The organism is Aliivibrio sp. 1S128, assembly GCF_001691065.1.
Lineage (GTDB): Bacteria > Pseudomonadota > Gammaproteobacteria > Enterobacterales > Vibrionaceae > Aliivibrio.
Genome location: NZ_MAJV01000003.1, coordinates 115,344 through 230,686, shown reverse-complemented (window position 1 = coordinate 230,686; position 115,343 = coordinate 115,344). Strand labels below are relative to the sequence as shown.

Here is a 115,343-nt window from a genome sequence, read left to right as displayed (position 1 = left end):
TAAATGCATCCATGAAAGAAATTGCAGCCCAAAATTTATCTGAACCCGTAGAAATGGACTGTAAAGATGAATTTGGTGATTTAGCAAGAGAGTTAAATAAAACACGGCTACAACTTAAATCGGTCGTTGAAACTCAACTGGTGGCTTCTCAAGAATTATCTAGCCTAACAGAGATCATGACGATTAGCATGGAAGGGACAAAGGAAGCGGCTCAAGAAGAATTTACAGAAATCGATCAACTGGCAACAGCGATGAGTGAAATGAATTCAACAGTACAAAATGTGGCAGAAAATGCACGTAATGCATCGGCAGGTACTGAGCAAGCTCAAGAGCAAGCGAAAGTCGGGCAACAGTTTGTAGAAGGTACTATCGTTAAAATTCAAGCGCTATCTGGTGATATCGCCGCTTCTGCAGATGTGGTTAATCAAGTAGAGGAACGTGTCATGTCGATTAGCTCTGTGGTTGAGACTATTCGTGGTATTTCTGAGCAAACAAACTTACTTGCGTTGAATGCAGCGATTGAAGCGGCGCGAGCGGGTGATGCCGGGCGTGGTTTTGCTGTGGTTGCTGATGAAGTAAGAAATCTTGCTCAAAGTACACAAGGAGCAACGGTTGAAATTCAAGAGATGATTACTCAACTTCAAAACAGTGCCAATCAAGCCGTCGATCTGATGGAAAAAAGTGTAGTTGAAGCCGCTGAGGGAGTAGAACTGGTTACTAATGCAGGCATAGAGTTAGACAGTATCGTCAACCAAGTCAACAATATTAATGAAATGAACTTCCAAATCGCAAGTGCTGCTGAACAACAAAGCAGTGTTGCTGAAGAGATGGACCAAAATTTAACTAACGTTCGTGAGTTAGTTGAAGCTTCTGTTGTTGTCATGACCGAGTTAACGGAAACTTCGGAAGAAATGCAAAAAAATGCAGAAGAATTAGAAGCAAAAATGAAAGTCTTCAAAGTTTAACGTATTTGGTTTGATTTTATTAACGCCTACACTCAGTTGTAGGCGTTTTTGTTTGCGGCGAAAAACAATTTTTGGCACAGTATGGAGAGTCCGATCTTTTCGTAGATCGTAAGGAATTTTCGATAAGGAATATCATGTCTTTGCCATCGTCATTACGTTCTCTTGCAGAGCGTCGCCAACAAGAATTAACCCATCTTCCTCATGTTCAAACTTGGCCTGAACTTTATCAACATCAATTACTCATTGCCCTTGGCTGTAGTGATTTCTTGCATGAATGCTTTCAACAAGATGAATACCTATGCCAACATTTCCCTTTGATGTTTGATGTTGTTGATAGAAGTGAGGAGTATCGTTTTCGATTGCAAGAATTGTTGTCATCATGTTCTGACGAAAATGAATTGATGCGACAACTGCGTTATTTCCGCCGTAGAGAAATGGCGTACATAGCATGGCGAGACTTTACTCATGACCATTTTTCTAATTCTAATTGGACTTTGGAGATTAGCCTTAGTCACCTTTCCTTGTTAGCTGAAGCATTAATTGTTGAATCGTACCAGTGGCTTTATAAGCAAGCGTGCATTGATTGGGGCACCCCAAGAAATGCACAAGGCGAAGAACAACCAATGCTGGTTATAGGTATGGGCAAATTAGGTGGAGGAGAGCTTAACTTCTCATCTGATATTGATTTGATTTTTACTTATCCCGAAAACGGTGAAACGGAAGGTGCTCGCAGGAGTATTGCGAATGCTCAATTTTTTACACGATTAGGGCAAAAGCTGATTAAAGCGTTAGATCAAACGACGGTTGATGGTTTCTGCTATCGGGTTGATTTACGTTTACGTCCTTTTGGCGAAAGTGGACCATTAGTAATGAGCTATGCGGCACTTGAAGATTACTACCAAGAGCAAGGTCGTGATTGGGAACGCTACGCGATGATAAAAGCGCGTGTCATGGGGAAAGAAACATACAGTCACTATCAAGAATTACGTCAAATGTTACGTCCATTTGTTTTTCGTCGTTATATCGATTTTGGTGCAATTCAAGCGCTACGTCGTATGAAGTCAATGATCACGACAGAAGTTCGTCGCCGAGGTTTACATGGCAATATAAAGCTTGGTTCTGGTGGTATTCGAGAAGTTGAGTTTATTGCTCAAGTATTCCAATTAATCCGTGGTGGCAGAGAGCCTTCTTTACGAGGTCGTGGGTTATTAGAGACGTTAACTGCGATTAAAGAATTAGGGCAACTGTCAGTTAAAGAGGTTGATGACCTTACCAAAGGTTACTGCTTTTTGCGTCGTTTAGAGAATTTATTACAAGCGATTGGAGATCAACAAACTCAAACATTACCCATGGATGAAAGAGACCAAACTCGTCTTGCTTTTGCTATGGGAATGCAAGATTGGGCGGAGTTGTACTCTGAAATAGAGCGACACATGAATACGATTCATGCCGTGTTTGAAGATTTGATTGGCCACGAGGAAGAAGAGTCAGAGAGTAGTATTGATAAAGCGTATATTGAGTTATGGGACATGGCACATAACCCAGAAGTTTTAGAACATATCTTACAAGAACTAAACCCTGAACAAGCAGAATCGTTAACTCAACATATAATTGAATTTAAAGGCGAGTTGAAAAAGAAAACCCTTGGCCCAAGAGGTCGAGAAGCCATTACTAATCTGATGCCAAAGCTGTTTAGTGTCGTGATCAGTCGAGAAGATGCTAGTGATGCCTTGCCACGCATCACCAAACTGCTCCAAGCCATTGCAACCAGAACGACTTACCTAGAGCTTCTTGATGAGCACAGCGGAGCATTACAACATTTAGTTCGCCTATGTGCAGCAAGTCCAATGGTTGCAGACCAATTAACTCGCTATCCAATTCTTCTTGATGAGCTATTGGATATAAATCAACTTTATAACCCTATTGAGTTAAGCCAGTATAAGGTTGAGCTACATGAATTTCTTGCTCGTATTCCTGAGGATGACATGGAACAGCAAATGGAGGCATTACGTCAGTTTAAGCAAGTGTGTTTGCTAAGAATTGCAGCCTCGGATATTGCTGGTGGATTATCACTTATGAAAGTAAGTGATCACTTAACGTATTTATCAGAAGCCATTGTTGAGGCGGTAATAAACCAAGCTTGGCTGCAAGTAACAGAAAAGTTTGGCGTTCCAACACATCTTGAAGGCCGAGATAGCAAAGGTTTTTCGGTTATTGGTTACGGTAAAGTTGGTGGGTGGGAGTTAGGTTATAATTCCGATCTTGATATTGTCTTCATGCACGATTGCGATACAAACACATATACTAATGGCAAAAAAGAAATCGATGGTCGCCAATTTTATCTTCGTTTAGCGCAACGCATTATTCATATATTTTCGGTGCGCACGTCATCAGGTATTTTATACGAAGTGGATACCCGTTTACGTCCATCGGGGGCATCGGGATTATTGGTAAGTACGAGTGAAGCATTTGATGAATACCAACGAGATGATGCATGGACGTGGGAGCACCAAGCTTTAGTCCGTGCTCGAATGATTTATGGTGATAACTTACTGCAAGGCGCCTTTAATAAAACGCGTCATGAGATTCTTTGTTTACCTCGAAATGAGAAGGATCTTCAGAAAGAAGTCGCTGAAATGCGAGAAAAGATGCGAGATCATCTAGGTGGAAAGAAAGCGGGGCGCTTTATGCTTAAACAAGATATCGGTGGTATTACTGATATTGAATTTTTAGCACAATATTTAGTATTAAATCATAGCCATCAAGCCCCTAAGCTAACTCGCTGGTCTGACAATGTTCGTATCTTTGAAAGTCTTTCGCAGCAAGGTGTGATGGATGAAGAATTGTGTCAGAAGCTAATTGATGCTTATTGCGTTATGAGAAATGAGATACATCATCGCAATTTATTAGGTTTTGATGCTGATGTTGATGAAAGTTGCTTTACTAAAGAAAGAGAAACGGTAGTCAACGCTTGGAACAAGTGGTTTATTGAATAAGCATTATTTAACTCTGCGTTTATTATTACTAAGTTGGCGTAGAACTTGCGTAAATGCTACCATTTATGACAGATAATTATCATAAATAGCTCGAACCGATAATGGTGGATAGTTTGCTATTTATTTCCCGGAGAAAAGAATGAAACCGACACTTCCTAACTATGATCAAGCAGGCGTTTTGATCATTGGTGATGTAATGCTTGATCGTTATTGGGGTGGCCCAACAACTCGTATTTCACCAGAAGCTCCAGTACCGGTTGTTAAAGTTAATAATATTGAAGAGCGTCCAGGTGGTGCTGCTAACGTAGCGATGAATATTGCCGCATTAGGTGGCGATGCTCATCTTGTAGGTTTGGTGGGTGAAGATGAACCAGCAAAAGCATTAGCCGCGACACTTAGTTCATTAAAAGTGCATTGTGATTTTGTCGCTCTTCCTGAGTTTCCAACGATAACAAAATTACGAGTGATGAGCCGTGGTCAACAGCTTATCCGTCTTGATTTTGAAGAAAGCTTCCATGATGTTCCTGCTGAACCACTGATCAGCCGTATGCAAGCGACCTTATCAAAAGTAAAAGCTGTTGTATTATCTGATTACGCAAAAGGCGCATTAGAACACGTACAACTAATGATTCAAGAAGCTCGAAAAGTAAATGTACCTGTATTTATTGATCCTAAAGGTGCGGATTTTGAGCGTTACCGTGGCGCGACGTTATTAACACCAAACATGCTTGAGTTTGAAACGGTTGTTGGCAAAGTAAAAGATGAAGATGACTTGGTAGCGAAAGGCCAACAAATCATTGAAGAGTTTGATTTTGAAGCTTTGCTTGTTACTCGTAGTGAACATGGCATGACATTGCTTCGTCGCGATATGGAACCATTACATTTACCAACACTTGCACGTGAAGTGTTTGATGTGACTGGTGCCGGTGATACGGTAATTTCTGTACTGGCAGCATCAGTATCAACAGGCAAACCGCTTGATGAAGCATGTGCTTTAGCAAATGCCGCTGCTGGTGTTGTGGTTGGGAAACTTGGTACATCAACATTATCAACAATTGAATTGGCAGAAGCGATTCACGGTAGCCAAGATTCTGGTTTTGGTATTATTGGTGAAGAACAGTTGATCAGCGCAGTAAAACAAGCGCGTGAACGTGGTGAAAAAGTCGTTATGACTAATGGGTGTTTTGACATTCTTCATGCGGGTCACGTGTCTTACTTAAATCATGCAGCAGAGTTGGGTGACCGCTTAATTGTTGCGGTAAATACGAATGAATCAGTACAACGCCTGAAAGGCCCTGGTCGTCCAATTAACCCTACGGATCGTCGTATGGCGGTATTGTCTGGTTTAGGTGCGGTTGATTGGGTTGTTCCTTTCTCAGAAGATACACCGCAGCGCTTAATCTCAGAAGTGTTACCAACACTTCTTGTAAAAGGTGGGGATTACGCGATTGAAGATATCGCAGGCGGTGCCGAAGTGATTGCTGCAGGTGGTGAAGTGAAAGTATTAAACTTTGAAGATGGTTGTTCAACAACCGGGATCATTGAAGCGATTAAAGGCGGTAGAGGTTAATTTATCTCTACTCGTAAATCGTGAATTCTTTAAAGATAAAAGCCCCATTATCTAATTTGATAATGGGGCTTTTTTATGATTTTCATAACAATTTAACTAGGTGTTATTCTAGTTTTTTTGCTTTTTCAATCATCTTTGTAATTGTTGAACCTTGAACAAGAATAGAGAAAACAACAACAGAGTAAGTCATCACCAATATAATTTCTCGTACATCGATATTTTTATCAGGAATAACTAAAATGCCAGATGGAATTGCCAAAGCCATTGCTAAGGCCAAGCCTCCACGAAGACCGCCCCACGTTAAAATATTAACGGATAATGGGTTGTATGTTCTGAAGCGTTTAAATCCGATGTAGGAAATGAATACACTTAAATAACGACTTGCGAGTACCAATGGAATCGAAATCGCCATTAAGATCCAATCTTCTTGATGGAATTGGAACAATAACATCGACATACCAATAAGAAGAAATAATACGCCATTTAAAAACTCATCAACGAGTTCCCAGAAATGGTCTAAATGATCTTCACTCTCTTTTGAAAAACCAATATAACGAGTCCAGTTGCCAATCATAATGCCTGACACCACCATCGCTAATGGGCCTGAAACATGAATAATTTCAGCAAATGCATAGCCTGATGTTGGAATACCAATCGTTAATAGCAACTCCATTGAGTGGTCATTGGTTGAGCTGATTAAGTAATGGAAAATAAGACCTAAAACTAAACCATAAATAATGCCGCCGATAGCTTCTTGTAAAAACAAAGCAGTAACACTACCTACCGTTGGGGTTTCTGAACCAAAAGCGATTGTAAATAAGGTAACGAAAATGACCAAACCAAAACCATCATTGAACAGGGATTCACCTTCAATTTGGGTTGAAATACGTTGTGGTGCATTTAATTTTTTCACAATCGCAAGAACAGCAATTGGATCGGTTGGAGAGATAAGCGCACCAAATAATAGGCAGTAGATTAAATCGAAATTAATGCCTATCAGGCTGCATATTCCCCATAAGGCGAAACCGATAAAGAAGGTAGAGAATAAAGTTGCACCTAAAGCAAGTACCGTAATTTCCCATTTTTGGTCTTTTAGATTTTGTAGTTTGATCCCCAGGCCGCCAGCAAACAATAAGAAACCTAATATTCCTTTTAATAGAAAATCTTCAAAGTTTATTTCAGTTAAGGTGTCGGTAGCTATTTCTCTAAGATGGAACCAATCATTCTGACCTGCGACAATAAGTCCCAGAGATAGGATCATAGAACCAGCGGTGATCGCTATGGTGGTTTGCATCTTTCCTATTTTGCTATTAAAAAATGCGATTAACATAGCAGCTGCTGCAAGAAAACAGAGTGTGTTATATACGGACATTGTTTAACCTCTATATATGTTATTTGTGTAACAAAATGTGATGAAGGTCATTTTCCACTCAAATTGATAAATATCAAACTTTATTTCTAATTTGTTAAAATAAAACCATTTTGGACGTCTAGATTCCTATTAGATGTGTGATAGGATTGTAACAAGAAAGTATTATGGATGAGGCAGTACCGTGGCAGGAAGCAATAAGAAAACTCAAATAGAAAAACAACTTTTGGAACGTATACTTTTGATAGATGGTGGTATGGGAACCATGATCCAAGAGTATAAGTTTGAAGAACAAGATTATCGTGGAGAGCGCTTTAGTGATTGGCATTGTGACCTTAAAGGTAATAATGATCTCTTAGTGCTTTCCCGTCCTGAAATTATAAGAGATATCCATTCTGCTTATTTAGAAGCGGGTGCTGATATTCTAGAAACAAACACGTTTAACTCAACAACGATTGCAATGGCTGACTATGATATGGAAAGCCTAAGTGATGAAATGAACTTTGAGGCGGCAAGGTTAGCAAGAGAAGTCGCTGATGAGTGGACGCTAAAAACACCTCATAAGCCACGTTATGTTGCTGGTGTCTTAGGTCCAACCAACAGAACGTGTTCAATCTCTCCTGATGTTAATGATCCAGGTTATCGAAATGTCTCTTTTGATGAGTTAGTTGAGGCGTATTCAGAATCGACTCGCGCATTAATCAATGGGGGATCTGATTTAATTCTGATTGAAACCATCTTTGATACTTTGAATGCAAAAGCGTGTTCTTTTGCGGTCGAATCCGTTTTTGAAGAAATGGGCATCACACTACCCGTTATGATTTCCGGTACGATAACGGATGCGTCAGGACGTACTCTCTCTGGGCAAACAACAGAAGCTTTTTATAATGCATTACGCCACGTTAAACCGATTTCATTTGGTTTAAATTGTGCTCTTGGTCCTGATGAATTACGTGAGTATGTTGGCGAATTATCTCGAATTTCAGAATGCAATGTATCAGCGCACCCTAATGCTGGTTTACCTAATGCCTTTGGTGAATATGACTTATCTCCAGAAGAGATGGCTGAACACGTAAAAGAGTGGGCAGAAAGCGGATTCCTAAATTTGATTGGCGGTTGCTGTGGTACGACACCAGAACACATTCGTCAAATGGCAGAAGCTGTTGAAGGCGTTAAACCTCGTCAATTACCCACTCTTCCTGTTGCTTGTCGCTTATCGGGTTTAGAGCCACTGACGATATCAAAAGAATCCCTTTTTGTGAACGTTGGTGAAAGGACAAATGTTACCGGCTCTGCTCGTTTTAAGCGTCTCATTAAAGAAGAACTATATGATGAAGCGTTAAGCGTCGCTCGTGAGCAAGTAGAAAACGGCGCTCAAATAATAGATATCAACATGGATGAAGGCATGCTTGACTCTGAAGCGTGCATGGTTAAATTCTTAAACCTCTGTGCTTCTGAGCCAGAAATATCTAAAGTGCCAGTGATGGTCGATTCTTCTAAGTGGGAAGTTATCGAAGCGGGTCTTAAATGTATTCAAGGTAAGGGTATTGTGAACTCAATATCCCTTAAAGAAGGCAAAGAAAAATTCTTACAACAAGCTAAGCTGATCCGTCGTTATGGCGCCGCTGTGATTGTGATGGCCTTTGATGAAGTTGGTCAGGCGGATACGCGTGAGCGAAAAATAGAAATATGTACTAACGCTTATAACATCTTAGTGGATGAAATTGGTTTCCCACCAGAAGACATTATTTTTGACCCTAACATCTTTGCTGTTGCAACAGGAATAGATGAACATAACAACTACGCTGTTGATTTTATTGAAGCCGTTGCTGATATAAAAAGAACGCTTCCCCATGCCATGATTTCTGGTGGTGTATCTAACGTGTCATTCTCGTTCCGTGGTAATAATTACGTACGAGAAGCGATTCATGCTGTGTTCTTATACCACTGTTTTAAACATGGTATGGATATGGGGATAGTGAACGCAGGTCAATTAGAGATTTACGATAACTTACCTGAAGATTTACGTGAAGCGGTAGAAGATGTAGTACTTAACCGTCGTGATGATTCAACAGAACGCTTACTTGATATGGCAACAGAATATCTAGAACGAGCGGTCGGAAAAGTTGAAGATAAATCGGCTTTAGAGTGGAGAACATGGTCGGTAGAAAAACGCCTTGAACATTCTTTGGTTAAGGGAATTACAGATTTCATTGTAGAAGATACCGAAGAGGCTCGTGTGAATTCAGAACGACCAATTCATGTGATTGAAGGTCCATTAATGGACGGCATGAATGTGGTGGGAGATCTGTTTGGCGAAGGCAAAATGTTCCTACCTCAAGTGGTTAAATCTGCACGAGTAATGAAACAAGCCGTTGCCCACTTAGAGCCTTTTATCGACGCAACTAAAGATGTAGGTTCAACAAATGGTAAGATTTTATTAGCAACCGTAAAGGGCGATGTTCACGATATTGGTAAGAATATTGTAGGGGTTGTTCTTCAATGTAATAACTATGAAATTATAGATCTTGGTGTCATGGTTTCTTGTGAAAAAATACTTAAAGTAGCAAAAGAAGAAAACGTCGATATTATCGGACTTTCTGGTCTTATTACGCCATCACTTGATGAAATGGTCCATGTCGCCAAAGAAATGGAACGCCAAGGGTTTGATTTGCCTCTTTTGATTGGTGGTGCAACCACATCTAAAGCACATACCGCGGTGAAGATAGAGCAAAACTATTCTCAGCCAGTGGTCTATGTAAATAACGCCTCTCGTGCTGTTGGAGTGTGTACGTCATTACTTTCTAAGGAATTGAAACCTGCGTTTATTGAGAAGTTGGATATCGATTATGACCGCGTTCGTGAGCAGCATAGCCGTAAAACACCACGAACAAAACCAGTGTCATTGGCAAGAGCACGAGCGAATAAAGTCGATATTGATTGGGTTAACTACACGCCACCAGCTCCGGTAAAGTCAGGTGTACATATTTTTGATGATATGGATGTAGCGACTTTACGTGAATATATTGATTGGACTCCTTTCTTCATGACGTGGTCTTTAATGGGAAAATACCCTGCAATTTTAGATCATGAAGAAGTCGGTGAAGAAGCGAAACGCTTGTATAAAGATGCGAATGATTTGCTTGATCGTGTAGAGAAAGAGAAACTATTAAAAGCACGAGGTATGTGTGCGCTTTTCCCTGCTAATAGCGTTGATGATGATATTGAAGTTTACACCGATGAATCTCGTACCGACGTATTAAAAGTGCTGCATAACTTACGTCAACAAACAGAAAAACCAAAAGGCTTTAACTATTGTTTGTCTGATTATATTGCTCCTAAAAAGAGTGGAAAAGCCGATTGGATTGGTGGTTTTGCGGTGACAGGGGGGATTGGTGAGCGAGCTCTCGCTGACGACTATAAAGCAAAAGGTGATGATTATAATGCCATTATGATCCAAGCGGTTGCCGATCGTTTAGCAGAAGCTTTTGCGGAATATTTACATAAAATAGTACGTAAAGAAATTTGGGGGTATTCACCAGATGAAACCTTATCTAATGATGATCTTATCCGTGAAAAATACCAAGGTATCCGACCTGCTCCTGGTTATCCTGCTTGTCCTGAGCATACAGAAAAAGGAACATTGTGGGAGTTGATGAACGTTGAAGAATCGATTGGTATGTCGTTAACCTCAAGTTATGCTATGTGGCCGGGAGCCTCGGTTTCAGGTATGTACTTTTCACATCCCGATTGTCGTTATTTTGCGATAGCTCAAATCCAAAAAGATCAGGCAGAAAGTTATGCTGAGAGAAAGGGGTGGGATATGCTAGAAACAGAGAAATGGTTAGGTCCAAATTTAAACTAATCGTCTTAAAGAAAGTACTTTAAAACAAAAAGCCCATTCGTTATTAGCGAATGGGCTTTTTTAGATATTGTAAAAGAGAGATTTATTTTTCAAAGAGTTCTTTGTGTAATACTTTTACAGCTTGTTTTGATTCTGATTCATGAAGTAAGAAACATAAATTATGCTGACTTGCACCATAACAAATCATGCGTAAATTAAAGTCTTCTAAAGTACCAAATACTTGTTTAGCAGAACCTTTTGAATGGCTCATTTGGTTACCAATGAGAGCAACTAGGCATAGGTGGTGCTCTATTTCAACGGTACATAATTGCTCTAGTTCTTGTTGTGCTGCTGGTGGTAACTCAGGCGCTTTGCCATTGGTGTTCGTTTGATCAAGAGTTAAAGCAACACTCACTTCAGAAGTTGTAATTAAATCTACTGAGATTTGGTACTTTGCTAAAATTTTAAATACTTCGGCAAGAAAACCGTAAGCATGAAACATATTTGGGCTGTGCAGTGTGACCATTGTTTGGTTGCAACGTAAGGTTAACGCTCTAAATAGAGGTGAACTATTCACTGTTTTCTTTATCCACGTACCGCCTTTTTCTGGTTCTTTTGATGACCCCACAAAAACAGGAATTTGGTGACGAAGCGCTGGAAGCAAGGTTGATGGGTGTAGGATCTTTGCCCCATAATTCGCCATTTCAGAGGCTTCACTGAAACTAATTTCTGGAATAGGGGAAGCGGCAGAGGCGATGCGAGGATCGGTCGTGTAAATACCGGGAACGTCAGTCCAGATCTCTAATCCACATGCGCGAACTGATTCAGCAATCAAGGCGGCGCTGTAGTCACTGCCTCCTCGACCTAGAGTTGTTGTATTTCCATCGTTATCAGAGCCAATAAAACCTTGGGTTATGACAATATGTTTTTGGCATAAAGGAACCAGTTTTTCTTGAGCTAAGCGCGAGATGTCTTCAAGTTGTGGCTCACCTCTACCAAATTGAGAATCTGTACGTAATACCGTTCGAATATCAAAGCGAACAGCAGAATTACCACGTTCAATCAATAATTGGGTAAATAGATGAGTGGACATTAATTCACCACAGGCGACAAGGCGGTCAGTAAGTTCGTCGCTAGATTGAAGCGCCGCCGCATCTGCCGCTTTTTCTACATCATCCAAGATCTCAAGAATGGCTTTTTCTGGATAAATGGGATCAGAAAGTTGGTCTAATACAGAAAAATGAATGGATTTTAATTCTGAGAGGATCGCTTTTTTTCTTTGGTTATCTTGTGTGCCGTTGGCGAGTTCAACTAAAAGGTTAGTGACACCCGAGCAGGCACTGATAACAACAAGGTGAGTATTTTTATTTTGCTCTATGACATAAGCACTGCGGTTCATTGCTTCAAAATTTGCAACGCTTGTTCCGCCAAATTTAGCAACATTTATAGGGTTCACTTTCCTGTCTCCCGACTACATCCAATGTGGAAATAAATGTGAAGAGTCATAGCAAAAAATAAATAGCTGCTAGAAGCTCTCCACTTAAAATTAAGTGGCAATCGTAAGGATTCAGCCAATACGATCGATAAACCTCTCCCAAGAAGGTTTATCTCGGCACTGCTCTCCCTCACTTATTTGTTTGGGAGTTTGGGCTCCACAAATAAAGCTACCTAGTCAGTGCTCCTCTTCTGTGTATGTTTTATACAACAAAACATATGTTAACAATGTGCTTTTTTATGAAACAAATGTCAATCAATAGTAATGACTTTATTTTATTTTCTCTGGTTTAAAGTAAAAATGAGCGCTTTCTGGTTATTTTATATAGTTAAGTCACTCTAATTACTTCGTCTAATTGAGTTTAATTATTATTGTGTCTATTCTTTAATCACTAACATTTCAAGGAGTGAATAATGCAAAGTTTTATCCCGCCTAAAAGAACCCTTATGGGACCAGGTCCTTCTGATATATCACCTCAGGTATTGCAGGCATTAAGCAGGCCAACGATAGGGCATTTAGACCCGTTGTTTATTAATATGATGGATGAAGTGAAAGAGTTACTTAAATATGCATTTCAAACTGACAATGAATTTACTATTGCGGTTTCTGCCCCTGGAAGCGCGGGAATGGAAACCTGTTTTGTTAATTTAGTAGAAGACGGTGAAAAAGTATTAGTTTGTCGTAATGGTGTTTTTGGCGAACGAATGCGCCAAAATGTTGAGCGATGTGGTGGAACCGCGATTGTCATTGATGATAAGTGGGGCGAGCCAGTTTCTTTAAATAAAGTTGAAGAGGCTCTGCAACAACATTCAGATATTAAGATAGTCGCTTTTGTTCATGCAGAGACATCGACGGGTGTATTAAGTGATGCTGAAGCCATTTCAAATTTAGCTCGTCAGCATGGATGTTTAACCATTGTTGATGCAGTAACATCATTAGGTGGCGTACCATTATTGGTTGATAAATGGCAATTAGATGCGGTTTATTCTGGCTCCCAAAAATGTTTATCTTGTACTCCAGGCTTATCACCCGTGACGTTTTCTGAACGAGCTGTGGACAAAATGAAATCAAGAATCAAGCCTGTTCAAAGTTGGTTTTTAGATCAAAGTTTAGTGCTGTCTTATTGGAGTGGCGAAGGAAAACGAAGCTATCACCATACAGCGCCTGTGAATAGTTTGTATGCATTACATGAATCATTATTAATGCTTAAAAATGAAGGATTAGAAGCCGCTTGGAGTAGACACGCATTTTACCACCAAGAGTTAAAACAAGGGTTAGAATCGTTAGGTATTCAGTTTATCGTTGATGAAGCGTATCGTTTACCACAGCTTAATGCCGTTTATATCCCAGAAGGGGTTAGCGATGTGGAAGTGAGAAGTCGATTACTGAATGAATATAATTTAGAAATTGGTGCTGGGCTAGGGGATTTAGCCGGAAAGACTTGGCGTATTGGTTTGATGGGGTATGCGGCTAAGAAAGAGAATGTTGCATTATGCTTAAAAGCCTTATCAGATGTTCTTTAGATCATAAATAAAAGGCCGCTGAAAAATCAGCGGCTTTTTATTGTCAGTTTTATTTATTATTTTCTTTTTGGCGTAATTTTTCGTCGAGTTGCACCAAGTCAAATTTGTTATTTGGAAAAAGAAAAATGGCTTCTCTTCTAATATCTTCTGCTCTTTTTTCTTCCCCTAAAGCTTGGTAGGCAATAATCAGATTTTGATAAAATGCCGGTCTTGGTTTTGTTTTAATAAGCTCTTTTGACCAAGTGATATAAGGTGTGATTAATTCTGGTTTTTTGTTCACGATACCAATGGATAGTTGAGCCGATAATACATCCCAATTAAATCGGTCTTCCCAAACGACAGGATTAGTCACTTGAGCCAAAATATCAGGATTCATTGGTCGAGTTGTTTCAAATTTAGTTAATATCCAGTTAGTGTGCAGTGTTGAAAGCATATAAAAAGCAGTGACAATTGGCAGTACCAATGAGCTGACTCGCAGTGTGATTTTACTGATATCACTAATGCGGTATTTTTTATATTTACAGCTTAGTTGGTCTATCCAGAACAGAAGAATGATGAAAGTAAACCAGTGCAGCATAGAGTGGTAAAACGGATACTCTAATTGGCTATGAATGAAGATCGGAGCGATTAAAGCCAGTAGAGCAAATTGTGTATCTAGTTTACTTTTTCGTATTTTGAGTAAAACACCACCCGCGGCAAGCAATAAACCTAGAATCGCAACGATCCCCCCCTCTACACCCCAGTATAAAACTTCATTGTGAGGGTGATCCATTGAAGGCAATCCTGGTTTGTAACTTGATGATATTTGGTGCTGTTTTGCTGTGTATAATATGTATTCTGCTTCGTAATTTCCGTAACCATAGCCTGTGATTGGCTTTTCTAAAAACATATCTAGAGCTTGTGGGAAAATATATTGTCTTGCATCGGTTAAATTTATTTTTTGACTGGCTAATGAAACATTTGATAAATCCTCATTATTCGATAAATTGAATAGAGCAAAGCTGCCACTAAAGCCAATAATTAATGCTAATACCCAAGAGAAGAAACGCTGTTTAGTGCAATATTTCCACATGTATGGAGTAAGCAAAGCAACGCTGAACAAGGTTGCGATCCAGCCTGTTCTAGACGCTAATACGACGATGAGTGGTAAAGTAAATATGATCGTTGCATAAAGAAGAGTGAGAGCAATGATATTTTCACGGTATTTAATTGGTTGTCTGGCAAGAAAATAAGAGGCAATGGCAAGTCCTGTCGCTAGGAAGCTAGCCATAACATTCGGTTGCTGAAAAATGCCATAAGGACGATTTGCTATAACGTTATAGCCGAAACTGTTACCTTCTTTTAAAAAAAGGTATTGGATATAGCCAAAAACGGCTTCGATTAATACTGAACCGATAATGCACCACAAGAGCCATTGTTTCTGTTTATTTGAAAAAGCAAATTGTTGTAATGTAATAAAGAATAATAACCCCGCCCACAGACCTAAGAATTTGCCTAACGCTGATTGGGGGGAGGCATCATGATAAAACAGAGGAAGACAAAGCAAGATAACGGCGAATAATAAAACCAGAGTTAAGGTCGAATATTTAATTAGACCTTGTTTTGCTATATGAAATAAAGCGATTGCAATCGCAATGCTTGCAGGGATCCAAGAGGCGGCATTGAATGCGAGGTGTAGCCCTGAACCACCAGGGTTCGGTTGGAAAAAATGAGCACAAACAAAGAAAAGAACACTTAAGCTAAATAGATAAGATTTGGTTAATGGTTTTTTTATCTTTCTAGCTTCTAATTGTGTTCCTTGAGTGAGTAGCGTTGCCATGTTTCATTAATTCCTTATTACGAGCATGAGAATAAAAGTAAAGCCAACAAAATGCTGGCTTTATTCTATCTGATCCAAGTAATAAAAGGCTTAATTTTATTACTTTAACATCGGTTTTAAGAAGCGTGCCGTATGAGAGCCCTCAACTAATGCAACGTCTTCAGGGGTTCCTGCAGCGATAATCTCCCCACCGCCTTGCCCACCTTCTGGTCCTAAGTCGATAATCCAGTCTGCGGTTTTTACGACATCAAGGTTGTGTTCAATAACAACGATGGTATTTCCTCGTTCTCGTAAACGGTGGAGTACATTCAAAAGTTGTTGAATATCGTGAAAATGCAAACCAGTTGTTGGTTCATCTAAAATATACAACGTCTTACCTGTGTCTCGTTTAGAGAGCTCGCGAGCTAACTTCACTCGCTGGGCTTCACCACCAGAGAGAGTGGTCGCAGCTTGTCCTAAACGAATATAAGATAGCCCCACATCCATTAGAGTTTGCAGTTTTCGTGCAATTACAGGGACAGGTTGAAAGAAAGTATGAGCATCTTCAATTGTCATTTGAAGCACTTCATCAATACTCTTACCTTTGTATTTTACTTCTAACGTTTCGCGGTTATAGCGTTTTCCTGTACATACATCACATGGCACATAAACATCAGGTAAGAAGTGCATTTCCACCTTGATTACGCCATCACCTTGACATGCTTCACAGCGACCGCCGCGAACGTTAAAGCTAAAGCGACCTGGTTTATAGCCACGAGAACGAGATTCAGGTGTACCTGAAAACAGTTCACGAATAGGGGTAAAAATTCCGGTATAAGTTGCAGGGTTTGAACGAGGCGTTCGTCCTATTGGGCTTTGATCTATGTCGATCACTTTATCAAAATGTTCAATGCCTTTGATTTTCTTATATGGCGCAGGCTCTGATGTTGTTGCACCATTTAATTGGGTATGAGCAATTTTAAAGAAAGTATCGTTAATTAACGTCGATTTACCTGAACCTGAAACCCCTGTCACGCAAGTAAACAGGCCGACAGGTAATTTTAATGTGACGTCTTTTAAGTTATTACCTGTTGCTCCAATTAATTCAACCTGTTTTTTAGGATCGGCTTTGATGCGTTCTTTAGGTACTGCGATTTCTTTCGCACCGCTTAAGTATTGACCGGTGAGTGAGTCTGGATTTGAAATAATATCTTGATAGTTACCTTCTGCGACAATATGACCACCATGAATCCCAGCGCCTGGACCAATATCGATAATATGATCGGCACTTCTTATTGCGTCTTCATCATGTTCAACAACAATAACAGTATTACCAAGATCACGAAGGTGATTAAGGGTTTTTAATAGACGTTCATTATCTCGTTGGTGCAGGCCAATAGAAGGCTCATCAAGGACGTACATAACACCAACTAAACCTGCACCAATTTGACTTGCTAAGCGAATACGCTGCGCTTCGCCACCAGAAAGGGTATCCGCGCTGCGTGATAAGCTAAGGTAATTTAAGCCGACATTAATAAGGAAGTTCAGACGCTCATGAATCTCTTTCATTACCTTATCTGCGATTTGAGCTTTTTGCCCTTTCAGTTCTAGAGAACTAAAAAATGCCATTGAGTCTTGAATACTCATTTCACAGATTTCAGGTAATGTTGTATCACCAACAAATACACTACGTGCTTCTAAACGTAAACGCGTACCGTGACAGCTTGAACAAGATTGAGTTGAAATATACTTTGATAGATCATCACGCACAGAGCTTGATTCGGTTTCTTTATAGCGACGGTCAAGCGTATTTAATATTCCTTCAAAAGGGTGGCGCTTAACGCGTAGATCGCCGCGGTCATTGCTGTATTGGAACTCAACTTCTTCCGTACCTGAACCATTAAGAATGATATTTTGAAATTTCTTTGATAATGATTTAAATGGTGCAAAAAGATCAAATCCATAGTGCTTGGCTAATGAACCTAACATTTGAAAGTAGTAATAGTTTTTCTGATCCCAACCTTTAATCGCCCCTTCAGCAATACTGAGCTTATTATCTAAAACAATACGATCAGCATCAAAATACTGCTGAACCCCTAAGCCATCACAAGTACCACAAGCACCGGCTGGGTTGTTGAATGAAAACAGGCGGGGTTCAAGTTCAGACATGCTGTAACCACAATGTGGACACGCAAAATTGGCAGAAAAAATTAGAGGCTCATGATCGGTGTCATCCATATGATCAACAACAGCAATACCACCAGTGAGTTCTAGTGCGGTCTCAAAAGATTCGGCAAGACGTTGTTTTAAATCATCTCGAACTTTAAAGCGATCAACAACGACTTCAATAGTGTGCTTTTTATGAAGTTCTAATGTCGGAGGATCAGAGAGATCACACACTTCACCATCAATACGAGCACGAATAAACCCTTGCGCGGCTAAATTTTCTAACGTTTTAACATGCTCACCTTTACGTTCTTTCACAATAGGTGCTAACAACATCAGCTTTGTGCCTTCAGGCAACTCTAACGCTTTATCAACCATTTGGCTGATGGTTTGTGCTGTTAATTCGACATGATGATCAGGACAGCGAGGTTCGCCAATGCGAGCATATAAAAGACGCAGGTAATCGTAAATTTCAGTAATTGTCCCGACGGTAGAGCGAGGGTTGTGAGATGTTGATTTTTGTTCGATAGAAATCGCAGGAGAAAGGCCTTCAATGTGGTCAACATCGGGCTTTTCCATTAGGGATAAGAATTGACGAGCATAGGCAGATAACGATTCTACATAGCGTCGTTGGCCTTCTGCATATAAAGTATCAAAAGCCAAAGAGGATTTACCTGAACCGGATAACCCCGTAATAACGGTTAGCTTATCTCGTGGGATAGTTAAGCTAATGTCTTTTAGGTTATGGGTTCTTGCACCGCGAACTTCAATTTTATCCATGGAACTCTCACTACTTAAAGAATAACTAGAAGATAAGTATTGCACAGAGTATTAAAACAGCAAAGAGGTACTGGGTAAAAAAACAGTGGTTTTATTAGAGGAGAGATTGAATAGCTGAAATAAAAAACGCCCTGTAATCAATTACAAGGCATTTAGATGGTTAATAAGCAGAAGTATATTATTTTTTACCTGTTTTTTGTTTTGCTAGTTCTGCTGATTTTTTATCTTTTAAATAAACATTTTCATAGCAGTAGTTGGTTGCTTCGATGTAACCCTCAACACTACCACAGTCAAAACGCTTACCTTTGAATTTATACGCTAGAACACAACCAGATTGAGCTTGTTTTAGCAGTGCATCCGTAATTTGGATTTCACCACCTTTACCTGGTTCTGTTGTTTCTAGAATTTCAAAAATATCAGGCGTTAAGATATAGCGACCAATAATTGCAAGGTTGCTTGGCGCAGTGCCTGGCTCTGGTTTTTCAACCATGTTGTCTACACGATATAAATCGTCTTTGATCATTTCACCCGCAATAACGCCGTACTTGTGAGTTTCGTTATCTGGCACTTCTTCAACGGCAACGATAGAGCAACGGAATTGCTTATAAAGAGCAACCATTTGTGAAAGAACACCTTGCTCTTCATTAACGCACAAGTCATCAGCAAGTACGACTGCAAATGGTTCGTCACCTACAAGCTCACGGCCAGTAAGAATAGCATGGCCTAAACCTTTCATTTCACGTTGGCGAATGTAAGTAAAGTGAGCGGCGTCGATCAGTTCACGAACGTCTTCAAGTAATTCTTCTTTATTTGTGCCACTGATTTGGTGCTCTAGTTCGTAGTTTTTATCGAAATGATCCATTAATGAATGCTTACCGCGACCTGTTACTACACAGATACCATCCATGCCAGCATTGATCGCTTCTTCTACACCGTATTCAATTAGAGGTTTATTTACTATTGGCATCATTTCTTTTGGCATAGATTTAGTTGCTGGTAAAAAACGAGTGCCGTAGCCTGCGGCAGGGAAAAGACATTTTTTGATCATTACGAGGTCCTAGAAAACAAGATTAAAATTAGTAAAAACTCATCTGTGAGCATTATTGTTATGAGTGCAGTTTAGCGATTAAGTAAACTGAAATGAAGCGTTTTAGATGAAAAGGGCGTTCGATATCATTATTAATTATGCTATATGTATCAGTTCTTTAAACCAATCCCAAATTCCGAATGAAAAATTAGGAAATATGTCGATCCCGAGTGCTGATTTTATTAAATATAAAGTAACAACCGCTAGAGAAAATAGGCTCAGTACACCTAGTGCTATTAGCAATGTCATTATAAAGACAGCAAAAGGAGACTCATTTCTTAATTGTTGTCTAAAATCACGACCTAACAAGAAAACGAAGAAGTAACGTTTATTGAATATAGAAATGCTTTTTCGAATATCGACTTTATTATTCGAGCCAAGTCCTGTTGCTATGATTGCTCGTTCTATCGATTTTTGTTGCTCACTCGTGAGTTCACTTGTTGTTGTTTCATCAAGAGATGCATAGAACTGAGCGATTAAACGTTGTTGTTTTTTATTCATTATTAATTAGCTCTTTTCTAAAGCAGTTTGGTTATAAACAGACATGGTTTGTTTCGCTATTTTTTCCCAATCATAATAATCAAGATAGTGACTATAATTCACTTTTTCACTATTCATTTCCGCATGTTGTGACAGTTTTGAGGTTAACGCTTCAATGTTACCAGCAGAGAAGTAACTTTCGGATGAGAGTTTAACCTCTAAGTTAGCAGGAATATTACTTACAATAGTAGGTAATGAATAAGACATCGCTTCTAATAAGGCAATAGGTAAACCTTCATGATATGAAGGCATTACAAACACTTTTGCTTGAGAGAAGAGGGCTTGTAATTGCTCTCCTTTCAAGAAACCCGTCATAATGACGCCATCGACTTTACTCGCTTGTTCTTTTAGTTTTTCGCTGTAAGGCGTAGGGTGATCTGTATCGCCCATGATAACTAAAGGAATGGATAGGTTAGCCTTTTCATAAGCGTTAACTAAATCATGAAATCCTTTTTCTTCCACTAAGCGACCAACAGCGACAAAATAATTGTTTGCGGTGAGAGAATATTCGGATAGTGCATTCTCTATTTTATCTTGAGTTAATGGTTTTGGTAGTTTTACGCCATTATAAATAAGGTGTGCATCATGACGATGGTACTTGTCTTTGATAATATCATTGATAACTTCTGATATTACAATGACTTCAGAGGCGTAAGTAACTGCTAACTTTTCACCTAATAGTAAGATTTTCTTTGCAAAAGCGCCCCATTTTTGACGGTCATAATCAGGGCCGTGATGAGTAAAAACGACTTTTTTCCCTAATATTCGCAGTAAAGGAACAACAAGACCGGGGCCAATAGCATGGACATGAACAATGTCTGAGTTATCGAACAGTGTTGAAAAAGAGGCTAAGGTTGAGTGAATAATTGCTTCCAAAGATTTCTTCTTTGGCGCCCAAACGGTTTTTGTTGTTACGCCTTGGTAACTTGATATTTTATAATCAACATAAGGAGATCGAGCTATTACACAAATATTATTATGAAACAGTTTATGGATTTCAGGATATAGGTGCTGGCAGTGTGTCTCTACACCACCAAGAACATTTGGGATCCCACGAGTACCAATAACGGTAATATTATTTGTCATCTTGTTATCCTTTTAAAAGCGCTTGATATAAATTTAATAAATCAGTTTTATGTTTTGTCAGTGTGTACTTACTCAGGAAGCGCGCTCTTGAATTTTTGCCCATTTCATTGGTTGCCTCTGGGTTTTCTATTAATGAATCTAATTTCTCAGCAAGCGCTGTAGCATTGCCTGCTTCAAATAAATAGCCATCAATACCATCTCTAATTTGTTCGGGTATTCCACCAATTTTAGAACCAATAACAGGTTTACCGTAAGACATGGCTTCAATCACAGACATTGAACAGTTTTCATAACACTCTGATGGAACGATAATCGCTTTTGCTTCTTTTATGAGGGTTAGTAATTCGTTTCCACTTTTAAAACCAAGTAAATCAACTGTTGGGTAGCTTTCTTTTAATTGGTTAAAAACAGGACCATCGCCAACAATTTTTAATCCTGATTTTTGGGTCATTAATTGGTGCGCTTTAGCGAGAGTTGGAACGCCTTTCTCTTGGCTTAGTCTACCTAAATAAAGAAAGTAACCTTTATCTGTTGTCCCTTCTAAAGATACATTCTCATCAATACCATTAACGATTACGTCTACTCGGTTGTTTGGTAGTTTTTCTTGAATGAATCGCCCTAAAAAACGACTTGGAGATACGATAGCATCAAGTTGTTGATAGTTTTTACTGACTTGTTGATAGAGTGCTTCCACTGACAATAAAACACTTTTGATTAACGATCCTTCTTGGCAACGGTATTTCGTCGCATTCCAAACAGAACCATGAACACAGGCTTCACAGGTGTGTCCATCACGATACATTGTGTAGCTTGGGCAGGCTATTTTTGTGTCGTGAGCAGTAAGCACTGTTTTACAACCAAATTGTTTCGCCACTTTAATGATGGAAGGAGTGAGTTGATGATAAATATTATGAAAGTGCACCAAATCAGGATTTTCTTGTTTCAACAGAGCTTTGAATTTCTCACATGCTTGGGAGTTATGAATAAAGTTAACAGCCGTATCAATTTTATTTTTAATGGTTTGTTCTTGATAGTAGTCGACATTGTCTACAAAAAAATCTGCGTATTTTGAATCTATGTTTTTCTCATGTTTCATCGAGAACTCAACGATCTCGACCCCTTCAGAAAGCAGCATGTCTCGTTCTTGAAAATAAACGGTTTCAGCGCCACCTTTCATAAAGAAAAATTTATTAACTAATAGAACTTTCATTTTTTACCCTCGTTAATAATTTTATGTTGTGGGGGCTGTTTCGGATCGTTAAGGGGTAAAAATAGCCCTCTAATTAAGCCCGCAGAGAAAATGGATAAATTAAATACGCTGTGCAGTGCCGCTTTTATTGACCTGTTTTTAATTGTTTTTAACACAATAAATGCCAATAAAGGTAACGTTACACTAATGATTAGAGTTGTGTTCAGGGTAAATAAAGTACTTATCAGCAGTATTAAATAAAGAGTGAAAATAGCTTCGTTTTTGATGGTATTTAATGCTTTTTTGAACAGAGGAGTGCCAAATGAACCTTTAAGTAGTTCACCTGAAGCAAATAGATACCCACCTTTCCATCGGTGTTTCATTAATGCGAATGAAGACATCGTATATGAAGTGTGAGAGAAATAAGGAACATCTAAACGATGGAGCTTATACCCCGCTAAGGTTAAGCGCATACCTAATTCAGACTCTTCATAAGCATGTAAATTGCGATTAGTTAAATAACCAATTTCATCAATGGCACTTTTTCGATATAAGCCACCACCGCCTAAGTGGGAGCAATCTCCCAATGGATAAATCTGATTTATACGTTGTTTGCGAGACTTAAATTCATAGCTATCAACATCATCCATTTCGACAACGCCAGCAACGCCTGCATAGTCAGGGTTATCAATTAAAAACGAAACCCCATGCTCAATGAAGCCAGGCTCTAGCTCCATATCACCATCAAGTAACAATAAGAAATCTCCCTCACTGTGTAAGTAACCTAATTGGTGGCCAACACCGCAACAACGTTCTTGCGGATTAGTTAGGGAGACAACAGTAACCCCCATTTCTGATGCAATGGTTTGAGTTGCATCAGTTGATAAGCTATCGGCAACAATAATTTTATGAGGGTATTTCCCCATGTGCTGTTGAATACTGGTGATGGTTTTTGCGATGCCATCTTCTTCATTATAGGTTTTGATAATGACTGAAATAAAAGGAGAGCTAGTCATGATTCGCTGCCGCCGTAATTAGGGATTTTCGGATCACTAGGCTTGAACCTAATGATAGGTAAAAAAGAAATTGAAGCATGGGAACTAGCATCAAAATTTGACTGTATGGAAGACTTAATAAACAAGCAATTGCAAAGGCATTAAATGCCGGAGGGTAACTCATTAATCTTATGTCTTCTTGTGTTAGGCCATCTCGGTGAAATAGAGGGGCCGGTTTGCAGACCTTGAGAATATACATTGTCATTGAAATGAAAAATAATGTCCCAATGATACCTAATTCCCATAAAAGAACACTGAGGGCGGTAGAATCAATAATGACATTAAAAATGATGTTCAAAAAACCAGGAGAAACAGCACTGCCGTGATTTGTTGTGTTTAAGCCATAACCAAATAACATACTTGGTAATCCATAAAGATCATTATTTTCTAACCAGAAAAAAATGGTCGTCATTCGGCCTAATTCGCCAGATGGCATAATGTAGTGAGGGTCGAAAATATACTCTAGTGAGCCAATGAAAATATCTAATGGACTTTGGCTTGGATCACTCCCAAAAGCCGATGAATAAGAAAGAGAGAGTAATAATATGGCAATAGCGATAAGGAAAAACATGCCAGTGATGATGGCTAAAATAATTTTAATATCGTAGCTTTTCATGCCTTTTATGTAGCTAGGTGCGAGCCATACATAAGCGAGTAAGATAGGAGATACTAAAATAACAAATTTCACTTCACCTACGATACAAAGAGTAAAGGCGGCTCCAATGTGTAAGATGGTGGATTTTATTGTACATAAACCATGTTTATACTCAGAGAGTTTAAGTAACATGATCAGTAAACAAAAAAGCCCCATTGCTGCAGTATTTCCCCCTCCCATAGGATCCCCACCAAAAGTCCCAACGACGGAGTCCCACTTTTCAAATTCACCATGAGCCGCGACTCGCTTAGGTAAAATGACCAAGATTTGAAATAAGACAACAGGGAATTGAGCGTAAAAGATCCAGTAAAGCGTTTTTGTCACTCGATATATCTGAGACTCTCGGCAAAATCGTAATAACAAACAAAATAGGATTAAAGAGAGAGCTAGCTCATTTTTTAAGCCGACTATGGTGATAGTTACCCCATTTTGTAGAAAAGTACTAATCACGGCTTGAGTGAAAAAACCAATGAACAAGAGAAGTATAATAATTTCTTTATGATCAAGATCGAGAGGAGTATATCGAGTTTGTAAAAAGAGTAATCCTGTCATCGTAAAGGCGAGCAAGAAGGGCAACCATAAAACGGCTGAAATACCTGTAAAATATTGAGTAATACCACAAAGCACAAGGCTGATAACTGCATATAACTGTAGAAATAAACCAGTATTTAACGTCATGATTTTTTATTTTCCTGTGCTAATCGATGTGCTCTTTGGTTTACTTTTCTGTAAATAAAGCTGTAACGAACAAATGATAGAATTGAAAATAAAAGAACAGAATAAGCATAATCGCTATGAAAATAAGGAAATACGACAAAAGCGATCGTAATGACAAACAACTGTTCAATTTGAATGCGAAGGAAATATTTTGGTGAACCAAAAACCAGTTCAATGACAGTCAGAGGGCATATAGCAAGTGCTGGGAATAAATAAGGCAACATATAACGAGACATGGGAACTGAGTTTAACCATTCATCACTAAAACCAAATTGCATGACTAATGGATAGAAGATGAGTACGCCTGACGTGGCGATAAGTCCTAGAATTAACAACATCAAGCGAACTTTTTTAAATTCTTGAAAGTTAAATGTATTATGACGAAAATCAATAGACCATTTAGAGAATATAGAGTTTCTAACGGCATTACCCACAATCGTTACGGGGGCTAAACAGAAACGATTTACTACTGCAAAATACCCCGCGATTAATGGTGAAAACCAAAAGTTAATTAAGAGCGTTGGTAGATTGTTGTTTGCCATCGCCAAAACTTCAGCACTTCCTATTCCACTAAGGTGAATGCGATTGTCTTTCATAAATTGCAGATTGTTTACGAGAGAGAAATGAGAAAGACGGATCTTTGAAATAGAAATAGAATGGAATAGCCAAGCAGAGGTAAGAAGAAATAGTCCAGTAGCCCAGCTTAGATAAAATTGCTCTGTGGTTGGAGTGAAAAATACAGCAGCAATAACGAGTAAAGAAATCGAAATCCGCTGGAATGCCAAGAGACGAATGTTTTCGACTCTAAGTAGCAAGTTTTCAGAAACTAAAATCCAAGCATGAGAAAGCGTTAGAACATAAAGCAAAATGCCATTTAATTCAAAAAACTGAGTCATCACAAAACCATAAGGCAGAGCGAGAATTAGGCTTTGCAATAATGAAAAAATAATATTTTGAGTTACTTTTTCTTCACTTTGTTTGGGTAAAAGTAATTGAGAAGCAAAGGTACAAACTTGTGCCCCAATTAAAACAATGCTGTATACCAAAGCATAAGTTCCCACTTGTGCCATATCGTATTTATGGGAAATTAGCCAAATAGAGATAGCTCCGATTACTTGAGAAAGAATCGATGCACCAGCAATAGTTGAAATACTTTTAAGTAAGCTCATCCGTAAACCTAACTTAATAAATCGTCGTATTGGTGTGTTAGTTGTTGCTGAGCTTCTTTTGTTTCTAATTCATCATCAGCGACATGGTTTAATATCGCGCCAATGATCGGGGTTTGCTGTTGAGTGATCTTCTCTATGTTGGTTAGAATACTATTTGCGCTTAATGTGCCTGCTTTAATGGTATAAATAACCCCTGATAAGTAACGAGCAATTAACAGTGTGTCTTTACTTTCTGAGAGAGCAGGTAAATGAACAATAATTTGTTCAAATTGTTGACTTACTTCTTTCAGTTTTAGCTCAAGAGCTGGAGAAGATAAAGTCAGTAATGGAGTAGAGGTTAATGTTCCACGTGGTAAGAGTGATAAATTATCGTCTAATCGGATAATGCAGTCATTGAGAGGATGATTTTGTTCAAGAACTTCAGCCATTCCCATAACGGTTAATGTAGGTAACACTTCAGCGACGTCGTTCTCTACTTTTGATGAGCTTAGATCATCTTCTGAAGGCTGTGCCATTAATATATCTTCCGTTAAAGATATTTCTTTTCTAAAGTCCAAATCTATTAATAATGTTGAACGGTCTTGCGATAAAGAGTGAGCGAGAAGGTAGCTACTTAACTCATTACTTTCATTAGAATCCGTGGATAGTAGCCCAATCGTAGGCCAAGATTTTTCATCTAATAAAATACTTGTTCTAATAGAATGAACCGTTTCGCCAGAGTAAGGGTTAGCAAAAAATCCTTTTGAAAATAGAGGTAGGTCTTCAATATAATTGAATGGACGTAATTCCCCTATAGGAGCTAAACCTAAACGAGTCTTTAGTTGCGTTATATTGTTTATTGATTTATTTAACGCGGACTTTATTATAATAAACAATATATTAAGTATAAGTGTCATCATGAAAACCATAATGATAAATAAAGGTTTATTTGGTTTGTTTGGCTTGTTTGGTATGGTTGCAGGGTTTAATAACGTCGCTGTTGGTTCTCGATACTGGGCGGTTAATTCTTGCTCCTTACTGCGCGAAAATATTTTCTCATACAACTCTTGCGTCTTATCTAAATCCGCCTTCATTGTATTATAAGTGTCTTTTTTTGCTGCTAATTTTGTAAAGTTCTTTTTTTGTTCATTGAGTAAGGTTTTGTATTTATTCTCACGTTCGATTGACGCTTGGTATTCTTTATATAATCCGGTTTTAAGCTCTTTTAATAGCGAAGTAGTTTGCAATTCGATAGCATTAATTTGAGCGTTTGCTTCTAAAATCAGTGGATTTTTAGGACCATATTTTTTTTGTAGATCAAATAAACTACGCTTTGCTTGAATAAGAGCGATACGTAAATCTTGCAGTTGAGCGTGGTTAGAAATAGAAGGTAAAGTAGCAACGTCATTAAGAGGATAACCAAGTGCTTCACTGACTGTATTATAATTGGCTTTGGCGGCGATTCTTTTTTCTTTCGCTGTGGCTAGGCGGTCATTAACTAATGCTAATTGCTCCGTTTCAAAACCATCAATTCCTTGGTAGGTTAATAGGCCATTTTCGCTAAGGAATTTATCTATATTTGCTTTTTGTTGTTTGATTTGTTTTTTTAGCTCTTTCATGCGAATTGCATTCCAGCCTTGAGCTTGCTTGGTTTTTTCTACTTTACGCTCTTCTTCTAATTGAATATAAGCTTCAACCACGGCATTTGCTACTTCAGCTGACATTTTAGGTGACGTTGACTCATAAGAGATGTTAACCAGTTGGCTAAATCGAACTGGAGAGACGGAAAGCTTTTTACTGATTATTGTTGCTATTTGTTGAATATGTTCTTCTTCTGAGATTGATTTATTTTTCTCTTTTATTGAAAATAATGGGTCGTTTTGTAGATCTAACCTTCGGACGACAGAAGCTATCACTTGCTTGGATTGTATTATTTCAGTTTGAGTTGGATAGTATTCTGCTTGAGTTGCGTCAAAGTCTTCTACTTGATCTATCGGTGTTGAGTTATCCGATTTTGCCTTTAATACGAGCGTTGCAGTTGCAGAATATTCAGGCGTTATTGAATAAATTAATGGAAAGGCAACTAAAGTGACGCCAAGCACCACAAACAGGATGCGCAGTCGATATTTTCTAAGGTCTTTTGTAAGCTTAGAAAAGTCGATTGTACTTTCTAGTGTTTTTCCATTTTCTATAATTGATTGTGCCATAATTTAGAAAAAACTCTGTTCAATAATAACTACATCACCCGGACCTACAGGATAGGTTGGACCCACATCTTCAATTAATTCATTTGTTGCAGCTAAACGAATATTTATACCGTCTCTATCTGACCTATCAGTAAAACCTCCGGCCATAGCAATTGCTTGTTCTATCGTTAAACCTGGTTGAAATTCATAACCATTAGGATTGGCAACTTCGCCACTGATAAAGAATTTCCTAAACTCTTCTATACTAACGGTAACGAGTGGTTTAACTATGTAACCATCTTCGAGCTTGAGTTCAATTTCTTTTTCAACTTGCGCTGGTGTTCTTCCTATGAGTTGAATATCACCAATATAAGGAAAATTAACAAATCCACCTTGGTGGATTTTTAAACGCACACTCATTTCTTTTTCTTTAAATACAGATATGTTAATACTATCCCCTGCACCTAAGACATAACCTAATTTATCTTTTGGTATCATGTTCTCTGATGTTTGGTTTTCTGTATTAGTGGTTAACGGTGCATCTGATGCATAGGCGTGAGAGGGGACAGAGATGAATAAGAAAAAAGATATAAAGAGAAATTTCATCTAAATTTGTACCTTAGTTGTAAACATAATAATGGACTTATCGTAGCCTAATGTTTGGATTATTGTCTCTGCTGAATCGTTAATTGTGAAATCATCGAATTCTTTATCTGAGTCATTAATCAACTGTTGATAGCTTAGTTCTAATATAATTGACGGTCTAAATTTATATATTAATTTTGCTGTCGCATCTGTTGTCGTCGTTTTTTTACCATCATTTTGTTCTTTATCTTCACTTATTTCGTAATTAAAGCCGAGTTCACTTGAAAGCCTATTAGACCACCAAAAATGTACCCAACGTGTCCCATATTTGGTATTTAAAACGTATCCCCCGACTTCTGTTGGGTCTTCTACACTTTGGTCTGTAAATAAGTGAAAGGTGGAGTGTCTTACTGGGCTCCAAGCTACATCAATATCCCAATTTAACCCTCCAAAATCTTGAGCATCGGATTGATTCGGAAAGGTTTTGTACAACCATGCGATATTGGCATCAATCGTGGTTTTTCCTGTCTGTTGGGTTTTTATTCCTGCGACAAAAAAGGTTTCATTCGTATTTTTCTGCTCATCTTCTTTGTAATCACGTAAGTTACTTATGATTGAGTAACGAAATCGAGTACGGCTTGAGGCTTGATTAAATAGCTCGATGGTAAATGTTTTCTGATCCCAGTTTTGATCTTTTATATACTGGTTGAAGTTATTTACATGGAAATCATTGCTGTTTCGATCATCATAACGAAGTTCTTTATATTGGGCAGCAAAGCTTAATTTTCCTATGCTGTCTTGTTTATCGATGCTGTACCTAAATTCAGTATTAAACATATTTGTTTTTAGTACGTCATCAATACCGTAGGTTTGAAATTGGTCAGCTGTTAAACCATCGGTAAGACCTTCACCTCTATTTTCGTGACCTAACGTATTTTCTATTGTAAATAAAAGGTCATTATTAACGCCTTTCTTCCAAGCACCGATAAATCTTATTGTGTGGTCATCGTAATTATCAGAGGTACTTTTTTCTTGTTCTTGGTATTGCCGATAATCACCAGAATATTGAAGCGTATAAACATCTGCGCCGCGAACCCCTTCTAATTGAATGAAAGGTTTTACATTGAAAAAATCAGATTCAATATTCGTTTTTTTTTCAGATTGAAAATTCACATTGTCATCATAACCATAGTCAATACCTACATTGCTTTGAAACTCAATACCTGCAGGACCAATATGAGGCTTTGGCGTTAAATCGGCGTAAGCAGAATGACTCTGTAAAAGTAAACAGATCAATATTAGGTTAGATATGAGTATAGATTTAGTATGCAGTATCACTTACAAAACCTTTAAATACGGTTAGGAATATAATTTTAATATCCAAGGGTAGTGTCCAGTTTTGTAGATATTTAATATCATACTCAACTCGTTTTTCCATTTTATCTAAAGTATCAGTCTCCCCACGATACCCATTTATTTGAGCTAATCCTGTGATCCCAGGTTTAATTTTATGCCTTACCATATAATTATCGACTAAGACTCGGTATTCCTCATTGTGGGCAACGGCATGGGGCCTAGGTCCTACAATAGACATACTTCCTTGTAATACATTAATAAATTGAGGAAGTTCATCTAATGAGGTACGACGAATAAAATTACCAAAACGGGTGACTCGTGGATCATTTTTTGTCGCTTGAGTTACGATTTCTGAGTTTTCCATTACTTTCATCGAACGGAATTTCCATACTTTAATTTTTTTCCCGCCTAAACCGTAACGATCTTGTTTAAATAGAATGGGGCCAGGTGAACTCAGCTTTACGCCTAAAGCGACGACACAAAGTACAGGTAAAATTAATAAGGTAATGAGAGATCCAATAACAATATCTTCTATGCGTTTTGTTAGTGCTCCTAAGCCTTCAAAGGGTGAACTAAATATACTAAATGTATGAACGTTACCAATTCGAGCTATCTGCGAGACGCTTAGTTTATAAGTGTATAAATCAGGAACAATATAAGCATCAACGGTAGAGTTAGATAATTGAAGTATTGCGTCTTTAATTCTGTCTTTTGCCACCATAGGAAGGGCAATGTAGACATCATCAATTGCACCCGTTTTAACTTTATCTATAACGACAGATACAGTTCCAATATATGGGCTTTTGGCGACATAGCTGAAACGTTCATTTGAACGGTCATCATAAAATTCGATGTTTATCTTCTGTTTTTTATATTTTTCTATGAGTGCTTTTTCAATAGAAAGACCTGCGGGCGTTAATCCGATAATAGCGATATTTCTGATCTTAATATTAGGAAAGACAAGGGCTTGATATAAAAATAGGAACAGCATACGAGCGAGAGAAAGAATAACGAACGTAAGAAGATACAATTGAAAGTAAATACTAGGAGATAAGTTATTTATTTCTATCCCGTCTAGACCTAGAAGTCGTAACTTAAGCATTGAATAAATAGCAACAGCGAGGCTTAGAGATACGATTGACTTTAAAAGGTATGTTACGAGATTTTTTTTTGTGTCAATGACATATAACCCTAAATACTCACTGATAAGTAGGTAGACAGTTGAAAACAATAAGCCTGCAGACAGGTCTATTGCAGTTTCTGTAAAGCCATGGAATGAAAGTATGAAAGTAAGAATCATATTTATTGCAATAAAATCAAATACTTTTATTAAAGTGCGATAGCTGTTATTCATCACTTGTAGATTTTGTTGTTTCATATTACTCCAAGTACTTTAGGTTCGTTTCAGGATTATATGGGACACAAAGATACGTTACGTTAAATTGGTGTCAAAAAAATGACATTACATGCAGATGATATCTCATTTATATGACTTGTTTGTATTTTTTAAAGAGGTAACTCGTGAGGTGTACAACAAAGCTCATTCTATTTTAGGATGTAATGGAGAGGATACCAAGTTTGGGCTATCAGGAATAACGATGAACGTGTTAGACTGAGTGTTAATTTCTATAAATTAGGTGAGACGAACGCTCACCTCTAATCTCTGGAGCAAACTATGGCCAGCCGTGGTATTAATAAAGTTATTCTTGTTGGTAACTTAGGGCAAGATCCTGAAATCCGTTACATGCCAAGTGGCGGTGCGGTAGCGAACATTACAATTGCAACGTCTGAATCATGGCGTGACAAAGCAACCGGCGAACAACGTGAAAAAACAGAATGGCACCGTGTGTCACTGTTTGGCAAGTTAGCTGAAGTTGCGGGTGAATACCTACGTAAAGGTTCTCAAGTTTACGTTGAAGGTCAACTTCAAACTCGTAAATGGCAAGACCAAAGTGGTCAAGATCGTTTTACAACAGAAGTGGTTGTTCAAGGCTTCAATGGTGTAATGCAAATGCTTGGTGGCCGTAGTCAAGGTGCTCCTGCTGGTGGTCAACAACAGCAACAGCAGCAACAAGGTAATTGGGGTCAACCTCAACAACCTGCGCAGCAAAATAACTTTGCACCGCAACAGCAACAAGCACCGCAACAACAAGCGCCACAAGCACCTCAACCTCAATATAATGAACCGCCAATGGATTTTGATGACGACATTCCGTTCTAGATCTTGCCTTTTTTAAAGGTTAAAGCGTTATATTTATAAAAGAAACCTCGAATTATCGAGGTTTTTTTATATATATCTTGATGTAAATACCGTTGCTAACTGAGGGCGTTGTATCGAGATATGAGGAAATATTTGTATTATATCTAATGCGTATTTAGAGATGGTTCTAAATTTTATATTTAAGATTGTGCGATGATTTACAATCTATTTTCTTCAAGGAAAGAAGAGTTTGATGAGAAAAACACCGAGCTTACGTTTAAGTAATCGCCTTATTTCATTCGTTACTTTAATGGTTTCTGCCGCTATATTTGTCTTGTTGATTGGTGGTGCAATTTCTTTTAAACAGATAGGTAATGAGTACCTTGAGCATTATCTTACAGGGATAGTTAATGTTGTTGATGAAGATCTGCTGCATCCAGAAGAAGCGGAATCAATGGGAAAGTGGTTACCTAAATTATTAAAAGCGAGCAGTGTCGTTAGTATGGAGTTATCCTCTCCTTCCGGGCTTGTTTATTCATTTCAAACATCGTCGATAATGCCTGATGATAACCTGTTATACCAAAAGACATTGCCTCTTCAAATAAACAAAGGTTATTCAATTACGTTTAAATCGATCCCTCCTTATAGTGCTTTTACATACTCTTTAGGTGCATTGTTTTCAATTACATCAGCGATTGCGGTCATCATCGTTTCATTGTTATGGGGTGTGGTTTGGTTAAGAAAACAACTGTATGGTTCTGAATTATTAGAAGAACGCGGACGAATGCTACTCGCTGGGAGATTGGATGATTATTCAGTAGGTAGTGAAGAAGAGTGGCCAGCAACAGCGAGTTTAGCTTTAGATTCAATTATTTCAGAATTGAAAGATGCACGTAAAGAAAGAAGTCGTTTTGATACATTCATACGTACACATACTTTTTTAGATAAGCTAACTGGTTCGGCTAATCGTGTATTGTTTGACAGTAAATTAGAATCAACGCTACAAGAATCACAAAGCCAAGGCGTTCTTTTACTGCTAAGAATTAATGGTTGGGAGGAGTTGGTTGAAGCAAAAGGCAAAGCGGTGAGTGATGAGTTAATTGTTGAGATTGGAAAACAATTAAATAATCTTATCCAACGCTACAGTGATAGTGTTCTTTCTCGTTATTATCATTCTGATTTTGCTTTGCTTATTCCTCAGCAATCATTAAAAGAAGCGAAAATAATAGCGGCTCAATGTTTAAAAATAATAGATAAAATAACACCCCCGAAGTATTTAGATAATGACAACTGGTGCCATATTGGCGTGAGTATGTATGTTAATGGAGAGCGACGAGGACGATTAATGGATGAGTTAGACATGGCTCATCGCAGTGCTCTGCTACAGAACAACAATAGTTGGTCGTTGTTTAAAAAACAGCAACAACTTACTGAAAGTTTAGGTAGTGTACGTTGGAGAACATTATTTGACGCTATTTTTGAACAAGAACAATTATTACTTTATAAACAACCGATGTTTTTATTTAAAGGGAGTGAATTAGCCCCGCTTCATTTAGAAATATTCTCACGCATTAGAGATGAAAATGGAGTGCAAATAAAGGCTTCTCGTTTCTTACCTGCAATTAAGCAAGTGGGTTATCAAATAAAACTAGACAGTGCAGTACTAAAACAGGTATTTCCGTTATTAAGTGATCCTGATTTTTCTGAGCATATGTTTTCAGTGCATCTACAGGTTAAGAGCCTGCAAAATTCAGGGTTTATTCGACAGTTAAAAAATCGCTTATTACAAACACCTAGATATCAGCTTAAGCGACTTAGCTTTGAATTAGTTGAGGGGCAAGTCGTCACGTATTTAGATGCTGTTAGGCCAATAGCCAAATTACTAAAAAGTTTTGGTTGTCAATTGGTAGTAGAGCAGGCGGGAAGAACAATAGTAAGTACGCATTACATTAAAGATTTAAATGTTGATTACATTAAGCTTCATCGTAGTTTAATGAAAGATATTCACCAACGTTATGAAAATCAATTATTTGTACGTAGCCTTTTAGGTGCATGTGAAAACACAGGAGCCGAAGTTCTCGCTGTTGGTGTTGAAAACAAAAAAGAATTGAAATTATTAAAAGAATTAGGGGTAGGGGGTGTTCAGGGGCGAATGTTTGAGGCAGAAACGGCTTTATTTAATCGTCAAGAAAAAATATCGATCCCTAAGAGAAGAAACCGTTGGAGTAAGTAAGGTGTATCTCATTTAATAGATAATCCCATACCGGTAAAGAACAGAATGTTGTATTATTGTTTACGGCGTACCTCTTTTGGAGAGGATTGTTAATAAAGTAAGAGATGAGAGATGAGCAGTAAATGAATATTATGGGTGCATTTAAGAAACTGAAACTCTCTCGTTCAGTGAAAATTACGACATCTATTGTGGTACTACAAGGTGGTATTTATATCACCAAAAGTGATAATGAAGATGAACTTAAAGAACAACACTTCACACCAATAGATCGCCCAAATGAATGGAAAGAAGGGATTGTTGAAGCGTGCAATCAAATGGGTCTATCTGATTGCAAAGCAAATATTGTGGTCGGTTCTCATCTATACCAATCCTTCCAGATTGATTCCCCGAACATACCAAAAGAAGAGCTAGCTGGAGCATTACCATTTTTAGTTAAAGATCTTATTTCAGATCGTGTGACTGATATTGTGGCTGATGGCGTAGAAACTTCTAATGGAAAAATGCAAGTCTATATTTCCCCATTTTCGATGATCAAAACATTGGTGGATTTATTACTTCCTTTGTCAATCGAGATAGGAAGTATTACTCCTGATGAATTAGTATGGGGTCACTCTAAGAAAGATGAAGGTAGCTTCATGCTACTTACTTACAGTAAAGCTGCAGAATTTAAATTATTGGCTTTTAATGGTGAGAACTTACAGCTTAATCGTTCTTTACGTGGAATTATGCCTCCGTTGACTGGTGATTTAGCGGATAGTTTTCAGTTTGATACCTTAGCGTTAGAGTTACAACGTTCACTGGATTATTTAAGTGCACAATTGCATGGTCTTAATATAAACCATTTATATGTTCGATGTGATGATGAGGATGATGTTCTTTTAGTCTCAGAGCTGAAGAAACGACTTGGCGTTCAAGTTGCACCACTATTACTGGATGAGCCTAGAGTCTTTCGAGCGGGTGAATTACTGGGTTGGCTTGGATTGTTTCATCAACCAAGCGTTAATTTATACAGTGATAAATTTAAACCGCAAATTAACTACTTTTCCTTACAAAATATAGTCATTAGTTGGGGAGTTGGTCTTCTGCTAGCGAGTGCTTTTGTTGGGTATTACCAATATCAGTTAAGCCAATTAAATGAGAATATTGCTCAATTATCCTCTGAAGATAATCGTTATCAACACGATCTTGTAACCTTAAATCAAAGGCTCGAGAGTCATAAGCCTTCGGCTGCAAAATTAGCCGCAATTAAACGCTTGAAAGAGGATGTTCAATCTAAAAAAGCATCATTAAAAGTGATTGATAATTTTGATGATGGTATGCAGATAGGCTATTCGGGAATAATGAGCAGTTTAACTCAGTTAGGAAAAGGGAATATATCGCTCACTAAAATTCATATCTCTGGTGACAATGTTAGTTTTACCGGTTTTGCTCGCTCTCCTGATATCGTACCTAATTGGGTTAAAAGTTTTGAAAATGAATTGCATTTAGTTGGTCGAACATTTGATCAATTAGAGATTAAAACGGATGAAAATGGGCTGGTGTCATTTATTTTAAATACTAAGACAGCAGAGGGTAAGTAATGGAATATTGGATTAAAGCCAAAGAGGCATTCTCTGCATTATCACAGCGCGAAAAAATACTGATTACTCTTGTTGGATGGGTAGCGGTGATTTTTGTGTCATTGACCGTAATTATTGAACCTAAAATAGCAGAGCATCAAAAAGCACAGCGAGATGCTACCCGTTTAACGAATTCAATTAATTCATTAAAACAGCAGATAGAATTAGCTCAATTTAGATTACAAAAAGATCCAAATGTTGAGATAGATAAACAATATCAAGCGTTGACTTTGGACAGTCAAGATCTGGCGCAATTGTTATCAACTAGAATTGCAGCGTTGGTCTCGCCTAGTCAAATGGCTCAACTACTAGAAACGGTGTTGCAGCAATCATCAAAGCTTAAGCTTATCTCTATGAGTACTTTGCCTTCAGAAAGGTTATTAGATGAAAATAATAATGCAGGCTATTACATCCATCCTGTGAAATTAATATTGTCAGGAAAGTATTTTGATATAGAAGCCTATCTTTCTAATTTAGAAGAGTTACCAGTGAAATATTACTGGCGAAATTTCAATTATACAGTAACCAATTACCCCGTAGCTGAATTGACTATTGAGATATATACACTCGGGTCTAGTAAAGGATTTATTGGCGGTTAATATGAAGAATGTGTTTTTAATTTTCGTGTTGTTTTCAACGTCGATTTTTGCCTCTGATACAACAGTAGGACATGATCCTACGGAACCATTAAGTTGGTTAAAGCCAGAAATTGTTAAGAAAAAATCAGTAAATAAACATCAATACTTTCCGTCTTTACAAGCGATTAGTTGTAATGGTCAATTTGACTGTAATGCCGTGTTAGACGATAAGCCGATGAAGAAAGGCGATAAAATATCTGGTTATACCTTGTTAGCTATTAACGAAGAAAGCGTTTCGATTGGTCGTTCTGGTAAGCAATGGAAACTTTCTCTATTTTCTCAAGATATTAAGAATTAAGGTTTGCAGTAATGAAAGTACGTAATGTCATCATTGGATTCATGGTCGCGTCGCTAAGTGGTTGCTCAATGGGCCATCGTGATCCTGTTGAAATTAAACAGACCTTAGATAAATCAATTAATGAAAATGGAGGAGGGTTATTAACTGATCTCCCTACGTCTGTTCAAGCTGATCTCATGCCTGATTTTAGCGTTCAAAAAATTGAGATTGAAGAGCCAGTTAAGCGCTTTAGAGTAAAAGCTAATAATGTGAATGCTAAGGCTTTCTTTACTAGTTTAGTGAAAGGCACTGAATATAGCGTGGTAATACATCCTGCGGTTTCAGGGCGAATTACTATGAATGTTAATGATGTCACATTGGATGACGTTTTATCATCAGTCGAAGATCTTTATGGCTACGAAATTATAAAATCAGGGAAAATATTACAAATTTACCCTGCGACGATCCGAACGGAGACGCTCCCGATTGATTATTTACAATTAACTCGTAAAGGGCGCTCATTAACAACAATAACTACAGGGTCGATTACAAATTCAGACAGTAATTCAAACTCTGATAATAGCTCTAATTCAACGAATAGCTCTTCATCTACAGCAACGGGTGGCACTGAAATTGAAACCATCAGTGAAAGTGATTTTTGGAAAGAGTTAGAAAAAGCGGTTTCTGTAATGATAGGCAATGGTGAGGGTCGAAGTGTGGTGGCTTCTCCACAAGCGAGTGTGATTACGATTACGGCATCACCCGATGAATTGCGAAAAGTAAAACAGTTTTTAGGGACGTCTCATAAGCGATTACAACGACAAGTTATCTTGGAAGCTAAGCTATTAGAAGTCACATTAAGTGACGGTTACCAACAGGGTATTAATTGGTCGAACCTAAGCGCGTCAATTGGCGGAACGGATATTACTTTTGGTCAAACGTCAGGTCTGACTAATGGTATTTTACCTGGCATGGATACGATTGGTACTCTCTTAGGCGGACAAACCAACATTAAAATTACGGATGGTAATTTTGATGCAGTCTTGAGTTTTATGGATACTCAGGGTGACTTGAATGTACTTTCAAGCCCTCGAGTCACGGCTGCGAATAATCAAAAAGCCGTGATCAAAGTTGGACGAGATGAATACTTTGTAACAGAGGTATCAAGCGTCACTGGTAGTGGTGATAATTCAAATGCATCCCCAGAAGTCACCTTAACGCCATTCTTCTCTGGTATTTCATTGGATGTGACACCTCAAATTGATGACAAAGGCAATGTAATGTTGCATGTACACCCATCGGTTATTGATGTTGAAAATGAAATTAAAGAAATTGACCTTGGTGATGTTGGTGGGGTACTTCAATTACCATTAGCAAAAAGCTCAATTCGTGAATCCGATTCGGTGATCCGAGCAAAAAGTGGCGATGTAGTTGTTATTGGTGGTTTGATGAAATCACAAACCGTTGATCAAGTGTCAAAGGTTCCATTTTTAGGGGATTTACCAGCATTAGGTCACCTATTTCGTAATGTTAGTAAGTTAACTCAAAAAACAGAATTAGTTATTCTGTTAAAACCAACGGTGGTTGGCGTGGATACATGGCAAGAAGAATTGGAGCGATCGCGTGATTTATTACAAGAGTGGTTTCCTGACGAATAATCGTTAAGTCATGTATGAGCAACATTTTGGTTTAAAGCAACTTCCCTTTACTTTAACCCCAAACACTTCCTTATTTCATGGATTGTTGCCTCACTATGAGGCAATTCAGATTGTGCTGTCTGCAATATCGATGGGTGAAGGGATAATTAAAGTCACAGGAGAGATAGGTACAGGAAAAACATTGGTATGTCGAATGCTCATGAGCCAGCTTCCGATTGATGTTGAACTGCTTTATTTACCTAATCCAGTGATGAATGGGTATGAATTACGTCAAGCACTAGCAAAAGAGCTTTGGCTTGAGCAGGATGGTGATGGAATCGCGCTAACAGACCGTATTCATGAAAAACTGATTGATTTACACGCGAAAGGAAAAGCGGTTGTTGTCTTTATTGATGAAGCACAGGCGTTGTCTGATGAAGCTTTAGAAACACTACGCCTCTTTGGTAATTTAGAAACTGATTATAGTAAATTACTGCAAATTGTTCTTTTTGGACAACCCGAGTTAGATGAAAGATTAAAGCAATATCATTTACGCCAGTTGAGACAACGAATTACTTTTTCTGCAACGTTACGTGTATTGAATGTAAGTGAAACTGTTGCTTATATTGAATATCGAATGAATAAGTCTGGTTGTGAACATAACCTATTTACTCTTTCTCAAATGAAAGCAATTTGGCGAGCAAGTAATGGTGTACCACGTATTATTAATCAAATATGCCATAAATCATTACTTATTTCTTTTGCTGAACAGTTAGATGTAGTGTCATCAAAATCAGTATTTAATGCGATTTTAGATACAATAGATGCGATAAAACCTAAGTATTATTTCCCCAAGTTTTGGGGCTGGAGATCATCGTGAGTGCAACAAATAAAGCCTTACTCAATATCACAAAAAAAGACACTAATTTTGGGCCTAAAAATGGGCTATCTCCAGCACATGTTCCAAATATAGAATCAAGGTTTAAGGCTCCATTTTTCTTTGCCGTGGGAGTGGTTAGTTCATTGTCTCTAATTGGATGGGCTACCTTTAATCATTCACCTGAATTGGTCGCCTCAAATAATATGGAGCAATCTATTGCTTCTGGTTCTGGTGCCATTTCTACACAATCGTTACTTGCATCGACGTCACCGACACAAAAAAATGTAACAAAAGAAGTGAGTGCTATTTATACCGATACGACACTAAGTTCCTTAACCGCTCATAAAGCGATTCCAGAAAACAAACCAGAGCAACAAGCAGTACAAGCTATTAAACCAATAATAATGGCAACTAATACAGGTATAAACACACCTAAGACTAAACAGTCCTCAATTATACCGCCAACCATTCGAGACGAAGAAGCTCAAGATTTTCAAGTTGAAGAGGTAGAGTTATTGCCTTCTGACTTAGCACAAAAAAGCCGAGATGCTGCAAAAAAAGCATTAGATAGATCGGACTTTAAAGAAGCGATTAAAGAATATTATACCGTTTTAAGATATCAATCTAGCGATGAAGAATCACGTAAAAAATTAGCCGCGTTACTTTATGGGAAACGAGAAGTACAAGAAGCGGCAGCGATATTACAGCAAGGCATTAAACTCGATCAGGATAGCGTTAGTTTACGTTTGGCATTAGCCAGCTTATTACAAAAAGAAGAGCAAATAGAGGCGGCATTGTCGGTATTAGAATATATTCCTCTGGATGCTAATGTGGATTATTTAGCGACCCGTGGTGGCTTAGCGCAAAAACTAAAATTGATGGATTTGGCAAATGAAAGCTATCAAATGCTGATAAAGAAAGAGCCTGAAAATGGTCGTTGGTGGTTGGGTTTAGCGATTGTTTATGAAAGAGAAGCGAAAATACAGCAAGCGTACGAGGCTTATCAAACGGCGTTAATTAAGCCAGGATTGTCTCGTTCATCTTTGGTTTTTGTAAGAGATAGAATAAAACTATTAGCGACAATGGAGGGGAATAAATAATGCGTCTTAAGTTAAGAAAAAGACTTGGTGATTTATTAGTCGAAGAAAACATTGTCACTGAAAAGCAAATTGAGCAAGCGTTACTCGCGCAGAAAAAAACAGGCCGAAAGCTGGGTGGAACCTTAATTCAATTAGGTTTCTTGTCTGAAAAACAAATGCTTACTTTTCTATCTCAACAATTAGATGTGCCTTTGGTTGATTTGAACCGAGCTGATATTGATGCTGCAGCAGTGCAATTGTTGCCCGAAGTTCATGCTCGACGATTACGAGCTTTAGTCTTGAGCCAACAAGGAAACTCGATTCGAGTTGCCATGAGTGATCCTGCCGATCTCTCAGCTCAAGAGGCGTTATTCTCTCAGCTGCAACAATATCAAATTGAAATGGTGATCGCCTCAGAAAGGCAGTTAGTAGATAGTTTTGATCGCTTTTATCGTCGAACCAAAGAAATAGCCTCTTTTGCAGAGCAGTTACAATCAGAGCATCAAGATAGCAATGATTTTAATTTTGGAATTTCAGATAGTGATAATGACGAAGTTACTGTTGTAAAACTCATTAACTCATTATTTGAAGATGCAATTCAAGTTGGGGCGTCCGATATTCATATCGAACCCGATGATAAAGTACTACGCTTACGTCAACGTATTGATGGTGTATTGCATGAAACGCTACTCAATGAAGTGAATATCGCATCAGCTTTAGTACTTCGTTTAAAATTGATGGCAAATTTAGACATTTCAGAAAAGCGCTTACCTCAGGATGGGCGTTTTAATATTAAATCTCGCGGACAATCGGTGGATATTCGTTTATCTACTATGCCAGTACAATATGGCGAATCGGTAGTAATGCGTTTGCTTAACCAAACATCAGGAGTTCGTGAATTAGAATATTCAGGGTTACCTGAGTATCTTTTGGTACGCTTTCGTAAACAATTACGTCGTCCTTATGGCATGATCTTGGTTACTGGCCCTACTGGGTCGGGTAAAACAACGACCTTATATAGTGCATTGAGTGAGTTAAATCAGCCGAGTAAGAAAATAATTACCGCGGAAGATCCAGTTGAATACCGCTTGCCTCGAATCAATCAAGTTCAAGTGAATAGCAAGATTGATCTCACTTTCTCAAAAATTTTGAGAACTTTCTTACGTCAGGATCCAGATATAATTTTAATTGGTGAAATGCGAGATCAAGAAACCGTAGAAATTGGATTGCGAGCAGCGCTGACAGGGCATCTAGTATTATCAACATTACATACCAATGATTCCATAGACAGTGCGTTACGTATGATGGATATGGGCGCGCCGGGTTATCTTGTTGCTAGTGCTGTTCGTGCTGTATTAGCACAACGATTAGTAAAGAAAGTGTGTCTTGAATGTTCTGGTGTAGACCCTCTGGATGAGGCTCGTAAACAATGGGTGCAAACACGTTTTCCTAATCAAGTATCAGTGCCATTTCAACGAGGTTATGGCTGTCAAAGTTGTAATCTAACAGGCTATCGTGGACGTATTGGTGTCTTTGAATTATTAGAATTAGATCAGCCTATGATGGATGCGTTGAGAGCGAATGATGCCGTTGGTTTTTCACAAAAAGCGCGTCAAAACCCAGAGTATAAACCACTTTTAGCATCAGCAATGGAGCTTGCTATGAATGGCATAATAAGTCTTGATGAAGTCATGGTACTAGGTGAGGGCGATAATGCCGCGTCACATCAGCCAATCTTAATGTAGGCATAAATCATGGCAATATTTAAATATAACGGACGAAACCGTCGTGGTGAGAAAGTATCTGGCTCTATCGAATCAGTCTCTCCAGAATCGGCAGCAGAACAATTGATGAATGATGGAGTGATCCCTACATCAATTAAAGCAAATAAGTTTGGTGGTAATTCAAAGGCAACTGATTGGAAAAAGTGGTTTCAACCAACGATCCCACTTGAAGTGTTGGTTATTTTTTGTCGTCAAATGTACAGCTTAACTAAAGCTGGAGTGCCGTTGTTGCGCGCAATGAATGGTTTGGCGAAAAACAGTAATAATAAATTATTAAAAAATACGCTTGAAGAAGTGACTGCAGATCTAACTAATGGACGTAGTTTGTCGGTCTCCATGCAGCAACATCCTCATGTATTTAGTTCTTTGTTTGTTTCTATGATCCATGTTGGCGAAAATACAGGCCGCTTAGATCAAGCATTAATGCAATTAGCTAATTATTATGAACAAGAGATGGAAACGCGCAAGCGAATTAAATCGGCAATGCGTTACCCAATATTTGTTCTTACGTTTATTTTATTAGCTATGTTTGTGTTGAATATAAAAGTGATCCCTCAATTTGCTAGTATGTTTTCTCGCTTTGGTGTTGATTTACCATTACCAACACGCATCTTAATTTCGACGTCGAGTTTCTTTGTTAATTATTGGCATTTTTTAATCGCAGGAATGGCAGCAGCTTTGTTTGCATTTCAGGCTTGGGTAAGCCAACCCAAAGGACGAGAAACGTGGGATAAGTGTCGATTACGTTTTCCTATTGTGGGAGATATTGTGACTCGCGCGCAAATGTCTCGTTTTTCAAGAACGTTTGCATTAATGCTTAAATCGGGTGTTCCACTGAATCAATCGCTTTCACTTTCTGCTGAATCGTTAGGAAATAAGTTTTTAGAAAATAGATTGCTTGAAATGAAAAGTGGCATTGAATCAGGTACGAGTATGTCAGTCACGGCGATGCAAAGTGGTATCTTTACTCCTTTGGTTGAACAGATGATCGCGGTGGGTGAAGAAACGGGACAGATAGATGATTTGTTATTAGAAGTTTCTGATTTTTATGATCGTGAAGTTGATTACGACTTAAAAACATTAACGGCAAGAATAGAGCCTTTATTATTACTTATCGTTTCGGGTATGGTTTTAATATTAGCATTGGGTATTTTCTTACCAATGTGGAATATGTTAGATGTCGTAAAAGGGTCATAGTTATGTCTGCAACCCGTTTTATATGGGGCGGCCTTGTTCTTATCTTTGTGGCCATTATTTTATATCAATGGCAACAAATGGAACCTGAAGTTGAAGACGCCGCCTTACTAATGAGTAGCCGAGAAATATTGTCCTCAGCGAATGAGTTTAAAAATTACTGGGTTGTAAATGGGCAGCCTAAATCAATTGTTAAAGATAATGTAGACATTACATTTACCCCATTAGGCTGGCCGATCACACTTAAGGATAATGAATTAGATTGTCAGAAGTGGTTATATATTTTGTTACCAGAAAAACAAAAAATTTATACAGATTTTATTCATGTGTCGAAAAAAAAGGCGGATATGTTACGATTCGGCTGTAAGTATAGTATGTCGAATGGTAAAGTAATTTCCGTAATGTTGGTTAATGGTGTATTTAAGGTTAACGTCGGTTTTTTGAATAATAATTAAGTTGGCATTTTTTTGACGAACGCTGTGTTTTTTTATGTAAAATCCCTTACAATTCAGAAAGAAAATAGAAAGAGAGAGAAGCATTATTATGAAGTACCAAAAAGGTTTCTCACTGGTTGAGCTAGTGATAGTGATAGTGGTAATAGGTTTGTTGGCTACCGTTGCACTGCCTCGATTTTTAGATGTTAGTCTTGAAGCGAAAAAAGCAAGTATTGAGGGAGTTGCTGGTGGTTATGCTACCGCTGTTCTTTCTGCAAGAGCACAATGGGAAGCAGAAGCTCGCCCGAGAACCAATGACTACAATGCAGTGAGTTACGATGGTACTGAGTTTTGGTTAACTGACCCATCAAAGGCGAATCAAACCGATTTTCGTCCCGGCTACCCAATCTCTCCCCGTGAAGATTTAGATGGCAATGACACTGGCAGTTATCCAACAGCATTAACCGCCAAAGAATGCATATTATTGATGGAAATGTTATTACAAAATGCACCGTACGTTACTGATGATATTAACGATAATAAAGCGAAATATTTAGCTGAAGTTGTTATTGATAATAGTCGTAATCAATGTAAATACACACAGCAAGAGAACGAAGGTCATTTCTTTACTTATGAACCTGAATCCGGCCGTGTAGTGGTAACGCTGCAATAATAATTTGAATAATTAATGCGTATTTAATTTTCTAAATCGTGTTAATTGATAAATAAGATAAATCATATTTATATAATTAGTTTTAACAACAACGATGGCACCATTTAAGTACCATCATATTTATAATAAAAGAGAGAAGTAGCATGAAAAGACAAGGTGGTTTCACACTTATTGAGTTGGTAGTTGTTATCGTTATTCTAGGTATTCTAGCAGTAACCGCAGCACCTAAATTCCTTAACCTGCAATCAGATGCTCGTGCATCATCACTGCAAGGTCTAAAAGGCGCAATGTCAGGAGCTTCTGGTATTGTTTATGGTAAAGCGGCGATTAATGGTGTAGAGACGGCAACTTCAGAAACAGATGTCGATGGTATTGCTACTATTTATGGTTACCCAATGGCAACGTCAGCAGGTATTGAAGCGGCTGTTGTTGGTTTGACTGCTGATTGGGATGTTGTAAGTGCCGCTAGCGTTTCTGGTGGTATTTCTTATACATTTAAAGGTCAGTCAACAACTGGTTGGACAAATGCTAGTGGTTGTTATGTTAATTATGCCCAAGCTACAACTGTATCTTCTGGTGTGACTGTTTTAGTCCGTGATGATAAATGTTAATCTAAAATAATTTTCAAAAGCCAGCGATCTCCGCTGGCTTTTTTGTATCTAAAATTAACAAAATCTCGCTATCTCTATAAATTTCGTTATCCTAGTAACAGGAGACAATAAGGTAACGGATGATGACTTTTCCCCTCGCAGTATCTCTACAAAAACAACCAATAAAAACAAAAGGTTTCACATTGGTTGAGCTGATTGTCGTGATCGTCATTCTAGCGATTATTGCTATTTATACCTCGAGTAAATACATGGGAGCGAGCCGTTTTTCTTCGGCAGCAGCGCAAGAGCAAGTTATATCAATCTTACGCCACGTTCAAATTGCAGCAATGCAAACAAATACGTCTTATCAGAGTAATTCTTGCCGTTCAATTTTTATGGCAACGAATCAATTTGGCGTGTCTCAATCTTGTCAACAGCAAGGCATGTCTAGCGCGGCACTTTCTGATTATTCTAAAGATACGAACCAACAGCAATTAGAGCTAATTCAATTAAGCTATGATTTTAATTCAGTAAACACGGAAGTGCTTATTTCTGGATTGTCATTTGATTTATTAGGCCGACCAAGCATTGCTACATCATCAGCGAGTTCGACATTATGCATAGACAAGGATTGTAGAATAACGATTACAACGCCTTCTTCTAATGAGAGTCGCTCAGTCTGTATTAACCGTGAAGGGTTCATTTATCGTTCTATTCAAGATACTGGATGCCAACTATGAATTTGAAATCTACCTATCAGCAAGGGTTGACCTTAATAGAATCAATCATCGGTATTGTGATTTTAGGTTTTGCATTATCAGTCTTGATTTCTGGCGTGTTTACCTCTTCAACGATGTCTCATCAAGCCACCTATCAAGCACAAGGTGCTGCGCTTGGGCATTCAGTGATGACAGATATATTAAGTCGGCAATTCGATGAACATAGCGATCCTAGCGGTGGGCAATATCGATGTGGGGAAAAGGATAACGATGATAAATTAATTACTTGTACGGAAACGCTAGGTAGAGAAGAGATAGATCTAACATCGTTTTCATTTAATGATGTGGATGACTTTATTGGTTGCTGGGGAGATCTCTCAATATGTTCATCAAGTAGTTTACCGTCATACCAATTAAATCAATTAATAGATGCAATAAGTGCGGATGAGTATAAGAACTTCACCGTAGAAATTACAGTAACGTATGCCGACATTGATGCTTCTAATACTGAAATTACACCGTTTAAAAAAATCGATGTCATCCTTCATGCGAGCGAATACGCGAAATATACCTTTAGTGCTTATAAGGGGAATTATTAATGAAGAGAAAGAATGGGTTTACCTTAATCGAATTAATTTTAACCATTGTTGTTGTGGGTATTGTTGCACTTGCTGCGAGTAATACGCTGCAACTCGGCTTTCAAAGTTATAACGACAGTATTGATCGGCAAGATAATCAAATGCAGGCAAAGTTTGTTATTGAAAAACTGAGTCGAGAGCTGCGTCATGCGGTACCGAATAGTATTGAAATATCAAGTTCTCAAGAGTGTGTTAGTTTTATTCCTGTAGAGGCAAGCGCTTTTTATTTAGCGTTACCGCAGTTTAATGAAAAGCAAATAGATACGGTTTTACTCTCTAATAAGACGGATGTAGTTGCTGGTCTAAATCTTACGATTAACCCAAGTAGCCAAAATGACTTAATGGCAGTCAACGGGTCTCGTTACGTTACGATTGATTCAATTTCTGTTTCTGGTGGGGTATCAACCCTTGCCTTTTCTACCATTAATAATCCTGCTTTTATTTCAAGTTCAGTTTCTGGCCGTGCTTTTATCTATAAACCTGAAACGATTACTTATTGCATTGGTAATGGCAAGGTAGAACGAAGGATTCAAAATGTGACAATTCAATTGGCTGATCATATTAACAATGGTCGATTTGTTTTTGAGGCAGCATCTGTGCATCGCAACTCTATGCTTAGAATGGTATTGGTTTTTGAAAGTGGTATAGGTGAAACAACCGAATATCAACATGATGTGCAGGTGATAAATGTACCGTAATCAAGCAAAGCAAAAAGGTAACCTGCTAATCATGTCTATTGTCGTTATGGTTGTTATTGGCTATTTATCATTAAATTTATTGAAGGTCGAAACCAGTAATTCAGATACGGTTTCAAAAGAAGTCTTAGGAACCCAAGCTTGGTTTTTAGCGCACTCTGGTGCTGAATGGGGTTTGGTTCAGCTCTTTCCGCTAGGACTATCGGGGGCTGATGATTCAATTTGTGATGGGGTTGAACGAAATCCGAATATGGCTTTAGCAAATAGTGGATGCAGTCACAACCCTAGTGTTACATGTGATATGACGGAAATAACTTACCATGGCGAAACGATTCAATATTTTCAAATAAAAAGTAGAGCTATTTGCGGTTCAGGAATTAATGAAGTAATGCGCATTCAAGAAGTATGGGCGAAGGAGATACATCAATGAGGAAGTTATTCTTTATATTATTTTTTTTATCATTTACTACAACAGCAAAAGTTTATGATTTATCTGATCCTACTGTTTCTCTTTGTAATGGTTCTTTAACCGGGAACGTCTATCGATGTGTGGGTGCGCTAATTCTTCAGAAAAACGATTCTGTTATTGTAAGTAATGTAGATTTAATGGATGTAGAGTTGATATCTAATGGCAGTGCAAAGCTTGATAGTAATAAAATAGGAACAAATGAGCAGCCGATTCATATCAACTCTCTCGGTGGTGAAGTCATCATTGAAGGAAACGGTAATGAAATTTATGGTTTTATTATTGCACAACGGAACATTAAGTTAAAAAATGTAAAAGTGGTTGGGAGTATTATTAGTGCTGGTGGCGAGGTCATCATTGAAGGTAGTAATAATGAAATCGATGGGAATATTCAAGCTCAAAGTAATATTAAATTAAAAAAAATCAAAGTCATTGGAAATGTTATCAGCCACGGAGATGATATTATTATTGAAGAAAATAATAATGAAATCGATGGAAATATCCAAGCACTCCGTAATGTTAAATTAAAAAATACGAAAGTATTTGGAGATGTTACTAGTGAAGGCGGTGAGGTGATTATCGAAGAAAATAATAATCAAGTCATTGGTAATATTATGGCTCACAGTAATGCAAAACTAAAAGAAGTATTAGTGTGTGGAACAATCACTTCTATAGGTGGCAGTGTATCAGTTGAAAACGATAACAATAAGATATATGCAAAAATAGATGCTATTAATTCTTTTGGTAAAGTGACCCTCAAAAATAGTGAAGTGTGTGGTGTTGTATCCTCTCAAGCTAATATTTATGATTATCTAAATACAACATTATATTGTGGTATAGATAGCACAACCTGTATAGATAAACCCGCATGCCCAATAAGCTCTTCAGACGATATCTGTAATGCATCTCCTCCTAGTGAAAACTATATACTTACGATAACCCCAAAAGAAAAATACAGTTTAGTTTGTAATGACGTTGAATTTAATGTTTTAGTTATGACCGATTCAGGCACTCCAACGCCAGTTATTGGTAAAAGAATAACCCTTCAATTTGATGAATCAAAACTTACACTCTTAAGTTCAGATTTAATTACTGACAACAACGGTGAAGTGACATTATTATTTTCAAAATTAAATAAGGAGAAGATAGAAGATATTGTCGTTAAGGCCAGTTTACAAAGTGATTCAAATGTAACTGATGAAGGTGAAGTACATTATGTTCCTTATATGTTCGAGACATCAGCAACAAAAGTCATCGCAAATCAATCGCATTTTTTTGACATAGTCGTATTAGCTTGTGGTAATGATGAGATTGATATAGTTAAAAATTACAAAGGAACAAAGCGATTAGACGTATCTTCTTATAAACTCATTCAACCAACGGAAAGTGATGGTATTCGTACGGATTTTGAACTTTCGGGTCAAACTAACCCAAGCAAAATTGAACTTATTTTTGATGAAGGTAAAGCATCAACAAGCTTAATGTACCAAGAAGCGGGCGCGATTCATTTTACCTTGAGTGATCCAAATTTTATTTGCCCGCCTAATTTTGATTGTAATGATTACCCTGTGGATTCTGATTTATTATCAACAACCGTCAATGTCGAATCTCGTCCTTGGAAACTTGTTATTTGTAGTGATATCGCTGTCGATGGAGATAGTTCTGGTGGTTCTGCGTTAGTTGCTGCTGGTGAAAGGTTCTCTGTAAAGGTGAAACCAGTGAGATTTGGTACCGCAACTGATTTATGTCAACTCCCTGTGACTCAAAATTTCTTTAAATCATCAGCTCCTTTTTCATCTATATCACCATCATATGAGCTAAGTACTCCAACTAATGGAGTTAAAGGCACTTTAGCGCCATTAGTTCCTATTAATAATGATGTTTACGTAGGTGTCGGTAGGGATAGCTATTACGAATTTAATAATATGACCTACTCAGAGGTTGGAAGTATTTTATTTAAATCTGAAGCCTTAAGTCCTATTTTTTATGATGGGATTCTAGGGGGGATTGAGTTTGGTGATCTTTCTATTGGCCGGTTCTATCCAGCCTATTTCACTATCACTGATACATTGTGGGATCACCCTGAAAAGCAAGGATCTTCGGAAGGAACTTATACCTACATGGCACAGCCTTTTGATGACGTAAACTTTGCTGTTACGGCCTATTCTGAGAGTGATACGACCGTTAATAACTATGGGTTGTTTGATACAAGCATAAAAGCCAGTTTTTCATTAACTGGTGATTATAATGAACGGTTAAATATTGCGTCTTCCGATTTAGATAATACCCATTGGAGTAATGCGACTTGGGAAACACCAGACCTTTCAAAAGGTGTTATTTGGTCAAGAAAAAGTGCATCAACGCTGGCTGGTAATATAACGACAACCGCTGATGGTCCTTTTAATGATGGCGTTAATGCGATAACAACGGCATTGAATTTAGCGATAAGCGGTGTTGACCCCGTTTCTTTTGATAAAACCCAAGAAGTACTAGAGCAAGAATTATTATCACAACCTAAGGTTCGTTATGGTCGAATGGTGCTAGACAGTGTTGGGACATCAGCCGGTCAAAGTGTCATTGTTCCATTGCGCGTTGAGTTCTGGAATGGTGGTCGATTTGTTGTTAATGATACTGATAGTAAATCGAGTTTTGATGGTGAAAAACATGAGAAGCAAACTATATGGCCAGATCCAACGAAGCAGAGTTCATCTAAATTGGTTGGTCGTGGGGTTATCGTGAATGGGAACGACTCGATTTCTTTGATTGCAGAACCTGATAGCCGTATTTTACGTGAACAAGTACGATTTTGGCTATGTTTAGATCCTCTTTCTTCAATAGGAGGGGGATCGAATGTGAACTGTCAGGGTGTTTCTGGGTCGAATGAGGAACAGCCTTGGTTACAATACAATTGGCGAGGTCAAGGTGATGAAGATCCATCAACTGTCGTTACCTTTGGTATTTACCGCGGAAATGATCGCATTTTATTTCGTGGCGAAAGTAACATAATTGGTACTTCTAACTAAAATATTAATAAATATCCTGATTTGCTTCAGGATTATTAACCAATGCCTTGCTGATTAGGCTAGGCATTGGTACATTTAGATATATTTATCTTATTCTCACGTTTTCAGGAAATACGAAGATTATGTTCAAGAAACTTCGTGGCATGTTTTCAAACGATCTATCGATTGATCTAGGTACTGCCAACACACTTATTTATGTAAAGGGTCAAGGCATTGTTCTTGATGAACCATCAGTAGTTGCTATTCGTCAAGACCGTAATGGATCTACGAAAAGCGTTGCAGCTGTTGGTCATGAGGCGAAACAAATGCTAGGTCGTACTCCTGGTAATATTTCTGCTATCCGTCCAATGAAAGATGGTGTTATTGCTGACTTCTATGTGACAGAGAAAATGCTTCAGCATTTCATCAAACAAGTGCATGACAACAGTGTTTTACGTCCAAGCCCACGTGTATTGGTTTGTGTTCCTTGTGGTTCTACACAAGTTGAGCGTCGTGCAATCCGTGAATCAGCACAAGGTGCTGGTGCTCGTGAAGTGTACTTAATTGATGAACCAATGGCGGCAGCAATTGGTGCGGGTCTTCCTGTATCAGAAGCAACAGGTTCAATGGTTATCGATATAGGTGGCGGTACAACAGAAGTTGCTGTTATCTCACTAAATGGTGTTGTTTACTCTTCATCTGTACGAATTGGTGGTGACCGTTTTGATGAAGCGATCATTAACTACGTACGTCGTAATTACGGCAGCTTGATTGGCGAAGCAACAGCAGAGCGTATCAAACACGAAATTGGTTCAGCTTACCCAGGTGATGAAGTTCGTGAAATTGAAGTGCGTGGCCGTAACCTTGCAGAAGGTGTTCCTCGCAGCTTTACATTAAATTCAAACGAAATCTTAGAAGCACTTCAAGAGCCTCTATCAGGTATCGTTTCAGCAGTGATGGTTGCACTAGAGCAGTGTCCACCAGAGCTAGCTTCTGATATTTCTGAACATGGCATGGTATTAACGGGTGGTGGTGCACTACTTCGTGATTTAGATCGTTTGCTTACTGAAGAAACGGGAATTCCAGTTGTTGTTGCTGAAGAGCCCCTAACTTGTGTTGCTCGTGGCGGCGGTAAAGCATTAGAAATGATCGACATGCACGGTGGCGATCTGTTTAGTGAAGAGTAATAAAAATAACGGGTGAGTGGATATGACTCCAATCTTTGGTAGAGGCCCTTCTCTACAGTTTCGCCTGTTTATTGCTGTAATGGTATCGGCTAGCCTTATGCTAGCCGATAGTCGTTTAAATGCGTTTTCCGACATTCGTTACTTATTAAATAGTTTTGTATCGCCAATTCATTATGCGGCAAATCTTCCTCGTACTATGTTTGATGGCATGTATGACAGATTTAATAGCCGTAATACTCTTATGCTTGAAAATCAGCGTCTTAAACAAGAAGTTTTTGTACAAAACAGTAATTTATTATTATTGGAACAACTCAAGCAAGAAAACAGTCGATTGCGCGATCTTCTCGGTTCTCCATTTATTCGTGATGAGAAAAAAATGGTAACAGAGGTAATGGCAGTAGATTCAGCGCCTTATACCCACCAAGTTATGATTGATAAAGGTCAAATAGACGGTGTTTATGAAGGCCAACCTGTGATCAGCGATAAAGGGATTGTGGGACAGATTAACTATGTTGGAGCTCACAATAGTCGAGTCTTATTGCTGACCGATCCTAATAATGCCATTCCAGTACAAATTGTTAGAAATGATATTCGCGTAATTGCGTCAGGTAAAGGGCATCTAGATACGATGCAACTTGAGCATATACCGACCAATACTGATATTGAAGTGGGTGATTTATTAGTGAGTTCAGGTTTGGGAGGACGTTATCCTGAAGGCTATCCTGTCGGTTACGTTTCAACAATTGATAATGATAATAAGCGCCCATTTGCGTCCATAGATTTAAAAACGACGGTTGAATTCGATAAGTTACGATATCTATTATTAGTATGGCCAACAGATACGGGCGTGAACACAGAGGATATATCAAATGAGCAGTAGTCATTTAATGCGCGGTAGAATCATTATTTGGCTCTCTTTTTTAATCGCCTTAACCTTACAAGCCGCTCCGTGGCCAGGGGCTTTGGAAGTACTTCGACCATCTTGGATTATTTTGGTTACCTTTTATTGGGTACTTGCTTTACCTCATCGAGTTAATGTCGGTACAGCAATGCTATTAGGTATTCTGTGGGACCTCTTATTAGGGACGACATTAGGCATTCGTGGTATGACGATGGCTATACTCGTTTATCTTGTTGCTGCTAACTTTAAGGTTCTACGAAATTTAGCATTATGGCAACAAGCCACTATATTTTCAGGATTGACTTTATTAGGTAAGCTTTTGGAATTTATGGGCGAGTTCTTAGTCCACGATGTGTCTTTCAACGCACATTTTTTATGGGCTGGCGTGTTAAACTTTATTCTATGGCCTTGGTTATTTTTACTAATGCGTAGAGTTCGTCGTCATTGGTCAATTCGATAAGGAAATGTAATGACTACCCAAGTTTTTTTAGCTTCTGGTTCTCCTCGAAGAAAGGAGCTATTGGCTCTATTGGGCTACCAATTTGAGATTTTGTCTGTTGACGTTGAAGAGGTGCATCAATCAGATGAGACACCTCTTATGTACGTTGAACGATTATCTAAAGATAAAGCGAAAGCGGGTGTAGAAGCATTAGCTAAAGCTGAAATGACAGAACAAATAGAAAATAAGAATGTCCCAGTATTGGGCTCTGATACTATCGTTGTTATCGATGGTGTTATTTTAGAAAAACCTAAAGATTTTGAAGACGCTAAGAGAATGCTCTTAGCTTTGTCTGGTCGTCAACATCAAGTAATGACCGCCGTTACGCTAGCAACACCTGAGACAACAAGAACCAAAACAGTAATAACACAGGTGTGGTTTAGAACACTTTCAATAAAAGAAATAGAACAATATTGGGAAAGTGGTGAACCTTGTGATAAAGCAGGTTCATACGGTATTCAAGGTAGTGGTGGGCGATTTGTCTCGCGTATTGATGGCAGTTATCATGCCGTCATGGGACTGCCTTTGATGGAAACAGATCAGCTCTTACACCAATTTTTGTAAAAATTAGTGAGGTGCTCCAATGAGTACAGAGTTGTTAATAAACGTCACACCGAGTGAAACTCGTGTTGCGATGATTGAAGCCGGTGTGCTTCAAGAGATCCATGTTGAAAGAGAAGCAAGACGCGGTATTGTGGGTAATATATACAAAGGCAGAGTAAGCCGAGTATTGCCGGGGATGCAAGCTGCGTTTATAGATATCGGTTTGGATAAAGCCGCATTTTTGCACGCCTCAGATATTGTTCCTCATACGGAATGTGTTTCTGAAAATGAAAAGCGCCAATTTCAAGTAAGAGATATTTCTCAGTTAGTACACCAAGGACAAGATTTGGTTGTACAAGTTGTTAAAGATCCACTTGGAACCAAAGGGGCTCGTCTAACGACAGACATTACTCTTCCTTCTCGTTATTTAGTGTTTATGCCTGGTGCAAGCCATGTGGGTGTATCTCAACGAATTGAAAGTGAAAAAGAACGTAATCGCTTAAAGAATACGGTCTCTGACTATTGCGATGAGTTTGGTGGTTTTATCATTCGTACTGCGGCAGAAGGCGCGAAAGAAGCGGAGATCTCCCAAGATGCTGCTTTCTTAAAGCGTCTATGGCACAAGGTGATTGAGCGTCGTAAAAAGAGCAAAACAAAATCAATGCTTTATGGTGAGCTTGGATTAGATCAACGTATCTTACGTGATTTTGTCGGTACTGAGTTAGATTTAATTCGTGTCGATTCAAAGCAAGCTTTTGAAAAATTAAAAGAATTTACAACTGAATTCGTTCCTGAATTAACGAAAAAATTGGAATATTACTCTGGTGATAAACCTATCTTTGATATGTACGAAACGGAAAATGAAATCCAGCGTGCACTTGATCGCAAGGTAGAGCTAAAGTCGGGTGGGTATTTGATCATAGATCAAACCGAAGCCATGACCACTGTTGATATCAATACTGGGGCATTTGTTGGACGACGTAATTTAGAAGAAACCATTTTTAATACCAATATTGAAGCCACACAAGCGATTGCTCGTCAGTTACGTTTACGGAACCTTGGCGGTATCATTATTATTGATTTTATCGATATGATGAGTGAAGAGCATCGTCGCAGAGTATTACAAGTATTAGGTGCTGCACTAGAGAAAGATCGAGTTAAAACGAATGTTAATGGTTTTACTCAACTTGGTTTAGTGGAAATGACACGTAAGCGTACACGAGAAAGTATTGAACATGTTTTATGTGGACAATGCCCTACCTGCGAAGGTCGTGGAGCCGTGAAGACGGTTGAAAGTGTATGCTATGAGATCTTACGTGAAATCACTCGAGTCAATCGAGCGTATGATTCTGATAAATTTGTAGTTTATGCCTCTGTTGCGGTTGCTGATGCTCTTGAAGGTGAAGAGTCTCATGCACTTGCCGAACTCGAACTATTTATAGGTAAACAGGTTAAGATTCAAGCAGAACCTCTTTATATTCAAGAGCAGTTTGATGTCGTAATGATGTAGAGAATAAAAATACGTGACCACTAAGTTAATTCGCTTTGAACGTTGCTTGATGGGATTATTGCTGCTGGTGTTTTTACTGGCAGCTTTAGTCATTACAGGCTTACGTCTACTCCTTCCTTCACTTAATCAATACCAACCTGAAGTTGAAGCTTTTCTTTCCAAAAGTACTGGTTTTTCAATTTCTATTGGTGAACTTGATGGTCGCTGGAGAAATACTAACCCCTCATTAAATCTTAAAAATTTGACGGCGGTCGATCCTGTCTCTGGAGATGAAATCATCTCGGTTAAGGACGTTGAGATCCAACTCAATATCCTTTCTTCCCTATGGGCTCAACAGCCTCAATTTGCTGACTTACGTATTGATAAGTTAGTTGCTGACTTAACGTCATTAGGTGACACTTCCGAATCACCAGAAGATGCGAAGAAACCAAGTGAAAAAAGCAGTGATGAATCCTTAGGAAAGCGTCTTGAAGATTTATTTTTAGTGAGATTAAATCATTTTTCATTAAAAGATTCTCAAGTGACCCTTATTGCGCTTGATGGCAATGATAAAACACTTCAAATTGATTCACTGCAATGGCGAAATGAAAATAAAAGACACCTTGCTGAAGGGGTTGTAAGTATCATTGGGAGTGAAATCAATCAGCTTAAAGTCATCGGGAACATCAAAGAAAAAGGCACATTTAAAAGCTTAGATGGTGATTTTTATGTCGAAGCGAAAAATATTCAAGTTACTCCATGGATCACCGATGAAATTCAAAAAGAATATGGGGTAACTCAAGGTGAGGTGTCAGCTAATGCTTGGTTATCATTTAAAAATGGCCAACCGGTTGATGCACTTGTTGAAGCATCGCCATCTTATATTAATTGGCTTGAAGGAAAAGAGACTCACCAAGCCAGTGTAGAAGCTGGGGTGTTTGAACTACAGCCAGATAGAGAGGGTTGGAAGGTATTAGCTTCCGATATTCGAATTAAGCACCAAAATGACATGTGGCCACAGGTTTCAGGAAGCTTTACGTGGCAGCCTGAAAAATGGGTATTAAATCTGGCGCATATCGATCTTTATAGTGCACTCGATTTAAAAACACTATTGCCTGCTTCTCAAGATAATATTACTGATCTTCTTGCCACTTTAGACCCTAAAGGCAGCATTAATGATATTCGTGTCGAGTTTGATCACTCTACAGGGTTGCATTATTCTGCGTCTATTCATGCAGCAGAAATGAAGCAATGGGAATTACTTCCTGGCTTTCATAAATTGGATATCTTAGTCGCTGGTGATGCTGAAAAAGGCAAAGCAACATTATCATTAGTCGATGATACGCTGCCTTATGGCGATGTATTCCAAGCGCCATTAAATATCAAACAGGGTAAGGTAACCGCCTATTGGGAAGTGAATGATAATGGTTGGCGCTTATGGTCTGATTACATAAAAGTATCGACGCCTGATCTGCAAGCTAAAGGTGAGTTCCGCTTAGATTTTCCAAAAGATAAACCGTCTGTACTCTCTTTTTATGCCGAAGCCGATGCATTTCATGCAGATCAAACGTGGCGTTATTTGCCGACGTTAGCATTGGGACAAGATTTAACAGATTACTTATCTGCAGCCGTACAAGGAGGAAATGCTAAAACGGTGCAGTTGCTTTGGTATGGTGAAGTTGCTGATTTTCCTTACACCAAATACGATGGAATATTTCAAGTTAAGGTAAGTTTAAAAGACGCTAAGTTTTCTTTTGATACAGCATGGCCTCCATTAACTGATCTACAATTAGATCTCATGTTCCAAAATGCGTCTATGTTTTTAAGCTCTCATTCTGCAGATCTTATGGATGTACATGCCACTCGTGTTACCGGGCGTATTGCCAATTTATCGGAAGATGGAAAGCTAACTATTCGTGCAACTGCTAATGGTTCAGGTAAAGCGGTTCGTGAATATATGACAGCAACGCCATTAGTTGATTCTGTTGGAGCTGCATTAAACAGTATTCAAGTCGACAACCGTGTTGATGCTTTATTGCGCTTAGATATCCCGTTTAATGGCGATGATGTGCGTGCGTGGGGCTATGCCGATATTGCAAATAACCACATTGAATTGCAGTCACCAAATATATTGCTGACGAATGCAAAAGGTCGAATTGAGTTTGATAATGATGTAGTTAAAGCGTCAGGTATTCAAGCGTCATTATTAGGGCAGCCAATCTCTCTTTCTTTTACTGGTGAAGCACAATCTGATTTTTATAGTGTGAACATTGAAACGAAAGGTAAGTGGAAAATATCACCACTTAAAGACTATATTGACTCTCCTATGATGGATAAAGTTGGTGGTGTTTCGGAATGGAGCTCAACCATAAATTTACAGGTAGCAGATGTCGGCTTTACTTATCAATTAGGTGTTAATGCGGCATTAAATGAGGTTAGATCAACGTTGCCGTATCCATTATCTTTGGATAAAGGCGATGGGGATAAAGTCTTATTACAGGTTTCTGGTAATTCAGAAAAATTGTCGGGACGCTTAACGTTACCTGATGCGAAATACCAAACAGAAATTGATATAACAAAGAAAACACCAGTTATTACCGCAAGTCATGTGATTGTTGGGCGTGGAAATTTTAGAGTGAGCCCTATTGTAGGGCAGTCTGCTTCCATTAATACCACATCATTTGATGCGGACGCGTGGTTATCTGAACCTATTTTAAATACAGGAAAGCCAAGCACTGTAAAATCATCAATGAGCCATTTCCCGGTGATCCCAATACCAACTCGTATTGATGCAAACATTAAGTCATTACATTTAGCTTCGTTAGATTGGAATGATGCGAGTATTGATGTACGTAAAAAATCTCAAGGTTGGTATGCTCAAGTTAATAGTCAAGAAGTTGATGGTAAGGCAAGTTGGAAAGGATCCGATGACCTATTGGTTCAATTGGATAATCTGCATATCTTTATTCCAAGTTTAGACGATCCTGAGAATCAAAAACGATTGAATCAAGCAAAAGACCATGAGCCTGTTATTTCTGAGTTTGACCGTGATTTCTTTCGTCTGATGCCAAACTTAGAGTTAACGATTAAAGACACATGGATCCAAGGGTATAAACTAGGAAAACTTGATACTAAACTGCATAAAAACGGAGAAACTTTTTATCTTGATAAACTGAAAATTACCAGTGGTGAAAATAAGCTGGCGATGTCAGGGGATTGGCTATTAAATAAAGATAAGAGCCTCTCTGCTTTTAAAGTTCAGGCGTCGGGAGAAAATAACTCTGAATTATTAGCACGTTTTGGTATTAGTTCGGGTATTCAAAAAGCAAGCTATAGTATGGATGGCGATCTTCGATGGGAAGGTTCACCTTGGAGTATTCAAATAGATACACTTTCTGGGGATCTTGCTTCAACGTTAGGTGAAGGCGTTATTACTGATGTAAAAGGAGCAGCACGTTTTCTTGGTCTGTTTAGTATTGATTCAATCATTCGTAAAATGAAGCTCGATTTTAGAGATGTTTTTGATGATGGTATGGCCTTTAATTCGATTACCGGTAGTGGAAAAATGCGTGATGGTATTTTTGTCAGCAATAATTTGATTATGGATGCGGTTGCAGGTGAAATGACGATTAAAGGTAAAGCGGATTTAAATACTCGTTTAGTGGATGCAGAAGTGAGTTTTACTCCTGATTTAACCTCTGGTATTCCTATCCTTACCGCCTTTGCTGTTGCGCCACAGACCGCTATTATTGTACTAGCAGTTGCTACTGCTATAGCGCCTGTTATTGATGTTATTACTCAGGTGAACTATAAGGTTGAAGGCTCACTAGAGTCCCCAACAGTAAAAGAATTGTCTCGTAGTCAAGGTGAGTACCAATTACCCGAAAAAGTGGATGATTAGTGTATCTAGAGCTAGATCAAGTTAATACTAAGGATATAAGATGGGAAAGGCTGGCGTAATTCAAATGAGTTCAGGGGCTGATCCTGAAGATAATATTAAACAATTGAATCTCAAATTAAAAGGATTACGCCAACAGGGAGCAAAGCTGGCTCTAACTCCTGAGAACAGTATTGTTTTTGGTAAAAAAGAAGATTACGAACGACACGCAGAACCTCTTGGTCAAGGGCCTTTACAAGAGGCATTATCTGCACTGGCAAAGGATTATCAGATTTGGCTTGTTGTTGGTTCTTTCCCTATTAGAAATTCAGACGAAAGTTTGTCGTCAACGTGCTTGGTTTATAATGATGCAGGAGCGCTTGTAGAGCATTACCATAAGTTGCATATGTTTGATGTCGACGTAGAAGATGGTCATCAGAGCTATCGAGAATCAGATACCTTTACTCCAGGTAATGAAATTAAAGTTGTGGATACGCCAGTAGGAAAAATAGGATTATCAATTTGTTATGATGTCCGTTTTCCTCAGTTATACAGCGAGCTTCGCCGACAAGGCGCTGAGATTATTATGGTGCCGGCAGCGTTTACTAAAATAACAGGATATGCTCATTGGGATATTCTATTACGCTCCAGAGCCATTGAAACTCAATGTTGGTTATTGGCAGCTGGGCAGTGGGGCTCTCATGGGGCTGGTCGTGAAACATGGGGACACTCAATGATTGTTGATCCATGGGGAAATAAAGCGGCGCTTCAAAAAGAAGGCACAGGAGTGATTGTGGCTGATATCGATTTATCGCAATTAGCTACAATTCGTAAAAAAATGCCGGTAGCACAGCACGCAAGGCTAGACTGTCAATTGAACTAAATTTGGTTTATTTAAGAAAAGAGTGAGTTTCACTATAAAAGCCACTCTTTTTTATTCATAATTAAGCCTAGATCTTAAATTCTTAAAAAGAGTACGTCGAATGAGTTTGCAAGAAGTAGAACAATCCTTATTGAGTCAAGCAGGGATCGGTCAGCAGGAACTGTCTCAGACCTTAAGCTCCATTGCAAAAAGAGATGTGGACTATGCTGATATATACTTTCAATCTTGCTGGCATGAATCATTAGTACTCGAAGACAGTATTATTAAAGATGGGTCTTTTAATATTGATCGTGGTGTGGGTATTCGTGCGGTTTCTGGTGAGAAAACCGGTTTTGCTTATTCGGATCAAATTAATCTTGATGCATTAACTCAAAGTGCAAAAGCGGCTCGCGGTATTGTTCAGCAAGGCGGTGAAGGTAAAGTTAAAGCATTTTCTGCTCAAACTATCCCTCAGTTTTATGCACCTATTAATCCTCTTGATAGTCTGGATAAGAAACAAAAAATAGCACTGCTTGAAGAAATTGATGCCTATATCCGAGCAAAAGAACCACTAATTCAAGAAGTATCTGCAAGTATTAGCGGCGTTTATGAGCAAATGTTGGTCGCAGCTCTTGATGGTACTTATGCTGCAGATATACGTCCATTAGTACGTTTATCTATTAGTGTATTAGTTCAACGTGGTGATAAGCGTGAACGCGGTAGTGCTGGCGGTGGCGGTCGTTATGGTTATGATTACTTTTTAACTGAAATACAGGGTAAATCTATTGCTCTTGAGTTTGCAGATGAAGCTATCCGTCAAGCCTTAGTGAATTTAGATGCTGATGCTGCACCGGCTGGAATGATGCCTGTTGTTCTTGGTTCTGGTTGGCCGGGAGTTCTATTGCATGAAGCAGTTGGTCATGGTCTTGAAGGTGACTTCAACCGTAAAGGTTCTTCTGTATTCTCTGGGAAGATTGGAGAAAAAGTAACGTCTTCGGTATGTACTATTGTTGATGATGGCACAATGGCTGATCGTCGTGGTTCATTAAATGTCGATGATGAAGGTGTTGCAGGTCAATACAATTCACTGATTGAAAATGGTGTATTGAAAGGTTATATGCAAGATAAGTTAAATGCCCGCTTGATGGGGGTTGCACCTACGGGAAATGGCCGTAGAGAGTCTTATGCTCACCTACCAATGCCTCGTATGACGAATACTTACATGTTGCCTGGTGAGTATACTCCAGAAGAGATTATATCAACGGTTAAAAAAGGTATTTATGCTCCAAACTTTGGCGGCGGTCAGGTTGATATTACTTCCGGTAAGTTTGTATTTTCTGCATCAGAGGCTTATTTAATCGAAGATGGTAAAATTACCCGCCCTGTTAAAGGTGCGACTTTGATTGGTTCTGGTATGGAAGCAATGCAACAAATTTCAATGGTTGGCAATGATTTATCATTAGATCGCGGTGTCGGTGTTTGTGGTAAAGCGGGGCAAAGTGTTCCTGTCGGAGTTGGTCAACCCACATTGAAACTCGATGCATTGACGGTAGGTGGTACAGAGTAATCTCGGTGTATTAATTTACGTTATTCAGATGTACAAAAAGAGCCAAGCATCATCTGTGTTTGGCTCTTTTTTATTGTTCTCTTTATATCTGAAGAATTATAGATCTTCTGCTAAATATAAATCTTTTAATATTTGGAAAATTTCACGGTATGCCTTTGGTGGCTTATTCGATTCTTTTTCTTTTTTTGCTTGGCGAGCAAGTTGACGGAAGCGTTGACGATCAGCTTCTGGGTATTTCACCATTATGTCTTCAATTACAGCATCAGGCGTTTCAATCATACGATCTCGTAGAATTTCTAACTTCTGAAGAGCGATAGTTGTTTGTGAGTGCTTATTACGCACTTTATCTAAAGCCAATTGAATCGCTTCAGCATCTTCAAGGCGCATCAACTTACCAATGTATTGTAATTGACGACGCTTTGCTTCGTTTCTAAAACGTTGAGCATCAAAGATCGCTATTTGTAGGAGCTCTGATAATGGAAACTTAGCAAGAACTGCAGGCTTTAAACCAACCAGTTCTTCGCCTAATTTTTGTACGTCTTCCATGTCGTTCTTCATCTCGGTTCTACTTACCCAGATGATCTCTTCTTCTTCTTCCCAAGGAGCTTTTTGATTTTTACGTGCCATGATCTTCATTCTTTTATGGGTGATTCTCTCTATTTTAGCAAGATAAATGGAGAATGGGGCGCAAATTTATCAGATAGAGTGTTATTCTAGTAAAAATTTATATGTTTAGTCAGATGTTATGGATGCAAAAGCCCAAATGATGAATCAAAAAATAGAACTTGAAGCAGCAGTAGCCAAGGCGTTAGAGATGGCAACACAGCACGCGAGTGCTGCAGAAGTCGCGATTACAAAAACAACGGGTATCAGCGTATCTACTTTAATGGGAGAGGTTGAAAACGTTGAGTTTAATCGTGATGGAGCACTCGGTATTACGGTGTATCGTGGTCATCGAAAAGGCAGTGCATCGACATCTGATTTAAGTGATAAGGCGATTCAACAGACGGTTGCTGCGGCGTTAGATATAGCAAATTATACGTCAGAAGACCCATTTTCTGGGCCTGCACCAAAAGAATTAATGGCTCAAAATATTCCTGATTTAGATTTGTTCCATCCGGATGATCCTGAACCAGATTATGCAGCAGAGAAAGCAATTGAGGCAGAACAGGCGGCATTGGCGTATCACTCATCAATTAAACAGAGTGATGGAGCAAGTTACGATAGCCATTATGGCATTAAGGTTTACGGTAACAGTCATGGCATGTTAGCGAGCTATCCATCAAGCCGTCACAGTATCAGCTGTAGTGTGATTGGGGTTGATAAAAATGGCAACATGGAGCGTGATTATAGCTATACCGTTGCTCGTCATCGTGATGATTTATGGGATGCAAAAAAAGTCGGATTGGATGCTGCAGAACGTACAGTTAGTCGTTTAGATGCTCAAAAACTAAATACGATGAAAGTGCCTGTTATGTTCTCTGCTGATGTAGCAACAGGGCTAATTGGTCATCTTGTTATGGCGATTAGTGGTGCGAATCTTTATCGTAAATCAACATTTATGCTTGATAAGTTAAATGAGAAGATTTTACCTGAATGGTTTAATGTTAGTGAACGTCCACATATCCTAAAAGGATTGGCAAGTAGCCCATTTGATAGCGAAGGCTTATATACACAAGATCGTGAAATCATCACTGATGGTGTATTAGCTACGTATTTATTAACAAGCTACGCTGCTCGCAAACTAAACATGACGCCAACAGGTCATGCGGGTGGTATTCATAATTGGTTTGTTAAATCAACAGGCCAAAGTTTTGACCAAATGCTAAAAACAATGGGGACTGGCCTGCTTGTTACTGAGTTGATGGGGCAGGGCGTGAATACGGTGACGGGTGATTATTCTCGTGGTGCGGCTGGTTTTTGGGTTGAGAATGGTGAGATCCAATACCCTGTTTCTGAGATAACGATTGCGGGAAACTTAACAGAGATGTACCAAAATATTATTGCAGTTGGTAGTGATATTGAAACTCGCTCACAAATTCAAACCGGCTCAATCCTTATTGAATCGATGAAAATTGCGGGTCAGTAATTTTCTAATCGGCTATATGAACAGATAAAAAAAGCGCGCTGTCATTGAATGAGAGCGCGCTTTTTAATGTGTCATACACTACATTAAAACAGTAGCGAGCCCTAAGAAAGCAAATAGACCGATAATATCAGTAATGGTGGTTAAGGCCATGCCTCCAGCTAATGCAGGATCGATATTCATTTTCTTTAGGATTAGAGGGATTGTTACCCCTGCAATACCAGCAATGGTTAAATTAACGAGCATCGCCGCAGAAATGATGGCTCCAAGCATGATGTCACCTTTCCAAACCATGACGATACCGCCAATGATAGAGGCCCACAAAATACCATTAAGCAGACCTATTCCCGCTTCTTTGAGTAATAATTCTTTTTGGTTACTGTCACCAATATGACCAACGGCTAAACCACGGATCACTAGGGCTACGGTTTGGTTACCGGCAACTCCCCCCATTGAAGGTACAATAGTCATTAGTACAGCAATAGATGCCATTTGCGCTAATGTTGCCTCGAACATATTAGAGACTGATGCGGCAGCAAGAGCGGCTAATACATTCATGCCTAACCAAACACTACGACGACGTGCCGATTTAACGACAGGCGCAAAAGTATCTTCTTCGTCATCCATTCCTGCCATACTCATCATTGAGTGTTCGGCATCTTCACGGATAACATCAACTACGTCATCAATGGTTATTCGACCAAGTAATAAATGATTTTCATCGACGACAGGGGCAGAAACCCAGTTACGACGTTCAAATAGATTGGCGACTTCACCGTCATCGGTGTTCACTGGAATGGCTTCATCCGCATCACTCATTACATCGCTGACGAGAGTATCTTGCTTAGTCGTGAGCAATGTAGTTAATGATAAATGCCCTATTAAGCGGCTTTCTTCGTCAAGAACATACAAAGCATCAGTTGATTCAGGAAGGTCTCCTTTCATTCGCAGATAACGTAAGACAACGTCTATTTCAACATCAGCACGAATGGTGATGAAATCGGTATTCATCATCCCACCAGCGGTGTCTTCTGGGTAAGATAGTGCAGTCTCAACACGGAATCGGTCAACCGTGTCCATTTGGCTTAATACTTCGCGTGAGACATCTACAGGTAAGCTACGAAGGACATAGGCAACATCATCTGTCTCCATACCTTCAGTTGCTTCTGCAATGCTCTCAGGAGCCATTCTAGAGACAATTCCGTCTTTTACATCTTCAGACAGTTCGTCAAGAATTTCACCGTAATCTTCAGGATCAGTGAGTTGCCATAATACATTACGGCTTTTCCTGGGTGAGGCTTCTAATAGATGGGCAATATCTTCAGGTTCCATGTCTTGTAATAAACGACGTACATGGACAAACATCCCACTATCAAGTGCATTAGATACTTCTTGAAGAGTTTGATGGGTTTGATCGAAATCTTGTAGCTCTTGCATGCTCTCCCCCACTTAATACCGATTTCTAACTCGAGTAATGAGTATAGACAATTTAGATAAGATAATGGGCTGAATAGTAACGCAATTTAGAGGGGACGATAAGTGAATTTTGTGAGGATTAGGTCAAACTATTGATGTAGTAAATAATTACTTACTCATCTTCATCAAAACCGGCTTCAATAAGGTCGCAAATAGCATTAAGAGCTTGCTCAGCATCAATACCATCCGCTGAGACATCGACATACTGGCCTTGGGCGGAATCCAGCATCAGTAGCCCCATAACACCATCGGCTGTTGCTTGCTTATTTTCGTCATTAGTGAGGGTTATTACTGCATTAAAACTTTGTGCCATTTCAACTAATTTTATGGCAGCTCTTGCGTGCAAACCAAGGCGGTTTTTAATTAAGAGGTGACGAGATGAAATTGGCATAATTTTAGTGTCTCTCTAATGTTTTATGACGGATTTGAACTTGTTTTCCGTGTTGTTTGAAATATACCCCCAGTTGCTGAGTAATATAAACTGAGCGATGTTGTCCACCCGTACAACCGATGGCAACGGTTAAATAACTACGATTGTTTTTTTCTAGCGCAGGTAGCCAAGTTGTGAGGAAATCTTGGATTTGTTCTTTTAATTTAATGACATCGTCGTGCTTTTCTAAGTAATCAGCCACTGGCTTATCTAAACCAGTCATTGGTCTTAAGTTTGGTTCCCAGTGTGGGTTTGGTAAGAAACGAACATCAAACACATAATCGGCATCGGTTGGTAAACCATGCTTAAAGCCGAAAGATTCAAATACCATTACCAACTCTTTTGATTCTCTGCCGAGAATCCTAGAACGTAAGGTTTCGCTTAAATCATGAATGGATTTACTTGTCGTATCTAACACGAGATCGGCATCTTCTTTAAAATCGCAAAGAATGCCCTTTTCTAGCTCAACAGCCTGTTCCAATGAACATTGCTCACCAATGAGAGACAAAGGATGTAGACGGCGGGTTTCGCTATAACGTTTTATCAGCTCTTTATCGTCAGCGTCTAAGAAAATAACAGTAACATCGTGTGATTTTTTTAACTCAGATAATGTATTTTTGAGTAATGACGGATCTTTAGGTAAATTTCTAATATCAACACTCACAGCCACATTTTGGCTGCTGTGTTGAATGGATTCAACAAACTGTGAAAGAAGGTCAACAGGTAAATTATCAACACAATAATAGCCTAAATCTTCTAACACTCGCAGTGCGACAGATTTACCAGCACCAGAGTTCCCGCTAATTACCATGAGTTTCATTATGAAGACCTTTGAATCGATTTAAGAGGTAAAAACTTGATACAGTTCTTGATCATTTTCCGCATGGCGAAGTTGACGTAAAACGTGTTTATCATTGAGTTTTTCGGCGACACTGGATAATGTTTTTAGGTGTAGCTTGCATTGTTCATCTGGCACGAGTAAAGCAAAGAGTACATCAACAGGGCGATTATCTATAGAGTCAAACTCGATAGGTTCTTGGCACTGAAGCAGAACAGCTACCGCATTATCACAGTTAAAAATTCGACCGTGGGGAATAGCGATACCATTACCTATACCTGTACTTCCCATTTTTTCTCGGTTTAATAAACTTTCAAACAGTTCTTGAGGGTTTTGCCCTAGATGAGGGGCCGCAATTTCACTAATAAGTTCTAATGCGCGTTTTTTACTTGTACATTGGACCGCACTTTTAGTGCAGTCCAATGAAAGAATGGTACTTAATTGCATGTTAATGACTACTTAGTTTTTCTTTATGTTTATTGAGTTGGCGGACAAGTTTATCTACCAAACCATCAATAGCGGCATACATATCTTCTGCGTCAGAATGGGCGTGTATGTCACCTTGATTTACATGAAGTGTTGCTTCGGCCACATGAAGTACTTTTTCTAATTTTAATACGACATGCACATGATTTATATGTTCAAAAAAACGATCTAATTTTTGGAATTTAGTTTCTACATACTCACGAATACTATCGGTTAGTTCGACATTCTGACCTGCGATGTTTATTTGCATAACACTTCCTTTCTGTTAATTAAAGTAAACGCTTACGCTGATTCGACGGGGCAATACCAAGTGATTCACGATATTTTGCGATAGTACGTCGTGCAACTTGGATCCCTTGTTCAGCTAATAAGGTGGCAATTTTACTGTCACTTAATGGTTTAGCTTGATTTTCAGCTGCAACCAATTTTTTCACTAGTGCCCGAATCGCAGTTGATGAGCATTCACCACCGTTATCCGTACTAACATGACTAGAGAAGAAATATTTTAATTCAAAAATACCACGAGGGGTATGCATAAATTTTTGTGTTGTTACTCGAGATATAGTGGACTCATGCATTTCTACATCTAAAGCGATGTCATTAAGCACCATTGGCTTCATCGCTTCTGCACCATATTCAAAGAAATCTTGTTGATGTTCAACGATACAACGGGAGACTTTGAGTAGAGTATCGTTTCTGCTTTCTAAACTTTTAATTAACCATTTCGCTTCTTGCAAATTGGTTCGAATAAATTGTCCATCAGGGCTGTTTCCCATCCCTTTACCTAATGCTTCATATTCTGCATTAACTTTTAAGCGTGGAATACTATCAGGGTTCATGGTTACGACCCACTTCCCATTATGTTTAAATACAGAAACATCAGGAATAACATATTCAGTATCTGTATCAATAACACGATTACCCGGACGGGGATCAAGCTGATGAATTAGCGACATGACTTGTTTTAAATCTTGTTCTTTTAGCTTAGTCTCTTTTGCTAATTGTCGGTAGTCACGGTTACCTAATAAATTAATATACTCGGTTAAAATTAATGTAGTTTCAGGAAGCCAAGGTGTGTCTTTAGGGTAGGTAACCAGTTGTAATAGTAAGCACTCTGCAAGATTTCGAGAGGCAACACCTAGAGGGTCAAATTGTTGAATACGTTTAAGTACCGCTTCAACTTCATCCATTTCTACTTCATCATGACCAACACTTTCTAATACTTCATCAAGGTGAATGGTAAGATAACCATTGTCATCTAATGACTCAATGATGGTGGTTGCAATCGTTCGGTCAATATCACTGAATGGCGTTAGATCGGCTTGCCACATTAAATAGTCTTGAAGACTTTCCGTTGTTTCACCTTGATAAAGAGGGATATCGTCATCAATGGCTAAGCCTGTACTGCCACTGTTGGCGCTGTAAACATCATCCCAGCTAGCATCCATCTCTAATTCTTCAGAAATATTATTACTGTCAATGACATCACTGCTATCTGTTACCACTTCTTCTTTTTCTGCCGGTATTGTTTCTTTTTCTGATGCAGGTTCAGGAGAAAGTAAACTTTCAGGCGTACTCAATGGCTCTTCTTCGACATCAAGAAGAGGATTAGAATCGAGGGCTTCTTGGATCTCTTGCTGCAGGTCAAGTGTCGATAATTGTAGTAATCGAATGGCTTGCTGCAACTGTGGAGTCATTGCAAGCTGTTGTCCCATTCTTAGCTGAAGAGATGCTTTCATTATTTAGCGATACCTTTCTATGTTACAACTTAAACTGATCACCAAGATAAACGCGTTTTACGTGTTCATCATTTAAAACGTGATCTGGAGTGCCGTTTGCGATCATGTGTCCCTGACTTACGATATAAGCGTGTTCACATACATCAAGGGTTTCACGAACATTGTGGTCTGTAATTAACACACCTAAACCGCGATCTCTTAAATGTTGAATGATTTTTTTGATATCGATTACAGAAATAGGGTCTACACCAGCAAAAGGTTCATCAAGTAAAATGAATTTTGGGTTGGCAGCTAGAGCTCGAGCTATTTCTACCCGACGACGTTCACCACCAGAAAGCGCCATACCATTACTGTTACGGATATGCTGAATGTTAAATTCATCCAGTAACTCTTCAAGCTTATCTAGGCGTTCTGCTTTTGATAGATCCTTACGAGTCTGAAGTACTGCCATGATATTATCAAAAACAGATAACTTCCTAAAAATAGAGGCTTCTTGTGGTAAATAACCAATCCCCATTTTTGAACGGTTATGCATTGGTTGGAGTGAAATATCAACACCATCAATCGTGATAGATCCTTCATCACGAGAAACCAAACCTACTATCATATAGAAAGAGGTTGTTTTTCCCGCACCATTTGGTCCTAATAAACCGACAATTTTTCCAGACTCAACAGTTAGGCTTACATCGGAAACCACTTTACGGCTGCCGTATGTTTTTGCGAGATTTTTTGCTTCTAAAATGGCCATAATTATTTTTTATTCAATTGGCTAGGCTGAAGGATAGTCGTAACACGTTCGTTTTTACCACCATCAGCAATCAGTTTTTGGGTCTGCATATTATAAGTAATGACTTTGCCTTGAATGATACTATCGTCTTGAGTTAGCTCGGCATCATCGGTCATTTTTAGAAATTCTTTTTCTAATTCATAACGCAGTTTGTTTGATCTTCCCTTTAGGGTCTTTCCATCGTCAGTCAATTGACTAAAGCGGGCGGGTTTTCCGTAGGCTTCTAAAATTTCACGCCCTTCCTTTCCTTGAGGTCGAATAACGACGAGTTTGTCAGCAAAAATTTTAATGCTGCCTTGTTTCAACGTTACATCACCCAGAAAGGTCACTTGATTACTTTGCATATCAAAGTGTTGTGAATCCGAGTTGATGTGAATTGGTTGTTCTGTATCGCTGCTTAGTGCCCAACTTGAAGAGCTAAATATTAAGCCGGCAAGTAGACTAATTTGTGAAAGCTTCATAGATACCTTGTACATTCTTTAATAGGGTCGCTTGTTGAGTGCTAAAATTACCTTTCATGCCAACGCCTGTCGTTTCAAACGTTGGACCAACAAGATTGACGACATCTTCGGTCATAAAATCTTTAGTTGAGAGATCTATGGTTAAGCTGTCAGTTGTCATTGTTTCAAAAGCGGCGTCGGGCAATAAGTTTTTGACAATTACATTACCATTTAAATAAAGGATATGCTTTTTATCTAACACTCCAAGATCAGATATTATTTCCCATTCTTTTATTTCGCCGTCTTTAAAGACAAAAAGATGAGGCGTCGTAAAATTGGTTTCACCTGTTTGAGAAAAACGGGCTAATGCTTTAGCGTTAATCTGGTAATTGCGAACACCATTTTCAGCATAATTATTATTACTGACATTTTTACCTGTAAATACTGGTACTTGCTGATCTGGCGTTATTTGTTGCTCATTTTGTGAGTACTCATAATATAAGTAATATCCAGACCAGCTAGATATTACTAATAATATGGCCATGCAAAAATGTTTTAAAGTCATATACTCAAGCCTTTATGTTGCTCGAGTTCACCTTTTGCTTCTAGGATTAGGTCACTGACCTCTCGAACAGCACCATGACCGCCTTTGATGGTAGTCACATAGTTTGCTCGCTGTACTAGTAGCGGGTGTCCGTCAGCAACACAGACTTTTAATGCCACTTTATCCATAACAGGCCAATCGATGAGGTCATCTCCAATATACCCTGTGTGCTCAGGACCTATATTGAGTTTAGTTAAAATATCGTCGTATGCTTGCAATTTATTGTCTTGGCCTTGGTAGATCAATTTAATCCCAAGCGCTGTCATACGGTTTTCTACAATTTTAGAATTTCGACCAGTAATGATGGCTATCTCGACACCTGCAGACATTAATGATTTTACGCCGTAACCATCTCGAGTGTGGAATGTTTTTAGCTCTTCTCCGTCGTTGCCCATGTAAACAAGGCCATCAGAGAATACCCCATCAACATCACAGATTAGTAGTTTTATGTCTTTAGCGATATTAAATACAGATTCTTCTACATCGCCATAGAGTGTTGAAATGAATTTAGTTGTCATTACATTACCCCTGCTTTTAATAAGTCATGCATATTAAGAGCGCCAACTAAGCGATTATTTTCATCGCACAGTAGCAAGCCATTAATTTTCTTATCTTGCATTAAATTTAAGCCTTCTACTGCTAATAAGTTTGGGTTTGCAACGGCAGGTGAAGGTGTCATTACTTCACCAATAGTTTGAGTATGAATATCAACTCGATTGTCCAATAAACGACGTAAATCACCATCGGTAAAAATACCGATAACTTTTTGTTCGTTATCAACAATGGCGGTCATGCCAAGACCTTTTTCAGATACTTCAAGCAAGGCTGTTTTAATAAGAGCGTCTTTGGTGACCATTGGCAATTCATCATCTTTATGCATGATATCAGATAATAATAGCAGTAATTTACGACCTAACGCGCCACCAGGGTGAGACAGGGCAAAGTCATCAGCCGTAAACCCTTTTGCTTGCAACAGAGCAACGGCAAAAGCATCGCCCATGGCTAAAGTAGCTGTAGTGCTTGATGTAGGAGCCAACCCTAAAGGGCAAGCTTCTTGAGGCACGGTAATTTGCAAGTTAACGTCTGCTACTCGGGCCATACTTGATTCAGGCTTACCTGTCATTGTAATAAGGGTAATACCAAGGCGCTTAATTACAGGCAGTAAAGCTAGGATCTCGCCAGCTTCGCCAGAGTTTGAAATGGCAATAACTACATCGCCTTTTTCAATCATACCTAAATCACCATGGCTGGCTTCTCCTGGATGAACAAAAAAGGATGGTGTACCTGTACTGGCTAATGTGGCGGCAATTTTATTACCGATATGTCCCGATTTCCCCATCCCCATAACAACGACCTTACCCTTACATTCCAGCATTAATTGGCATGCTTTAGTAAAATCATCATTAATGTAGTTATTCAGTTGGATGAGTGCATCAATTTCAATTTGAAGAACATTTTTTCCTGCTTTGCAGAAATCAAACTGAGTTGCCATCGGGTTACCACCTTTATTTGGGTTATAGCAGATGTATGATCTAGAGGAGTAGCGTATACAATTATTATGCCATATACCAGAGGTAGTTCAAGATGGAGTGGTTTCTAATGAGGAGGGGAATGTGAAAAATAGAAAGGTCATCAATTAATGCAAAGTTTTATTGATGACCTATTTGTGTACTGGTGGTTATGTAACGATAGGATTACATGGTGTAGAAAAGGTAACCTTGGTAAGCCAAGAAGCATGTGACTAAAATGCTACCTTCAATTCTGTTAATGCTACGGCTCTTACCTAGTGCCATAAACAATAATAAAATGGATACGCCCATCATTACGTAAAAATCTCGATTCATTAAATCTGGGCTTATTTCTGATGGGTTAATTAGCGCAGGGATCCCCATAACGGCAAGGATATTGAATACGTTTGAACCGATAATATTACCTGCAGCCATATCGTCTTCACCTTTTAAAACACCAGCGACTGACGCTGCAAGTTCTGGAAGGCTTGTCCCTAACGCAATAATAGTTAAACCAATAACGAGATCACTCATGCCAAAATACTTAGCAATAACAACCGCGTTGTCGATCAGCATGTTTGCGCCAACAGGCAATAAGATTAAACCAACAACAACCCAAAATAGGGCTTTTTTGTTTTCAACACCTTCTGGTATTTCAGACTCTTGCTCTTCAAGAAGACGGTCACCATTTTTTTGCTCGCTTTTACTGATATAAAGCATCGCAATAATGAAGACAGCAAAAAGAGCAATTAACAATAAACCTTCATTAAAGCCAAGGTAATTATTGTACATGATACCGCCAGCCAACAGGGTGACAATTAACATCAACGGTAATTCACGACGGATGATGCCAGAGCTGATTGCAAGGGGTTTGATTATAGCGGTAATACCTAAAATTAACGCAATGTTAGCGATGTTAGAACCAATTACATTACCCACGGCGGTATCTGTTTTACCATCAAGTGCAGCAGCGGCGGATACCATCATTTCAGGTGCTGATGAGCCCATCGCTAGGATAGTCATACCAATGACTAATGGTGAAATTCCGTAGTTTCTCGCTAACGCGGCAGAACCAAATACCAGTTTATCGGCGCCCCAAACAAGTAGAGATAGGCCAACGATAAGAAGTAGAGATGGCATGAGCAGCTCTGTCATGGTGTTAATTTCCTTTTGGTAGAAGATGTTTTTATAATTAATCATTAATTTTGACGCTTCTCTTACAAAAAGGAAAGCAAAAAGGCGGACCTGTGTGGGGATATTCTAAAGAATGTTAAAAATAATAAGTTTGATGGATAAGTTAACGTATACTTATCATTATATTGCTAGTGAAGAGCTTTTGATGAAAAGTAATGATATGGACACAACGACAACCTTAATAAATGTTGAAAACTTAACCTTTAAACGTGGTGAACGGCTGATTTTTGATGATATTAGCTTATTCGTTCCAAGGGGTAAAATTACCGCGATCATGGGACCATCAGGAATTGGTAAAACGACTTTATTACGCTTGATTGGCGGACAGATTTTACCTGAGTCGGGTAATATACATTTTGAAGGATGGAATATTCCTAAATTAGGTCGAAAGGAATTGTATTTAGCCCGTAAGAAAATGGGGATGCTATTTCAATCGGGTGCTCTATTTACTGACATGGATGTGTTTGATAACGTCGCTTTTCCATTGCGAGAGCATACTAAACTATCAGAAGAGTTCATTCGTACCTTAGTGCTGCTAAAGCTTGAAGCTGTCGGATTACGCGGAGCAGCGGAATTGATGCCAAGCGAACTGTCTGGAGGTATGGCTCGTCGTGCAGCGTTGGCTCGTGCTATTGCTCTTGATCCCGATTTAATTATGTATGACGAACCTTTTGTGGGGCAAGACCCGATTACGATGGGTGTTTTGGTTGAATTAATTCGTAATTTAAATGATGCATTAGGGTTAACGTCTGTTGTTGTTTCTCATGATGTTCCTGAAGTCATGAGTATCGCTGATCATGTCTATTTATTGGCTAACGGTAAAATTATTGCTCAAGGTTCACCTTTCGAGCTAGAAAACAATCCAGACCCTCAAGTACGACAATTTTTAGATGGCCGCTCTGACGGACCCGTTCCTTTTCGCTTTCCATCGAAACCATTAGCTGAGGAGTTATTTCCTGGTGAGTAATTTCTCTTTAATCTTATTTGTTGAAAACATTGGTAAGCGAGCGCTTTCAACATGCGAAGCTATTGGTCGAGCGACTTTTATGCTTTTTGGGGCGATCATTGCAAAGCCTCAACCCGTAAGAATGTTTCCATTATTATTGCAACAGCTGTATTCAGTCGGTGTGTTATCGCTTGTTATTATCGTGGTCTCAGGGCTATTTATTGGCATGGTGATAAGTCTTCAAGGTTACGTGATCTTGGTCGACTACGGTGCAGAAACCAGTCTCGGTCAATTGGTGTCACTTTCGTTATTACGTGAACTAGGCCCAGTGGTTACCGCCTTATTATTTGCTGGGCGTGCCGGCTCTGCATTAACCGCAGAAATAGGGTTAATGAAAACGACAGAGCAGTTGTCTAGTATGGAAATGATGGCGATAGATCCTTTGCGTCGTATTATTGCCCCACGCTTATGGGCGGGTGTTATTTCAATGCCATTATTGGCGATGATCTTTATGGCTGTGGGTATATGGGGTGGTCAAATTGTTGGTGTTGAATGGAAAGGTATTGATCACGGAAGTTTTTGGTCAGTAATGCAAGCATCGGTCGATGTACGCCATGACATTGTTAACAGTTTAATTAAGTGTGTCGTGTTTGCGTTTGTCGTGACATGGATTGCTTTATTTAATGGCTATGATGCGACCCCAACGTCAGAAGGGATCTCATTAGCAACAACACGAACGGTAGTGCATTCGTCACTGGCGGTATTAGGAATTGATTTTGTGCTTACAGCACTGATGTTTGGGAATTAATCATGCAGCAAACACGTAAAATAGAATTATTAGTCGGATTTTTTGTTTTGGCTGGCGCGGCAGCATTATTGATGTTGCTACTAAAAGTCGCCGATGTTCGTAGTGGTGGTAGCGGTGAGTATTACACTATTAATGCACAGTTCGATAATATCGGCAGTTTAAAGTCTCGCTCACCGGTTAAGATTGGGGGTGTTGTTGTCGGTCGTGTTTCCGGTATTACATTAGATATCGAAACCTACTTACCGGTTGTCAGTATGCAAATTGATAAACAATTTGGCCAATTTCCTGAAACTTCTGCGGCACAAATTTTAACAGCAGGATTAATTGGCGAACAATATGTAGGTATCGTTCCTGGTTTTATTGATGAAGACATTGATATGCTTGGTGAGGGTGACTACATTGAAGACACTAAATCAGCATTAGTATTAGAAGACATGATAGGGCAAGTGCTATATAGCATTGGTGGTGATTCATCAGAAAAAAGTGAGGATAAGTAATGAAGTTAGGAATGAAAATCGTAGGGATCATACTTTCCCTTTTTATTGGTGTCGCTCAAGCTGAACCGATTGATAAAACCAAACCTTATGAAATGATGACAAAAGTCTCTGAAGACACTTTTGCGCGACTAAAAGCAGAGCAAGTCGCTATTCAAAAAGATCCAAATATATTAAAAACGGTCGTTGAAGAAGAATTAATGCCGTACGTTAATGTAAAATATGCAGCGTATAAACTACTTGGACCTCATCTTAAAAAAACGACAGCAGAAGAAAGAGAACAATTTGTAACGGCTTTTCGTGGTTACCTCGTGTCGTCATACGCTCAAGTATTAACGTTATATACAAACCAACAAATTATGTTAGAAAAACCGAAAGCGATCCCTGAAAAAAAATCTATCATTAGCGTTCGTGTGGATATTATTGATTCAGCTCGACCAACGGTAAAAGTGGATTTTAAATTACGCAAGAATAAAAAAACATCAGAATGGCAAGCGTTTGATATGGTTGCCGAAGGTGTGAGTTTATTATCAACAAAACAATCTGAATGGAGTGCAAAAATCCGTAAAGAAGGCATTGATTCGGTAAGTAAAGAATTAACTTCATTAGCCGCTCAACCAATTCGCTTAGAAGGAAGTAAGTAATGAGCGAAATGGATTTATGTGAGTCTAAGTTTGATGAAATTTGCTTCAAAGGCGATCTCGAACGTGAGGTAGTGCCAAATATTTGGAATAAATTGACACAATGGAAACCTAATATTACCAAAGTAAAGGTAGACTTAACTCAGGTTAATCGTATTGACTCAGCAGGTGTTGTGTTACTTTTACACCTAATAGATCATGCAAAAAAACAAAATTGCCATATAATGCTTACTTTCGTCCCTGATCAGCTCATTACTTTAATTCGTTTAAGTAATGTGGAATCATTGTTTGCTGATCACTTAATAACGCAAAAGGTAGAGTAATGGATAGCGCCGAGATTAAAGAATTATTAGACGCAGCACTTCAACTTCAAGAGATTCACGTTAAAGGTGAAGGAAGCCATTTTGAAGTTATTGCTGTGGATGAATCGTTCAATGGAATGAGCAGAGTTAAAAAGCAACAAACCATCTATGGACCTTTGATGGAACACATCTCAACAAATACTATTCACGCTCTATCAATAAAAGCGTTTACTCCTGAAGAGTGGGCACGCGATAAAAAATTAAATAGCTTATTCTAAGAGGTCCTTTGAATGTATAAGTTTCGAATTCAAGGAAGTGAAAAACCACTTTCTGGAGAGGTTACTATTTCTGGTGCAAAAAATGCGGCATTGCCAATTTTATTTGCAGCCTTACTTGCTGAAGAGCCAGTAGAAGTTGGAAATGTACCAAAACTACGCGATGTAGATACAACGATGGAGTTGTTACAACGTTTAGGCGCTAAAGTTTCTCGTAATGGCTCGGTTCATATTGATGCTAGTGGCGTGAATGATTTCTGTGCACCTTATGATTTAGTGAAAACAATGCGTGCATCAATTTGGGCTCTAGGTCCATTAGTTGCACGTTTTGGTAAAGGCCAAGTGTCTTTACCTGGTGGTTGTGCTATTGGAGCTCGTCCTGTGGATCTTCATATCCATGGTCTTGAGCAATTAGGTGCAACGATTAAGCTTGAAGAAGGTTACGTTAAAGCGGAAGTTGATGGTCGTCTGAAAGGCGCTCATATCGTTATGGATAAAGTGAGTGTTGGTGCAACAATCACTGTTATGTGTGCGGCAACGTTAGCTGAAGGTACGACTATTTTAGAAAACGCAGCGCGTGAACCTGAAATTGTAGATACGGCTCATTTCCTTAATGCCATTGGTGCGAAAGTATCAGGTATGGGTTCTGATACGATTACTATCGAAGGCGTAGAACGTCTTGGTGGTGGCTATCATGAAGTGGTTGCTGACCGTATAGAAACGGGCACGTTCCTTGTTGCTGCGGCTGTATCTGGCGGTAAAGTCGTATGTAAAAATACGAAAGCGAGCCTGCTTGAATCTGTTCTGGCGAAGCTTGAAGAAGCGGGTGCTAAAGTTGAATCTGGTGAAGATTGGATCAGTTTAGACATGACCGGCCGAGAGCTAAAAGCGGTAAATATCCGTACGGCTCCGCATCCTGCATTTCCAACAGACATGCAAGCGCAATTCACATTGCTAAATATGATGGCGAAAGGTCCAGGCATTATTACTGAAACGATTTTTGAAAACCGTTTCATGCACATCCCTGAACTACAGCGCATGGGCGCTCACGCTGAAATCGAAGGTAATACTGCTATTTGTGGTGATACTGACGGGTTAAGTGGCGCTCAAGTGATGGCAACCGATTTACGTGCATCTGCAAGCCTTGTTATCGCAGGTTGTATAGCAAAAGGTGAAACAATTGTTGATCGTATTTATCATATCGACCGTGGTTATGATAAGATCGAAGACAAGTTAACCGCATTAGGCGCGAATATCGAAAGAGTTCGTAGTAGCGAATTATAATCGTTAGGATTATTTCAGCTACATGAGTACTAAAGTGGAAACCGGGTATTATATGACCCGGTTTTTTATTGTTTGTAATATAAGTACACTGAATAGAACTCTTTAGTGGAATTTATATATTTTAGGAGAAACACTTATGATCGCATTGTTACGCCTGATTGCTTTGGCTATCTTTGCCGTCTTTACGTTTGTATTTGGCTGTGGTTACTGCTTGTTAAGCCCACGTAATCCAAAACACGTTTATACTTTTGGTCTTTGGTTTTCTCGTATGTCGCGAGTATTTGGTATTAAACTTGAAGTTCGCGTTCCTGAGAGCGTTAAAAATGCTGGACCAAGTTTATACATTGCAAACCATCAAAATAGCTGGGATTTGTTTACTGTCTCTGGGGCAATTCAACCAAGAACGGTTACGGTAGGTAAAAAAAGCATCGCGTGGATGCCGTTGTTTGGTCAACTGTATTGGATCACGGGTAACATTCTTATCGATCGTAATAATCGCAGTAAAGCGGTAGGCACTATTTCACAAGTTGCAGATAATATTAAGAAACGTAATGTCTCTGTTTGGATGTTTCCTGAAGGAACTCGCTCTCGTGGTCGTGGTTTATTGCCTTTTAAAACAGGTGCATTCCATGCGGCTATCGCAGCAGACGTTCCTGTGACGCCAATCGTATGTAGCAATACGGAAGGCGTAAAACTAAATCGTTGGAATAACGGTGTGGTGATTGTTGAAATTTTGCCACCAGTAAGTCTTGATGGTTACGATAAAACAAACGTTCGTGAGTTAGCGAATGAATGTCGTGAACAAATGAAAATTAAGCTAGAAGAACTCAATAAAGAAGTTGCAGAACGCAGCTAAGTTTACGTTTTTATTGTGATTTTAAGGGTATGCAGCTTGCTGTGTACCCTTTTGTTTTTGATGTGTATCTCTTTAAATGTGTAGATAATAATGAAAGAAGAAGTCGTCCTTGTAAGCAAGCAAGGAGAAGCCATTGGCACAATGGAAAAATTAGAAGCTCACGAGAAAGGTTTATTACATTTGGCTTTCTCTGTTCTACTTTATCGTAATGGTAAAGATGAAAGAGAGTTTCTGTTACAAAAACGCGCTGAGTGTAAATATCATAGTAAAGGAAAGTGGAGCAATACCTGTTGTTCACACCCAAGACTTAATGAGTCGGTAGAATCCGCTGGAGAGCGCCGGTTAGAAGAAGAAATTGGAATTGTTGGTGTTGCAGCACATACATTTGAAAATCTAGGTTGGTTTGTTTATCAAGCTGAATTAGAGAATGGTTTGAGTGAACATGAGCTGGATTATATTTTATTGGCGAATACACCCGACGTTAAATTCCTAATGAACCCTAATGAAGTTAGTGACATTCAGTGGTGGCGCGAGAGTGACATTACAAAAGCATTAGAAAAAAATCCTACTATTTTCTCGGTATGGTTTAAAACGGTTTACTCTAAAACAACGCAATATTTGAATGAAAAATAAGGCAGAAACTTATAAAGCCTGCCTTCATCATGTTATTTATTGTTTTTGAGCTTATTTGCGAACGGCAATAGCTTCGATTTCAATGCCTACATCTTTTGGAAGACGTGCAACTTCAACGCAAGAGCGGGCAGGGTAGTTAGCTACTTTATGCTCATCAAAGAAGTTGCCATACACTTCATTCACAGTACCAAAATCATTTAAGTCTTTTACAAATACCGTCATTTTAACGATATCAGAAACCGTTAGACCAGACGCTTCAACAACGGCTTTAACATTTTCTAGAGATTGACGAGCTTGCTCTGCAATATCATCAGATACTTCACCCGTTGCTGGGTTTACAGGAATTTGGCCAGAAGTCAGTACCATGTTACCAAGATCAACACCTTGAATGTATGGACCAATTGCTGCAGGTGCGTTATCTGTATGAAGAACTTTAGTCATTGTCTGATTCCTTTTTGAGTGAAGTGAACCTTAAGTTCACTGATAAGTTCAATATAAAACAAATGTTAGAAATAAAACAGCCCCGACAATATCGAGGCTGAGAAGATAGTTCTATTTAACTCAATTTAAATCGGCAACGACTTCTTGAGAATATACTTTTTCGCAGTATTTACATTTTAGATGGATGCTTTCTTTCTTTGTTATTACTTTAAAGCTGCTATCTACGGGTTCACCATGAGTAATACAATTACTGTTTGGGCATTCAAATACCCCTGTAATTTGCTCAGGTAAAATTAATGGGATTTTTTTAACGACTTCATAGTTTTCGATCTGGTTTACTGTTGCATGAGGCGCGTATAAAGCAAGTTTGCTTGCTTGCTCAGGCGTGACAAATGTATTTTCTATCTTCAGAAGATCTTTTGCACCTAATGCAGAAGAGGGTAAGTTTAAACCAATGGTGACACGCTCTGCTGTTTTATCCATTTGGAATAACTTCAGCACTTTAACGCCAATGTTTGCAGGAATATGATCGATTACAGTACCGTTTTTGATCGCTTCAACACGTAATTGAGTTTTGTTAGCCATGTTGATATCTCCCTTAAAGTGTGTCATTAAGAACAAGTGCTAATAGAGCTTGTCGTGCATAAACGCCATTTTCAGCTTGTTGGAAATAATAAGCGTATGGTGTTTTATCTACGTCGATATTGATTTCGTCGATACGTGGAAGAGGGTGAAGCACTTTTAAGTTGTCACGAGCAGGCTGTAAATCTTGTGCAGAAAGAATATAGGCAGACTTGATATGCGCATATTCAGATTCATCAAAGCGCTCTTTTTGAACTCGAGTCATATAAAGGATATCTAACTCAGGAATTGCAGCTTCCATGCTATTTAGCAGTTGGTATTCAATGCCTAATTCATCTAACTCTTCACAAATATAATCTGGCATTGCTAGTACTTCTGGAGCGATAAAGAAGAATTTAATGCCGTTAAACTTAGCTAACGCTTGAGTTAAAGAGTGAACAGTACGACCGTATTTTAAATCCCCAACAAAGGCGATATTTAGATTATCTAAGCGACCTTGAGTTTCATAAATAGTATACAAATCTAATAACGTTTGCGTCGGATGTTGGTTTGCACCATCTCCTGCATTTATGACAGGCGTTCCGTTTGAGAATTCAGAAGCAAGACGAGCTGCTCCTTCTTTAGGGTGACGCATCACATAAGCATCAGCATAAGAAGTAATGATCTGAACTGAATCGGCTAGGGTTTCCCCTTTTTGAGCAAGAGAGGTGTTACCCGCTGTATCAAAACCAATGACTGAACCACCTAAACGTTGAATCGCAGTTTCAAAAGATAGGCGAGTACGAGTTGATGCTTCAAAAAAGCAGCTCGCAATAACCTTATTCTTCAATAATTCAGGTTGAGGTTCTTTTTTTATTTTCCCTGCTGTTTCTACGATCAGTTCTAACTCTTCACGAGATAGTTCTGGAATAGAAATGATGTGCTTGTTATATAGCGAGTTAGCCATAGTCTCTCTTCCCTTTAGTGTGTCAGTCATATTTAAATCAAAAAAAAGCCCCCTATAAAATAGGAGGCTTTAAAAATATCGGTAATTAGGAAACTCAAAAAATAGGGGACCACCACACGTTGTCAGTGCAGATTCTCGGTCGACCGCTGTATGAAGATAAGTTAATAACATCATAATTTCCTAGTAAATTGCGCGAGATTATACTCGCATCAAAATCCTAAGCAAGCGTTTGCATCAAACTTATTTTGATTTTTCCTTTTCTTTATTGGTATCTTAGATTTACTGACCTAGCGTAGCAACCATAATTGCTTTGATAGTATGCATGCGGTTTTCCGCTTCATCAAAGACGATAGAAAATTCCGATTCAAAAACTTCTTCGGTCACTTCTAGGCCGTTCATTCCGTACTTTTCCGCAATCTCTTTACCGACGGTTGTTTCATCATTATGGAAAGCAGGTAAGCAGTGCATGAATTTAACATTTGGATTATGTGTTGCTTTAATAACATCCATATTAATTTGGTAAGGCGTCATTAGCGCAACTCGCTCATCCCATGCCTCAGGCGCTTCTCCCATCGATACCCAAACGTCGGTGTATAAGAAATCACATCCTTTAACACCCGTTTCTACTTCTTCAGTAAGAATAATTTTAGCGCCTGTTTGTACTGCGATACTTTGGCATTGAGCGACTAATTCATCTTCAGGCCAGAATTGCTTAGGAGCAACAAGGCGGATCTCCATCCCCATTTTGGCAGCGCCAACCATGAGAGAGTTACCCATGTTATTACGAGCATCACCAAGGTAGGCAAAAGTAATTTGATTTAGTTGTTTTCCATTTGCATATTCTTGCATTGTGAGGAAATCAGCTAAAATTTGAGTTGGGTGAAATTCATCGGTTAATCCATTCCAGACGGGAACGCCGGCATATAGGCCCAGCTCTTCAACAATAGATTGGCCAAAACCACGATATTCAATACCATCGTACATACGACCCAGTACACGAGCTGTATCTTTCATTGATTCTTTGTGACCAATTTGAGAACCAGAAGGACCAAGATAAGTCACTTTGGCACCTTGGTCAAAAGCCGCAACTTCAAAGGCGCATCGAGTACGAGTAGAGGCTTTTTCAAAAATTAGCGCAATATTTTTACCTGATAATTGAGGTTGTTCATAGCCTGCGTATTTTGCTTTTTTTAAATCAGCAGATAACTCAAGTAAATGCATAATCTCTTTAGGGGTAAAATCTAATAATTTTAAAAAATTTCTATTACGTATATTAAAAGCCATACCGTGCTCCTAGCTGATAGTATCAATCCGATAAAATTCATTTAAACATAAAAATGCATTAAATGTGAATTTTTATTTTAATTTATTTTGTGAGAGTTAAATGCCATCTCTTTCAATAGGGCAACTCATACAGCGAGCACCACCGCGGCCTCTACCTAATTCATCTCCTGTAATCGGTAGTACCTTTATACCGGCTTTATCGTATTTCTCATTGGTATAAGTATTTCTTTCATAAGCAACGACAACGCCTGGTTTAATCGTTAATACGTTATTCGCATCGTGCCATTGTTCACGCTCAGCCTCGTAGCTATCGCCACCGGTCGTAATAATATTAAGAGAGTCTAACTCTAGAGCTGACGTAAGAGTTTTCTGAAAATTGGGCATTTCTTTAATCGCGAGTTGTTGTTCTCCACACGCGGTGATTGACCAACATGACATTGCCATGTCAATGACTCTTGGATAGACGGAGAATACATTATGGTCCATGTGAGTCATTACGGTATCTAAATGCATGCAAGAGCGATCTTCTGGTAATTTAATAGCAATGACTTGTTTAGCTTGGTGTGTTCTAAAGAGCTGTTTAGCTAAATTTTCAATACCTTGTGGCGTGGTTCGTTCTGAAATACCAACTAAGACATTCCCTTTACCAATAACTAATACATCACCACCTTCTATCGTCGCATTATCATAATATTGATGTTCATCTTCAAAGTAGCGAGGAAAGGCTTCTGTGCTAAATAAAGGGTGCCAACGATAAATTGCCCGTAGATGATTTGATTCTCTTTTTCGAGCGGATTTAGCCATAGGGTTAATCGAAACCCCTCCATAAATCCAGCAAGAGGTATCTCGAGTAAATAAATGGTTAGGAAGCGGATCGATAACAAAATCGAATGGGTCACTTAATTGTTGTAGCATCGATGGGGCTTTGAAAGGCAGTTCGATAAAGGCTAAACCACCTAATAAGATAGAAGCCAGTTCTTGATTATCTTTGGTGAGTAAGAAGTCACGAATTTGGTTGGCAAAGGTTGGTCCAAAACGGTAATGAGAGATTTGATGCTTTAACAGCCATTGCTTTGCTTCAGGATGTCGAAGTGTTTCTTCGAGTAAGTCTTGTAAGAGCAGTACTTCAACATCTTGAGATTGTAAGGTTGCAACAAATTGATCATGTTCATAAAGAGCCTTCTCAACCGACAGTACATCATCAAAAAGTAGTTTATGGCAATTGGTAGGGGTTAGGTGACTCAATGCTCTTTCTGGACGATGTAGGATAACTCGGCGAAGCTGACCAATTTCAGAGCCAACAAATAGCTTATTCATAAGATTCCTTTCTAATATCTACAGCTAGTACGAGAAATAATACCGTATAGTAGGTAAATATTCTTTAATTATTGAAGTACTAGGGAATTTGGTTTGAGCAGGCTATAATGCCCACGTTAATTTCTATTATTTTATACAGTGTGGAGTCTTATTATGTCTCAAGAAGATGAATATCTATCGGTTGAGCAGTTTCTTGAATTGCAAAAAGCGGAAACGCGTGAAATTATTGAATCGCTAAAAGCCGACGGAAGTGAGCCTGACGCACTGTATGCTATCGAGCACCACTTGATGGCTGAAGACTTTAAAGCACTTGAAAATGCCGTTGTTGAAGCATTTAAAATGGGCTTTGAAGTACTCGAAGCTGAAGAGCTTGAAGATGAAGACGGTGCTAAGATCCTTTGCTGTGATGCAGTAATGGATTCAGCGTTAAATGCTGAAGTGATTGATGCTCAAGTAGAGAAATTGGTTCAACTAGCTGAGAAATTCGACATTATCTATGATGGTTGGGGCACATACTACGAAGGCGAAGACGCTGAGTATGACGTTATCGAAGATGGCGACGAAGAATAAAAATATTGTCAAATAACGACAATTGAGAGACTGTGCCCTAGGCTTGTAATTATAAGCCTAGGGCATTTTTTTAGGGATGAATATAGTAATGAGCTCAAGAATAATACTGAATGCGGCAGAGGCATTATGGCAACTGTCACCGTTAACTGACACAGCATTGCCTATTAAAGACATTCCAATTCAGCAAGGTGTTGCTTCTGCTCACGATGCACTTTCGGTTGAAGAGGCTAACAAGCAAGAATGGCATTTGATGCGTTTTTTTGAGGTGGATGAAACATTACTTAATTACCCTGCGGTTGAATTGGTGATGAGTGGGATCTCTCGTTATGCTGAAGTGCGTATTAATGGTGTGGCGGTATTTGACTGTAATGAGTTAATGACTCGCTATCGTAAAGACATCAAAGAGTTTCTACAGTTAGGTGGCAATCGCTTTGAAGTTTTATTTTTAGAAGAAGATGACGATGATTGGTTGTTAGACGATGATGAAGCCTGTGGTGTTTGTGAAATAAATCAGGCATATCATTATCGTTTTGGTGCAGTAAAAGACAGTGATATTAAAGATGATATTGGTGTTTTTGGTGTGTGTTTTTTCCAACCAATCCCGCATCTTTCGTTGAATCATATTAGTGTTGAGCAAATATGGCACCACGGTTGCGAGCTAAAAGTCGATGTTCATTTTAAGACGTATAAGCCAAATTTAATTTCAGCTAGTATTAAATTTGATGGTATGACGTTAACGATCCCTGTTGATGTAAGAGGCGATCATGTTTCTGCATTATTTCAGGTTGAAGCGCCAAAATATTGGGATGATCAAACTAAGAATCCAAATGATTTGTATGTGGTTTCTGTCATGCTTGACGGGCAACACCATGAACTTGAGATTGGATTATCAAAAACTGAAAACGTTATTCACTTCCCTTTATAAGTAGATTGACTAATTTTAGTGGATTGATTTTTTAGTTATAAAAAGAGACAGATAATAAAAAGGCCGATGTATTAACATCGGCCTTTTTTATGCATTACGATAATATCAACCTAATAAAGATAAAAGGCTTACTTATAGCGCAGCGATTGTTTCTTTTTGTGCTTCTAGCTTAACAAGAGTTTCGTTATAGCCATCTAGCTTTTCGCGTTCTTTAGCGATAACGACTTCAGGGGCTTTAGCAACGAAACCTTCATTACCTAATTTACCTTCGATACGTTTAATCTCGCCTTGGATCTTCGCTACTTCTTTATCTAAACGAGCAAGCTCTGCATCTTTATCGATAAGACCCGCCATTGGGATCATCAACTCAGACTTACCAACAAGAGACGTTGCACACGCTGGTGTTTCTTCCTTGTCTGCAAGTACTTTGATGCTGTCTAGTTTTGCTAGAGACGTCAGTACAATCTCATTGGCTTGAATACGTGCAGCGTCTTTTTCGTCAGCCACTTTAATCATCACATCTAAGCCTTTGCTTGGTGCGATATCGTATTCAGCACGTAAGTTACGGATGCTTGTAATGAAGGCTTTAACCCACTCAAGATCAGCCACTACATCAGCGTTGAAGTTTTCTTCATTAAACTGAGGTAATGCTTGAGTCATGATCGTTTCACCTTCAACACCATCAACTAGTGGCTTAACGCTCTGCCAGATTGATTCAGTGATGTAAGGAAGAATAGGGTGAGCAAGACGTAATGTCTTTTCAAGAACCGTGATCAATGTATAACGAGTAGCACGTTGTTGTGCTTCAGTGCCTTTCCAAAGAACCGGTTTAGTTAGCTCTAAGTACCAGTCACAGAATTGGTTCCAGATGAATTCATACAGTGTGTTAGCCGCCATATCTAGACGGTAGTTGTCTAGGTGAGCGTTAAACTCTTTTGCTGCAACTTCAAACTGAGATGCGATCCATTGATCTGCTAGTGAGAACTCAAGCTCTGCACCTTCAGTCATGCCACAATCGTGATCTTCTGTGTTCATCAATACGTAACGGCTTGCGTTCCATAGTTTGTTACAGAAGTTACGGTAACCTTCAAGACGTTTCATATCCCAATTGATATCACGACCTGTTGATGCCATTGCTGCAAGAGTGAAACGTAGGGCATCAGTACCGTATGGTTCGATACCGCCTTCAAACGTTTTACGCGTTGCTTTTTCGATCTTCTTAGCAAGTTGAGGTTGCATCATGTTGCCACAACGTTTTTCAACTAACTCTTCAAGGCCGATGCCATCGATCATATCGATAGGGTCAAGTACGTTACCTTTTGACTTAGACATCTTATCGCCGTTTTCATCACGGATAAGGCCCGTCATATAAACAGTTTTGAATGGTACTTGTGCATTGCCTTCTTCGTCTTTCACGAAGTGCATGGTCATCATGATCATACGAGCAACCCAGAAGAAGATAATATCAAAACCTGATACTAGAACTTCTGATGGGTGGAATGTTTTAAGTGCGTCTGTGTTTTCAGGCCAGCCTTGTGTACCGAATGTCCAAAGCGCAGAAGAGAACCATGTATCAAGTACATCGTCGTCTTGGCGAAGTACAACAACAGGTGCAAGGTTGTTTTTCTCACGAACTTCTTCTTCAGAACGACCAACGTAAACTTTACCGCTGTTGTCATACCAAGCAGGGATTCTGTGACCCCACCAAAGTTGACGAGAGATACACCAATCTTGAACATCACGCATCCAAGAGAAGTACATGTTTTCATATTGTTTAGGAACAAACTTGATTTGACCATCTTCAACCGCTTTAACAGCAGGCGCCGCAAGAGGGGCAGTACGTACGTACCATTGGTCAGTCAGCATTGGTTCGATAACAACACCACCACGGTCACCGTAAGGAACGGTTAAGTCGTGATCTTTGATCTCTTCAAGAAGACCCAGTTCATCAAACTCAGCTACGATAGTTTTACGAGCAGCAAAACGTTCCATGCCGTGATATTTAGCTGGAAGCTCAGCGCTGTATACATCACTTTCTTCACCGTTCGTTGTGAAGACTTCAGCAGTATCACGAATATCAGCGTTGAATGTTAGGATGTTGATCATTGGTAGGCTATGACGTTTACCTACTTCGTAATCGTTAAAGTCATGAGCTGGAGTGATTTTCACACAACCCGTGCCTTTATCCATGTCCGCATGCTCATCGCCTACGATTGGAATTAAACGACCAACGATAGGCAGTTCAATATGTTGACCGATCAGATCTTTGTAACGAGGATCTTCAGGGTTTACAGCAACACCGGTATCACCAAGCATGGTTTCTGGACGAGTAGTAGCAACGACAATGTAGTCTTTACCATCAGCCGTTTTAACACCATTTGCTAGTGGGTAGCGGAAGTGCCACATGAAGCCTTTTTTATCTTTGTTTTCAACTTCAAGATCAGAAATTGCTGTGTGCAATTTAGGGTCCCAGTTTACCAAACGTTTACCGCGGTAGATTAGGTCTTCTTCGAATAAACGAACAAACACTTCTTGAGTTGCTGCAGATAAACCATCATCCATTGTGAATCGTTCACGATCCCAATCGACAGAAGCACCTAGACGACGAAGTTGCTTTGTTATTGTGCCGCCTGATTCTGCTTTCCATTCCCAAATTTTGTCGATGAAAGCGTCACGACCGTAATCGTGTTTTGTTTTGCCTTCTTCAGCCGCAATCTTACGCTCAACAACCATTTGAGTTGCGATACCTGCGTGGTCGGTACCTACTTGCCAAAGGGTATTCTTGCCTTTCATACGTTCAGCACGGATAAGGGTATCCATGATCGTATCTTGGAAAGCGTGACCCATGTGTAGGCTACCAGTGACGTTTGGTGGCGGGATCATGATGCTATAAGCTTCTTTTGATGTATCGCCATGAGGCTTAAAGTAGCCTTTTTCTTCCCAAGTCTGGTACAGAGCTTGTTCTATTGATTGCGGGTTATATGTCTTTTCCATAGTGTTCGTCACGAATATCTCTATTAAAAAGTGGAATGTCAAATATCATAATTAATAGCTCAAGCAGATAATTATCTTTTAATTAAGTTACTTAGCTATGATGATTGACATTATTTTAGTGTCTCGGTTTGCATGGCTCGGCCTGCATTTCGGTATATTTTATACCTTTCTCGAGCGTGTTGTTTGCTTTTTTCTTCACAGGGAACGAAGTCTACCACTTGAGCAAAGGAAACCGCAAAACTTGCGACCTCTTGAGCTAAATTTATTAGCACATGTCGACGGCCGGATGAACGTAATGTTCCCCAGCCGATCTCAATCGGAGAGCCAGATTTAGGGCCTTCACCAATTAAATTATGTGGTGTAAATTCAGATACTTCGTTTTGCCAGAGCAGTTCATCAATTAATAACGCCTGGTCTTTATCATTACTTAAAATATAGACTCGAGCATTTTCAGAATAGTAGTAATGAGCAAGCTGACACACAAACTTTAGCAACCCTTCTTGAGTAGCTGTTGGTGATGTGGATTCAAGAACATAAAATAATGCTTGGCTCATAATCTCTCTTATTTTAATAACAACGTATATGACCATAAATTAGTCATTAAAAAAGGGCCCATATATAGGCCCTTTATATCATAAAATAAATTGGTTTATTCTACGTTTTCTTGGCCAGAGCGATTCAATAAGAATTGGACAAGCAATGAGACTGGTCGGCCGGTTGAGCCTTTATTTGCTCCAGAGACCCAAGCAGTACCTGCACAGTCAATATGAGCCCAGTGGTATTTCTTAGCAAATCGAGCAAGGAAACAACCCGCAGTAATAGTACCAGCGGCTTTGCCACCAATGTTAGCCATGTCTGCAAACGGGCTATTTAATTGCTCGTTGTATTCATCAGACATAGGTAAACGCCACGCACGATCCCCTGATTGTTCTGACGCATTAATCAGTTCATGAGCTAACGGATTATGGTTCGCAATTAACCCATTAATGTGGTGACCAAGAGCGACAACACACGCCCCCGTTAATGTAGCGACATCAATAACGCATTCAGGCTCATAACGGTCAACATACGTTAATGCATCACAAAGAACTAAACGACCTTCAGCATCTGTGTTTAATACTTCAACAGTTTGACCTGACATGGTGGTTAAAATATCACCAGGACGGTAAGAGTTACTGCTTGGCATGTTTTCACAACCAGCCAGTACACCAACCACATTTAATGGAAGGTTTAATTGAGCTAATGCTTTCATTGCGCCAAATACAGAAGCCGCACCACACATGTCGTACTTCATCTCATCCATACCATCACTTGGTTTGATAGAGATACCGCCTGAATCGAAAGTCAGACCTTTACCAATAAGGACAATAGGTTTTGCATCAGGATTAGGGTGACCTTTGTATTCCATTACCGACATCATAGATTCATTATGAGAACCTTGACCTACCGCTAAGTAAGACGTCATGCCTAGCTTTTTCATCTCTTCTTCACCGATAACCTTAGTGGTAACGGTTTCATAATCATCAGCTAAGCGGCGAGCTTGAGAAGCAAGATAAGCAGGGTTTGCAACATTTGGTGGCATGTTGCCTAAATCTTTTGATACTTTCACGCCAGAGGCAATCGACAAACCATGGTTAATTGCTTTTTCGCCTAAACTTAATTCACGACGAGTAGGTACATTGAAGACTAACTTGCGTAATGGGCGACGAGTTTCTGGTTTATTGCTCTTGAACTGATTAAAGGTATACAAGCTGTCTTTGGTTGATTCAACCGCTTGACGTACCTTCCAGTAAGTATCACGGCCTTTAACGTGTAATTCGGTAAGGAAACATACTGCTTCCATAGAGCCCGTTTCATTTAGTGTGCTGATGGTCTTTTTGATAATATCTTTATATTGGCGCTCGCCAAGTTCACGCTCTTTACCACAACCTACTAATAAAACACGCTCAGAAAGAATATTTGGTACTTGATGCAACAACAGCATTTGGCCTGGTTTACCTTCAAGGTCACCACGGCGAAGTAGTGAACTAATGTAACCGTCACTGATTTTATCTAGCTGTTCTGCGATTGGAGATAAACGACGTGGTTCGAAAACACCGACAACGATACATGCGCTGCGCTGTTTCTCTGGACTGCCACTTTTTACACTGAACTCCATGCGTACTCCTACATCCTAAAGACAAATAGAACTAAATGTTAGATAATGAGCAAAATCTTGTTAGATACTATACTATTGGTGTTCCGATTTCACAGGCTAACATTTAGCCAAAGATTAAAAAATAAATGGTTAACACGGAAATTATAGTGATTCTGGCAAAAATACAAGTTTTCTATAGGTAGATTCGACGTGATTATTATTAGATATTTGATCAAGGAAACATTAAAGAGCCAATTAGCGATCTTTTTTGTGCTGTTTTTGATCTTTATGAGCCAAAAATTTATACAGATTTTAGCCGATGCATCGGATGGAGATATTCCGGGGGGATTAATTCTATCATTAGTTGGCTATAACATGCCTGCAATGGGGTTGCTGATGCTGCCTCTGAGTATTTTTATTGGTATCTTGCTGACCTTCGGTCGCCTATATGCAGAAAGTGAAATTACGGTAATGAATGCGACAGGGATGGGGAATTCAATCCTTATTCGTGCAGCCTTATATCTTGCATTAATTACTGGTGGTATTGCCGCAGTTAACTCACTTTGGTTATCACCTTGGAGCCAAGAACAAAGCACCAAATTGATGGAAAATGTTGAGTCAGATGCTGGTGTTGAATTGCTGCAAAAAGGACAATTCAAACCGTCCCCAGACGGTAAAGCTGTTGTATTCATTGATGATATTAGTGATGACGGTGGTAAGCATCTTGTTAATATATTCCTAGCTCAGCCGGTTCCTAATGACTCATTAAGACCAAGTGTTTTGGTTTCAGAAAAAGGAAGGGTTAAGCAACTGAATGATGGTCGCCAAGTTTTAGTATTGGATAATGGGATTCGTTATGAGGGCATTCCAACTAGGCTTGATTATTTAGAAAGTAACTTTGAGTCTTATGAAGTTCTTATTGGCCAAAAAGAAGTTAAAGAAAAACGCAGAGATTGGGATGCATTACCAACATTAGATTTAATGAAGCGCCCTGAATTGGAAGCCAAAGCTGAGTTACAATGGCGTATTTCTTTAATTCTTTGTATTCCATTATTAACCATGGTGGTTGTGCCATTATCGGCCGTTAATCCAAGGCAAGGGCGATTTGCCAAATTAGCCCCTGCTATTTTATTATACCTTGCGTATTTCTTATCACTCAGTGCAGGTAAATCAGCAATAGAAGAGGGGAGTTTACATCCTTCTATTGGGTTGTGGGTCATTAATGTCGTGCTACTTTTTATTGGTATAGCATTGAATTCTATGGACAGTGTGTTTGTGAGAAAACTGAAAGATAAAATGCGGAGAAAACCAAAACATGTTTAAGATTTTAGATTGGTATATTGGCCGTACTATTATCGCGACATCGTCGCTGTGTTTAATTACGTTAGTCGGTCTGTCTTCAATCATTAAATACGTAGAGCAATTACGTAAAGTAGGTAAAGGGACATATGATCTTTTAGATGCGTTGTATTTTGTCATCTTAAGTATGCCACGTGATATTGAAATGTTCTTCCCGATGGCGGCTTTACTTGGAGCCCTCATTGGCCTTGGAATGTTAGCAGCAAGCTCTGAACTTGTTGTAATGCAAGCGGCGGGATATTCGAAGTTAGATATTGGTGTTTCTGTATTAAAAACCGCAATCCCACTAATGCTAATGGTGATGGCTTTAGGTCAATGGGGAGCGCCACAAGCCCAAAAAATGGCCCGAGATTTACGTGCATTTTCGGTTTCAGGGGGGAATATCGCCTCCATGAGAACGGGGGTTTGGGCAAAAGATGGCGATGATTTCATTTACCTATCACGTGTTGATGAACAAGCTAAGCTTTATGGCGTAACGTTATGGCAGTTTAATAAAGACAGAAAATTGAATGATATTATTTTTGCTCAAAAAGCTGAATATGAATCAGAAGAAGCGGGCTGGAAGCTAAGTGATGTCTCTATTACTCAGATGAAGGATGAGAGCGTGATTAGCGAGAAAAAGCTCGATCACCTCAATTGGACAACAACACTAACACCCGATAAATTAGCTGTGGTCAGTGTTAAACCAGAAGAGCAATCACTAACGGGTTTGTATCATTACGTTAATTATTTAAAAGATTCAGAATTGGATGCTTCTCGGTATGAATTGGCATTTTGGCGAAAAGCACTGCAACCCATCTCGGTTGCCGTAATGATGCTCTTAGCGCTTTCCTTTGTATTTGGCCCCTTACGAAGCGTTACAATGGGGGCAAGGATACTTTCAGGTGTGATTGCAGGGTTTAGTTTTTATATTTCTAATGAAGTTTTTGGCCCCATGACATTGGTTTATAACATTCACCCCATATTTGGTGCTTTAGGACCCAGTTTAGTATTCTTATTAATAACCATTGGGTTGTTAAATAGAAAGCTATAGCATAAATATAATAAACATAAAAAAGGAGATACTTAATCAGTGTCTCCTTTTTTTATATATCGAATAAGTGAGCGTTTATACCGCTTTATCTAATACAATTACGCGAGTTTTTGCCCAAGTATCTTGAAAAGCCGCATTGTCATGAGACATAAACACAAGAAGATTACCTAAACCAAATGCAGACGTAGACATGCGGATTATCGCTTGAGTTAATGTGATTGGAGAACCATCAAACTGTTGAACTTGTAGTTTCCAAGCGCGCATACCCAATGTTTGGCCTTGGCACCAAAAATAAGCAAAGAAACCAACAAAAACAGAAATGAGAGTGATTGGGTACAGATTGCTCCACATCGGATCATGGTTTAAATAAGAACTAACATCAGGGAATGAACCATAGCTGATGATACCTACGCCATATAGCATTTCAAGCGTTGCGACGATAACACCACCGGTTAACATCATAATCGCACTTATTATTAGGCTGTCGTAAAACCAAGCCCCCATGCGTCGTATAAATCCTGCTTGTTTTTGTGTCTTCATTTTTTCTTCCATAAATTTAAAAAACTAGCAGCAGTATAACGACAGAAGAGTTAAAAATGAAAAGTTGATTGTAAATAACTGTTGAATATTTCAGCAAACAATACAACAGAGTAATAAAGAGCTTGCGCGCCTATGATCTCTGAGTATAATCAACCACATCAAGCAGCAATGCTGATAAAGCCGGTATGGTGAAATTGGTATACACGAGGGATTCAAAATCCCTTTCCGAAAGGAGTGGCGGTTCAAGTCCGCCTACCGGTACCATATTTAAATGATAAAGCCTCGATGAAAATCGGGGCTTTGTTGTATCTGGCACAATGGAAATTGCAACTCAAAATACCTTACCTATTATCAACGAAAATCCATCCCAATAAACTCTCTTAATTAGCCCTGAAATTTTGCCCATGGTCCATCTATGGTTCATCACAAACAAAATCAGCTCTTAAAATAGTTCGAGTAAGCTAAAGGTTTCCTGATTTTAGCTGTATTCATAAGCTTGTATTACCAAGAGGACCATGACTGAATTTTCATGGTCGTACCATGGTGAATTTACGGTGTTATGATGATTTTTTCACGCTTTGTAGAAAAAGAATTGCTGTAGTTTTAAATCAATTTCAAATCTGGTAATGGTAGGAGTGCAACGTCACTACTATAAGAGATTATCCAGAATGACATCGTGTGATGATTCTACTATGTCATTACCCCCATAAGTATGAGAGTAAAGCAAAGCTAAATAGTAACAATGTATATATTACTATAACTGGTTCTGAAATTCTTCTTACGATTTCGCTTATGTGCTGTGTTGTCAATGATCTGGTAATCGTAGGAGTAAATATTAGGGTACTTTATTCAATGTACTTGGAAAAAAGATTTTGGATGTGAATGATTGAATTATAAGCAGTTAAATTTGGGGGATTTTGAATTGCAATGCATATCACATTCATTGTAATTGTTTTCTTATATCTTCTTGAGAAATGTTGGTATCAATATTTTTGACGGGATTGCGAATAATTTATAGGTACTGATCCTCAGGTTTTTAAGTTGAACTGGTATATCAACTATTTGTATTTTGGAGATTATTAATGAGCTTCTGGAAAAAGGTAATAGGCGGAGCAGTGATTGGTGTAGGTGCTATTGCAGCTGCTCCTTTTACTGGTGGTGGTTCAATTTTAGGTGCAGCAACACTTGCTAGTTCATTAGCTGGAGCAAGTGCTGTTGCCGCAGGAGCTGGAGTTGCTGGAGCAGCAGCGGGTGCTGCGTTGGATTCGAGAAGTAAAGGCAAGCAGCAAAAAGATCTTGAACAAGCTCGCCAACAAGGTAAGCAAAAGTCAGACGCTGAGAATGCTCTCGCCTTAGATAAACTGCGAGATGAATTGGCGGTGATTTTACGTGATATTGAGGTGAGAGAAAGCTTCTTGCTAACTGCGTTCGCAGTAGGTATTTGTGCAGCAAATGCGGATCATGAAATTTGTGGTGACGAGCGCGCAGAACTTGTCGAACTTGTTGCGGGTCTAGGTAAAGAAAACGTTTTATCTAAGGCAACACTGCAGCGATTGGATGTTTGGTTTAACAACCCGCCGAATCTCAACACCGTGTGGCAAATGATTGAACAGAACAACTTCAATGATCCTAGACATATCGCCATCTTTGATAAGATCGTGCACATGGTGATATGGGCTGATGATGAGCAAAACACTCATGAAGAAGAGTTCATTGAAGCTTGGAATAGTTTAGCGGCTTAAGGTTGAGGTTGTTATGAATGATTTGCACAAACTAAAAGCAAGAAGAGCCAAACTACGTCAACTTGAAAAAAGTTCGCATATACGTTCTGTACCTAATAATGTCGATACTAATCGACATTTAGAGGGTAATGTTGACCAAGGCACCCTTGACTTTTCCGATATGTCTCAAGAGTATTCAAAGCGCATTCAAAATGCGGATGTGTCTGTTTCTCGTGAAGAGGTGCAAGCGTTATTCAAATCTTTTGATGACCACATTGATTCACTCGATCATATCTTGGAACCCGTTTTTTTAAGCTTACTAGATGGAACGATGCGAGCTTTCAAAATAGGAACGAAACAGGGGATCACTGCGACTCGATTGTATAGTGAGTGTAAATCATTCAGTTACGACAAACCCAAAGATCATGCTCCGATGCTCGATAGCTACACCGAGTATTTAAATGAACAAGAATTTATCAAGAAGCATGATAGTAGAGCTAAATACAACGGTGGAAATTTAGTTTATAGCAGCAATGACATTACGATAAACATGCGTGATGGTTCAAAAATGAGTGAAGCTCATAAAAAACACTTTAACGGAGAGCGAACAGTCGCTGATGGATATGATGGTCACAAAGATATTTATGAAAGCGGCACTCATGCAAAAGGTGTTGAAAAGTATAGTCAAAGGACGGAAATCGACCACGCAGTCCCGTGTGCAGTGATCTGCAATAACCTAAAACAAAACAAAGCACTTACAGATTCAGATATTAAAGACATCATTAATTCTGAAGATAATCTGGTCGCCACTAGCTTTGAAAACAATCGCGGCAAAGATATTGGTAAATCTGATAAGACAGAGGCTCATCTAAGAGAAGAGATTGACAAAGGTTACATTATTAATAAAAAGGGGAATAAAGTTCGCGATCTTACCGATGAAGAATTGATAGTTAGACAAAACATGGCGAACAAAATGAATAAGGTACAAAAAGAGATAGACTTAAAAACGAATGATATCGTACTAAACAATTTATTCTCAACAGACTCAACCATTAAAAAAAATGCCGAAGATGAGTATGATTTATTCAAATCAAACCGAGGTAAGAAAATAAATAATAAGAACAAGCAAAAGTACGTAGATAAAAAACTTCAAGATAGAAAAGAAATTCGAACCAGAATGGCAAAAGACGCAGGAAGTGCTGCGGCAAATCAATCACTCGGAGACATCATTATCTTCATGATTAAACCTTTGTATTATGAACTAAAAGATTGTCTTGTGCAGGGTATAGAAAGAGGTGTCAATGCCAAGTCATTTAAATCTGCTCTGTCCATTCGCATGAAAAGAATGAAGACACACATTCTTGTTCAGGCCGGAACTTCGCTGAAAGATGGCATGTTCTCATTTATTAAAAATTTTATTTCCATGCTATTGGAAGGCATAGTAAATTGCTTTGTTGGTGTATTCAAAAATATTGTTCGCATGATTAAAGAAGGGATAAAAATCCTCATGCAAATCGGTCCAGTGCTGATGGATAACAACAAAACGATGGAAGAAAAAGGCGATGCACTACTCAAACTTGCCGCCAGTTCACTAACAATTCTTGCCAGTATTGGTATTGAAACATGGCTCAATTCTATTAATATCGGCGAACCATGGTCGATTATCATCTCGTCCATATTAACCGCTGTATTGACTGTGTTGACTATGTATATTCTTGATAAGATGGATTTTTTTGGTCTTAAAAAAGAAGCAAGATTGAATCGTATTGATGAGATGCTCGCACTCAAAGCTGATGAAAGTAAGAATGAGATGTTTACTATGGTCAATGGCCTTGCTTAATTTTCACTCTTGGTAGATGAGTATTGAGTGTACTTGAATTCAATTTCAAACCTTGATAATGATAAGAGTGTAGAGCGATGACAATCAGGGGTTATCATGCGTCATTGTCTGCTGAATGTTTTGGAATATTTTTGGTGGGATGGTTTCAATAATCGCTGGTGGAATTACAGCAATGTATCTATTCCTACATTCATAATCGGAAATTTAGCTCTAAACATAGATATGCTGCTAGTTGGTAGAAAATTACTGATACTAAACTCTTGTGTTTGAATATGGTCAAACGAGATAGGGCTATGAGAGGCTGCTTGCGCTATTAAACAGTGAATTTCATGCAGGGTAGTTATCATGGATTTCGGTATGGATATAACGTCTAGTGATTGTGCATACTCGGAATTAGCGAAGCGTTAAGGATTCAAAATCCCTTTCCGAAAGGAGTGGCGGTTCAAGTCCGCCTACCGGTACCACATTTAAATGATAAAGCCTCGATGAAAATCGGGGCTTTGTTGTATCTGGCACAATGGAAATTGCAACTCACTTTTCTTTTCTCGTTACCAACTCTTCTGCCTTTATTAAACTCCCGTTATCAGCTGCTAATTCTGCACGATGGTCTATCTATGGTTCATCATAAACAAAATCAGTTTATGCTTCCAATTGTTAGGTGCCACTTCTTACTTCGGAGTTGAGTTTACGTTTTTCATGTATTGTTTCTAATTTTGGTAAAACAATAAACTCTCTTTCGGAGTGTGATTTATATTTGAATTTTTGAATTCAAGTGATTGAAAAAAAGTAAATTATATTTTTTTAAATTGGTTTCTGATGTAAATTAGCTGAATTTTTTGTTATTAAAATCCTTATAATTAATCATACTAAAAGGCAAAGAATGAAATTATCTAAAACGCTTCTTGCAACATCAATTATATCAATATTATCTTTATCTTTATCTGGTTGTGGAGGTAGTGATGATGAATCTCCATCAAAAAATGAATTTGTAAAAACAATTAAAGTAATTGATGGATATTTATCAGAGGCAGAAATTTGTATTGATGAAAATAAAAATGGTATATGTGAGACTAGCGAAAAGGCAGGTTACACTAAAGAAGATGGTTCTTTTAGCCTAACAGAGACACAATTAAATTTACCTATTATTGCTAATGTTATTTCTGGTAAAACTAAGGATAGTGATATATCAGGTTTGCCAGTTTTACAAAGTTATTCAATGATAGCATCAGGGCAAGAGTCTGTTGTTACACCATTTACAACATTAGCAAAAAGAAAAAACATATCAACATCAGCTTTAGCTTCAGAACTTGAACTACCAGAGAGTGTTATAGCAGGTGATTATATCGAATTAAAAGAAGATGATACTGATGGTATTAAAGCTCATTATATTGCACGAGCACTTGCTGCAGCAAAAATGCCAACGGATCTTGATATAGTTGATAAAATTGTTAAAGAAAGTAAAACTCGTATATTGCATAGTGTAAATAACAACACATTACTTGAATTGGATAATAAATTACTGATTATTGATAGTGATGGTAAGTTTGTTGAAAAAGAACAAATTAAAAATTTAGAGCAACACTTAGTTGAAAAAAATAGCTGGCATAATGGTAGTTTAAATACACATTTCCTTTTAGAAGATGGAGTTCAAAAAGTCTCGTTTAAAGATGGGTCTATACATTTTTATCATAATGATGGTAATGTAAAAGAGTCTATTAAATATCAATTAGAAGGTAATAAACTCTATACAATTATTGATAATCAAAAAGATGAAAGTGATGAGTTTGTTTATACTTCAGATAAATTATTATTAAGTATTGCTGAAGGTGTTGGTGATCTTATTTTTTGGACTGAAGATGATTTAAGTGGGTCCTTTAGTGCTTCAAATATGACAGAGGATATGTTCAAAGGTAAAACATGGTATTACTTAGCTGATGACTCAACAAATGGGCAGCCAAAAATCGTATTAATTGAACTGTCATTTTCTAATAAAGAGATGGTGATAATTAAAGAAGGTGATGAGGTTCAAGAGGGCACATGGTCGATTGTTTCAGAAACAAATGAATTTGGTACGCATGCCAATCTAGAGATAGAGTTATCAACGGGTGATGATCCAATGTCATTAATGTTAGTAACTGAAGGTAATGAATTACTGCTTACATCTGAGGGCGAAAATAAAGACCAATACTCTATTTTGACTAAAGATAAAGATATTATTCACGGAATTTATGATGTTGCTTTTGATGTAGGTCCTGATATTGATATTCCACCAGAGAATGTATGTAAAAACCCAATATTATGGAATGGACCAATCAGTATTCAAATAACTTTAGATGCTGGAAGAAATAAAGTGATTTTTCAAGATGAAATCCCTGACAGTGGTACTCCAGCATATCATTTTGAATTTGATTACGGTTTACGTGCTGAGATATTAGATATTGACGTAGAAGATTTAAGAAGTGGTGCTATCTTTACCTATTCAGGAGAATCTAAAGCAGCAAATATTGGTATGTCTAGCTATATTGGATATATGAACCCGCCGACTTTATTCAATGATCCATTAATATATACAGCTGCATTTACATTACCAAATGGAGATGTAATTACAGAAAAATTTGTGTCTGATGATATAGAGTTACCAAACTTTAATTTTGAGATATTGGATTGTCAAGATACCGGTTATTATGAGTTTAAGATTGAAAATTATAAATGATTCTAGTTTGAAAATAATTTCGAGTGGTTGCTTATACACGAAACTAGCGAAGCGTTAAGGATTCAAAATCCGTTGCCTTTATAGCGTAACGCTATGATTCATATGTATTGATTAAATCGCTTTTCAGAGTGGTTTAGTCCTAAGCTCTTGTGATGAACTATGGTCAAACGAGATAGGGCTATGAGAGGCTGCTTGCGCTATTAAACAGTGAATTTCATGCAGGGTAGTTGTCATGGATTTCGGTATGGATATAACTTCTAGTGATTGTTCATACACGGAATTAGCGTAGCGTTAAGGATTCAAAATCCCTTTCCGAAAGGAGTGGCGGTTCAAGTCCGCCTACCGGTACCACATTTAAATGACAAAGCCTCGATGAAAATCGGGGCTTTGTTGTATCTGGGATATCAATAATTATGATTAAATTAGCTTAACACTAAGTTTGGTTTAAATAAGTCATAGATATACTCAACAGAGTTACAGTGTAGAGAAGAGCTATTTAATACACCTCCTGCCATATGTGAATGCCCTCCACCAAAGCCTATTCCGCTATCATTTAATGTATTTCTAATGATTTTTTCTACGTTGTTTTTGTTGCATTCAGATCGTAGTGATAAATAAGTTCTTTCATTGCATTGTGCGCTTAAAACAACAATATCAATTTCGTGGACACTCAGTAAAAAATCCCCTAGAACACCAAGCATGTTTTTAGAGCAGCCTTTAGGTAGAGAGGAAAAAGCAGCATTCCCTTCTCGCTTCATTGTGCTGATCAAAGATTCAAAGAGCATCAGTTCATCTAATTCGATTTGATTGCGACAAATACGATGCACTAAATCAGTGTTAGCTTTGCTTTGTAGAGTGAATAGAGCTTGAAGATCTTGAGGGCTTACAGCACGAGTAAAGTTAGCAGTATCAAAAGATAAACCAACTAATAAGGCTGTCGCTATGTCTGTTGGAATGCTAATTTTAAAGTACTTAAAATATTCCACCATAATCGTTGCGGTTGAGCCGTAATTACTGCGTATATCAGAATACCAAACAAAATTAGGAGCAGTAACATTATGATGATCAATAACACCTACCTCCAAGCCTGGAAGATCAGTGATGTTTTTTTCTCCAATACAACCATCAACAATAATAATTTTATCGTCAGGTTGTAAGTTTAATAAGTGGGTTTCGATAGCGGGTATTGATAATAAATTGATCATGTTTTTTAAAGAAATACGATCAATATAACCTTGATAGGTGATGTAAGGGTTATGACCAAGTTCTTTTAATAGGTAAGCAAGTGCGAAAGCAGAAGAGATAGCATCATGATCAGGAAAATCATGTGCTTGTATGATGATTCTTTTATTGGTTTTTAATTTTTTTAACAGTTGTTCAAATTCTAAATTAGCCATTGTTATTCTCAAATTAAGGCTACGAAAACATCGTAGCCTTAAGGCAGGATTTATTTGTTTATCAGTCTATATTCTGAATTAGATAAGATAGCGTCTTCTAGAGTGGCTAAGTTGAGAGTGCTATAGCCGTAGAAGTTAGGCTTTACGTTTTTCCTAATATTTTCTATTGTCTTAACTACATTTTCATCTAGCATTTGGGCGTCAGCTAAATCAGAAAGACGCTTTCTATTTTCGTCTGATAAAGGCAGCAAAAATTCGCTAAACCCACTAATAGAGGAGTACAGGTAGCCAAAATCACCACCATTATTTTCTTCTATATAATAATTACCTGTTCTTGCATAAGAAGATCGGATGTCATTAACACTTTCTATTTTATGCAAAGGTTGCTCGAAGAATGAACTGCCTCCAGCGTGTTCTAGCGTGTTAGGTTGAAAACCTTTATTAGGAAAGACTAAAAAGGCAACAATGGCATCATCACGAGTGATTGCAGATAAAATAAATTGCTTGTCTGAATAATATTTTATCGTATCGCCAGAACTCGATTTTTTTATGTAAACCGGAGCACCAAACGTCTCATCTAGAACCCCAGAAGAGGCTCGAATATAAACTCTCTCTAGTTTATTGTGAGAGGGTATATCTGTTAATTGAGATAAACCGAAATCTGTCATTTTATCTAATGCATCAAAGGTATCGTTGAACCCCCCTAATGCAATTGAGACGACTGAGGCCAAGGCGATAGTTCGAGTCCACTTTTCTTGAACTTGTGTTTTTAGCGTAGACGCAGTTGTTTCTTCTATATCATGTGTAGTCATTACTTACCCTTTAATCTCTTCTATTTTATCTAAGAACAGCGTTTCTACTTTTTCTTGAATACTTTTAAATGTGTCTGTTTCAATGATGGCTTCTACTTCATCGCTGTAATTAATCCCGATATAAATACCGAAACAGATGAAAATTAATGGAAAAATCTTAAACATAAATGGCCTATATTTGGTTCTTGTTATTAACGATATAAATCAATTCGCGAATTCACTTTTTTGAGATAATTTTTCGTTTCGTCATAAGGAAGATTTTTGATTAAATGCTCATAAACTTCATTTGGAGACATTTCATTTATTACGGTGGAAGCTCGCTTTATATTTGTGGATTTATTGCCATTGAAGGCTTTAGCTACATTACCTGCACCCGTGTTATAGGCTGCGATCACACAATATAAGCGGCTTTCACTGTTTTTAATCGACTTTAAGTAACGATTATTCAAAATATGTAGATAAGCAGTACCTGTTTCTACGTTAATTATTGGCTTATATAGGTCTGCCGAGTTCATTGGTGCATCAATGTTTCTCATTTGTTTATTTACATCATGGCCTGCACTTGATGGTACAACTTGCATTAAACCAAAAGCAGGAACATGAGATTTGGCGTCAGGACGAAAAGCAGATTCACTGTGCATAATAGCCATGACTAAAGCGGCATCAATTTCCCAGTTTTTACTTTCTTTTTCAGCTAATTCTTTATATTGAGAAGCTCGCTTTTTAAGGCTATTTTCTGGTAGCTTGACCTTATAATTAACGATTTTTTTAGTTGTTTCTTTTGGTACATTGACTATAGTAGCTGGCTTTTTCTCTGGAATTGATACTGGAACTTTTGCTGTTTCTACTGTTGTTATTGGCTTTGCAATTGGCTTTATATTCTCTAAATTTAACTCTTTGCTTTTATCGGTTGTATTTGAAGTAATCACATTTTCTTTTTGGATTTGCTGTTGTTCTTTTATTTGCGATAGGTCAGTTGTAACTGATGGTTTTACGCTCTTTTTCTTTGTTGTAACGTTAGCAATAGTCGTGCTTTCTTCATTAATCGTTATTTTTTCTTCAGGGATACCATGCTTTTCTCTCATGGCCTTGTAAATTTTTGATTGGGCGTTTATTCGTTCTTTGGATTGAAGAATAAGCGCCATTTTTTTCTTATAAGCTCGCTCATAAATATAGGAATTAGGGATCCCCGTATTTGAGTTAATTAAGAGTTCAGCTTGTATGTCTAACTCATTCATTTGTTGCTGAGTTTGAGTGATAATAAATTGAGATTCTATTTTTTCTTTACTTGAAGAATAGAGATCTTTTTCTTCTTCGGCTTTTACATTTTTAAGATCTAAAATTTGCCCATCAATTGATGATGGCGCTTTTTCTGTCAATTTTTGTATGTCATCTGAATTGTAGTTTTCATCGATAAGTAAAGAGACAGACATTGTATTTGATTCATAGTCGATGACGGTTTTGGTTTGTCCATCTTGAGAATATTCTACCTTTTTGGTTTTATCTGAAACTTCACCTTCACCCCACGATTCAATAAGCTGAGCTCGTTGAATATCTAAATCTTTGGTGTATTGATCTCTCCAACTTTCATATTGATCTAAGTAAGCATTCACATAAGCATGAAATTCTGCGACTTTTTCTGAGTGAGGTTGTTTTTGTTTGGCTACCGCTTTATCAAGATCTGAAAATTTATCATCAGCAAAAGCGGTATTAAAAGTAAGTATGGAGACAATAGCGACTACAGCTGTATTTTTTGCTACCGAATTAGACATGAATATTATCCTGAGTTTGAAATAGATAGGGTAGAAAGGTAAAAGGCTACCCGCAGGTAGCCTTTTAATTAAGCGAGGCAATTCATCAAGATGATTATTGCTTCAATGACTCTAGAGCTTTTGCTAGATCATCGGCAGCCTGTTCGTTATTGAATTGATTCCAAAGAGCTGAGTCGTCATTAGTGACTTCATCGACTATTTTGTTCACATTCATATCGTAAGCAGATTGGTCCATCCCCACAAGTACGTATAAACCACCTGAAGGGCTTGTTTGACTCACGATTAAACGGCTATTTGTTAGTGTGCGAGTAACTACATTTTTTGTAATACTTTCAAACGTTTCTAGAACTTGTTCATTTGAACCTAAAGCAGTTGTTGTATCAACGCTGCCTTCAATTGCTTGTTTGAACATGTTGTTTATGTCAGTTTGAAATTGAGAAGCAAGAGCTACTCGAGCATTGTTTGATGCAATTTTACGCATGATAGTCATGCCCGCAGCACTTTTCTTTGCATAACCAGTCGCGCCAGCAGCAAGATCTTTTGGCATTACATCACAGATCCAAGCTGGAGCTTCAACTGTTGGGCTATCAGGGAAAGTACAAGTGGCAAAAGTTTGAGTTTCTTTTACTGTTTGAGTGCTTGAACAGCCTGCTAAAGTGGCCATTATTGCTGTAGCGATAAATAATTTTTTCATATTATAGTGGTACACCGTATCTGTTTGCTTGACACTCTAAGTCTAAAAGTGAACATTTTTTAGGCTCTAGTTTTGCTTGGTTGCCTTTTTGTACTTTTAATGCAACTTCTTCATCAATAGACACCCAAGAGTAAGTTGGCTTGATACCGTGTTCAGGGATATCAACAACTTCACCTTCGCCAATACCAAACGTCTCAACTTCACCTTCTTCATTTTTCATTGCTTTAGAAAATTGAACGCTTAGACCTGGAGAAACTTTTTTGTTCTGACCCATGGCTACTTTTACCATGTTGCCTTCTTCGCACTGACGAAGTTCCATGATTGGTGCACTTGGAGCTAATAAATCTTTTAGATCATGAGTATGTTCAACTGACTCGGCACCAGCTTTACTTGCTAATGCAGTGTATTGAGCTGTAGACATTGGGCATGATGAACTGCGAGTTTCAGTTATCATGTACTCATCACCAGATAATTCAATACGTTTAACTAGTTCCATGCTCGGTAATGAAACAACTTTTGCAATTGCTTTTACATCGACTTCATAACTGCATTTTGCAGGTACGTGTTTCGTTTCACCGTCATCATTTTCGTAGCTGTAAGCTTCTTGATATGATTTGCTAAAATCAGTTGAAACAATTTCAGTTAAAATTGCATAATCAGCGACAGGTACACCTTTACTGTTATAGCGACCACTTTGCTCTGCAAGTTTGATCTCACCTTTTAGCTTATTAGCCAGTTTACGATCAACTAAGTTTGCGCCAGAATTAGCTACTTGATCTTCTAATGCATTACGAATAACTGATTTAACTTTTTCATTTGAACTATCTTTAAATTCAGCATCAATAGGTAAAATGATAACTTTTAAGTCTTCTGTTGAAGGCATTTGTACATCTGCAGTCTCAATGTTAACGCGAGTATCTGGTGTACAAATGGCATCTGGTCCAGTGAGACTACAGCCAGGTAATATGATTAACAAAGTGGTAGCTAAAAGTGTTTTTTTAAACATGAAAAGGTTGCTCCAAGAGTTTTATTATTGATTTATACCAAGGGATTTCCATAATCCGTCGTCATCAATTTGTTGTGCAAAATGACGGCTAGCACCTTCATTTGCCATTTTATAGCCAGTCACTGAATTACCAGAAGAGATAATCTCGTTACTTGAGATTATTTTCCCTTTTTTATTAGTTATTTTTATCTCGGTTATAAGTGTAGAGATATAAGCATCACCAACAATGTTTTTTCGGTGTTCACTTATCAAGCTTAAATAATGGGTTGTATATTTATTATAAGTACGAGTTGTAGCTATTTTCTCAGACGAAAATTTATCACTTAGTAGTGATGCAGTCTTCTCATTCATATTATTTGATTTGATCTGAATAAGAAGTGAGCTTTTAACCGTATTTAATTTCAATAATAATTCATCAAGAGGTTTTGTATTAAAACTCTCTTTCGGAGCCACTACAGAGAGCATTGCTATTCTCACCAATGCATCTTTTTTAAGGTTTTGACTATTTTGATTGTTTAGCCACCACAATAATGTGTCTGAATGCTTAAGGGCTTTTAATTGAGATTCTGCATTTTGATTAAGTTGTTGTAATTCTGATATAAGTTGTTTTTTTATCAGAGGTTTTTTCACTCTAGCTTCAACAAAAGAGCCGAGTTCGTTTTCTTCTGATTTTAGATATTCGACACCATTAAGTGTGAGTTTTGCCGTTTTTGTATTTATTTTATTATCAACTAAACTGTTTGATGTACTATTCCCATTATTATCTTTAGCTACATCGCGCATGTAGAAAGATGAATCAACTTGCGTCCATAGTTTTTCGTTAATATTATTAATAGCTATTTTTTTTGCATGACTCAAGCTTCGTCCTTGAGCTACAGAATAAATATATAACTCTGTATCTGAATTGCTTTTTGTATACCATACTGGTTTTTCTGTTGTTGCACACCCTGATATTAAAATTGATAAAATTAAGATTATTCTTTTCATTGGTTTAGCCCTAAGTTTATGGAGTGCAATTCTATAAATTGTTTTTTGGTATCATATACTGGAATGTTTTATTTTCATAATGTTATAAGTGTGCGTTACATCATATTTTTATTCTTAATTTTTATATTTATTAATAAGAAGTTAATTGTAAGGTACTACTTTGGTGTTATTTAATTTAAATGTTGCGAGTTCTTTATTTTTTTGGTTGTTTTTGGGTTGTGTTGGTTTTTTATTTTTGAGTAAAAAAGCTAATAAGTAATTTTGAAATGGGATGGCGGTTGTATATTGTGGCTAAATTAGCCATAAATATGTATATATTCAGAGGGGGAAGCTATAGGGAGGTTGTCGTAATTAAATTGTCATGAATAATATAAAAAAGCCCCGACCGAAGTCAGGGCTCTATTGTGAACAACTGAAAAGATTTATTGATTCTCTTCAAGCTTTGCTTTTGCTTCTTCTACTTTTGAAAAATCCAAACCTAGTTCTTCTACGGCTTCTTTAATCAAGCTTGGGTTTGTCATTACTTGCATCATTAATGGCTGAAGTTTTTCTTGTGGAATACCTAAGCTTTGGATTGTTGCAATCGCAGCTAATGGATTTTGTGTTAGAGCTTGAAATACTTCTGCGATTTTTTCATCACTGACATTGTGTTCTTTTAGTGTTTGAATAATAGGGTTCATTAACATCTTCCTCTTTAAAATGATTACTTTCTATTTATCTATTCAAGATAAATAGAATTATAAATAGTGGTTACCTAGGATCATTAGCCAAGTAAAGCCAGCAAAGCCCAGAGCGACAAACACAGCGGCGGAACCAATATCTTTAGCTCTACCACTTAATTCATGATGCTCAGAGCCAATACGGTCAACAACGGCCTCTATGGCTGAATTTAGTAGCTCTACGATAAAGATCAAAACGAAGACACCAATTAATAAAATTTGCTCTATCGTAGATACATCAAGTAATAAGGCGATAGGGGTGGCGATAACTAACATCGCGAATTCTTGACGAACAGCGGCTTCATGCTTAAATGCGGCTTTTAAACCTTGAATCGAAAACCCTGTGGCTTTAATTACTCGTTTAATACCAGTATTGTCTGGTTTACCTGATGGAGTTTCAGTCATGGTGTAACCTTTGTGAAATAAATGATCTCAATCCCTGTTGTATCATAATGATAGTATGTTTATGGGATTGGTAGGGTAGGGGGTATGGTAGTGGTGAGCTTATTAAATAACAAGCATAAAAAAAGCCTCATCAAAATGATGAGGCTTTTAATATGGCTCCCTTTGCTGGACTTGAACCAGCGACATACGGATTAACAGTCCGGCGTTCTACCAACTGAACTAAAAGGGAATTATATGGTGCCTCGAGGCGGAATCGAACCACCGACACGAGGATTTTCAATCCTCTGCTCTACCGACTGAGCTATCGAGGCAAAAAAATGGTGCCGACTACCGGAGTCGAACTGGTGACCTACTGATTACAAGTCAGTTGCTCTACCTACTGAGCTAAGTCGGCACACTTATTTTTTTGCTATTGCTGGATAAACCAACAACCTTGAACCTTTATAAAAACAGGCTCTTTAATATGGCTCCCTTTGCTGGACTTGAACCAGCGACATACGGATTAACAGTCCGGCGTTCTACCAACTGAACTAAAAGGGAACAGATTTTGTGTTCTTCTTACAAGGAAGAAATGGTGCCGACTACCGGAGTCGAACTGGTGACCTACTGATTACAAGTCAGTTGCTCTACCTACTGAGCTAAGTCGGCACTAATTTTTTATTAATCTTTAAAAAGATAAAGACTAAATTGTATGGCTCCCTTTGCTGGACTTGAACCAGCGACATACGGATTAACAGTCCGGCGTTCTACCAACTGAACTAAAAGGGAATTGTATGGTGCCTCGAGGCGGAATCGAACCACCGACACGAGGATTTTCAATCCTCTGCTCTACCGACTGAGCTATCGAGGCAAAAGAATGGTGCCGACTACCGGAGTCGAACTGGTGACCTACTGATTACAAGTCAGTTGCTCTACCTACTGAGCTAAGTCGGCACACTAAATTCTTTTGACTATTCGTGATCTAGCATTTAATTAATAAATCTAGAACTACACCAACAATCTTATTGTATGGTGCCCGGAGGCGGAATCGAACCACCGACACGAGGATTTTCAATCCTCTGCTCTACCGACTGAGCTATCCGGGCAACGAGCGCTATTAAACGGATTTTTGCCCCTATCGTCAACTTTTTTTTTCAAAATACGCTATTTTTTTGGTTGTTTGATTGATATTCCATCGAATCGCTCGTTTTGTCGCTAAATCTTCCCAGAATTAAACTCTTTTTTAAAGGCGGTAACCTTTTCTAAATAGCGTCGAGCTTCTGCATTTTTATGTTTTTTAGTCAGAGCCCAATACACTTGACTAGAATTCAAGCTATTAATGTCACTGATTGCTCGACTTCTACTACTACTAAAGGTAGTAAATACACCACCGGCACCACCGTTATAGGCTGAAATCATGCTGTATTGTTTTGATATAGGATCACGAATGTCTTTTAAGTAACGATTTTTTAAAATATAAAAATAGGCGGTTCCAGTATCAATATTATTGTGTGGGTTGAAAAGATACTCAGGAGAGGGGTCTCCTGATTTCTTTTTTACTAATTTAAATACATCACGCCCTGCAGTTTTAGGGACGACTTGCATTAACCCATAAGCATTAGCCCAGCTTACAGCGTAAGGATTAAAGCTACTTTCAGTTCTGATGATGGAATAAATTAAATCTTCGGGGATGTCATAGCGTTGTGAGGCGGCCTGAACAATATCAGCATATTGATATTCACGCAGCTGAGTGTGGTTTTTTACCATCGGAATATCAACATACAATGCTTTTTTATAATCGATATTTTTTGTTTTTAAATGATGTTCAATTAAATAGTCCGCATAACGACTTGCACGCCATGACCATTCAATGGGTTTTTTATCTTGATCAAGTACTTGTTGGTATAAAAATGGTTTACCACCCAAAGTGACATCGGCATCAGAATAAAGGTCAACGCCAGCGGGATCATCTGGTGTTAATAATGTGGTTATTATCGCTTGGCGTAAATGGGCTTTAGGTTCGGTACCTGCGACAGTTTCAACGGTTACCTGACCTGTAGCGAAATCAACTTGAGAACGACTTAAATAACCATCCGTATATTTTACATACGAACGTTTACCTGCAATAACAAGGTTTTCTTTTCCCCAACGCTTTTCAATATTTCCACTAAAGCTGCTAATTAAGGAATCAAGAGCTTTTAGATCTTTAGTGAATTGCCCAGAAAGTGGGGCTAAATTTTTGGCAAAGCGATTGGTCGTGTCGTAGTTGACACCAAACGTTGATTCTATGGATTCTCGACTGCAACTGGTAAGGAAAAAACAAGCAGAGATAATCAGGATAATTTTTTTCATAAAGACAATATAGATAAAAACTCGATAATTACATTAACGGCAGAATTCGCTAGAACTAAAAGATAAAAATAAAGCAGCCATTAGACTGCTTTCATATAAATATTAATTATTCACTTGGCGGAGTGTAACCATCAATGATGACTTCTTTACCATCAAATAAGAATCCTTCCATTTCTGTTTCCAGTAATTTACGGTGCTCTGGGTCCATCATGTTCAGTTTCTTTTCATTGATAAGCATTGTTTGCTTGTGTTGCCATTGGCTCCACGCTTCTTTAGATATGTTATCAAAAATGCGTTTACCTAGTTCCCCAGGATAAAGTTGAAAATCTAGGCCATCGGCTTCTTTATTTAAAAGAACGCAAAATACAGTGCGACTCATGGTTATTCTCCATTAGAAATTTCATACGGAAGGGCGTCTAACAGTTTTTGAACTGGAGCCGCTAATCCTACCGTCATTGGTTGAGATAAGTTATACCAAACTCCACGCGTTCCTTCCATCACCATATCAGGTTTCTTGTTCAGAGTGATAAGTACAGGAGTGATATCTAAGTGGTAATGGCTAAAAGTATGGCGAAAAGCAATTAATTGTTGGCTTAATTTAACGTCCATACCATAGTGATCTGATAAATCATTTAAGGTATTTTTTGGCTGTTCAGGAAAGCAATATAAACCTCCCCAAATTCCCGTTTGTGGTCGTTGCTCTAGTAATACTTCACCATCGTGATAGTAGATAGCAAACCATGCTTCTTTGGTCGGTTTTTCTTTTTTAGGTTTTTTAGTTGGGAAGTCTAATTGGCGATCTTGCGCTTTGGCTTGGCAAAGATCATTCACAGGACAAAGCTCACATTTAGGTTTAGAGCGAGTGCATACTATCGCCCCCATATCCATCATGGCTTGATTGTAGCGTTCAACGCCTAACTCTGGTGTATGTTCTTCTGCTATTTCCCACATGGTATTTTCGACAGATTTCTTCCCTGACCATCCTTCAATAGCAAAGCAACGAGAAAGCGTACGTTTTACATTACCATCTAAAATAGGATGTCGTTGTTTTAATGATAATGACAACACCGCCCCTGCCGTAGAGCGTCCTATTCCGGGAAGTGCGATGACCTCATCAATGGTTTCTGGGAATTTACCGTTATATTGCTCAGTGATGATTTGCGCTGTTTTATGTAAATTACGAGCGCGAGCGTAATAACCAAGTCCAGTCCATAAATGTAATACTTCATCTTGTTCGGCATTAGCCAACTCAATCACAGTCGGAAAGCGAGCCATGAAGCGTTCGAAGTAGGGAATAACGGTAGTTACTTGAGTTTGTTGAAGCATGATTTCGGATAACCATACTTTATAAGGTGTTTTTTCTAATTGCCAAGGTAACGTCTTACGGCCGTAATTATCGTACCATTTTAAAATGGCGTGAGAGAAAGAAGTCATGACATGCTCAATTGCTTTTTATAATGGTATGGATTGCACCACACTGTAATGAATTTGTACACCCGATAGAAAATAGGGGTATTGGTCGTATAAGATAAATAGCATATTGGACGAGTTTATGACGAAAACGAAAGATAATACTTGAACACTGGGCTAAACTTTGGATAATGCCGGATCCACAATCCTTGTTCAGAGAATAACCAGGTTATCCAATCATGACTGAAGTGACTAAAAATGACTTTACCGAAGAAGGTAAAATCGTTCGTAAAATTCGCAGCTTTGTTCGCCGCGAAGGACGTTTAACGAAAGGCCAAGAAGGCGCGATTACTGAGTGCTGGCCTACCATGGGCATCGATTTTGTTGAGCAAATGCTTGATTGGAACGAGGTGTTTGGTAACAACAACCCTGTCGTTTTAGAAATCGGTTTTGGTATGGGTGCATCTTTGGTTGAGATGGCGCAAAAAGCACCAGAACTTAATTTCCTTGGTATTGAAGTTCATCGTCCAGGTGTTGGTGCATGTCTTGCTGCTGCAAAAGAAGCGGGCGTAACTAACTTACGTGTAATGTGCCACGATGCAGTTGAAGTATTTGAATCTATGATCCCAGATTCGTCTGTAAATACGTTACAACTTTTCTTTCCAGACCCGTGGCATAAAGCACGTCATCATAAGCGTCGTATCGTTAAGGCTGAATTTGCTGAAATGATCCGCCCTAAGTTAAATGCTGAGGGTGTTTTCCATATGGCAACTGACTGGGAAAACTACGCAGAACATATGATAGAAGTAATGAACGCGGCACCAGGTTACGAGAATGTCGCAACTGATGGCGATTATATTCCTCGTCCAGATGAGCGTCCATTAACTAAATTTGAAGCTCGTGGTCACCGTTTAGGCCATGGCGTATGGGATATTAAATTCCGTCGTAACGCTTAATCTACGGATTTACCATACAGTATGACAGCGCACCATAAGTGCTGCATCGCTTTTACCAATCTAAAGCCAACCTTTGTGTTGGCTTTTTTGTCCTTGCGCTCAACAGGAAGTCGACATAATGAAGCCAACAAAACAGATATTAGATGATATTTTGAATGAAGTTCGTCCTCTTATCGGACACGGAAAAGTTGCGGACTATATTCCAGCGCTTGCTTGTGTTCCAAATGATAAATTAGGCATTGCGGTATATACCAATGATGGTGAGATGATCACATCAGGAGATGCAAACGAACGTTTCTCAATTCAATCAATATCTAAAGCGTTGAGCTTAACCTTAGCGATGGAGCTATACCAACCGGAAGAATTATGGCAAAGAGTTGGAAAAGAACCGTCAGGGCAGGCGTTTAACTCTTTGATTCAGTTGGAGATGGAGCAAGGTGTACCTCGTAATCCGTTCATTAATGCGGGTGCGATTGTAGTTGCCGATATGTTGTTTAGTCGTTTTTCTGCACCAAAGCATAGATTATTAGAATTTGTCCGTAAACTCTCGGGTAATGAACATATTATCTATGATCGTGTCGTTGCTAATTCAGAAATGGATCATAGTGATCGAAATGCATCAATTGCCTATTTAATGCGATCATTTGGTAATTTCGATAATGAAGTAATGCCAGTATTAAAGAATTATTTTCATGCCTGCGCCTTAAATATGAGTTGTGTTGATTTAGCAAGAACGTTTGGTTATTTAGCCAATAAAGGTATTCAACCTGAGACGAATGAGTTCATCGTAACGCCAATGCAGAGTAAACAAATTAATGCATTAATGGCCACTTGTGGCTTATATGATGGTGCCGGAGAGTTTGCTTATCGTGTTGGTATGCCGGGTAAATCAGGCGTTGGCGGTGGTATCATTGCTATTGTTCCTGGTGAAATGACGATTGCAGTGTGGTCGCCAGAGTTGGATCAATCGGGTAACTCACTAGCAGGAACGCAAGCGTTAGAATTGCTTTCAGAGCGAATTGGACGTTCGATATTTTAAGATAGAAAGAGCAGTAAATTACGTGTTTACTGCTCTTATAGTTTTTAGCGCGAAGCGATATAGTCTCTAGTTAAGAGATTAACCCTCATCACTCACAAACGCTTCTAACAAATCATTCAAAAACAATTTCCCATGCTCAGTGATCTGCCAATGTGTTTCGGTTTCATTTAGATATTTTTTCTCTTTTGCCCAATCAATCGTCTCTTGAATCGACTCAAACCCTAATCCAGTTTTATCAATGAAATCTTGCTTAGGACACGCTTCTAACAAGCGGAAACGGTTCATAAAAAACTCAAAAGGTCTGTCGTGATCCGCAACCTCTTGTTCGTCAATTAAGTAAGGTTTCATTAAATCTAGAAAGCCGCGAGGATGCTTAATCTTAGTGGTACGAACAATGCGACCATCAGCAAAACTCAGTTTGCCATGGGCTCCACAACCAATGCCTAAATAATCCCCAAAGCGCCAATAATTCAAATTATGGCGACATTGATAACCGACTTTACTGTAGCCTGAAATCTCATATTGAACGTAACCGGCGTCAGCAAGGATTTGGTGGCCTTGTTCAAAGATATCCCATAGATCATCGTCATCTGGCAAGGTTGGTGGCTTATAGTAAAACACCGTATTTGGCTCAATCGTCAGCTGATACCACGATAAATGTGGAGGGCTAAGCTCTATCGCTTGTTTTAAATCAGATAACGCATCATCAATACTTTGGTTCGGTAGGCCATGCATTAAATCAAGATTAAAACTGTTTAATCCGGCTTCATGAGCAAGGCGAGCAGCGCGAATCGCTTCATCTTTACCGTGAATACGTCCCAGTTTTTCCAATTTTTCTTGCTGGAAGCTTTGTACGCCAATAGAGATACGGTTAACACCCGCTTCACGGTATTCAATGAATCGACCTGCCTCTACGGTTCCAGGGTTAGCCTCCATCGTGATTTCAATGTCATCAGCAAAGGGTAAGCGTTTTTCAACTTCGATCAGTAAGCGTTTAATTTCTGGAGCGGTAATTAAGCTTGGCGTACCACCACCGATAAAAATAGAGTGCAGCTTACGTGATTCATTTTGCATATCATAACGAGCAAGATCTGTATCAAGATCGTCAATTAACGCTGAAATGTATTGTGCTTCAGGGATTGTCGTTTTCAAAGCATGAGAGTTGAAATCGCAATATGGGCATTTTTGAATACACCATGGAATATGAATGTATAAGCTCAGTGGTGGTGGAACTAGCATCAATTATTGGCCTTCTTTTAATGCTGAAAACAGTTTCTTAAGCGCTTGTCCACGGTGAGAAAGCTGTTTTTTACGAGCCGGCTCAAGTTCTGCAGAAGAGCAATTGTCTTCACTAACCCAGAAGATAGGATCGTAACCAAAGCCATTCTCCCCTTGTTGTTCAGTGGTAATGTGACCTTCCCATGAACCGTGGCAAATTAAAGGCGTAGGATCGTTCTCATGCTTCATTAGAACTAAAACACAATGAAAACGTGCAGTGCGTTTTTCTGTTGGAATACCGTCCATTGCCGCTAACATCTTATCGATGTTCTTTTGGTCGGTAGCACCTTCACCTGAGTAGCGTGCAGAGTAAACACCTGGTGCACCATTTAATGCATCCACTTCTAAACCTGAGTCATCTGCAATCGCAGGTAATCCTGTTTCTTTTGCTGCGTGACGCGCTTTAATAATGGCATTCTCAATGAAGGTTGTGCCTGTTTCTGCTACGTCAGAGACGTTGAACTCACTTTGTGCAACCACATCAAACCCAAAGTCAGATAAAACATCTGCCATTT

Annotated in this window: 101 protein-coding genes, 10 tRNA genes and 1 riboswitch (2 of these 112 cut by a window edge); of the genes, 51 read left to right on the top strand and 60 right to left on the bottom strand. The window is 38.6% G+C overall.

From position 1 onward, the window contains the following. From A6E03_RS02900 to hldE, 3 genes are all read left to right on the top strand, one after another. Nucleotides 1-965 carry the 3' portion of a methyl-accepting chemotaxis protein gene (locus A6E03_RS02900; protein ID WP_065594159.1) on the top strand. It extends 637 nt beyond the left edge of the window, so 965 of the gene's 1,602 nt are visible here — the last part of the coding sequence; its start codon lies beyond the left edge, outside the window; its stop codon occupies nucleotides 963-965. 134 nt (nucleotides 966-1,099) lie between these two features. Continuing rightward, entirely contained in the window at nucleotides 1,100-3,961 is a 2,862-nt protein-coding gene (glnE, locus tag A6E03_RS02895) for a bifunctional [glutamate--ammonia ligase]-adenylyl-L-tyrosine phosphorylase/[glutamate--ammonia-ligase] adenylyltransferase (protein ID WP_065594158.1), read from the top strand. A 139-nt stretch (nucleotides 3,962-4,100) separates the two neighbouring features. Beyond that, complete coding sequence (gene hldE / locus A6E03_RS02890; protein ID WP_065600138.1) at nucleotides 4,101-5,531, top strand: bifunctional D-glycero-beta-D-manno-heptose-7-phosphate kinase/D-glycero-beta-D-manno-heptose 1-phosphate adenylyltransferase HldE; 1,431 nt, start codon at nucleotides 4,101-4,103, stop codon at nucleotides 5,529-5,531. A 103-nt stretch (nucleotides 5,532-5,634) separates the two neighbouring features. Here hldE and A6E03_RS02885 read toward each other — a convergent pair whose 3' ends face one another. Further along, nucleotides 5,635-6,903, bottom strand: a complete 1,269-nt coding sequence (locus tag A6E03_RS02885; RefSeq protein WP_065594156.1) for a sodium:proton antiporter — start codon at nucleotides 6,901-6,903, stop codon at nucleotides 5,635-5,637. Nucleotides 6,904-7,084: 181 nt separating this feature from the next. Between A6E03_RS02885 and metH the strand changes: the two genes are divergently transcribed. Beyond that, the gene (metH, locus tag A6E03_RS02880) at nucleotides 7,085-10,765 is read left to right on the top strand and encodes a methionine synthase (RefSeq protein WP_065600137.1); all 3,681 of its coding nucleotides are present in this window, start codon (nucleotides 7,085-7,087) and stop codon (nucleotides 10,763-10,765) included. 82 nt (nucleotides 10,766-10,847) lie between these two features. On the opposite strand, the gene lysC is transcribed toward metH, so the two are convergent. Then, nucleotides 10,848-12,200, bottom strand: coding sequence for a lysine-sensitive aspartokinase 3 (gene lysC, locus A6E03_RS02875; protein WP_065600136.1), 1,353 nt, complete (start codon nucleotides 12,198-12,200; stop codon nucleotides 10,848-10,850). A gap of 65 nt (nucleotides 12,201-12,265) precedes the next feature. Further along, nucleotides 12,266-12,438: riboswitch (Lysine riboswitch) on the bottom strand. A 214-nt stretch (nucleotides 12,439-12,652) separates the two neighbouring features. On the opposite strand from lysC, the gene A6E03_RS02870 reads away from it, so the two are divergent. Then, on the top strand, nucleotides 12,653-13,762 hold the full coding sequence (locus tag A6E03_RS02870; RefSeq protein WP_065600135.1) for an alanine--glyoxylate aminotransferase family protein: 1,110 nt from the start codon (nucleotides 12,653-12,655) through the stop codon (nucleotides 13,760-13,762). Nucleotides 13,763-13,811: 49 nt separating this feature from the next. On the opposite strand, the gene A6E03_RS02865 is transcribed toward A6E03_RS02870, so the two are convergent. The 13 genes from A6E03_RS02865 to A6E03_RS02805 form a co-directional block, all read right to left on the bottom strand. Further along, nucleotides 13,812-15,581 (bottom strand): PglL family O-oligosaccharyltransferase, encoded by a 1,770-nt coding sequence (locus A6E03_RS02865; protein WP_065600134.1) that lies wholly within the window; start codon nucleotides 15,579-15,581, stop codon nucleotides 13,812-13,814. Nucleotides 15,582-15,680: 99 nt separating this feature from the next. Further along, nucleotides 15,681-18,506 carry an excinuclease ABC subunit UvrA gene (gene uvrA / locus A6E03_RS02860; protein WP_065600133.1) on the bottom strand — a complete coding sequence of 942 codons (2,826 nt, stop codon included), beginning with the start codon at nucleotides 18,504-18,506 and terminating at the stop codon, nucleotides 15,681-15,683. A gap of 178 nt (nucleotides 18,507-18,684) precedes the next feature. Beyond that, on the bottom strand, nucleotides 18,685-19,554 hold the full coding sequence (galU, locus tag A6E03_RS02855; RefSeq protein WP_065594150.1) for a UTP--glucose-1-phosphate uridylyltransferase GalU: 870 nt from the start codon (nucleotides 19,552-19,554) through the stop codon (nucleotides 18,685-18,687). 135 nt (nucleotides 19,555-19,689) lie between these two features. Further along, nucleotides 19,690-20,097: a hypothetical protein gene (locus tag A6E03_RS02850; protein ID WP_083190358.1), complete on the bottom strand. Its 408-nt coding sequence runs from the start codon at nucleotides 20,095-20,097 to the stop codon at nucleotides 19,690-19,692. A gap of 3 nt (nucleotides 20,098-20,100) precedes the next feature. Further along, the gene (locus A6E03_RS02845) at nucleotides 20,101-21,219 is read right to left on the bottom strand and encodes a glycosyltransferase family 4 protein (protein ID WP_065600132.1); all 1,119 of its coding nucleotides are present in this window, start codon (nucleotides 21,217-21,219) and stop codon (nucleotides 20,101-20,103) included. Between the two features lie 4 nt (nucleotides 21,220-21,223). Beyond that, nucleotides 21,224-22,429, bottom strand: coding sequence for a glycosyltransferase family 4 protein (locus A6E03_RS02840; protein WP_065594147.1), 1,206 nt, complete (start codon nucleotides 22,427-22,429; stop codon nucleotides 21,224-21,226). After that, complete coding sequence (locus A6E03_RS02835) at nucleotides 22,426-23,424, bottom strand: glycosyltransferase family 2 protein (protein WP_065594146.1); 999 nt, start codon at nucleotides 23,422-23,424, stop codon at nucleotides 22,426-22,428. The genes A6E03_RS02840 and A6E03_RS02835 overlap by 4 nt, the downstream gene beginning before the upstream one ends. Further along, entirely contained in the window at nucleotides 23,417-24,796 is a 1,380-nt protein-coding gene (locus tag A6E03_RS02830; RefSeq protein ID WP_065600131.1) for a capsular biosynthesis protein, read from the bottom strand. Before A6E03_RS02830 ends, A6E03_RS02835 begins: the two co-directional genes overlap by 8 nt. Beyond that, a complete protein-coding gene (locus tag A6E03_RS02825) occupies nucleotides 24,793-26,004 on the bottom strand; it encodes a lipopolysaccharide biosynthesis protein (protein WP_065600130.1) in 1,212 nt (403 codons plus the stop codon). Before A6E03_RS02825 ends, A6E03_RS02830 begins: the two co-directional genes overlap by 4 nt. A gap of 8 nt (nucleotides 26,005-26,012) precedes the next feature. Beyond that, nucleotides 26,013-28,190, bottom strand: a complete 2,178-nt coding sequence (locus A6E03_RS02820; RefSeq protein ID WP_065600129.1) for an exopolysaccharide transport family protein — start codon at nucleotides 28,188-28,190, stop codon at nucleotides 26,013-26,015. A 3-nt stretch (nucleotides 28,191-28,193) separates the two neighbouring features. Beyond that, entirely contained in the window at nucleotides 28,194-28,775 is a 582-nt protein-coding gene (locus tag A6E03_RS02815; RefSeq protein WP_065594142.1) for a polysaccharide biosynthesis/export family protein, read from the bottom strand. Further along, nucleotides 28,776-30,092, bottom strand: a complete 1,317-nt coding sequence (locus A6E03_RS02810) for an outer membrane beta-barrel protein (RefSeq protein ID WP_065594141.1) — start codon at nucleotides 30,090-30,092, stop codon at nucleotides 28,776-28,778. Then, nucleotides 30,076-31,488, bottom strand: a complete 1,413-nt coding sequence (locus tag A6E03_RS02805; protein ID WP_065594140.1) for an undecaprenyl-phosphate glucose phosphotransferase — start codon at nucleotides 31,486-31,488, stop codon at nucleotides 30,076-30,078. Before A6E03_RS02805 ends, A6E03_RS02810 begins: the two co-directional genes overlap by 17 nt. Nucleotides 31,489-31,785: 297 nt before the next feature. Between A6E03_RS02805 and A6E03_RS02800 the strand changes: the two genes are divergently transcribed. From A6E03_RS02800 to tldD, 26 genes are all read left to right on the top strand, one after another. Continuing rightward, nucleotides 31,786-32,331, top strand: coding sequence for a single-stranded DNA-binding protein (locus A6E03_RS02800; RefSeq protein ID WP_065594139.1), 546 nt, complete (start codon nucleotides 31,786-31,788; stop codon nucleotides 32,329-32,331). Between the two features lie 232 nt (nucleotides 32,332-32,563). Beyond that, entirely contained in the window at nucleotides 32,564-34,543 is a 1,980-nt protein-coding gene (gene csrD, locus A6E03_RS02795) for an RNase E specificity factor CsrD (RefSeq protein WP_065594138.1), read from the top strand. A gap of 122 nt (nucleotides 34,544-34,665) precedes the next feature. Further along, nucleotides 34,666-36,123 carry an MSHA biogenesis protein MshI gene (locus A6E03_RS02790; protein ID WP_065600128.1) on the top strand — a complete coding sequence of 486 codons (1,458 nt, stop codon included), beginning with the start codon at nucleotides 34,666-34,668 and terminating at the stop codon, nucleotides 36,121-36,123. Next, nucleotides 36,123-36,761 carry a type II secretion system protein GspM gene (locus A6E03_RS02785; RefSeq protein ID WP_065600127.1) on the top strand — a complete coding sequence of 213 codons (639 nt, stop codon included), beginning with the start codon at nucleotides 36,123-36,125 and terminating at the stop codon, nucleotides 36,759-36,761. The genes A6E03_RS02790 and A6E03_RS02785 overlap by 1 nt, the downstream gene beginning before the upstream one ends. 1 nt (nucleotide 36,762) lies before the next feature. Then, a complete protein-coding gene (locus tag A6E03_RS02780; RefSeq protein ID WP_065600126.1) occupies nucleotides 36,763-37,098 on the top strand; it encodes a type IV pilus, mannose-sensitive hemagglutinin D (MSHK) in 336 nt (111 codons plus the stop codon). Between the two features lie 11 nt (nucleotides 37,099-37,109). Next, nucleotides 37,110-38,735: a pilus (MSHA type) biogenesis protein MshL gene (gene mshL, locus A6E03_RS02775; RefSeq protein ID WP_065594134.1), complete on the top strand. Its 1,626-nt coding sequence runs from the start codon at nucleotides 37,110-37,112 to the stop codon at nucleotides 38,733-38,735. A gap of 10 nt (nucleotides 38,736-38,745) precedes the next feature. Next, nucleotides 38,746-39,594: an ExeA family protein gene (locus tag A6E03_RS02770; protein ID WP_065594133.1), complete on the top strand. Its 849-nt coding sequence runs from the start codon at nucleotides 38,746-38,748 to the stop codon at nucleotides 39,592-39,594. Next, complete coding sequence (locus A6E03_RS02765; protein ID WP_176703440.1) at nucleotides 39,591-40,694, top strand: lipopolysaccharide assembly protein LapB; 1,104 nt, start codon at nucleotides 39,591-39,593, stop codon at nucleotides 40,692-40,694. The genes A6E03_RS02770 and A6E03_RS02765 overlap by 4 nt, the downstream gene beginning before the upstream one ends. Beyond that, nucleotides 40,694-42,418 (top strand): GspE/PulE family protein, encoded by a 1,725-nt coding sequence (locus A6E03_RS02760; RefSeq protein WP_065600125.1) that lies wholly within the window; start codon nucleotides 40,694-40,696, stop codon nucleotides 42,416-42,418. Before A6E03_RS02765 ends, A6E03_RS02760 begins: the two co-directional genes overlap by 1 nt. Nucleotides 42,419-42,427: 9 nt before the next feature. Further along, nucleotides 42,428-43,654 carry a type II secretion system F family protein gene (locus A6E03_RS02755; RefSeq protein ID WP_065594131.1) on the top strand — a complete coding sequence of 409 codons (1,227 nt, stop codon included), beginning with the start codon at nucleotides 42,428-42,430 and terminating at the stop codon, nucleotides 43,652-43,654. Nucleotides 43,655-43,656: 2 nt separating this feature from the next. Next, entirely contained in the window at nucleotides 43,657-44,106 is a 450-nt protein-coding gene (locus A6E03_RS02750) for a type IV pilus, mannose-sensitive hemagglutinin protein MshF (protein ID WP_065594130.1), read from the top strand. 88 nt (nucleotides 44,107-44,194) lie between these two features. Beyond that, nucleotides 44,195-44,758 carry a prepilin-type N-terminal cleavage/methylation domain-containing protein gene (locus tag A6E03_RS02745; RefSeq protein WP_065594129.1) on the top strand — a complete coding sequence of 188 codons (564 nt, stop codon included), beginning with the start codon at nucleotides 44,195-44,197 and terminating at the stop codon, nucleotides 44,756-44,758. A 143-nt stretch (nucleotides 44,759-44,901) separates the two neighbouring features. Then, nucleotides 44,902-45,369, top strand: coding sequence for a prepilin-type N-terminal cleavage/methylation domain-containing protein (locus A6E03_RS02740; protein WP_065600124.1), 468 nt, complete (start codon nucleotides 44,902-44,904; stop codon nucleotides 45,367-45,369). A 119-nt stretch (nucleotides 45,370-45,488) separates the two neighbouring features. After that, nucleotides 45,489-46,088: a prepilin-type N-terminal cleavage/methylation domain-containing protein gene (locus A6E03_RS02735; protein WP_065594127.1), complete on the top strand. Its 600-nt coding sequence runs from the start codon at nucleotides 45,489-45,491 to the stop codon at nucleotides 46,086-46,088. Beyond that, a complete protein-coding gene (locus A6E03_RS02730) occupies nucleotides 46,085-46,666 on the top strand; it encodes a prepilin-type N-terminal cleavage/methylation domain-containing protein (protein WP_065600123.1) in 582 nt (193 codons plus the stop codon). The genes A6E03_RS02735 and A6E03_RS02730 overlap by 4 nt, the downstream gene beginning before the upstream one ends. Further along, complete coding sequence (locus A6E03_RS02725; RefSeq protein ID WP_065594125.1) at nucleotides 46,666-47,403, top strand: type II secretion system protein J; 738 nt, start codon at nucleotides 46,666-46,668, stop codon at nucleotides 47,401-47,403. The genes A6E03_RS02730 and A6E03_RS02725 overlap by 1 nt, the downstream gene beginning before the upstream one ends. Beyond that, nucleotides 47,393-47,830, top strand: a complete 438-nt coding sequence (locus A6E03_RS02720; RefSeq protein WP_065600122.1) for an MSHA biogenesis protein MshP — start codon at nucleotides 47,393-47,395, stop codon at nucleotides 47,828-47,830. Before A6E03_RS02725 ends, A6E03_RS02720 begins: the two co-directional genes overlap by 11 nt. Beyond that, nucleotides 47,827-50,889 carry a DUF6701 domain-containing protein gene (locus tag A6E03_RS02715; RefSeq protein ID WP_065600121.1) on the top strand — a complete coding sequence of 1,021 codons (3,063 nt, stop codon included), beginning with the start codon at nucleotides 47,827-47,829 and terminating at the stop codon, nucleotides 50,887-50,889. The genes A6E03_RS02720 and A6E03_RS02715 overlap by 4 nt, the downstream gene beginning before the upstream one ends. Nucleotides 50,890-51,011: 122 nt before the next feature. Beyond that, nucleotides 51,012-52,055 (top strand): rod shape-determining protein, encoded by a 1,044-nt coding sequence (locus A6E03_RS02710; protein WP_065594122.1) that lies wholly within the window; start codon nucleotides 51,012-51,014, stop codon nucleotides 52,053-52,055. Nucleotides 52,056-52,077: 22 nt separating this feature from the next. After that, nucleotides 52,078-52,935, top strand: coding sequence for a rod shape-determining protein MreC (gene mreC, locus A6E03_RS02705; protein WP_065594121.1), 858 nt, complete (start codon nucleotides 52,078-52,080; stop codon nucleotides 52,933-52,935). Continuing rightward, nucleotides 52,925-53,416: a rod shape-determining protein MreD gene (gene mreD, locus A6E03_RS02700; protein ID WP_065594120.1), complete on the top strand. Its 492-nt coding sequence runs from the start codon at nucleotides 52,925-52,927 to the stop codon at nucleotides 53,414-53,416. The genes mreC and mreD overlap by 11 nt, the downstream gene beginning before the upstream one ends. A 9-nt stretch (nucleotides 53,417-53,425) precedes the next feature. Next, nucleotides 53,426-54,019 (top strand): nucleoside triphosphate pyrophosphatase, encoded by a 594-nt coding sequence (locus A6E03_RS02695; RefSeq protein WP_065600120.1) that lies wholly within the window; start codon nucleotides 53,426-53,428, stop codon nucleotides 54,017-54,019. Nucleotides 54,020-54,038: 19 nt separating this feature from the next. After that, nucleotides 54,039-55,508, top strand: coding sequence for a ribonuclease G (rng, locus tag A6E03_RS02690; protein ID WP_065594118.1), 1,470 nt, complete (start codon nucleotides 54,039-54,041; stop codon nucleotides 55,506-55,508). Nucleotides 55,509-55,521: 13 nt separating this feature from the next. Next, the gene (locus tag A6E03_RS02685) at nucleotides 55,522-59,388 is read left to right on the top strand and encodes a YhdP family protein (RefSeq protein WP_065600119.1); all 3,867 of its coding nucleotides are present in this window, start codon (nucleotides 55,522-55,524) and stop codon (nucleotides 59,386-59,388) included. Nucleotides 59,389-59,428: 40 nt separating this feature from the next. Next, entirely contained in the window at nucleotides 59,429-60,247 is an 819-nt protein-coding gene (locus A6E03_RS02680; RefSeq protein ID WP_065594116.1) for a carbon-nitrogen hydrolase family protein, read from the top strand. Nucleotides 60,248-60,347: 100 nt separating this feature from the next. Continuing rightward, nucleotides 60,348-61,793, top strand: a complete 1,446-nt coding sequence (gene tldD / locus A6E03_RS02675; RefSeq protein ID WP_065600118.1) for a metalloprotease TldD — start codon at nucleotides 60,348-60,350, stop codon at nucleotides 61,791-61,793. Between the two features lie 96 nt (nucleotides 61,794-61,889). On the opposite strand, the gene yjgA is transcribed toward tldD, so the two are convergent. Next, nucleotides 61,890-62,420 carry a ribosome biogenesis factor YjgA gene (gene yjgA / locus A6E03_RS02670; protein ID WP_065594114.1) on the bottom strand — a complete coding sequence of 177 codons (531 nt, stop codon included), beginning with the start codon at nucleotides 62,418-62,420 and terminating at the stop codon, nucleotides 61,890-61,892. Nucleotides 62,421-62,538: 118 nt separating this feature from the next. Between yjgA and pmbA the strand changes: the two genes are divergently transcribed. Further along, nucleotides 62,539-63,882 carry a metalloprotease PmbA gene (gene pmbA / locus A6E03_RS02665; RefSeq protein WP_065594113.1) on the top strand — a complete coding sequence of 448 codons (1,344 nt, stop codon included), beginning with the start codon at nucleotides 62,539-62,541 and terminating at the stop codon, nucleotides 63,880-63,882. 78 nt (nucleotides 63,883-63,960) lie between these two features. Here pmbA and mgtE read toward each other — a convergent pair whose 3' ends face one another. The 12 genes from mgtE to A6E03_RS02605 all read right to left on the bottom strand — a co-directional run bounded on the left by mgtE (nucleotide 63,961) and on the right by A6E03_RS02605 (nucleotide 73,342). Then, the gene (gene mgtE / locus A6E03_RS02660; protein ID WP_065594112.1) at nucleotides 63,961-65,316 is read right to left on the bottom strand and encodes a magnesium transporter; all 1,356 of its coding nucleotides are present in this window, start codon (nucleotides 65,314-65,316) and stop codon (nucleotides 63,961-63,963) included. A gap of 151 nt (nucleotides 65,317-65,467) precedes the next feature. Continuing rightward, the gene (locus A6E03_RS02655) at nucleotides 65,468-65,746 is read right to left on the bottom strand and encodes an HPr family phosphocarrier protein (RefSeq protein WP_065594111.1); all 279 of its coding nucleotides are present in this window, start codon (nucleotides 65,744-65,746) and stop codon (nucleotides 65,468-65,470) included. A 4-nt stretch (nucleotides 65,747-65,750) separates the two neighbouring features. Further along, nucleotides 65,751-66,605 (bottom strand): RNase adapter RapZ, encoded by an 855-nt coding sequence (gene rapZ, locus A6E03_RS02650; RefSeq protein WP_065594110.1) that lies wholly within the window; start codon nucleotides 66,603-66,605, stop codon nucleotides 65,751-65,753. Nucleotides 66,606-66,626: 21 nt separating this feature from the next. Next, nucleotides 66,627-67,070: a PTS IIA-like nitrogen regulatory protein PtsN gene (gene ptsN, locus A6E03_RS02645; protein ID WP_065594109.1), complete on the bottom strand. Its 444-nt coding sequence runs from the start codon at nucleotides 67,068-67,070 to the stop codon at nucleotides 66,627-66,629. Between the two features lies 1 nt (nucleotide 67,071). After that, nucleotides 67,072-67,359: a ribosome hibernation promoting factor gene (gene hpf / locus A6E03_RS02640; protein ID WP_065594108.1), complete on the bottom strand. Its 288-nt coding sequence runs from the start codon at nucleotides 67,357-67,359 to the stop codon at nucleotides 67,072-67,074. 19 nt (nucleotides 67,360-67,378) lie between these two features. Beyond that, nucleotides 67,379-68,848, bottom strand: a complete 1,470-nt coding sequence (locus A6E03_RS02635; protein ID WP_065594107.1) for an RNA polymerase factor sigma-54 — start codon at nucleotides 68,846-68,848, stop codon at nucleotides 67,379-67,381. Between the two features lie 22 nt (nucleotides 68,849-68,870). Then, complete coding sequence (lptB, locus tag A6E03_RS02630; protein WP_065594106.1) at nucleotides 68,871-69,596, bottom strand: LPS export ABC transporter ATP-binding protein; 726 nt, start codon at nucleotides 69,594-69,596, stop codon at nucleotides 68,871-68,873. A gap of 2 nt (nucleotides 69,597-69,598) precedes the next feature. Continuing rightward, nucleotides 69,599-70,096, bottom strand: a complete 498-nt coding sequence (gene lptA / locus A6E03_RS02625; RefSeq protein WP_065594105.1) for a lipopolysaccharide transport periplasmic protein LptA — start codon at nucleotides 70,094-70,096, stop codon at nucleotides 69,599-69,601. Then, a complete protein-coding gene (gene lptC, locus A6E03_RS02620) occupies nucleotides 70,077-70,640 on the bottom strand; it encodes an LPS export ABC transporter periplasmic protein LptC (RefSeq protein ID WP_065600117.1) in 564 nt (187 codons plus the stop codon). The genes lptA and lptC overlap by 20 nt, the downstream gene beginning before the upstream one ends. Next, nucleotides 70,637-71,197 (bottom strand): 3-deoxy-manno-octulosonate-8-phosphatase KdsC, encoded by a 561-nt coding sequence (gene kdsC / locus A6E03_RS02615; protein WP_065594103.1) that lies wholly within the window; start codon nucleotides 71,195-71,197, stop codon nucleotides 70,637-70,639. The genes lptC and kdsC overlap by 4 nt, the downstream gene beginning before the upstream one ends. Further along, nucleotides 71,197-72,171, bottom strand: a complete 975-nt coding sequence (gene kdsD / locus A6E03_RS02610) for an arabinose-5-phosphate isomerase KdsD (protein WP_065594102.1) — start codon at nucleotides 72,169-72,171, stop codon at nucleotides 71,197-71,199. Before kdsD ends, kdsC begins: the two co-directional genes overlap by 1 nt. Before the next feature lie 202 nt (nucleotides 72,172-72,373). Beyond that, on the bottom strand, nucleotides 72,374-73,342 hold the full coding sequence (locus A6E03_RS02605; RefSeq protein ID WP_065594101.1) for a calcium/sodium antiporter: 969 nt from the start codon (nucleotides 73,340-73,342) through the stop codon (nucleotides 72,374-72,376). 199 nt (nucleotides 73,343-73,541) lie between these two features. On the opposite strand from A6E03_RS02605, the gene mlaF reads away from it, so the two are divergent. The 9 genes from mlaF to idi all read left to right on the top strand — a co-directional run bounded on the left by mlaF (nucleotide 73,542) and on the right by idi (nucleotide 79,620). Further along, entirely contained in the window at nucleotides 73,542-74,348 is an 807-nt protein-coding gene (gene mlaF / locus A6E03_RS02600; RefSeq protein ID WP_083201828.1) for a phospholipid ABC transporter ATP-binding protein MlaF, read from the top strand. Between the two features lie 10 nt (nucleotides 74,349-74,358). Further along, entirely contained in the window at nucleotides 74,359-75,135 is a 777-nt protein-coding gene (gene mlaE, locus A6E03_RS02595) for a lipid asymmetry maintenance ABC transporter permease subunit MlaE (protein ID WP_158007230.1), read from the top strand. Between the two features lie 2 nt (nucleotides 75,136-75,137). After that, entirely contained in the window at nucleotides 75,138-75,632 is a 495-nt protein-coding gene (mlaD, locus tag A6E03_RS02590) for an outer membrane lipid asymmetry maintenance protein MlaD (RefSeq protein ID WP_065594100.1), read from the top strand. An 11-nt stretch (nucleotides 75,633-75,643) separates the two neighbouring features. Beyond that, on the top strand, nucleotides 75,644-76,273 hold the full coding sequence (mlaC, locus tag A6E03_RS02585) for a phospholipid-binding protein MlaC (protein ID WP_255310574.1): 630 nt from the start codon (nucleotides 75,644-75,646) through the stop codon (nucleotides 76,271-76,273). Beyond that, nucleotides 76,273-76,593 carry a lipid asymmetry maintenance protein MlaB gene (locus A6E03_RS02580; RefSeq protein ID WP_065594098.1) on the top strand — a complete coding sequence of 107 codons (321 nt, stop codon included), beginning with the start codon at nucleotides 76,273-76,275 and terminating at the stop codon, nucleotides 76,591-76,593. Before mlaC ends, A6E03_RS02580 begins: the two co-directional genes overlap by 1 nt. After that, nucleotides 76,593-76,850: a BolA family iron metabolism protein IbaG gene (gene ibaG, locus A6E03_RS02575; protein ID WP_060992521.1), complete on the top strand. Its 258-nt coding sequence runs from the start codon at nucleotides 76,593-76,595 to the stop codon at nucleotides 76,848-76,850. The genes A6E03_RS02580 and ibaG overlap by 1 nt, the downstream gene beginning before the upstream one ends. A 12-nt stretch (nucleotides 76,851-76,862) precedes the next feature. Then, nucleotides 76,863-78,131: a UDP-N-acetylglucosamine 1-carboxyvinyltransferase gene (gene murA / locus A6E03_RS02570; RefSeq protein WP_065594097.1), complete on the top strand. Its 1,269-nt coding sequence runs from the start codon at nucleotides 76,863-76,865 to the stop codon at nucleotides 78,129-78,131. 136 nt (nucleotides 78,132-78,267) lie between these two features. Continuing rightward, the gene (locus A6E03_RS02565) at nucleotides 78,268-78,987 is read left to right on the top strand and encodes a 1-acylglycerol-3-phosphate O-acyltransferase (RefSeq protein WP_065594096.1); all 720 of its coding nucleotides are present in this window, start codon (nucleotides 78,268-78,270) and stop codon (nucleotides 78,985-78,987) included. A 90-nt stretch (nucleotides 78,988-79,077) separates the two neighbouring features. Then, on the top strand, nucleotides 79,078-79,620 hold the full coding sequence (idi, locus tag A6E03_RS02560) for an isopentenyl-diphosphate Delta-isomerase (protein WP_065600116.1): 543 nt from the start codon (nucleotides 79,078-79,080) through the stop codon (nucleotides 79,618-79,620). Nucleotides 79,621-79,671: 51 nt separating this feature from the next. On the opposite strand, the gene A6E03_RS02555 is transcribed toward idi, so the two are convergent. From A6E03_RS02555 to arcA, 5 genes are all read right to left on the bottom strand, one after another. Beyond that, a complete protein-coding gene (locus tag A6E03_RS02555) occupies nucleotides 79,672-80,061 on the bottom strand; it encodes a RidA family protein (protein WP_005417516.1) in 390 nt (129 codons plus the stop codon). Between the two features lie 120 nt (nucleotides 80,062-80,181). Further along, entirely contained in the window at nucleotides 80,182-80,646 is a 465-nt protein-coding gene (pyrI, locus tag A6E03_RS02550; protein WP_065594093.1) for an aspartate carbamoyltransferase regulatory subunit, read from the bottom strand. 13 nt (nucleotides 80,647-80,659) lie between these two features. Beyond that, nucleotides 80,660-81,589: an aspartate carbamoyltransferase gene (gene pyrB / locus A6E03_RS02545; protein WP_065594092.1), complete on the bottom strand. Its 930-nt coding sequence runs from the start codon at nucleotides 81,587-81,589 to the stop codon at nucleotides 80,660-80,662. A gap of 279 nt (nucleotides 81,590-81,868) precedes the next feature. After that, nucleotides 81,869-82,873, bottom strand: a complete 1,005-nt coding sequence (gene argF / locus A6E03_RS02540; RefSeq protein WP_065600115.1) for an ornithine carbamoyltransferase — start codon at nucleotides 82,871-82,873, stop codon at nucleotides 81,869-81,871. Between the two features lie 96 nt (nucleotides 82,874-82,969). Continuing rightward, nucleotides 82,970-84,190 carry an arginine deiminase gene (arcA, locus tag A6E03_RS02535; RefSeq protein ID WP_065594090.1) on the bottom strand — a complete coding sequence of 407 codons (1,221 nt, stop codon included), beginning with the start codon at nucleotides 84,188-84,190 and terminating at the stop codon, nucleotides 82,970-82,972. A gap of 153 nt (nucleotides 84,191-84,343) precedes the next feature. Between arcA and rraB the strand changes: the two genes are divergently transcribed. Together rraB and A6E03_RS02525 are read left to right on the top strand one after the other, a co-directional pair. Then, entirely contained in the window at nucleotides 84,344-84,760 is a 417-nt protein-coding gene (gene rraB, locus A6E03_RS02530; RefSeq protein ID WP_065594089.1) for a ribonuclease E inhibitor RraB, read from the top strand. Between the two features lie 88 nt (nucleotides 84,761-84,848). Then, nucleotides 84,849-85,685, top strand: coding sequence for a beta-galactosidase (locus tag A6E03_RS02525; protein WP_065600114.1), 837 nt, complete (start codon nucleotides 84,849-84,851; stop codon nucleotides 85,683-85,685). A gap of 132 nt (nucleotides 85,686-85,817) precedes the next feature. On the opposite strand, the gene A6E03_RS02520 is transcribed toward A6E03_RS02525, so the two are convergent. The 3 genes from A6E03_RS02520 to pepA form a co-directional block, all read right to left on the bottom strand. Then, nucleotides 85,818-88,679 (bottom strand): valine--tRNA ligase, encoded by a 2,862-nt coding sequence (locus A6E03_RS02520; RefSeq protein WP_065600113.1) that lies wholly within the window; start codon nucleotides 88,677-88,679, stop codon nucleotides 85,818-85,820. A gap of 110 nt (nucleotides 88,680-88,789) precedes the next feature. Beyond that, nucleotides 88,790-89,233, bottom strand: a complete 444-nt coding sequence (locus tag A6E03_RS02515; RefSeq protein ID WP_065600112.1) for a DNA polymerase III subunit chi — start codon at nucleotides 89,231-89,233, stop codon at nucleotides 88,790-88,792. A gap of 95 nt (nucleotides 89,234-89,328) precedes the next feature. Then, entirely contained in the window at nucleotides 89,329-90,837 is a 1,509-nt protein-coding gene (gene pepA, locus A6E03_RS02510) for a leucyl aminopeptidase (RefSeq protein WP_065594086.1), read from the bottom strand. A gap of 189 nt (nucleotides 90,838-91,026) precedes the next feature. Here pepA and lptF point away from each other — a divergent pair, with 189 nt between their 5' ends. Both lptF and lptG read left to right on the top strand, forming a co-directional pair. Continuing rightward, on the top strand, nucleotides 91,027-92,139 hold the full coding sequence (gene lptF / locus A6E03_RS02505; protein WP_065594085.1) for an LPS export ABC transporter permease LptF: 1,113 nt from the start codon (nucleotides 91,027-91,029) through the stop codon (nucleotides 92,137-92,139). Beyond that, on the top strand, nucleotides 92,132-93,208 hold the full coding sequence (gene lptG / locus A6E03_RS02500) for an LPS export ABC transporter permease LptG (RefSeq protein ID WP_065594084.1): 1,077 nt from the start codon (nucleotides 92,132-92,134) through the stop codon (nucleotides 93,206-93,208). Before lptF ends, lptG begins: the two co-directional genes overlap by 8 nt. Before the next feature lie 75 nt (nucleotides 93,209-93,283). On the opposite strand, the gene A6E03_RS02495 is transcribed toward lptG, so the two are convergent. Further along, on the bottom strand, nucleotides 93,284-93,748 hold the full coding sequence (locus tag A6E03_RS02495; RefSeq protein WP_065594083.1) for an RDD family protein: 465 nt from the start codon (nucleotides 93,746-93,748) through the stop codon (nucleotides 93,284-93,286). 179 nt (nucleotides 93,749-93,927) lie between these two features. On the opposite strand from A6E03_RS02495, the gene A6E03_RS02490 reads away from it, so the two are divergent. The 4 genes from A6E03_RS02490 to A6E03_RS02475 all read left to right on the top strand — a co-directional run bounded on the left by A6E03_RS02490 (nucleotide 93,928) and on the right by A6E03_RS02475 (nucleotide 100,022). Beyond that, nucleotides 93,928-94,012 (top strand) — tRNA-Leu (locus tag A6E03_RS02490). 818 nt (nucleotides 94,013-94,830) lie between these two features. Next, nucleotides 94,831-95,490, top strand: a complete 660-nt coding sequence (locus A6E03_RS02485; protein WP_065600111.1) for a hypothetical protein — start codon at nucleotides 94,831-94,833, stop codon at nucleotides 95,488-95,490. A 13-nt stretch (nucleotides 95,491-95,503) separates the two neighbouring features. Further along, the gene (locus A6E03_RS02480; RefSeq protein ID WP_065600110.1) at nucleotides 95,504-97,309 is read left to right on the top strand and encodes a hypothetical protein; all 1,806 of its coding nucleotides are present in this window, start codon (nucleotides 95,504-95,506) and stop codon (nucleotides 97,307-97,309) included. 880 nt (nucleotides 97,310-98,189) lie between these two features. Beyond that, complete coding sequence (locus A6E03_RS02475; RefSeq protein ID WP_065600109.1) at nucleotides 98,190-100,022, top strand: hypothetical protein; 1,833 nt, start codon at nucleotides 98,190-98,192, stop codon at nucleotides 100,020-100,022. Nucleotides 100,023-100,444: 422 nt separating this feature from the next. Here the strand turns inward: A6E03_RS02475 and A6E03_RS02470 are convergent, their stop codons facing one another. The 21 genes from A6E03_RS02470 to mutY all read right to left on the bottom strand — a co-directional run bounded on the left by A6E03_RS02470 (nucleotide 100,445) and on the right by mutY (nucleotide 111,579). Continuing rightward, nucleotides 100,445-101,419 carry a bifunctional oligoribonuclease/PAP phosphatase NrnA gene (locus tag A6E03_RS02470; RefSeq protein WP_065594068.1) on the bottom strand — a complete coding sequence of 325 codons (975 nt, stop codon included), beginning with the start codon at nucleotides 101,417-101,419 and terminating at the stop codon, nucleotides 100,445-100,447. A gap of 50 nt (nucleotides 101,420-101,469) precedes the next feature. Beyond that, a complete protein-coding gene (locus A6E03_RS02465) occupies nucleotides 101,470-102,231 on the bottom strand; it encodes an ETEC_3214 domain-containing protein (RefSeq protein ID WP_065600108.1) in 762 nt (253 codons plus the stop codon). 3 nt (nucleotides 102,232-102,234) lie between these two features. Further along, nucleotides 102,235-102,396: a hypothetical protein gene (locus A6E03_RS20180; protein WP_176703439.1), complete on the bottom strand. Its 162-nt coding sequence runs from the start codon at nucleotides 102,394-102,396 to the stop codon at nucleotides 102,235-102,237. A gap of 26 nt (nucleotides 102,397-102,422) precedes the next feature. Next, on the bottom strand, nucleotides 102,423-104,003 hold the full coding sequence (locus A6E03_RS02460; RefSeq protein WP_065600107.1) for a transglycosylase SLT domain-containing protein: 1,581 nt from the start codon (nucleotides 104,001-104,003) through the stop codon (nucleotides 102,423-102,425). A gap of 94 nt (nucleotides 104,004-104,097) precedes the next feature. Continuing rightward, on the bottom strand, nucleotides 104,098-104,697 hold the full coding sequence (locus tag A6E03_RS02455; RefSeq protein WP_065600106.1) for an LPP20 family lipoprotein: 600 nt from the start codon (nucleotides 104,695-104,697) through the stop codon (nucleotides 104,098-104,100). 1 nt (nucleotide 104,698) lies between these two features. Further along, nucleotides 104,699-105,703 (bottom strand): hypothetical protein, encoded by a 1,005-nt coding sequence (locus A6E03_RS02450; RefSeq protein WP_065600105.1) that lies wholly within the window; start codon nucleotides 105,701-105,703, stop codon nucleotides 104,699-104,701. A 24-nt stretch (nucleotides 105,704-105,727) separates the two neighbouring features. Next, nucleotides 105,728-106,690 (bottom strand): LPP20 family lipoprotein, encoded by a 963-nt coding sequence (locus A6E03_RS02445; RefSeq protein WP_065594063.1) that lies wholly within the window; start codon nucleotides 106,688-106,690, stop codon nucleotides 105,728-105,730. A 422-nt stretch (nucleotides 106,691-107,112) separates the two neighbouring features. Further along, nucleotides 107,113-107,370, bottom strand: coding sequence for a DUF2999 domain-containing protein (locus tag A6E03_RS02440; RefSeq protein ID WP_065594251.1), 258 nt, complete (start codon nucleotides 107,368-107,370; stop codon nucleotides 107,113-107,115). 57 nt (nucleotides 107,371-107,427) lie between these two features. Then, entirely contained in the window at nucleotides 107,428-107,814 is a 387-nt protein-coding gene (locus tag A6E03_RS02435) for a diacylglycerol kinase (protein ID WP_065594062.1), read from the bottom strand. A 153-nt stretch (nucleotides 107,815-107,967) separates the two neighbouring features. After that, nucleotides 107,968-108,043, bottom strand: a tRNA-Asn gene (locus A6E03_RS02430). A gap of 6 nt (nucleotides 108,044-108,049) precedes the next feature. Next, nucleotides 108,050-108,125 (bottom strand) — tRNA-Phe (locus tag A6E03_RS02425). Nucleotides 108,126-108,132: 7 nt separating this feature from the next. Beyond that, nucleotides 108,133-108,208 (bottom strand) — tRNA-Thr (locus A6E03_RS02420). A 70-nt stretch (nucleotides 108,209-108,278) separates the two neighbouring features. Further along, a tRNA-Asn gene (locus tag A6E03_RS02415) sits at nucleotides 108,279-108,354 on the bottom strand. A gap of 32 nt (nucleotides 108,355-108,386) precedes the next feature. Beyond that, nucleotides 108,387-108,462 (bottom strand) — tRNA-Thr (locus A6E03_RS02410). Between the two features lie 44 nt (nucleotides 108,463-108,506). After that, nucleotides 108,507-108,582: transfer RNA gene (locus A6E03_RS02405), tRNA-Asn, on the bottom strand. Nucleotides 108,583-108,588: 6 nt separating this feature from the next. Further along, nucleotides 108,589-108,664 (bottom strand) — tRNA-Phe (locus A6E03_RS02400). 7 nt (nucleotides 108,665-108,671) lie between these two features. Beyond that, nucleotides 108,672-108,747: transfer RNA gene (locus tag A6E03_RS02395), tRNA-Thr, on the bottom strand. A gap of 76 nt (nucleotides 108,748-108,823) precedes the next feature. Then, nucleotides 108,824-108,899: transfer RNA gene (locus A6E03_RS02390), tRNA-Phe, on the bottom strand. 109 nt (nucleotides 108,900-109,008) lie between these two features. Further along, complete coding sequence (gene mltC / locus A6E03_RS02385; protein WP_065594061.1) at nucleotides 109,009-110,145, bottom strand: membrane-bound lytic murein transglycosylase MltC; 1,137 nt, start codon at nucleotides 110,143-110,145, stop codon at nucleotides 109,009-109,011. Nucleotides 110,146-110,251: 106 nt separating this feature from the next. Beyond that, nucleotides 110,252-110,524 (bottom strand): oxidative damage protection protein, encoded by a 273-nt coding sequence (locus tag A6E03_RS02380; RefSeq protein WP_065594060.1) that lies wholly within the window; start codon nucleotides 110,522-110,524, stop codon nucleotides 110,252-110,254. Nucleotides 110,525-110,526: 2 nt separating this feature from the next. Further along, nucleotides 110,527-111,579: an A/G-specific adenine glycosylase gene (gene mutY / locus A6E03_RS02375; protein ID WP_065600104.1), complete on the bottom strand. Its 1,053-nt coding sequence runs from the start codon at nucleotides 111,577-111,579 to the stop codon at nucleotides 110,527-110,529. Nucleotides 111,580-111,794: 215 nt separating this feature from the next. Between mutY and trmB the strand changes: the two genes are divergently transcribed. Together trmB and glsB are read left to right on the top strand one after the other, a co-directional pair. After that, nucleotides 111,795-112,511: a tRNA (guanosine(46)-N7)-methyltransferase TrmB gene (gene trmB / locus A6E03_RS02370; protein ID WP_065594058.1), complete on the top strand. Its 717-nt coding sequence runs from the start codon at nucleotides 111,795-111,797 to the stop codon at nucleotides 112,509-112,511. A 118-nt stretch (nucleotides 112,512-112,629) separates the two neighbouring features. Then, a complete protein-coding gene (glsB, locus tag A6E03_RS02365) occupies nucleotides 112,630-113,550 on the top strand; it encodes a glutaminase B (protein WP_065594057.1) in 921 nt (306 codons plus the stop codon). 78 nt (nucleotides 113,551-113,628) lie between these two features. Here the strand turns inward: glsB and hemW are convergent, their stop codons facing one another. Both hemW and A6E03_RS02355 read right to left on the bottom strand, forming a co-directional pair. Then, nucleotides 113,629-114,789 carry a radical SAM family heme chaperone HemW gene (hemW, locus tag A6E03_RS02360; protein ID WP_065600103.1) on the bottom strand — a complete coding sequence of 387 codons (1,161 nt, stop codon included), beginning with the start codon at nucleotides 114,787-114,789 and terminating at the stop codon, nucleotides 113,629-113,631. Between the two features lie 3 nt (nucleotides 114,790-114,792). After that, nucleotides 114,793-115,343 carry the 3' portion of an XTP/dITP diphosphatase gene (locus tag A6E03_RS02355; RefSeq protein ID WP_065594055.1) on the bottom strand. Its footprint extends 46 nt past the window's final position, so the window shows 551 of its 597 coding nt (coding positions 47-597); its start codon lies beyond the right edge, outside the window; the stop codon is at nucleotides 114,793-114,795.

What these genes read in the sequence shown, in the direction of transcription:
- A6E03_RS02720 (WP_065600122.1), top strand. Translation starts at nt 47,393, where the DNA reads ATGTACCGTAATCAAGCAAAGCAAAAAGGTAACCTGCTAATCATGTCT.
- A6E03_RS02815 (WP_065594142.1), bottom strand. Translation starts at nt 28,775, where the DNA reads ATGAAATTTCTCTTTATATCTTTTTTCTTATTCATCTCTGTCCCCTCT.
- tldD (WP_065600118.1), top strand. Translation starts at nt 60,348, where the DNA reads ATGAGTTTGCAAGAAGTAGAACAATCCTTATTGAGTCAAGCAGGGATC.
- A6E03_RS02755 (WP_065594131.1), top strand. Translation starts at nt 42,428, where the DNA reads ATGGCAATATTTAAATATAACGGACGAAACCGTCGTGGTGAGAAAGTA.
- A6E03_RS02820 (WP_065600129.1), bottom strand. Translation starts at nt 28,190, where the DNA reads ATGGCACAATCAATTATAGAAAATGGAAAAACACTAGAAAGTACAATC.
- A6E03_RS02885 (WP_065594156.1), bottom strand. Translation starts at nt 6,903, where the DNA reads ATGTCCGTATATAACACACTCTGTTTTCTTGCAGCAGCTGCTATGTTA.
- A6E03_RS02520 (WP_065600113.1), bottom strand. Translation starts at nt 88,679, where the DNA reads ATGGAAAAGACATATAACCCGCAATCAATAGAACAAGCTCTGTACCAG.
- glsB (WP_065594057.1), top strand. Translation starts at nt 112,630, where the DNA reads ATGAAGCCAACAAAACAGATATTAGATGATATTTTGAATGAAGTTCGT.
- A6E03_RS02515 (WP_065600112.1), bottom strand. Translation starts at nt 89,233, where the DNA reads ATGAGCCAAGCATTATTTTATGTTCTTGAATCCACATCACCAACAGCT.
- A6E03_RS02565 (WP_065594096.1), top strand. Translation starts at nt 78,268, where the DNA reads ATGATCGCATTGTTACGCCTGATTGCTTTGGCTATCTTTGCCGTCTTT.
- lptA (WP_065594105.1), bottom strand. Translation starts at nt 70,096, where the DNA reads ATGAAGCTTTCACAAATTAGTCTACTTGCCGGCTTAATATTTAGCTCT.
- rapZ (WP_065594110.1), bottom strand. Translation starts at nt 66,605, where the DNA reads ATGAAACTCATGGTAATTAGCGGGAACTCTGGTGCTGGTAAATCTGTC.
- A6E03_RS02435 (WP_065594062.1), bottom strand. Translation starts at nt 107,814, where the DNA reads ATGACTGAAACTCCATCAGGTAAACCAGACAATACTGGTATTAAACGA.
- A6E03_RS02770 (WP_065594133.1), top strand. Translation starts at nt 38,746, where the DNA reads ATGTATGAGCAACATTTTGGTTTAAAGCAACTTCCCTTTACTTTAACC.
- csrD (WP_065594138.1), top strand. Translation starts at nt 32,564, where the DNA reads ATGAGAAAAACACCGAGCTTACGTTTAAGTAATCGCCTTATTTCATTC.
- ibaG (WP_060992521.1), top strand. Translation starts at nt 76,593, where the DNA reads ATGGATAGCGCCGAGATTAAAGAATTATTAGACGCAGCACTTCAACTT.
- A6E03_RS02475 (WP_065600109.1), top strand. Translation starts at nt 98,190, where the DNA reads ATGAAATTATCTAAAACGCTTCTTGCAACATCAATTATATCAATATTA.
- A6E03_RS02790 (WP_065600128.1), top strand. Translation starts at nt 34,666, where the DNA reads ATGAATATTATGGGTGCATTTAAGAAACTGAAACTCTCTCGTTCAGTG.
- mlaD (WP_065594100.1), top strand. Translation starts at nt 75,138, where the DNA reads ATGCAGCAAACACGTAAAATAGAATTATTAGTCGGATTTTTTGTTTTG.
- A6E03_RS02730 (WP_065600123.1), top strand. Translation starts at nt 46,085, where the DNA reads ATGAATTTGAAATCTACCTATCAGCAAGGGTTGACCTTAATAGAATCA.
- A6E03_RS02470 (WP_065594068.1), bottom strand. Translation starts at nt 101,419, where the DNA reads ATGGCTAATTTAGAATTTGAACAACTGTTAAAAAAATTAAAAACCAAT.
- A6E03_RS02760 (WP_065600125.1), top strand. Translation starts at nt 40,694, where the DNA reads ATGCGTCTTAAGTTAAGAAAAAGACTTGGTGATTTATTAGTCGAAGAA.
- A6E03_RS02460 (WP_065600107.1), bottom strand. Translation starts at nt 104,003, where the DNA reads ATGTCTAATTCGGTAGCAAAAAATACAGCTGTAGTCGCTATTGTCTCC.
- A6E03_RS02845 (WP_065600132.1), bottom strand. Translation starts at nt 21,219, where the DNA reads ATGACAAATAATATTACCGTTATTGGTACTCGTGGGATCCCAAATGTT.
- lptB (WP_065594106.1), bottom strand. Translation starts at nt 69,596, where the DNA reads ATGGCCATTTTAGAAGCAAAAAATCTCGCAAAAACATACGGCAGCCGT.
- uvrA (WP_065600133.1), bottom strand. Translation starts at nt 18,506, where the DNA reads ATGGATAAAATTGAAGTTCGCGGTGCAAGAACCCATAACCTAAAAGAC.
- A6E03_RS02605 (WP_065594101.1), bottom strand. Translation starts at nt 73,342, where the DNA reads ATGACAGAGCTGCTCATGCCATCTCTACTTCTTATCGTTGGCCTATCT.
- pepA (WP_065594086.1), bottom strand. Translation starts at nt 90,837, where the DNA reads ATGGAGTTCAGTGTAAAAAGTGGCAGTCCAGAGAAACAGCGCAGCGCA.
- A6E03_RS02805 (WP_065594140.1), bottom strand. Translation starts at nt 31,488, where the DNA reads ATGAAACAACAAAATCTACAAGTGATGAATAACAGCTATCGCACTTTA.
- mutY (WP_065600104.1), bottom strand. Translation starts at nt 111,579, where the DNA reads ATGACTTCTTTCTCTCACGCCATTTTAAAATGGTACGATAATTACGGC.
- idi (WP_065600116.1), top strand. Translation starts at nt 79,078, where the DNA reads ATGAAAGAAGAAGTCGTCCTTGTAAGCAAGCAAGGAGAAGCCATTGGC.
- A6E03_RS02695 (WP_065600120.1), top strand. Translation starts at nt 53,426, where the DNA reads ATGACTACCCAAGTTTTTTTAGCTTCTGGTTCTCCTCGAAGAAAGGAG.
- mreD (WP_065594120.1), top strand. Translation starts at nt 52,925, where the DNA reads ATGAGCAGTAGTCATTTAATGCGCGGTAGAATCATTATTTGGCTCTCT.
- A6E03_RS02635 (WP_065594107.1), bottom strand. Translation starts at nt 68,848, where the DNA reads ATGAAAGCATCTCTTCAGCTAAGAATGGGACAACAGCTTGCAATGACT.
- A6E03_RS02440 (WP_065594251.1), bottom strand. Translation starts at nt 107,370, where the DNA reads ATGAACCCTATTATTCAAACACTAAAAGAACACAATGTCAGTGATGAA.
- trmB (WP_065594058.1), top strand. Translation starts at nt 111,795, where the DNA reads ATGACTGAAGTGACTAAAAATGACTTTACCGAAGAAGGTAAAATCGTT.
- A6E03_RS02830 (WP_065600131.1), bottom strand. Translation starts at nt 24,796, where the DNA reads ATGACGTTAAATACTGGTTTATTTCTACAGTTATATGCAGTTATCAGC.
- ptsN (WP_065594109.1), bottom strand. Translation starts at nt 67,070, where the DNA reads ATGCAATTAAGTACCATTCTTTCATTGGACTGCACTAAAAGTGCGGTC.
- hemW (WP_065600103.1), bottom strand. Translation starts at nt 114,789, where the DNA reads ATGCTAGTTCCACCACCACTGAGCTTATACATTCATATTCCATGGTGT.
- A6E03_RS02680 (WP_065594116.1), top strand. Translation starts at nt 59,429, where the DNA reads ATGGGAAAGGCTGGCGTAATTCAAATGAGTTCAGGGGCTGATCCTGAA.
- A6E03_RS02480 (WP_065600110.1), top strand. Translation starts at nt 95,504, where the DNA reads ATGAATGATTTGCACAAACTAAAAGCAAGAAGAGCCAAACTACGTCAA.
- hpf (WP_065594108.1), bottom strand. Translation starts at nt 67,359, where the DNA reads ATGCAAATAAACATCGCAGGTCAGAATGTCGAACTAACCGATAGTATT.
- A6E03_RS02495 (WP_065594083.1), bottom strand. Translation starts at nt 93,748, where the DNA reads ATGAAGACACAAAAACAAGCAGGATTTATACGACGCATGGGGGCTTGG.
- A6E03_RS02780 (WP_065600126.1), top strand. Translation starts at nt 36,763, where the DNA reads ATGAAGAATGTGTTTTTAATTTTCGTGTTGTTTTCAACGTCGATTTTT.
- mreC (WP_065594121.1), top strand. Translation starts at nt 52,078, where the DNA reads ATGACTCCAATCTTTGGTAGAGGCCCTTCTCTACAGTTTCGCCTGTTT.
- A6E03_RS02380 (WP_065594060.1), bottom strand. Translation starts at nt 110,524, where the DNA reads ATGAGTCGCACTGTATTTTGCGTTCTTTTAAATAAAGAAGCCGATGGC.
- A6E03_RS02450 (WP_065600105.1), bottom strand. Translation starts at nt 105,703, where the DNA reads ATGTTTAAAAAAACACTTTTAGCTACCACTTTGTTAATCATATTACCT.
- mlaC (WP_255310574.1), top strand. Translation starts at nt 75,644, where the DNA reads ATGAAAATCGTAGGGATCATACTTTCCCTTTTTATTGGTGTCGCTCAA.
- mltC (WP_065594061.1), bottom strand. Translation starts at nt 110,145, where the DNA reads ATGAAAAAAATTATCCTGATTATCTCTGCTTGTTTTTTCCTTACCAGT.
- A6E03_RS02750 (WP_065594130.1), top strand. Translation starts at nt 43,657, where the DNA reads ATGTCTGCAACCCGTTTTATATGGGGCGGCCTTGTTCTTATCTTTGTG.
- murA (WP_065594097.1), top strand. Translation starts at nt 76,863, where the DNA reads ATGTATAAGTTTCGAATTCAAGGAAGTGAAAAACCACTTTCTGGAGAG.
- hldE (WP_065600138.1), top strand. Translation starts at nt 4,101, where the DNA reads ATGAAACCGACACTTCCTAACTATGATCAAGCAGGCGTTTTGATCATT.
- glnE (WP_065594158.1), top strand. Translation starts at nt 1,100, where the DNA reads ATGTCTTTGCCATCGTCATTACGTTCTCTTGCAGAGCGTCGCCAACAA.
- rng (WP_065594118.1), top strand. Translation starts at nt 54,039, where the DNA reads ATGAGTACAGAGTTGTTAATAAACGTCACACCGAGTGAAACTCGTGTT.
- A6E03_RS02555 (WP_005417516.1), bottom strand. Translation starts at nt 80,061, where the DNA reads ATGACTAAAGTTCTTCATACAGATAACGCACCTGCAGCAATTGGTCCA.
- A6E03_RS02825 (WP_065600130.1), bottom strand. Translation starts at nt 26,004, where the DNA reads ATGAGCTTACTTAAAAGTATTTCAACTATTGCTGGTGCATCGATTCTT.
- A6E03_RS02865 (WP_065600134.1), bottom strand. Translation starts at nt 15,581, where the DNA reads ATGGCAACGCTACTCACTCAAGGAACACAATTAGAAGCTAGAAAGATA.
- A6E03_RS02785 (WP_065600127.1), top strand. Translation starts at nt 36,123, where the DNA reads ATGGAATATTGGATTAAAGCCAAAGAGGCATTCTCTGCATTATCACAG.
- A6E03_RS02715 (WP_065600121.1), top strand. Translation starts at nt 47,827, where the DNA reads ATGAGGAAGTTATTCTTTATATTATTTTTTTTATCATTTACTACAACA.
- yjgA (WP_065594114.1), bottom strand. Translation starts at nt 62,420, where the DNA reads ATGGCACGTAAAAATCAAAAAGCTCCTTGGGAAGAAGAAGAAGAGATC.
- A6E03_RS02655 (WP_065594111.1), bottom strand. Translation starts at nt 65,746, where the DNA reads ATGCCAATTTCATCTCGTCACCTCTTAATTAAAAACCGCCTTGGTTTG.
- A6E03_RS02445 (WP_065594063.1), bottom strand. Translation starts at nt 106,690, where the DNA reads ATGAAAAGAATAATCTTAATTTTATCAATTTTAATATCAGGGTGTGCA.
- galU (WP_065594150.1), bottom strand. Translation starts at nt 19,554, where the DNA reads ATGATCAAAAAATGTCTTTTCCCTGCCGCAGGCTACGGCACTCGTTTT.
- mgtE (WP_065594112.1), bottom strand. Translation starts at nt 65,316, where the DNA reads ATGCAAGAGCTACAAGATTTCGATCAAACCCATCAAACTCTTCAAGAA.
- kdsD (WP_065594102.1), bottom strand. Translation starts at nt 72,171, where the DNA reads ATGGCAACTCAGTTTGATTTCTGCAAAGCAGGAAAAAATGTTCTTCAA.
- A6E03_RS02710 (WP_065594122.1), top strand. Translation starts at nt 51,012, where the DNA reads ATGTTCAAGAAACTTCGTGGCATGTTTTCAAACGATCTATCGATTGAT.
- A6E03_RS02725 (WP_065594125.1), top strand. Translation starts at nt 46,666, where the DNA reads ATGAAGAGAAAGAATGGGTTTACCTTAATCGAATTAATTTTAACCATT.
- lptG (WP_065594084.1), top strand. Translation starts at nt 92,132, where the DNA reads ATGTTTAAGATTTTAGATTGGTATATTGGCCGTACTATTATCGCGACA.
- A6E03_RS02465 (WP_065600108.1), bottom strand. Translation starts at nt 102,231, where the DNA reads ATGACTACACATGATATAGAAGAAACAACTGCGTCTACGCTAAAAACA.
- A6E03_RS02455 (WP_065600106.1), bottom strand. Translation starts at nt 104,697, where the DNA reads ATGAAAAAATTATTTATCGCTACAGCAATAATGGCCACTTTAGCAGGC.
- A6E03_RS02525 (WP_065600114.1), top strand. Translation starts at nt 84,849, where the DNA reads ATGAGCTCAAGAATAATACTGAATGCGGCAGAGGCATTATGGCAACTG.
- A6E03_RS02580 (WP_065594098.1), top strand. Translation starts at nt 76,273, where the DNA reads ATGAGCGAAATGGATTTATGTGAGTCTAAGTTTGATGAAATTTGCTTC.
- pyrI (WP_065594093.1), bottom strand. Translation starts at nt 80,646, where the DNA reads ATGGCTAACAAAACTCAATTACGTGTTGAAGCGATCAAAAACGGTACT.
- A6E03_RS02735 (WP_065594127.1), top strand. Translation starts at nt 45,489, where the DNA reads ATGATGACTTTTCCCCTCGCAGTATCTCTACAAAAACAACCAATAAAA.
- argF (WP_065600115.1), bottom strand. Translation starts at nt 82,873, where the DNA reads ATGGCTTTTAATATACGTAATAGAAATTTTTTAAAATTATTAGATTTT.
- A6E03_RS02485 (WP_065600111.1), top strand. Translation starts at nt 94,831, where the DNA reads ATGAGCTTCTGGAAAAAGGTAATAGGCGGAGCAGTGATTGGTGTAGGT.
- A6E03_RS02740 (WP_065600124.1), top strand. Translation starts at nt 44,902, where the DNA reads ATGAAAAGACAAGGTGGTTTCACACTTATTGAGTTGGTAGTTGTTATC.
- lptC (WP_065600117.1), bottom strand. Translation starts at nt 70,640, where the DNA reads ATGACTTTAAAACATTTTTGCATGGCCATATTATTAGTAATATCTAGC.
- A6E03_RS02800 (WP_065594139.1), top strand. Translation starts at nt 31,786, where the DNA reads ATGGCCAGCCGTGGTATTAATAAAGTTATTCTTGTTGGTAACTTAGGG.
- A6E03_RS02835 (WP_065594146.1), bottom strand. Translation starts at nt 23,424, where the DNA reads ATGACTAGCTCTCCTTTTATTTCAGTCATTATCAAAACCTATAATGAA.
- mlaF (WP_083201828.1), top strand. Translation starts at nt 73,542, where the DNA reads ATGGACACAACGACAACCTTAATAAATGTTGAAAACTTAACCTTTAAA.
- pyrB (WP_065594092.1), bottom strand. Translation starts at nt 81,589, where the DNA reads ATGGCTAACTCGCTATATAACAAGCACATCATTTCTATTCCAGAACTA.
- A6E03_RS20180 (WP_176703439.1), bottom strand. Translation starts at nt 102,396, where the DNA reads ATGTTTAAGATTTTTCCATTAATTTTCATCTGTTTCGGTATTTATATC.
- A6E03_RS02840 (WP_065594147.1), bottom strand. Translation starts at nt 22,429, where the DNA reads ATGAAAGTTCTATTAGTTAATAAATTTTTCTTTATGAAAGGTGGCGCT.
- arcA (WP_065594090.1), bottom strand. Translation starts at nt 84,190, where the DNA reads ATGAATAAGCTATTTGTTGGCTCTGAAATTGGTCAGCTTCGCCGAGTT.
- pmbA (WP_065594113.1), top strand. Translation starts at nt 62,539, where the DNA reads ATGGATGCAAAAGCCCAAATGATGAATCAAAAAATAGAACTTGAAGCA.
- rraB (WP_065594089.1), top strand. Translation starts at nt 84,344, where the DNA reads ATGTCTCAAGAAGATGAATATCTATCGGTTGAGCAGTTTCTTGAATTG.
- A6E03_RS02745 (WP_065594129.1), top strand. Translation starts at nt 44,195, where the DNA reads ATGAAGTACCAAAAAGGTTTCTCACTGGTTGAGCTAGTGATAGTGATA.
- A6E03_RS02870 (WP_065600135.1), top strand. Translation starts at nt 12,653, where the DNA reads ATGCAAAGTTTTATCCCGCCTAAAAGAACCCTTATGGGACCAGGTCCT.
- kdsC (WP_065594103.1), bottom strand. Translation starts at nt 71,197, where the DNA reads ATGACAACTAAATTCATTTCAACACTCTATGGCGATGTAGAAGAATCT.
- mshL (WP_065594134.1), top strand. Translation starts at nt 37,110, where the DNA reads ATGAAAGTACGTAATGTCATCATTGGATTCATGGTCGCGTCGCTAAGT.